Source organism: Yokenella regensburgei (assembly GCF_003634235.1).
In the GTDB taxonomy this organism is placed as follows: domain Bacteria; phylum Pseudomonadota; class Gammaproteobacteria; order Enterobacterales; family Enterobacteriaceae; genus Yokenella; species Yokenella regensburgei.
The window spans coordinates 57,672-173,014 of record NZ_RBIZ01000004.1; the positions used below are offsets into that span (position 1 = coordinate 57,672).

Genomic DNA, 115,343 nt, shown 5'->3' on the forward strand with positions numbered 1-115,343 from the left:
GGACGGTCGAAGTGGCGGCGGGTACGGCGATCACCAACGTTATCCTGCACTTTAACGTTGCGTCGCTGCTCTCGCTCGGCGGGCTGACCGTCACCTGGGCGCTGTACGACAACAACAACGTTCAGGTGGCTCACGGGTCGTTCAACGGCGGGCTGCTGCTCGGCGGCAATATCGATATCGCCCTCAGCGGTGTCGAACTGCACGCCGGAAACTATCGCCTTGACTATACCGGCAGCGTGGGTGCGCTGGGTCTGGGGAATATCACCGTCACGCCAACCGTTCACGGCACCACCGTGGCGCTGGCGAACTATGAAACCTCAGGAGTGAACAGCGTCACCGGCAATATTTATGCCGACGACCATATCAGCAGCGTGCATACCCTGCTGACGGTGAACGGCGCGGGCGGCAGCACTGCCACTCTCGATCCGTCTACCAGCAGCACCGGCACCGCCACCATCAACGGCCAGTACGGCACGCTGACCATGGGCGTTGACGGGCATTACACCTACACGCTTAACAGTGGGGTTTCCCTCTCAGCGATGACGACCAAGGAGACGTTCACCTACACGATTAACGACCAGAGCGGCCACACCAGTACCGCCACCCTGACGATTGATATGAATCCGCAGGTGGTGAGTACCGACCAGGCCGACCGTCTGGTGGGCAGCGTGTACGGCGATACGTTGATTTACCACCTCCTGAGCGCCAACGACGCGACGGGCGGCAACGGCACCGCGGATACCTGGAGCAACTTCTCACTGGCGCAGGGCGACAAGATAGACGTCAGCGCACTGCTGGTCGGCTGGGACGGGCAGAACTCATCGCTCGGCAACTATCTCACCGTCACCAGCAGCGGGAACAACACCGTGATCTCCATCGACCGTGACGGTACGGGCACCACGTACCACTCCACTAACCTTGTGACCCTGGAGAACGTTCACACCACGCTCGATGAGCTGGTACAGCAGAACCATATTGTCGGATAACGAATAAACAGCAGTACCTACAGCCCCGGACGCACGTACGTCCGGGGCGTAAACGTCAGATTTGCTTTATTAGGGACAAAATATGGGAAAATTACAGCCCGTGGCCTGGTGGCTGGCGTGTTGCCTGTGTTCAGCCCAGGTCTACGCCGAAGACGCACCGCAGTTCATCACCACTCAGGGGCTCGCCGAAGAGCAGGAGCTCCCCGCACTGGACGGCAGCGCCTCGCTGAAACTGGCGGCCGCTGCGCCCGGCACGCTAACGCTCAACGACGCGGTCACCCGCGCCGTGATGTGGCATCCGACCATTCGTGAAGCCATCGGCAAACTCTGGTCGCAATCCGAGCAGGTCAACGTCGCCAAATCGAAGTACTACCCGCAGGTCAGCGCCGGAATGAACAACGGCTACTCCAATACCTACACCGACGGCGGCTTCAGCCCGTCGCTGGTACTCTCGCTCTCGCAAATGCTCTATGACTTCGGCAAGGTCGACAGCCAGGTGCGCGCACAGAGCGCGGGCGTCGCGCAGGAGCAGGCCAACGTGCTGGTGAGCATTGATAACGTCGGCCACGACACCGCCATAGCCATGGTGCAGGTGCAGACCTGGCAGCAGATGGTGGACATCGCCAAAGAGCAGCTCGAGGCGCTGAGCGCCATCGGCAAACTGACCCAGCAGCGTAATGACGAAGGAGCCACGTCGCTTTCGGACGTGGTGCAAACCGATGCGCGTATTGAATCCGCCCGCTCGCAGCTGATCCAGTATCAGTCGAGCCTCGACAGTGCCCAGGCCACGCTGATGAGCTGGCTCGGCTGGGATAACCTGAACGGCATCAGCAACGACTTCCCGGATAAATTCAACAAAAGCTGCGATATCGCCAAACCGGACGACCGGCTGGTGCCCGCGGTGCTGGCCTCCTGGGCGCAGGCAAACGTCGCCAAAGCCAACCTTGATTACGCCAACGCGCAGATGACGCCGACCATCTCGCTGGAGCCGCAGGTGCAGCACTATCTCAACGACAAATACCCGAGCCACGACGTGCTCGACCGCACCCAGTACTCCACCTGGGTAAAAGTGGAGATGCCGATTTACCAGGGCGGCGGCTTAACCGCCCGGCGCAACGCCGCCAGCCACGCGCTGGAGGCGGCGCAGTCCGGCATTCAGCGCACCCGCCTCGACGTGCGGCAGAAGCTGGCTGAAGCCCGCAGCCAGGCGCTGAGCCTGTATGGCGCCATGCAGGTGCTGCAGCGCCAGGAAACCCTCAGCGAACAGACCCGTGAGCTGTACCAGCAGCAGTACCTCGACCTCGGCTCCCGCCCGCTGCTCGACGTGCTGAACGCGGAACAGGAGGTGTACCAGGCCCGCTTCGCCCGCCAGCAGACCGAGAGCCAGCTGCGGCAACTGCAGATCAACTGCATGTACAACACCGGCCAGCTGCGCCGCGCCTTTGGTCTTGAGAATCGCAGCATTCAGTCAGTGGAGATCCAGCCATGACCCACGCCGCCCCGCCTGTAGAAGAGTTACTCACCGAACGCGCCCTCAGCAACTGGGCGCTGGCCATCAGCCATATTGCCGGGCACTATCGCGTTGCCTGCTCACCGGGAACCTTACAGGCCAACGCGCCGTGGTTTAAAGATAAAAGTATGGTCTCCGCGCTGACGCAGCTTGCGCGCCAGGCCGGACTGTCGTTTAAGTTACTCACCCCGTCGCAGGAGGCGATAGCCCACTGGCGTCTGCCGGTGATCGTCAGCCTCAACGACGGTAAACTGGCGGTGATCGAGCATTTTGACGGCGAGAACACCGTCGATATCAGCCTTATCGATGGCGATCGCCAGACTAACCGCGTGGCATACGACGAGCTGTTATCGGAGATCCGTTTTATCGCCGCCCTGCGTCCCCTCTCGGTGCTGAAGGACAGCCGCGTGGATGCCTACGTCACCCGCTTCAGCCCCGACTGGCTGAAAACGCTGGTGATGATGGACATACGCCCCTACGGCCCGGTGATGTTCGCCGCCCTGCTGGTGAACGTGCTGTCACTTTCCGGGATTATATTCTCGATGCAGGTCTATGACCGGGTGATCCCGGCGCAGTCTTACCCCACGCTGTACGTGCTGGCAACCGGGGTGCTGGTTGCCACCGTGTTCGGCTTTCTGCTCAAAATTGCCCGCAGCCATATCATGGACGTGCTTGGCAAACGCGCGGACATGCGCATCTCTGATCGGGTATTCAGCCACGCCCTGCGCCTGCGCAACAGCGCGGTGCCGCGCTCCACCGGCAGCTTTATTTCGCAATTGCGCGAGCTGGAGCAGGTGCGCGAGATGATCACCTCCTCCACCATCTCTACCATCGTCGATCTACCGTTCTTTTTCCTCTTCATCGTGGTGCTGGCGATCATCGCGCCGCCGCTGGCGTGGATAGCCCCCGTGGCCGCCATTCTGATGGTGCTGCCGGGGCTGATGCTGCAAAAACGCCTGGCGATGCTGGCCAACCAGGCGGCACATGAATCTACCCTGCGCAACGCGGTGCTGGTGGAGAGCGTGCAGGGCCTGGAGGACATCAAGCTGATGCAGGCCGAGAACCGCTTTCTGCAGCAGTGGAACAGCTATATTCGCATCACCGCCGAATCCGGCCTGCGCACCCGCGAGCTGACCCAGGGGCTTATCAGCTGGGGAATGACCATTCAGAGCCTGGTCTACACGGCGGTTATCCTTTTCGGCGCGCCGATGGTGATCGAGGGCGAACTGACCACCGGTTCGGTGGTGGCGGCCTCGATGCTGGCCTCAAGGATGATTGCTCCGATGGCGAACCTCTGCGGCGTGCTGGCCCGCTGGCAGCAGGTGAAAGCGGCGAAACAGGGGCTCGACAGCATTATGCAGCTCCCGACCGAGACCCAGCGCGACGAACGGATGGTGCATCAGGAAATTTTCCACGGCCACTACGTGATTGAGAACGCGCAGTTCCGCTACCACAGCGAAGATCAGCGCGTCCCGCTGCGGATCGCGCGTCTTGAAATTCACCCCGGCGAGCGCATCGCCCTGCTCGGGCGCAACGGCGCGGGTAAATCGACCCTGCTGCAGGCGCTGGCGGGCGGCGTGGATGTGATAAGCGGCGACGTGCGCCTCGACAACCTCAGCATGGAGCAGATAGACGCGGCGGATTTACGCCGCAACATCGGCCTGCTCAGCCAGAACGCCCGGCTCTTTTTCGGCACCCTACGTGAGAACCTGACCCTCGGCGCGCCGCACGCCACCGACGACGCCATTTTCGAAGTGCTGGAAATCAGCGGCGGCGGCGATTTCGTCAAACGGCTGGCGAAGGGGCTCGACCATCCGATTATGGAGGGCGGTGCCGGGCTTTCCGGCGGCCAGCGTCAGTCGATTCTGCTGGCGCGGATGCTGCTGCGCTCGCCAAATATCGTCCTGCTCGACGAACCCACCGCCTCACTCGATGACCACACCGAACGCGATTTTATTCAACGCCTGCACCAGTGGCTGGGTAACCGGACGCTGATTGTCGCCACCCACCGGGTGCCGGTGCTGGATCTGGTGGAACGCATCGTGGTGCTGAAAGAGGGACAACTGGTGATGGACGCGCCGAAAGCACAGGCGCTGAACAACGGCCGCACGGCGGCGCAGGCCAACGCACGGGAGTGGAAAAATGAAAACCAGTCCGCATGATGCCGCGATGGAAGACCCGGACATCCGCCGGGAGAGCGAATACTCCGGCGCCAGCCGCATTATTATGCTGAGCGGCCTGATGTTTTTGATTTTCTTCGTCTGGGCGTGGTTTGGCACCCTGGATGAGGTCTCTACCGGCACCGGCAAAGTGGTGCCCAGCTCGCGCGAACAGGTGCTGCAATCGCTTGACGGCGGTATCGTGGCCGAGCTGAAAGTGCGCGAAGGCGACATCGTGCAGGCGGGAGAAATCGTCGCCCGCCTCGACCCGACGCGTTCTGAATCAAACGTGGGCGAAAGCGCCGCGCGCTATCGCGCCTCGCTCGCCTCCAGCGCCCGCCTCTCCGCCGAGGTGAACGATGCTCCGCTGGTCTTCCCGCCGTCGCTGAAGGCGTGGCCGGACTTAGTGGCCTCTGAGACACGGCTGTATAAAACCCGCCGCGCCCAGCTCGCCGACTCCGAGTCTGAACTGCGCGACGCGCTGGTGTCGGTCAACAAAGAGCTCGCCATCACCCAGCGTCTTGAGAAAAGCGGTGCCGCAAGCCACGTGGAGGTGCTGCGCCTGCAGCGCCAGAAAAGCGATTTAGGCCTCAAAATTACCGACCTGCGTTCGCAGTATTACGTACAGGCTCGCGAGGAGCTGTCAAAGGCCAACGCGGAGGTCGACATGCTCTCTGCGGTGCTGAAAGGGCGTGAAGATTCGGTGACCCGCCTGACGGTACGCTCGCCGATGCGCGGGATCGTGAAGAACATCCAGGTCACCACCATCGGCGGCGTTATTCCGCCAAACGGCGAGATGATGGAGATTGTGCCCATCGACGACCGGCTGCTGATTGAGGCGCGCCTCTCGCCGCGCGATATCGCCTTCATCCACCCCGGACAGCGGGCGCTGGTGAAGATAACCGCCTATGACTACTCGATTTACGGCGGACTGGAGGGCGAAGTAGAGACCATCTCGCCGGACACCATTCAGGACAAAGTGAAGCCCGAAGTGGTGTACTACCGGGTGTTCATTCGTACCCATCAGGATTTCTTGCTGAACAAGGCCGGGCGCAAGTTTTCCATCGTGCCGGGGATGATTGCCACCGTTGATATCAAGACCGGCGAAAAAACCGTCGCCGAGTACCTGATTAAACCGTTCAACCGCGCAAAAGAAGCGCTACGTGAGCGTTAAGTGAGCAGAACCAGGCTGGTATTGCTCATGACAATTCTGTTATACTCGGCATAACACATTGGGGCTGATTCTGGATTCGACGGGATTTGCGAAACCCAAGGTGCATGCCGAGGGGCGGTTGGCCTCGTAAAAAGCCGCAAAAAAATAGTCGCAAACGACGAAAACTACGCTTTAGCAGCTTAATAACCTGCTCTGAGCCCTCTCTCCCTAGCTTCCGCTCTTAAGACGGGGATCAAAGAGAGGTCAAACCCAAAAGAGATCGCGTGGATGCCCTGCCTGGGGTTGAAGCGTTAAAACTAATCAGGCTAGTTTGGTAGTGGCGTGTCTGTCCGCAGGTGCCAGGCGAATGTAAAGACTGACTAAGCATGTAGTACCGAGGATGTAGGAATTTCGGACGCGGGTTCAACTCCCGCCAGCTCCACCAAAATTCTTGGTTGATGGTCACCAGAGCCTGATACGAAGTCCTGAAAGCCCGCACGGCGCAAGCCCTGCGGGCTTTTTTGTGCCTGTTTCTTCTCAAAAATCAAAAGGATATGTGGTAGAAATTTGACCACAGTTTACAATGTGGGTAATCGAAAGTGTTCTCGTTCTGGAAAGACTCCGGATATGGCTCGCATCATACATCCCCTCACTAACAACGAAATCCTTAAAGCCAAACCTCGAGAAAAAGATTTCACCCTTCATGATGGTGACAGCCTGTTTTTACTCGTCAAAACCTCTGGTAAAAAACTCAGGCGCTTCCGCTATCAACGTCCGGTCAGTGGTAGCCGAACCAATTTGAGTCTTGGCTCATGCCCTGCCCCAACACTGGCTGCAGCTCGTCAGATACGCGACCAGCACTTAACCACGCTCACGCAAGGTATAGATCCACAACAGCAACAGGAGCAGGCGTCAGAACAACGCCAGATTGAGTTAGACAGCATTTTCTCAACAGTAGCTGCTAGCTGGTTCCAGATTAAAAGCAGAAGTGTCACAGAAGATTATGCAAAAGACATCTGGCGTTCATTAGATAAAGATGTTCTTCCAACTATCGGTGCAATACCTGTTCAGGAACTCAAAGCTAGAACGATAGTGGAAGCACTGGAGCCAATCAAAGCGCGTGGAGCACTTGAAACCGTTCGTCGCCTAGTACAGCGCATTAACGAGATAATGATTTATGCCGTAAACACTGGTCTGATTGATACCAACCCTGCATCAGGTATTGGTATGGCATTTGAGAAACCCAAAAAGCAAAACATGCCAACACTACGACCAGAAGAGTTACCGAAACTCATGCGTTCTTTGATAATGTCGAATCTCTCTGTTTCGACTCGCTGTCTAATTGAATGGCAACTCCTGACTCTCGTGCGCCCCTCTGAGGCTTCTGGCGCTCGATGGGTAGAGATCGATCTCGATGCCAAACTTTGGACGATCCCGGCCGAACGGATGAAGGCAAAGCGTGAACACATCGTACCTTTATCTCCTCAAGCATTAGATATTCTAGAAGTGATGAAGCCAATCAGCGCTCATCGTAAACATATTTTCCCAAGCAGGAATAATCCAAAGCAAGCGATGAATAGTCAAACTGCGAACTCTGCTTTAAAACGGATCGGTTATGGCGGAAAGCTTGTTGCACATGGATTACGTTCTATCGCAAGTACTGCTATGGACGAAGCGGGATTTAATGCAGATATTATTGAAGCTGCGTTAGCTCATAGTGATAAAAATGAAGTCAGGCGAGCTTACAACCGTTCAACTTATTTACTTCAACGAGTGGAGTTAATGGACTGGTGGGGAGTACGCATTAATAAATACGGCACCAACACTTTTTAATGGAACTATGACAATGACAGATAGAATTAATGAGGTAGAATTACTTCTTAAAAACGGAGCTTTAGGATTCTATAATACTGTAGAAATCACGGAAGTATTCTCTTTAAACCCTGAGAAGAAACCGTGCAATATTCTTACAATTATGGTTGCTGAAGACTTTCAAGACCCCGCTTACAATAAAGTTACTTACTTAACTACGGATTTAATTAGTGTAAAAAAATTAAAACAATGGAGATTCGGCGTAAAAAGATATTGCATTAGTATTTCTGAACTAATGGCGAAGTTATCATCTTTGGACGCCAATATGAGATGGGGTCAAGAACAAGTTGAGATCAACAACCTACAACCACTAGACAAATATTTTATTTCTCCAGACTCATATGAGAGCGTTCCAATTAATAGTATATTAAAAAACAATTACTACAACGGCTCTTATGTATTTGAATGGTTTGACTTCAATAAAGAAAATCATCAGGATTTACTTTCTTCACCATTAGCACTAAAAGAATTATCCGAAGAACTAAGAAAAGTAATACCAATCTCAATAGAAAGCGTCTCTGACAGAGTGGGAAATTTTTTATTGCAAATCCCCACTAGAATTTTAATGTCTAATTTCGGATTGGAAAAAAAACATGATGGCTACAATTTAAACTGTGAGATCGATTGGCACAGAAATGCTCAAAAAAGAGATCTAATTATTAATTGCCATTTAAGCGAGAGTGATAATCTTTGTGAAGGATATTTCACTAAGATACTAAAAAGTGGAGATCTAAGTCTTTCTCTTCCAATACCCAATAAAAGATCCCATATTGGTACAATCTGGGATCCAGAAAACAACCTAATATTAGCAAGAACTAGACCTTCAGCTTTTATATCCCCAACTGCAAAGATCATAACCACTACTTCAATCATTAAGGAAAGGTTGTTAACAAATGGTAGTAAATCAAAAAAAGTTAGCATATTAGAATCAGATAAAAATAAATCTAACCACTCAAAACAACCGCTCCTTAATTGGATTGAGAAAAGGATATACGATAGTAGTAGTATTGCATTGAAGAAAAGTAGAAATTTTGTTCAGTACAATCCCAAAGGGATTAATAAATCAGAATCTAAAATGAATGCAATGGATGATTTGATATATTTAATAAATATGCATGGACATGATGCAGTATGGTTATGGGATCCATATTTAAGCTTTCAAGATTTATTTGATACCTTGCTTCAGAATAAGCACTCTGGCTCAATGATGAAAGCGATTAGTTCATTAGAATCACCACCTAACGCTCAAAATAGCACTGCAACCACCAAATCCCAATCAAAAGATTCACTCACGATAAATAAATACAAAGATAGTTTTAATCAGTTACCGACAGAAACCCTTCAAACAATTAACTTGGAATTTAGATGTAGAACAGGAAGTAATGGTTGGGATTTCCACGACCGTTTTATTATTTTCCCTGCATCTGATTATGACTCAACTACTTTAGCATGGTCATTAGGAACATCTGTTAACTCTTATGGAACTAGTCATCATATTTTACAAAAAGTTCAAGATGCTCAACTTATAGCGAATGCATTTTTGAATTTATGGGATGATTTAGAAAACTCAGAATGCTTAGTTTGGAGAAATATCAATGAGTAACAATGCTAAAACACCTCTATATGAGGCCATTATTAAAACACTCAATACAATAGAGTTAAACAAAGAATTGCCGACCAATCAAGATTATAAAAACCTCATCGAAGAATCCATTCTAAGCTCCGTATCCCCCTCTGAAAAATCGATTATTTTTTCAGATATCATTAATACATCAGAATTAATTTTTACATTACAAGAAATCCTTTTGAATAAGACATCTTGGTCATCATACTTAATATTAATTAGCCACATCATTCCTCCGGAAGACATTATTAACAAACTATTTAAAAACATTACCATTCCAGAAGAACTACTAGACCAATGCTGCCAAGACATCATAAACTATATACCACATGAAATTTCAGACCATTATCAAAAAAGATATGGCACCGATCTTTTAGATATTAGCCAAATTATTAACGATGATTCAATAGAGCATATCGGTCGTCAATTAGCTTATCACAATGATTTATTGCCCGATATTATCCCCAGCGAAATAAAAACCTCTGTTCGCATATTGTCTGCATTTAATACCATTGCTTTGTCGCAACTTTTATCCAACTCAATAAACACAATAAAAATTTACTATCTATCATCTTGCATTCATCAAGAAAGTATCATTAGCTTAATGAAACTATTAGATTCACTGTATGTATCAAGAGTCCTATTATTTTATTGCATCAATTCCATATCCAACCCTAGAAAGAATACATCATTGAACAATGATGATTTTATAGTGGAGTTATTTGAGCTCATATATGCTAATAATGATCTTAATTATTGGGTGACCTATGTCAATACTTATCCATGTAGATTCCCAAATATACAATCAGCACTAGGTAAAGCATTAGCAATAATCAATGAACCGGTGGCGTTGGATTTTTATATTGACTCAATAAAACTTCACTGCAATGACCTAGAGTATACAAGAGTCAACTCTAGAGAGTGTGTGCGAGATTGTCTTTCAAATTTCAAACTCCATTCATCCACACAAATTCAATTTTATTGCTGGGAAAAATCATTCAATACATGGGTAGATTGGAGTTTTAGCGAAGAAACCAGCGAGCACATATTTTCCATTTCATCATCGGAAATAGATTACCCTGTAATTCAATATTTCCTGAACGTTATGAAAAGTAATGAACTGCAGGATTACATAGATAAAAAACAAGAAATACTAACATCAATAGATAACATATGGCATGATTCGAAATCAACACTAATAAGCCATTATTATAGATGCGTATCCATGCTTCAGTTACCATATCATGCGCGTGAGGCTCTCAAGAGACCGAATCAAGAAATCGATCTATCAAAAAAATTCGAAGTTGTTCATTCGAAATATGAAAAACTGCTTTTAGGTATTTAATATATCAGCGCGCAATTCTTTCCCCGCCACGCCTGCCCGCTTTAGAGGTCGCTTTTAATGCAGGTGCATGAACCGGCTCAGACCGCGCCGGTACTGATGCTGCGGGGGATAAAAAATACGGGGATTTGAATGCAAAACCATGCACCTTATGGATGCATGGCTTTTTTCAGGAAAAATAGGGGGATTTTCGGTTTTTTTTGCGTGCTATCGTGCAGCCAGTTCTGCACGTCGGCGGGTGTAAATCACAGGTTCTGTGCCGGGGTGAATTTCTCGTGGCTATCATCCCGCGAGGCCGCGTCAGGCCGGAATCCAATGGCCGTTAAAATATCGCTGTCCTGCGCGGAATAATTAATTTTTTCACCTGCGCGACTGGGCTTCGCGCAGATAATCAACCGAGTGCAGCATGGCGCTCTGTTTTTCTGCGTGAATCTGCTCGCTACAGAGGCGACGTCAAAACGCCCCCCCGCCTCCCTCACACATCCCAGGCCAAAAATCATGTGCAAAGAGAAATTGAGACAATTCAGCCTCAGCTCACGGCTGAAAAACGGCTTAAAAAGTTCCTAAAAAACCCAGATAGCACAAAAAGCTTAAAAATCATTGCGTTAGTTGCGCCATGGTACAATCACATGCTGAAAAAAACCTTTGTCTCCCTGTCTCACCGCCCTGGAGTGTTCCGAAAAAACGGATTTTTCATAATTGACGTGAATGAATCGTACCTAAACATATGTAGAATTAGACAGAAAAAATTCGACAGTAAAATGTGCTTGGTGCATAATTAAAGTAGTGAAAATTTATTTTTGACGAGCAGCAAATGAAAGATATTTTTCTCAGCATCATTGTTCCGACATACAATAATGATAAATATATATACGACTCGCTGCTCCCGGCATTAAAGCAGTGCGATGAGAGCGTGGAAATTATCATTATTAATGACGGTTCGACTGACCACACTGATGATGAGATAAAAAGAGCATTAAATACCGAACATCGTGCTCATATTAAATACCTTAACCAGAAAACCAATATGGGGATTGCTCAGACCCGAAATATTGGTCTGGAGCAGGCCAGCGGCGAGTACATCTCGTTTCTTGATGGTGATGACCTGTGGTTTGATAACTTCATCGAGGTCGTGTACCCGATTCTGAAGAACGACAAGCCTGATCTGATTGACTTCGACTACATCAAGTTCCGCACCGAAGATACCAGCCTGCCGGTGAAAGCCTGCATCGACGAACTGCAGAAGTGCATCCACAAGAACGACCCGGCGGTGCTGCATGGCTGCTTCAAGCGTTCACACTGGCACGTCTGGAGCAGAATATTCAAAAAGGATATTTTAGGCGATCATAAATTCCCGTCGAAGGGCAGATATGAGGATATGTATTTTACGCCGTGGCTCTATTTCAAAGCTAAAAGTATTGTTTCCATTAAGCTACCTCTCTATTTGTACCGTCACAACCAGCACGGTATTACTCAGAACATCATTTTTGATGATATCAAAAATATGACTGACAGCCTTGAGTACACGATTAACGAATTCAACGTTTACGATAACAATAAAGAAAAACAGCAGCTGTTAAAACTGGTTATTCTGAACTGTTTCGTGGAAATAAAAAGTATTCACAAAAAAATCCACGGTTTTTATAATTACGATCAGCGCACCTGTGATCTGATCAAGAAAGCCTCGAATTTTATTACCGATATGGACATGAAGCCGCGCCTGCGCTTTCACGCCAGACACCCTGAGCTGATGAAAACCACCTCAAAAGTGTTTCATACATTTAAGAAGTAGCTTTTCTCTCCTGCCAGAAAAACCTGCCGCAATGCCGGAAGCAACAGCCACCGGCATCTGTCATCCTTGTTACTGTGCCACCATCTGCCCGTACAGCAGCATTCCGGCAATCAATATCATCATCGCTCCCGAAACCCGGCTCACCATTCGCGCCGCCTGCGGGCGGGTGGAAAGCACCGCACGGGAGCTGTAGCCCACCAGCAGATAAATAATGGTGCAGGTGAACAGGTGCATAATCCCCAGCACTGACATCTGCATCGCCACTGGCCAGCTACCGTGCGGATCGGTGAACTGCGGCAGCAGCGCCAGAAACAGCAAAAACACTTTCGGATTCAGGCCACTGATACACAATCCCTTTATCGCCAGCCGCTGGCGGTTGGCAGGAGCCGTTTCCCCGGCGGTCAACGCGGGGGGATCCCGCAAAATACCGATGCCCAGCCACAGCAGATACAGCGCGCCCAGCAGGGTGATCGCCGACAGCGCCAGCGGATGACCGGCAATCAGCACCCCCACCCCCGCCACCACAATTACCGTCGCCAGCAAATGCCCGGACATCAACCCGGCCACCGCTGGCACAATCCCCCGCCCCTGGATCCCGGTGCTGATGGCATACGCCCAGTCGGCCCCCGGCGTCATGATGAGCAAGAATGAAACCAGCCAGAACCCTGCAACAAAACTCATCTCCACGCGCACTTCCTTCCCAACGGTGATATTTATCGGCAAAGAAAGAATATCGTTATTGCAACGCAATGAGCTTTCAATATCATGCCAGTAAGCGTTACAAATTGAGAGGATCTTCTAAATGGACAGCATTGATCGAAAAATTCTTGCTGAGCTGCAGTCTGACGGTCGGCTGTCGGTCACCGAGCTGGCGGAACGGGTGAATTTAAGCCTCTCCCCCTGTCACCGCCGCCTGCGCGCGCTGGAGGAGAGCGGCGTTATCACCGGTTATCGTGCGAACCTGGATCCGGGGAAAATGGGTTTTAACTTTGTCGCCCTGGTGTTTGCCACCCTGCGCGAGGGCGATCGCAAGGCGGTCAGCGCCTTTGAAGAGGCGGTGGAGGAGATCCCGCAGATTGTCCACGCCCAGCGTCTGTTCGGCGATCCCGATTACCTGATGCACGTGGTCACCCGCGATCTGCCGGCGTTCCAGAAACTCTACGACCAGCAGCTCTCCGCCATGCCCGGCGTGCAGCACCTGCGCTCTACGCTGGTGATGAAGACGGTGGTGCAGGACAGACCGTTTCCGCTCGACACCCTTCGCTGACCGGTTCTCGCGAAGCGCGATAATCTCCCGGCGTACACTGGTACTGCTGGCGAAAGGCGCGAATAAAGTGCGCGCAATCGCTGAAGCCGGTACGCAGCGCAATCTCGGTGACGCTCTCCGCCGAGTTCTTCAACAGCCAGCGGCCATACTTCAGCCGCGCAGCGCGAATAAACTCGCCGGGCGTCTGGTCGAACTCCTGGCGGAACAACCTTGTCAGCTGCCGCGCGCTGATGTTCACCTGGCCTGCCAGCCACTCGGTGCTGACCGGGCGCACCAGCGACTGCTCGATAAGAAACACCGCTCGGCGCAGGCGTCCATCCGCCACCCGGGTGAAGCCGAGCGCGCGTGAAACGGACACCGGCGCGGCGTCGATGCGGTTCGGCACCGCCATCTGGTGAATCGCCTTGGTGGCGCGATCCGGCCCGCAGTGGCGGCGGATAAGCTCGCTCGCCAGACCAATGGTGGAGATCCCGCCCGGACAGGTCAGCACGCCCCGGTCGTCAATAAAATCGCTCCCCGTTTCGGCATACACGCCCGGGAAGCGCGCGCGGAAATCAGCAATATGGAACGGATGCAGCGACGCCCGCCTTCCCGCCATCAGCCCCTCTTCCGCCAGCACAAAGCTGCCGGTACACACCCCGGCCACCGGCACGCCCGCGGCGTACGCCCCGCGCAGATATTCACGGCCTGGCGGGCTGCCAGCATGCAGGCTACGCAGCAGCCCGCCGATGACCACCACGTAGTCGAAGGTTTCCGGCGGCAGAAAGCCGCAGTCGGGCTGAATAGTGATGCCGGAACTCGACGCCACGCGAAGCCCGGGATCGTGGCTCATGATGGTCCACGAGCAGCGCACCTGCTGGCTGTTGTCGCCCATATCCGCCGCGTGGCGCAGCGCATCCAGCAGCCCGGCAAGCGACATCAGGGGAAATTCAGGCCACAGCAGGATCCCCACGTTCAGTTCCGGCGCACCGCCGTTCGGCCAGCCGTCGGGCAAATTATCTATCTCATCAATAAACTGCCAGGAAATATCGCGCGGCGGTTTCGTCATTGAGCATGCCTCCTTTAGCCGATTATGCAGGCGCTTATTCTGCCGATGTCCGTTGGCTTATGCAAAATGTCGCTGTGATCCAATGCGTCAGCGTCGGGGTTAATTACCTTATCGCACAACGACATCAGGACGAGAACGATAATAACCATGACCAAAATACTGAAAAGGGCGCTGGCCGTCTTATTACTGCTACCGCTGTCGGCGCTTGCCGGGGAGAAAGTAACGCTACGTTGCCCGGACAGAGGCTGGGCGGAAGTCACCTTTCATTTATTCCAGCACGTCAGCGTACTGTGGGAGAACAACCTTTTTTATATTTCCGACGCCCGGCGCAGCAAGAGCAATCATTTTTATACATTTACCAATGGAGATATTCTTTCGGTGAATAATGGATTTCGGTTTATCTATGCGGATTCGGGCCGGGGGGTGGTGTGCACGGTATTATTGCGGGAGCCGACGCAGGCGCTGCGGCTGGAAACGAAAAGATAAATACAGATGACATTATCTCCTGCCTTAAATTAAGGTGAATCATGTATTCCTCCAGGACAGTCAGTATGCTAAATAAAGGGATTCAGCATGACGACCATCATTGTGCTACTTACCATTATTACAGGAGGTTATATGTCAAAGTCACCGATGGTTTTTCTTGCGTCAGTGCTTTTATCTACAACGTTAAGTGCTTTCGCCAGTGCCCCGCTGATTATTGCGCATCGGGGCGGTACCGGCGATGGGCCGGAGAACACGGCCTATACCATTGAAAAGTCGCTCCATAACAAGGCTGATGCCATCTGGGTGACGCTGCAGTTAACCAAAGACAACGTTATTGTCCTGTACCGCCCATCCGATTTATCGTCCCTCACCAGTCTGACCGGAACCGTCTCTTCTTTTACCGCGGATGAGCTGGCCGCCGCCGACGCTGCCTGGAAATACCTGCCTCCGGATTATCCCCTGCGCGGTAAAGGCATTCATGTTCCAACGCTTGAGAGCATCCTGAAAAAATGGCCTGACACGTTTTTCTATCTTGATATCAAATCCCCGGACGCCTCTCCCCAGCAGTTTGCCAGCACGCTGCTGACGCTTCTGAAGAACACCCATTCGCTTAAACGGGTCAGGGTGTATTCAACCGATGAGAAATACACCAGCGCCCTGCCTGAAGCGATCCCCCGCTTTGAGAGCCGGGACCTCACCCGCACCGCGCTGGCTAATATCACGATGGATCATCTTTGCACGCTCCCTGCCGAGCAGGGCAAGGGTAAATGGTATGGTTTTGAATTCCGCCGGGAGGTTCAGGTGATTGAGAAATTCACGCTGGGCGAAGGCGTTTCCACCTCTTATCTGCAGTGGGATCCGGAAGCATTTAAATGCTTTACCGGTGGCAATAAAAATAAAGTAGTGCTATTTGGCATAAACACGCCAGAAGATTATCAGCAGGCAAAAGCGCTGGGGGCTTACGGGGTGCTGGTCGATTCTCCCGAGAAATTTAAAGACCGTAAATAGGCTATATTCCAACCAGAGGCCTGTTGATTTTTTTGGCAGGCTTTACTGGAATTTATTAAATATAATTATGATGGGTGTCCATTCAGTTTTAAAACGCGTTAATAATGTAATTATACATTCACTTCCATCTTTTCCTGAAGCTTCCTCGCATTAATTCACTTTACCCCTCTCCCCATATACTGTTTTCTTATCCAGCATTCTATAATCCTTTTGTTCTTTATTTTCGCGGTATGAAAGTGGGCAAACACTTCCATACCGCTAACCACAATCAACTAAACAGGAGTTGTGTATGGCTGGTGTTGAGTTTATGTCAGTTGCGCCCGTTACCCAAACGGATTCAGATTCTGCGACAACGGAGAGTGAGATTTACGAGGTGCCGCGCAAAAATGCGCGAAACCGCTTGCACGGGCGGCGCACCGAGGAGGCGGAACTTCATCCACGCGCGGAGTCTGCGCTGGATGGTTCGGCCTGCTGTGAGCTGTATGCTCACGTCGACTGCCGTTATCTGCCGCTGCAGGGCGCATGGTTAACGCGGGCGGGGTTTGTGGACGGAATGCCGGTAAAAATCCGGGCGATGAAAGACTGTATTGTGATCACCCCGCAGCATACGCGTGAGTTATGGGGGTGCCTGGAGGGAATGAGTGTGGTGAATATGAATAAGCGTAAGGTCAGCGACTGGTTAAAAACCTTCCCCGGTGCGCTGATTGATACCGGCGATCTCCCCATCATCCGCCGCAGCCGCTTCGACAACGTCGATCGCAGCGAGTAACGGGCTTTAAAAGCTTATCCGGCCTGCAAAACCAGCAGAATCATTTGGTTTTACAGGCCGGATAAGCGAAGCGCTATCCGACAAAAAGCGATACCAGATTTATTTATTTTTTAAGCAAACGTGGCAGCTGATTATTAAGCTCAAGCAAGCAGCTGTTCATATATTTTTCTGTTTCAGCCGTAACGCGGGCATAATGATTGGCTTGCCAGTCTGACAATTTTGCTTCCACGGGTGCCGGGGTACATTCCGCTACCGTGAATGCTGAAAACATACTGCCATTTTCAGGGCGCTTATAAAAAATTATCTTGTATTTCAGCTGATAGGCGGGATCGGTCGCCGTGGCATCGTTATACACCAGCGCCCACGTGGCATGGCCAATATAGAGTGGCTGCTTGTAAGCATAGCCATTACCGTTGGCCTCCAGCCATTGTTTGATATTTTGTTTCGCTTTCGGCGTAAACCCGGCATCCGTAGGATTGGTCAGGGAATCAATCGTATTCCCTTTGTAGTTTTCCTTATCAAAATCACTGCCATTGACGTTCCCGGTCAGCGCCCCTAACACCGCAATCCCCATTCCCATCGTGGCATGCGACGGCGTAACCTCGCGCAGCTTGTTATCGGCTACCCGGTTCTTATTAAGATCTGCCAGTGCCGGAACGCTGAAAATATCAACAGAACTGCCATTCGCCGCTTTTACCGTATCGGGTTTAACCGGTGTCGCGCAGCCCATTAAGATGGATGTCGCGGCCACAACGGCGAGGAGTTTTGTATTCATGTGCTTTCCTTTTCTTTTGTTTAAAATAATCAATAAAATTTCTAATATTCCCGCAGCCCCAGCCTGCGTCTGAACGGTAACTGGCTGGGAGAAGCGGGATTCAGCACCGACACGCCGGTCATTGTTTGCGTGGAGCAGGGACGACTGGTGATCGAGCCGGTTAAGTGCTGACCGGCTCAACGGCCGAGACCTTCTTTATCTAACTAGCGAAGTGCTTTTTATTGATATATATGGTCTCACACGGATTTCAATATTAGTAATTAGCTCATCAGTAATTACTTCCGTATAAAGATATTCTCCAAGACTATCTCTTTTTAGACTTATTTCGTTAATATTTTCAGAGAGATATTTTGATATTTCTTTCCCATTGAATGAGATAAGAGCTTTGATCCACCCTGTAGTGGCGCAGAATGCAAAAATCATTTCCATACCATTACTGTCTTCACTTTTATATGCAAAATGAAGATCATCAGCCTCATTAACTATCGGTTCTGATTCAAAAAAACCTAAAAGATCTATTTCGTCTGGGAATGTTTTAATAAACATTATTTTTTCCCTTCTTTAGGAATAGTTGTTATAAATCTACGAGATCCATCAGGCATAACTTCAAACGATGTTTCTAGCTTAGTCGCCTTGCCTGATGGCCCAAACAGCAATGATTCTCTCACCTCAAACGATTGATTTCCTTTAGTATATGTATCTATCACATTACCTTTGGTATTAACTACCTGATTGAAGTGCTCAGTTAGTATATCTACACCTTTTGAGTTCGTTTCTAACCCTAATCGATCCATTGTCTGAGCAAGTTGAGTTGAACGTTCTGCATTATGAGAACCACTAGTCACATTACCAAACAGATAATCAAACTTCTTAGAGTCAATGATTGTTTTAGTTACATTTTCAGCAGCAACAATATTAGAACCAGGTATTTTCTTACCCGGCAACATAATACTTGCCAGCAACCCGCCGGTGGCTTCCAGCGCAGCCTGATTTCCGCCCGCCGCCTGTTTAACCGTATCAGCTACCGCTGACCAGGTTTCACCCTGCATCAGGGCTGTAACGGTATCCGCCACAGCCTGATTCTTCCCGGCAAGGTCGCTCATGGCTTTGCTGCAGTAGCTGTCGCCCGCAGCACAGGAAGCCAGCGCCATGGCCGCATCAGCCGCGTAGTCCGCTGAACCTAATGCAGCATCGCCGGTATCAGCAAGACCATTAATAATGGCGTTCGCGATGGCAGACGTTGTCCCTTCACCCAGCTTTTCCCTGACCTGATTTTTCAGGGATTCAGCGGCTTGTTTTGCCGCTGCACGAGCCTGGTCACCACTCAGCGAGTTATTCTCAACCGCATTCTTCCCGGCGCTCGCCCCTGCTGCTGCACCCGCCGTGTTACCGCTGGCAATTCCACCCGCGATACCTGCCGAAATACTCGCCAGAGAACTGATGGTCTGCTTCTGGTTTTCCGTCAGTTCAGACATTTTAACACCGGGGTAATATATCTCAGCTATGGCTTTTGCAACCAGTTCGCCGGACGCTGCCCCCGAAGCGCCTGCCGCAGCGCTATTCCCCTGAATGGCCGCAACCGTACCACCAAGAATGGCGTGGGCAATGGCGTTGACTGCGGTATTGCCTTCCGTAGGCTCCTTCAGCAGGTGTGCCAGTTCAGGTGCTGATGCTCCTGCTAATGCCCCGCTCAGATTACCGCCACCTGCAAGCGTGGTCAGTGCCGCCGTTGCAGCCTGAATACCACGCTGGACCGTTCCACCTGTTCCCATGCCAGTAGCATTGAAGGCTTCGTTGTAGTAGTTCTGGTATATCTGATTACTGATATCTTCTGGTTTCGCCGTTTTACCCGGATTATCTTTCTGCCACTGTGCCTGCGCCCTTGCCTTATCCTCTGGCGTCACGCTATCCATGCGGTCTTTGGCTGTTTTAATCGCACTCAGCTCACCCTGCGTACGCGCAATATCCGCCGCCTGACCGCCGATGTCGCTGATAAGCCCCACCGCTTTCAGCCGGTTCTGCTCTTTTTCCTTGTCGAATATCGGGCTGATGCTGTCGTTGGCGTGTTCAGTATCACGGCTCAGGTTCGCCACGTCCTGCTGCTGTTTATCCTTATTACGGACAGTGATGGTGCCATCCGCCACCGCCGCCTGCGTCGTTCCCTCCGCATGGCCGCTGTTGCCTGCGGCCGAAATCATTCCGCCCGGCATATTGCCTTTAAACTGGTCACCGCCAAAAGCCCCGCCGCCGCTGAGGCTGATGCCCGAGTGCTGGGTTTTGAAATCCGCTTCGTTATGAATATCGCTGAAGCCCAGCGTACCGGTATCCAGGCTGTTTTTATCTGCCGTCGCCGTGGAGGCAATCACGGCCCCATCCAGTTGGGTGTGGTTGCCCACCGTGATATCAAACCCGCCGTTACCGGCAAACAGCCCGCTCTGCTCGGCCACCGAGTCAAAGCGGCTCTTCATCTTGTCCTGGGAGGCAGAGATATAGCCTGAGCCACTCATCGAACCGAAGGTGAAGCTACCGCCCGCCGCCACGCTGGTCTGCTTGCTGTCGTAGTTGTTGTTATCCTGCTGGCTGCTTATCAGCAGGTCGCGACCGATATCCGCCGTTATCTTGTCTGCGCTGACCTGCGCACCGTTCAGTACCGTGTCGCGGCCGCTGTTGATGGTCAGGCTTTTGCCGCTGTCGAGCGTGGTTTCGGTCCAGTCGGTGCCGTTTCCTTTGTCTTTACCGTTCGCCGCATTGACGTTGGCAAAGACGCTGATACCGGCACCGCCGCCGCCGGCGCCGATGCTCACCCCAATCCCACCGCCGCTGCTGCTGTTTTTACCGCTGGACTGCTGGGTATTGGCTGCACCGCTCAGCAGAATGTCATTCCTCGCACTCAGCAGGGTGTCACCGCCCGCCTTCAGCTGGCTTCCGGCAATGACAATATCGCCGCTGTTCGCCCCGCCCTGCTTTCCGTTCGCCACAATGGCGAGATTATTCCCGGCATTCAGCGTACTGCCTGATACCGCATCACTCTCGGCATGCTGCTGCGTTTTGGATTTCTGGGTGGTGAGCGACAGACTTACGCCCATCGCATTCGGATCGCCGGTAGCCGAAGCCACAGCCGCAGCCTGCCCGGCCTGAACGCCTGACAGCGCCGTTTTGGTCGCCTGCAACGCCTTGAGGCGACCGTCGCTGGTCTCCTTCGTCTCCTGTGCGCTGGTCACCGCGTTATTAATGGCGCTACCCACCGTGCCGGAGAGCGCAACCGTCAGACCACTCTTCTTCTGCTCAAAGGTTTCGTCGCGGGTACGCTTGTCGTGACCCGGTTCAATGATCACGCTGTCGCCGGAGAGGCTGAGATCTTTCTGCGCAACCAGGTCCGCGCCGCCCATATGCGCCTGCTTACCGGCGGAAATGGCCACGCTACCGCCCGTCGAGCCCACGGTACTGAAGCTCTGACTCTGGGTTGTTCCTGCTTCACGCAGGTCGTGCGTTGATTTACTGCTGCCGATGGTGAAACCAATGCCTCCGGTGCCCATCAGGCCGCTTTTTTTCTCTTCTTTGAAGCGCCAGCTCGAATCAGTATTGGTGGCCGCAACGATATCCACGTTGTTACCCGCATGCAGATTCACGGCATCGTCACCGACCACCGAAGATCCTTTCACCAGCAGATCGTTACCGGCCTGTACCCGCACGTTGTTGCCGCTGAGCAGCGTACCCGCCTCGCGAGTGGCGCTATCTTCCTCAATGGTATGGGTTGTTTTCTTGCTGAGGAACCCTTTTTTGGTCTTTGTCTCTTCTTTGTAGTGATAATCGCTTTCCGTCGCCGTGGTCAGATTGACATCGCGACCGGCGGCGGCGGTAATATCACCCTGCGCCGTGACCTGCGCGGCCTGCGCGTTCAGATCCCGTCCGGCAACGATGGTCGTATTACCGCCGCTGGCAACTTCCGTTCCCTGCTGGCGCACCGATTCATCAATCACCGTTTTCTTACTTTCGCGGGTGCTGCTGCCGCTGGCCGTCTCCTGGGCCAGCAGATTAACATCGCGTCCGGCCTGCATCGCCACATTGTCCTCAGCCGCAATTCCCGCCGCCTGGCTGGTCAGATCCCGGCCCGCCGCCAGGACGACGTTTTCGCCCGCACTGACGGTGGTACGATCGACACCGCTCTGGTGCGTTTCGCTGCTGCCGCGTCGGTTGTTCTGGCTGGTTTCCGCCGCGTTAAGGTTGAGATCGTTCCCCGCCACCAGCTGGGCGCTTTTCCCGGCGCTCAGGTCGCTGGCGGTCACGTTGAGATCGTGGCCCGCTTTAATACCAAGATTACCGCCCGCGCTGATATCGTTGCCCTGCCAGCTCACGCTACCGCTGCTGGTGCCGGTTAACCCGCGCCCGGAGCGGCCCTGCGCCTCGTTAAGCTGGTTGGCATTCAGCGCAATGTCTCCCCAGGCGTTCATCAGCAGGGAGCCCCCCGCCGCTATCTTCGCCCCGGTGGCGGTAATATCTTTGCCCGCCAGCATCGACAGCCCGTCCTGGGCGGTTATCGATGCCGTTGTACCCAGCAGCGTGTCTTTAATCACCACCTGGCGGTATTTGTCCTGCGCGTTGATATCCAGCTGTTCCGCCAGCGTCAGGTTATTGATGCTGCCGTCGAGGCTTTCCAGCGCCACCGTTTTCCCGCTGATGGTCGAACTGATGTTGTTGATATCACCGATGGCGCTCAGGTCGAGATTGCCCCCGGCCTGCATCAGGCTGTTATCAAGGTTGTTGATACTGTTCTGCCCGTCGAGCGTCAGGCTCTTATTCGCCAGTATCGCGCTGCCGGCATTGGTGATATTGCCGCCCGCCAGCTGGACGTTATCCCCGGAGATAACGCTCCCGTGGTTTACGGTGACATCCTTCGCCGACAGATACAGCTTCGGTATCATCACCTGCTCACCGTTAATGGTCGCGGCTTCCCACCACAGCATGCTCTTATCAAGCGCCGCTATCTGATCCGCCGTCAGCGAGACGCCAAACGTCAGTCCCAGCGACTGCTGCACACTGGCGGCGTTATCCATCAGATAACGCATTTGATCGAGCTCTGAACCAATCCCCTTGAGATAGCGGCTTCCCGTCTGGTTCAGCATAGCGTTGCTGACGTAGCGGGTATCAAACGCCGCATCGCCGAGGAAACGATAGTCACGATCCGGGTTCAGGTTAAGACGACCAAGCATCCAGGCCGATCCCAGGAACTGTTTCTGATCGGTATAAGCGCTGTTGGTTTCCCGCGGCATGGCGTCGGGCTTAATCCCCAGCAGCGCATTCAGGTCGGCAAACAGGTTAGGATCAAGCTCACCAAGGCCGTTAAGTTTCGGGTTGAGGTTGATAAGGTAAGGACTTTTCGGATCGTCAGACACCACAAAGTAGCCGTTCTGACCGGAAGGCAGCGGATACGCGCTGGTATCCACCGTCTTACCGTGGTTTTGTCCGGAGACGTTTACGCCATTCGAACCCGGATTAACCGGGCCGTTCAGTGTCCCGAGGCTGGCATCGCTTTTCTGCACACCGGAAAGGGTATTGAGCGCGGCGTCTGGTACGCTGCCGCCGTCCAGCGCGCCGCCACCGTTGATCTGCTGTAAGGCACTCTGCAACCTGTCGTTCCACTGCGGAGTACCCACGCTGACTGAGTCACGTCCTTCCAGCGCCTGTTTTTGCACGCCATCGCCGATGGTCTGGTTGCTGAGGCTGTTCAGCGTTGGTGCCACGAGAGTGTTGCTGATGCGACCACTGTTCGCAGAGGTAGTGGTATTGCTGATGTCGCTGGCAAAAGACGCCGTTACATTACCACCGGCCTGGATAACCGAGCGGTACTGCTGTCCATCCGGGGTGTACTCGGTCCAGGTATCAGACAAGGTATATTTAATGCCGGAGTCCGGATCGCGCTTCCTCCCCTTCAGCCAGTTCTCCACGGATGTCAATGCCGGGAAAGGATCGTATTTAGTTTCACAGCGCGGAGCACAGGACCAGGTAAATTTCTGCCAGACCGACTGTTTACCGGTTTCGGCAGAGGCGTTATTCAGCGACTGACCGCGCAGGGTGATATTACCGTTAGCCAGCAGGAAGCTGGATTCATTGTTCAGCGTGTCGGCATTCGCCGTGAGATTACCGCCAGCAGCAATACGGGCAGCACCACCGTTTGCACTCACTGCGGTTTCCTGCTCGCTGATCAGCACCTTTTTCTCGTCAGATTTGAAGGTCGGCACCAGCCAGTATGAGGTTGTGCAGTGCGTATTCACCCCGCCGGAACACAGCGTATCAGATGTCACCCCAAGATTCTCTTTGCCCATTGAGGCAAAGCTGACGTTCAGTTGCGCCTGGTCAGCGGGCATAAACTCTTGCGAAGTAGTAGATACTTTCAGCCCATCGCGGGTGTTCAGCAGCCGGGCGGTATTGATATAAATATCACCGTTCTGCGTCTCGATAGTGCCGGAGGTGTTAATCACTTCAGCGTTGGCATTGCCCGCCGCATCCTTCTGCATCCAGAGGCTGTTACCGGCGAGGATATCGCCATGCTGGTTGGTGATGCTGTTGGCATACAGCGCCAGGTTATTCGCCGCATACAGCAGCGCCGTATTGACGATGGCACCCGGTGAGTTAAGCGTGAGCGTACCGCGGGTACCGGTAAAGCCGTCCACGGTGATATTGCCGCGGCTGCCTATCGTGACGTCACCACCGCCCTGCAACGTGCCGCCAGTATTCAGCGCCACGCTGCTGCCGCTGAGCGTGCTCGCGCCGCTGCCGGTGGTGATTTGTCCGTTGTTGCTGAGTTGACCCCCTGCGGTCAGATTAACGGCTTGCCCCTGCATAACTCTGCGGTTATCAATGTCACCATCGCTGGTCACGGAAAGCGTTTTACCGGCAGCAAGCGTGCTGTTCGCGCTAAAGGCATTGGCCAGCTTCAGGGTCAGATCGCCCAGCGCAACCACCTGTCCGAGCGCATTCAGCCCCTTGCTCTGCAAAGATAAATTACCGCCGCTAAACAGCTTACCTGCCGCGTTCTGGTTGACCTGGTCGGCGTTAACCGCAAGCTGCGTCTTGCCCAGCAGCGTGCCGTTATTGCTCAACTGGGCGTAATTAACCGACAGCTGGCCCGCCTGCGTGATCCCCTGGTTGGTAAAAGTATTGCCGGTCAGCGTTGCGCTGTCGGCCAGCCAGTTGCCGCTATTCGTTGCAGTAGCGGCATTGAGAACGAGCTGAGTGGCCTGCAGCCAGCCTGCGCCGGAATACTGCGGTGTGGTTAGCGTCAGCGCCGCGCCCGACAGCACTTTACCTTCGTTAAGCGCCCGGGTCGTCGCGTTAAGGCGGGTCTCTGCGCCGCCCTGAATGAGCCCGTAGTTCAGCATCGTCGGCGTGGTGACGTTCAGTCCCCAGTGGCTGACAATCTCGCCGCCGGCGTTATTGGTCAACGTATCGCTCAGCGAAAGCGTGGCGCCATTATCCCCCTGCAGTCGCCCTGAGTTGGTCAGCAATCCGGAGGTGATCCCAAGCGTCGTCCCCTGAATGTTGCCCTCGTTCACTACCGAGGCCGCATTCAGGCTCAACGCCCCGGCGGTCAGCATACTGCCCGCTTTCTGCTGGTTCACGGCGCCGCTCATCGCCAGCGTCAGGCCATTAACCCCGCTCACCGCTCCAGCGTTGTCCAGGCTCTCCCCCTTCAGCGTCAGGTTTTTCGCCGCCCATTGTCCGTTGTTGGTGAGGGAGAGCGCCTGCAGCGTGGCGTTGCCAAGTGCGGTGATTTTGCTCCCGCTTGCGGAGGTTAACTGCTTCGCAAGAGTAAGCTGTAGCGCGTCAGCGCTCTGTATCGCCCCGCTGTTAGCGAGCGATTGTGCATTGAGCAGAATCGACTGCCCCTGCCACGCACCGGCGTTGTTCACCTCACCAGAGGTAACCTTCAGCGCGCCCTGCGTCAGCAGTGAACCGCCCGCGGCGTTGATCAGTTCACGCTGCGGCGAGGCCATCGCCATGCGCGCCATCAGCCGTGTTTTGCCTTCCAGCGCCAGACCCTGCTGGCCGATAAGCGTGCCCTGATTGTGAATACGGTCCTGGTACGCCGTCAGGCTTTTCCCCTGCACGCTGCCGCTGTTGGTCAGCTGCGTGCCGTCGAGGGTCACATCGCCTTCGCTGAGGATTTTTCCGCTGTTATCCAGCTGCTGCGCGGTCAGCGATGTCGCGCCCTGGCTCATCATCTCACCCGGGGTGGTGAGGTTGTGACCGACATCCGCCGTCAGTTCCCCCTGGCTTACCAGCGATCCCTGGTGCTGCCAGTCATCCGCCGTGACCGCTACCTTTTGTCCCTGCTGGGTTCCCTGCGTGGTGATATTGCCCGCATTGAGGGTCAACGCGCCGCCGCTCAGCGTCCGGGATGTGGCTCCGGTGGTGAGGGTATCGCCAAAGAGCGTCAGACCCTGCGTTCCCTGCCACAGACCGTCGTTGGTTAAGGTCGTAGCGGTCAGGGTGAGTGTATCGCCTGCAATACGTCCTGAGCTGGAAACGGTGCCAGCGGTCAGCGCAACGGCACCACCGCTCTGCAGCGTCCCCTGGTTGCTCAGCAGTCCGGCAACGTTGCCTTCCAGCCCCTGCAAGCCATTAAGCACACCGCTGTTGTTCAGCGAGCTGGCGTTCAGGGCAACCGTATTCCCCTGCATCACACCGGCGTTCCCCACCGTCCCGGCGTCTATCGTCAGCGCATTACCGGCTAACCATCGACCAGTGGCATCGCTGTTCAGCGTCTCCACTTTCACCACGTTGCTGTCTTTACCCTGCACCAGCCCGCGGTTACTCAGGGATTGACCTTCCACGCTGACGGTCTGTCCGGCCAGCGTACCGCCGTTCTCCAGGGTTTGCGCCTTCACCTGCGCGGCCTGTTTCGCCAGCAGATTGCCCTGGTTATGCAGCGCCTCACTCACCTCCAGCCTGAGGCTGTCGGCCTGAATATCGCCGCTGTTCGTCAGCGTTCCAGCGTTCAGGGTAAAACCGTGGTCCGCCAGCACGACGCCGTGGTTTTCCAGGCTATCGAGGCGTAAATCCAGCCCCGAGCCGCTGACTACCTGGCCCTGTTGACCGTTCAGCAACTGGCGGGTGGTGAGTTGTAATGTCGAATTCCCCTGCACGGTGCCGTTGTTGGTCAGCGTCGGGGTCGTGAGCGTAAGGGACTTCGCCGCCACGGTGTTGTCGTTAAACAGCTGTGCGGCAGAGAGCTCAAACAGGTTCTGGCTGAGCAGTTCCCCCTGATTATCCAGCCGACCAGTTGTTGTCAGCTTCAGGCTATCCTGTGCCTGCAGGGTGCCGCCATTGCGCAGGCTGTCCGCCGACATCACCGCCGACTGACCTTCCAGCTTACCGTCGTTCTCAATACGGGTGCCGCGAAGCTGCAGGCTCTCGCCGCCCGTCATCTGCCCACCGGCGAGGTTGCTAAAGTGATTCCCCTCCCAGGTGAGCGCCTGATCGCCCTGCAGGATCCCGCTGCTGCGTAGGGAGCCATGCAGCGCAAGCACCTTCGCCGCCAGCATTCCGCGGTTATCGATGTTACCGGCGTGAACCGTCATCGCCTGTTGGCTGAGAACGTTGCCCTGATTAGTGAATCCGTCGCGGATTGCTGCCGTTACCCCGGCCTCGCCCAGCGCATTGCCGCCGTTTTGCCACTCGTTCGCCTGAATGTTCAGCGTGTTACCCTGCAGCAAACCACCATTGTCGAGCGTCTGGTTATGCAATTTTAATTCGCCAACGGCGAGCACCTTACCGCCGTTGTTCACTTCCGCGCTGTTCAGGGCGAGTGAATCAGCGGCCATCAGCCCGGCGTTATCGGTGCGCTGGCCGTTCATCGTTAAGGCGTTATCCGCCAGCAGGCGACCCGTGGCCTCATTGTTCACCGTCGCGTATTCGCTGCGTAGATTGACGCCGTTAATTTCTCCGCCGTTAACCAGCGCGCTACCGTTAAGCTGTAGATCACCATCGGTGGTGATGAGCCCATGGTTGGTGAGCGCCGGGATATCCAGCGTTAATGCGGCCACGCTGTAAAGTGAACCGCCGGCAAGGTTATCGAGCTTAGCGGTGTGTAGATCCAGCGCGGCGTTGCCCTGCATCAGGCCACCGTTGCTGACGTGCTGGCTGGTAAGACTGAGGTTGTCCGCCACCAGCGTGCCGTTATTGCTGAGGTCGTCCGGTGCGCTGAGCGTGATAGTCCGGGCATTTGCTTTGCCGTTGTGGCTGAGCGTATTCGCGGTGACGCTAAAATTGTTCTTCGCCGCGTGCGTGCCGTTAAGCGTCGCGGTCTGTGCCGTTAGCGTCAGATCCTGCCCACTCTGGATCTGTGCGTCGGATCCGCTGGTAATCTGCTGGCCTTTGACCGTCAGCGCCTGCGCCGCATTGACCTGCCCGTTGAGTTCAACGTTCCCCGCCGCAGCAATATCCAGCGACTTACCCTGCATCACGCCGTGGTTGCTGACGCTGTCACCTTTTATCCGGACATCATCACCTGCACTGAGCTGCCCGCTGTTTTGCAGCGTACTACCCACCACGCTCAGCGCTTTTCCTGCGGTGATATTGCCCCGGGTGTTCACACTCTCACGGCCGGTCAGTGAGATATTTCCGCCAGCATCTGCCGCGCCCTGCTGGCTGAGATGGCTCGCGCTAAGATCAATGTTCTGCCCCGCCGTCAGTTTGCCGCCGTTTTGCTCAAGCTTACCTTCCGCGCTGAGCTGCAGGTTGTTATCACTGACCAGCTGGCTACCGTTCAGGGCAATGCCGCTTTGGCTTGCAACCGCGATATTGCCGCCCGCTTTATGATCGCCAGAAAGCGCAACCTCCTGCCCTTTCGCCTTAATAGCGCCGCTGGCAAGGCTCTGGTGCACGCTGAGCTTGCCGCTGGCATCAAGGGTGATATCCCCCTGACGCGCATTAAGATTGCCAAGGTTAACCCCGACGCCTTTCTCGCTCGACACCAGACGGATCCGGTTGGCGTACATGCCGCCGAGCGCGCCGGTATCGACCGCCACCGTCGGCGCATTACCTTCACCCTGCTGCGCCTGAACGCTGCCGTCTGCGCCAACGCGGTTCGCCCCGGCCACCACCCGCAGATCTTTAGCGTGCATTTGGGCGTTAATTTCCGTGGCCCGGGAGATTATCGACAGCGAGTCGCTGCCGCTGGCATCAATCCCTTTGCCTTCGATGGTGATTGTGCCTTTTCTGACATCCAGCGCCTGCAGGTTGCCGTTGGCATCAAACACCGGTTTACCGGTCGTCAAAGTAGCGTTCGGTGTGTTGATAAATCCGCAGCCATTGCAGGTTATGCCGTAGGGGTTCGCGACCATCACGTTTGCCGCTTTCCCCGCCACTTCCGTCATCCCCTGCAGCTGCGAGCGGTTGCCGCCGGTCACTTCGTTGATGATGGCCTGCGCTTCCTGCCCTGGTCTGAGATTGGGGTTGCCGGTAATGATCCCGCCAAGCTGGGTCTGATTGAGCTTGTCGGTGGCGTTGTTGAGGATGATCCCTTCTTTTCCGACGTTATAGTCCTGGAACTGGTTATGGGAGACTCCCGCCCCGTTAGGCGTGGCGATATTCACCACCGGCACGCCGTTGGCCGCGCTGTCCACGCCGGTTGGCCCCTGCGGGGTTAACGCGTCACCGATGGCCGGCAGCAGCGGCTGACCGGCAAGCAGTGCGCTGATGAGATAGCTCAGCAGACGACGAGTCAGGCTAACGGGGGTCTGTTCCATTTCTTTCATCCTTAAAACGCCACGGCCACGCGGTAATAAATGCTGATATGGTCTGGCCCCAGCCAGTCCGGGTACGCCAGCGGCACGCCGAGCGTAAACTGTGTGGAAACCCAACGGTTGGCGGTGGTCAGCCCGGCGGCGGCCCCCCACAGCGTACCAGCCGCGTTAGGATCCAATCGGTCAGCGTGCAGCCAGCCGCCGTCCACCGCCGCCAGGGCGCTCACCTGGCCTACCACCGGCAGAGTGAACAGCACGTAGTTCAGCTCGTTACGCCAGTAGCCGCCGTTGTCACCAGAGATGGTTTGTTCTTTAAAGCCACGCACCGAGCTTTCGCCCCCGATAGTCATGCGTTCGCTGCCGTACAGTCTGTCGGGCGACCACTGCCCGTAAACGCTGGTCAGCCACCACAGGGAATCCGCCAGCGGTTTCTGGTAACTGGCGTTAAGGCTCCATTTGCGGAACTGGGCTTTGGGCAAATCACCGGACTTATTGCCGTCTTCCTCCGCCCCCATCCACGGCATACCGCGCGAGAAGGTTGGGTTGAAGGTCGCCACGCCACCGGCCACTTTTTGCGTGTGGTTGAGCCCAAACAGCAGGCTGGTTATCGTGCGGCTGCTGCTCTGCAGCTTGACGTCATCAAGCCAGTTCTGGCTGGTGCGGCGATTCAGGCCGAGCGAAATGCCGGTTTTGATATCTCCGTTGCGGAACAACACCTGCGACACCGAGGCGCGGTGCGTTTGCGTATCGCCGCTGGAGCGCCAGAGATAGCCGCGGTTATCAATGGTGCTGAGATAGTTGTTCCAGCTGTAGCTGTAATCAAACAGCGTGTAGCCATACGGTACGCTGACGCCTGTGGCAAAGTTCTGTGCATCTTTCGACGTCGAAAAATCGCTGCTGCGCCCGCCGCTGACAAACCAGCGATCCGCCAGCCCGAGTAAATTGTTGCCGGTAAGCGAACCGTTAATCTGCCCGACGCCGGTGCTTTTTTGCCCGCTATTGTCGAAGCCCACGGCGGCGCTGAGTGGAAACTCCGGCGTGGCGGTGAGATGAACAATTGACCAACCCTGCTTATCCCCGGGCAGAATTTCAATCTGCACGGGTGTCGTCCGTACGCGGTTAATCTGCTCCATCCCCTGCTCTATATCGCGCAGGTTCAGGATTTTTCCTTCCAGTCCCGGGAAGGTCATCGCCAGTTCACGGGGGCTGGCGCTCTCCATACGGATGGCCTGCAGACGCCCTTCCAGCACCACCAGATGCAGCTCTCCGGAGCCCAGATCCTGCTCGGTGATAAACGCGCGGCTGGTGATATAACCCCGGCTGATGTACCAGTCAGAAATCTCATTGGTGAGCTGGGTGATACGTGCCATATCGAGGCATTGATTCTGCCAGGGGGCGAGTAATTTTTGCTGCTGACGAGACGTCATCAGCGTGGCACCGTCCAGGACGATGGTGTGAATCGTAAAACAGGGACCTTTCACCGGAGCCGGCTCTCCCGGACGGGAGACACCCGGGAGCGGGGTGACGCGCTCCAGCGAGTCACGCTGCAGCTGGTTCTGGCGCAGTAACTGTTGCTGCTGTTGTTCAATACTGTCGCGATCGGCGGGTGATAGCGGTGCGGCAAATAATGACTGACTCAGTAACAGACATATTGCTGCTACCGGATATAAACCTTTCATCCCTGTCCCTGTTAATTTAAAACACGATATTGAAACTTACGTTTCCTTACATTCAATTTAAATTTAAACATACTCTTCCAGCTAAAGGGAAGCGTCATTAGCAGGAATTATCCTGGTGTCAGATATTTTTTCACAAATACTATTTGGCAAGCTTAAATTTGCATTAAATAGTGCAATATATTATATATCGACAAACAACTCCACCGCACGAACGCTGCAACATTTAACCACGGCTTACTATTTTTAAACCGCACCTACATCACAAATATATTCTCGCCTTCCAGGCACTTTCTGCTACTCGCTAATTAACCCGAATTCACTTAAAACAAACTGGCGTAATATTGAAGCTTATCCTAGGGTTAGATCAGGTAATCACCTGTAAAAAAGCTAACTTATTTCACGCCTAAAAATAGCGTTTATTTTAAGAAAGGTTAAGGATATGAAACCAGTCATTCGCGCTCGTTTAATGCTTTCCTGCATGGCTGCGGCTTTTATTCCATCGGCCAATGCCGCGGTAGCGAACGGAACATTCCAGGTGCTGATTACAGTCCTGAAATCCTGCACCGTAACGGCGGGCTCCGGCTCCAATATTAACCTCGGCTCGGTCAACGCCAATGCCGGAAGTACCAGTGGTAACAACACCATTTCGGTTAACTGTTCCAAAACGACACCTTATTTTATCGGCCTGGCGCCTTCAAACGCGAATACCCTTGGCGCCGGGACCATGGCCTCCAGCACTAACCCGGTGACCAACACCGATAAAATCCCTTATCAGCTGAACCAGACCTCCGCCACCGGCCCGGTCTGGGGGAACACGGCGACCACCTCCGCCGTGGGTAACGGGGTCGCGGGGACTGGTACAGGGCTGGCGCAGACTATCACCGTGTATGCCACGGTAGCCAACGCCGATTTCACCCCTGACAGCTACGCCGATACGGTAACCGTCAACGTTAACTACTGACGCCGGGAAAAGGGATGAAAGTATCATTGCGAGTATTCTGGCAATACGCTCTGGCGTGCCTGTCAGCCATCGTCTGTACCGCCAGCCCCGCGCTGGCAGGCGGTCTGCAGATAGCTCCGGTCAGCCTGACCTTACAGGGAACGCAAAACGCCGACGGGATCTGGCTCAGTAACGAAGGCGGCGCACCGCTCAACGCCCAGGTGCGGGTCTGGCGCTGGACGCAAAGTGGCAACAACGACAGGCTTGATAATGCCCAGGGTCTGGCGATCAGTCCGCCGATGCTGGCGCTGGCGCCAGGTGAAAAACAGCTCGTGCGCGTTATCCGCACCGGCCCCGCGAACCCCAACGTCGAAGATGCCTGGCGCCTTTCTATCGACGAACTCCCTCCGGCTAAACGTGAAAAGAATCAGATTCAGTTCGTGATGCGCTATTCCGTCCCGGTCTTTATACAGCCAGCCGGCGTGGCCAACGCCGCCCCCAGGCTGCAGTGGAGGCTGGTCGCGGCTGACGGAAAAGCATTTGTTGAAGTGAATAATCAGGGAAACAGTCATGCGCAGCTTGCCCAGGCCACCTTTGTGCAGGCCAACGGGGCGCGGAAGGTCATTTCGCCAGGACTGCTGGGGTACGTTCTCCCGGGTTCAACGATGCGCTGGATAATCCCGGTATCAGCCGGTGATGCACAGCGCGGTGGGAAAGTTGAAGTAATGATTAATGGTCAAAAAACAGTACAAAATCTCTGAATGGCCATATTGTCTGGTGAAATTTTTTTTGCTCAATGGAGTCTTCATATCGGGAATGGCAGCGGCGCAGGGTATCGGTAATAACACGCCACAGAATGTGGTCATCAGTGATACCACGCCGCTGGTTGGTAGCGATTTATACCTTGACGTTACTCTGAATGGAAATCCAGTAGGGCTGGTTCACCTGGGCTACGCCGATGGCAAGCTCTACGGCAGCGCGAACACCCTGCGCCAGCTGGGATTCCGCGTGCCGGAAGGAACGACAAAACCGGTCAGCCTTAACGCCTTTCCGCAGCTTAAGGTTGACTACAATGCGCAGCAGCAGACGCTGGCGCTGACGGCTCCGCTCGACACGCTGGATCTCGCCACCACGCAAATCAACGCGCTCAACGAGGCAAACCCCGAGGTCAACACCTCGCGCGGGGCGCTGCTCAATTACGATCTCTACACCCAGCAGGGCAAAGAGAGCAGCGTGAACACCTTCAGCGAACTGCGCGCCTTTAACTCCGCGGGGGTGCTGAGCACCACGCAGCTCAGCCAGTACTCCACGGAGAAGGATGCCAACAATCAGTTCAGCCGCCTCGACACCAGCTGGCGCTCGTCGTTTCCCGATAAAATGCTGGCGCTCACCCTCGGTGATACCCTGACCAGCTCGCTGTCATGGTCGCGTCCGACGCGCATCTCCGGGATCCAAATCGGCACTGATTTCAGCCTCAGACCGTACATGCCTACCACCCCGCTCCCGGCGTTTCTTGGCTCCGCCACGCTGCCCTCAAGCGTTGAGCTGTACGTCAACGGAGTGAAGTCGTACACCGGCGAAGTCCCGGCAGGTAGCCTCCAGATAAACACCATGCCGAATATCAGCGGTGCAGGAAACGCTCAGGTGATGATGACCGATGCCCTCGGCAGAACGACGATGCAGAGTTTTTCGTTTTATAACGATCAGCAGCTGCTGCGCGAAGGGTTAACCTCGTGGTCGGCAGAGCTTGGCGTCGTGCGGGAAAACTACGGTTATTCGTCGTTTGATTACGCCAGCTCACCGGCGCTGAGCGCCACCTGGCGGCGCGGTATCAGCAATTCGCTCACCACCAGCGCTCACGCCGAAACCAGCGACAGCCTGGTGAACGGCGGGGTTGGCAGCGACTGGATCCCCGGCGGCCAGAGCGGTACCCTCTCCACCTCGTTTGCCATGAGCACCGATGCCGGAGAAAACGGCTTTCAGTACGGCATTGGCTACCGCTGGAGCGGGGAGAAGTTCAACTTCAGCACCAATACCGTCGGCACCTCCGGTGATTATCATGACGTTGCTACCCACTACGGCCAACCACCGCCCGCGCTCAGCAGCAGCACCGTCGTGGGTTACAACTTCGGTAACGCCGGCAACCTCAGCCTCAGCTATCTGCAGTTCCGCTATCCGCAGGAATCCGCCGTGCGCTACGCCAACGCCAGCTGGTTCAAAGCCGTCACCGATAACGTCTTTATCAACGCCAGCTTCAACCAGAACGTCGACGACAGCCGCGACAGCAGCATCTATCTGATGCTGACGGTGACCACCCGCGACAACATTAGCGCCAGCAGCACCATCCAGCGCACCAACGATGAAATGGGGTATCAGTTCAACGCCAGCCGCACCCCGCCGTCGGAGGGTGGTTTAGGCTGGAACGTTGCCGCCAGCCAGCAGGGCTCCGATCAGAGCGGCCAGGGCGAAGTGGGCTATCTGGGGCGCTACGGCAAAGTCTATACCGGCTTTAACAGCGTGCCGGATAACCAGTATGGCTATGCGGGCGCGACGGGATCGGTGGTGATGATGGGCGGTGGGCTGTTCGCCGCCCGCCAGATCAACAACGGCTTTGCGGTGGTTTCCACGGACGGCATCCCGGGCGTGCCCATCAAGCTGCAGAACAACCAGGTCGGCGTCAGCGATTCACAGGGGCTGCTGCTGGTGACCCAGCTCAACAGCTATCAAAAGAATGAAATCAGCATCGATCCGATGGATTTACCCGCCAACACGCGCATCTCTCGGGTAACGGCGAACGCCACCCCGGCGGATCGCTCCGGCGCGCTGATAAACTTTGGCATCACTCCGGTGCGCGCAGCGCTGGTCATTCTGGTCGACGGTCGTGGCCGGGTTATCCCGCAGGGCAGTACCGCCACCTTAAGCAGCGGCGCGCGGCAATCCTCAGAAGTGGGCTTCGACGGGATGGCCTATTTTGACACGCTGGAAACCCATAACCGGCTGCAGGTCGCTACCGAAACGGGTACCTGCGGCGTAACGTTCGATTTCCCGGAAAAAACCAAAGACATCGCCCGTATTGGCCCACTGGTGTGCCAGTAAACGGCCCTTTTTATGACAGGAGTAAATGCGTGAGGTTAAAACTGTGGTTATTACTGGCAGCCCTGCTGCTCTCACCGGGCATCAGCCATGCGGTGACCTGTTCGCTGAGCAACGTCTCGCCGGTCAATTTTGCCGCGGTGAACCCGCTCGCGACCACCGGGCCGACCACCTCAATGACCTTTAACTACTCCTGCGCCAAAGAGCTTGGCGACGTGCTGGCGGGTATCAACCTGTGTTTTAACATCGGTAACTCGGGGGTAAGCGGTGCGATTGCCACGCGAACCATGTCCTCCGCCGGGCCACCAGCCAGCACCCTGAACTATCAGCTGTATCAGAACGCGGGGAATACCGTGGTCTGGGGAAGCCAGTACCAGACCGGCACCACCTTCCCCATGGTGCAGCTGACGCTGCTGAACCTGACGCCGGTCACCGGAAGTTTAACCGTCTATGCCCAGGTCCCGACGCCGCAAAGCGCTCCGGTGCCTGGCGCCTTCCAGGACAGCTATACCGCCTCTACCGCGCTTGTCACCCTGAACGTCGGGCTGCTGGCCCCGCCCACCACCTGCGGCACCACCGTCGCCGCAACCTTCCCGTTCAACGTCACGGCGACGGTCGTCAAACAGTGCAACGTCAGCTATGCCAATAACGTCAGCTTCGGCAGCGTTACCGCCAGCCAGAGCAACATCACGTCGTTTAATACCCTCGGCGTTGCCTGCACCAGTAATACGCCGTACACCATCGGGCTGGTCCCTTCCAACAGCAATACCGCTGGCAGCGGGGCGATGAAGGGAACCGGCAGCAATACCGATACCGTCCCCTACCAGCTCAGCTCAACAGCGGGCCCGTCGGGTACAGTATGGGGCAACACGGCGCAAAACACGGTGGCCGGCACCGGTACCGGTTCAACGGTAGCGTATACCGTTTATGGTACCGTCCCCAGCGCCAACTACACCCCGGACAGTTATTCCGATACGGTGACAATTAATGTTACCTATTAATTTTGGGGGGATATTGGCTGACCAGGGAAATTCGGTTTTACAGTTTTTTCCTAAAGCCATGAATATCTGGCTATGTCACTCTGAATTCAGCTCGTGACACTCATAACGTTTGAAGAGGGATATTATGAAAACAACAATGATTGCACTGTCTGCACTGCTGATGGCTTCTCCGGTATTTGCCGCCACCACCACCCATGCGACCGATGATACGGTTGCCGCGGCGAATGCGGGCGCCAATACGGCGAAAGAGAAATTGCACCAGACGCAAAATCAGGGTGAGGAGCTGAAACTTAAATCCAAACATGCCGCGGAAGGTAAAAGCGACAGCCTGAGCAGCCAGGTTAGCGAAGGTTCGCAGAAGGCCTGGAATAAGACCAAAGAAGGCACCGAAAAAGGGTGGGATGCCACCAAAGAAGGTGCAGAAAAAGGCTGGAATAAAACCAAAGCAGGCAGCGAAAAAGCGTGGGATAAAACCAAAGCCGGAACTGAAAAAGGCTGGGATAAGACCAAAGAAGGTAGCGCAAAAGCCTGGGATAAAACCAAAGAAGGCGCAAAATCGCTGGAACAAAAAGTGAGTGAATAATTTCACCCACCGTCAGAAAAAGCCGCGTCAGCGGCTTTTTTTATGCTCATGGACAGAAAGGTTGCCAATAGTTTAATTACTTGTAACTGGTAAGATGCGCCAATGTGAATTATCATCCGCGGCATTCTCTTTCAATGGATTGAAAATGGACAAGCTTCCCGTCAATATTCATACGCTAAGCCGCTATGCCGCACACGTCAGCCTGCGTCATACCCTGAAGAGCCACACCTCCCCTGCATTATCCGTGATGGCTATCTTTACGGATCTCTGTATTCGTTCCACTGAAGATGCTTACTCTGAGCAAGGCTGGGAGATCAGTGAGCGCCAGAGCGGGATGGTGTTTCGCAATTTTGTCGCCACCCACGAATGTGGCGCAGAGCTGGAAATAACGCCGAAAGACTATATCGGTCGCTATAACCGTCTGCTGCCGTTAGATGGGATTTAATGGCATCAGCTCAGACCGGAGCTGATGCCATCCAGACCAGCAATCGATTTAGCGTCCGCGCGACAGATAGCGCGCCATTTCGTCTTCAGGCACCATGCCGCCGCCGGTGGCCCAGACCAGATGCGTCGCCTGAGAGGCATGTGCCCCGGCGAGCTCTACGCCTGCCCTCTGCGGACCAGCCATCCCGGCCAGTGCTGAAGGCTCCAGGCGGATGCCCTCTTCCTGCGCCAGCCAGCCCAGCATGTCGTACATCGTCTGATCGTCCAGGGTGTAGAAACCGTCGAGCAGTTTCTCCATCGCCCGGCCGACGAACCCGGAAGCGCGTCCCACCGCCAGACCATCCGCCGCCGTCTGGTTATCAATGCCTAACTCCTGAACCGAAATACCGTCATGCAGCCCGGTATAGACGCCCAGCAGCATGCACGGCGAGTGCGTCGGCTCGGCAAACAGGCAATGTACATCATCGCCAAACGCCAGCTTCAGGCCAAAGGCCACGCCGCCAGGGCCACCGCCAACACCGCACGGCAGGTAAACAAACAGCGGATGCTCACGGTCCACCACGCGGCCCTGTTGGGCAAACTGCGCCTTCAGGCGCTGGCCGGCCACCGCGTAGCCGAGGAACAGCGTGCGGGAGTTTTCGTCATCGATAAAGAAACAGTTCGGGTCAGACTCGGCCGCTTTGCGCCCCTGCTCAACCGCGACGCCATAATCCTCCTCATACTCCACCACCGTCACGCCGTGGCTGCGCAATTTGGCCTTTTTCCATTCGCGGGCGTCAGCCGACATATGCACCGTCACCTTAAAGCCGATGCGGGCGCTCATGATGCCGATGGAAAGGCCAAGGTTGCCCGTGGAGCCGACCGCGATGCTGTACTGACCAAAGAAGTCACGGTACTGCGGTGCCAGCAGTTTGCTGTAGTCGTCGTCGAGTGACAGAACGCCGGCCGCCAGCGCCAGCTTTTCGGCATGCGCCAGCACTTCATAAATACCGCCACGGGCTTTGATGGAGCCGGAGATCGGCAGATGGCTGTCTTTTTTCAGCAGCAACGTACCGCCAAGTGGGGTGCCATACTCTTTTTCCAGCCTGCGCTGCATGGCCGGAATAGCCACCAGTTCAGATTCGATAATACCGTTTGTTACTGCGGTTTCCGGGAACGCCTGCGCCAGGTACGGGGCAAAGCGCTCCAGCCGGGCATGCGCATCCTGGACATCCGCGTCGGTTAACCCGACTGCGGGTAACCCTTCAGCAAGCGTGGTAGCGCGAGGGTTAATCCAGGTGGTCTCCTTCAGGGCTATCAGATCCTCTACCAGAGGAAAATTAGTCAACAAGGTAGTCATTTCAGCGTTATTCATAATACGTCTCTTTGCGCTCAGATGATGAAAGAAAGCAGGAATGTGGCGGCCAGTGCCAGTATCGAGGCAATAAAGGTTGCCGTCGTATAGTACTTAAAGGTCTCATTGAGGGTTGCCCCGCAATATTGCTTCACCAGCCAGAACAGGGAATCAGTCACGATAGTGCAGCCAATGGCGCCAGAACCGATGGCAATGGTAATGATCTCCGGGCTGACGTTCGGATACAGCGGTAGCATCGGTGCGACAATCGCCGTCGCGCCCATCATGGCGACGGTGGCAGATCCCACCGCCGCGTGCAGGATAAGTGCCACCAGCCAGGCGAGCAGGATCGGGTGCATATGCATACCGGACAAAATCACCGCCAGCGTATCCGCGAGGCCACTGCCCTTGAGAATGGCGTTGAACGCGCCGCCTGCGCCGATGATCAGCAGGATGTTGGCGATAGCCCCAAAACCGTTCTCGGTATGCTTCAGCAGGATGCTCATGCCCATTTTCTGCCGCAGGCCCAGAATGTAGTAGGCCACGAAGACGGCGATAAACATCGCGGTGATCGGGTTGCCGATGAACTGCAGCAGCATATACAGCGAGCCGCTTTTCGCCATGTTCAGCTCGGCGACGGTTTTCACCAGCATCAGGCCGATAGGCAGCAGGACGGTGAACAGCGTCGCGCCAAGCGTGGGCAGCGAAGACTCCTCGCGCACTTCAAGGTTAGCAAACTCGGCAGGGACCGTTTTAAACGGCAGGCGGTTGCCGAGCAGCTTCAGATACAGCGGCCCGCCCACCAGTGACGCCAGCAGGCCGACCAGCAGACCGTAGACGATAACGGTGCCGATGTCCGCGCCGAGTTTGTTGGTAACATACAGCGCCGCCGGGTGTGGCGGCACCACGCAGTGAACGGCCATCAGCGCGGTGCACAGCGGAATAGCCAGTTTCAGGAGCGAGGTATTGGTCTTTTTGGCGATAGAAAACGCCAGCGGGATCAGCAGCACCACGCCCACTTCGACGAACAGCGTAATACCGCAGATGAGTCCCACCAGCACCATGATGACGTCAGCCGACAGCCAACGGCAGCGCTGCAGCGTCAGGCCGATGCGCTCCGCCGCGCCGGACACTTCCATCATTTTGCCCAGAATCGTTCCAAGGCCGATCACCGCCGCGAGGAAGCCCAGCGTGCCGCCGATCCCCTCCTCGATGGCGTTTACCATCGCAATCGGGCTCATGCCCATCATGGCACCAACGAAGAAGCTCGCCAGCAGCAGTGCCAGAAACGGATGTAGTTTTAGTTTTACAATGGTCAATACAATCAACACGATGCTGATAAGCAGAGTGCTCACAACCCAAATTTGCGATTCCATATCCCACCTTGCCTGTGTGTAGTCAGCCCCTATTGGACAGAAAAACGACGTCAGCTGACAAACGATGAAATTCGCCATTCAGATGAATTAGATTGAATCAAAAAGGTGATATAGCTCTAAAACCACGGTCTATTTTTGCTTTGCCTCAATATTTTTCATCTTTTTGCTGCGTATTTGGCCCGACTTTTTTACAATCACCGTGAAATAAACTGCCGTGGAGCGCGTTATGGATGTTGCCAGTGATGTCAGAAACCGCCTGCTGAACGGCTGGCAGCTGTCGAAGCTCTACACCTTCGAGGTCGCCGCGCGGCATGAATCTTTTGCGCTGGCGGCGGATGAACTGTCGTTAACCCCAAGCGCCGTCAGCCACCGCATCAATCAACTGGAAGACGAGCTGGGGATACAGCTCTTTTTGCGCTCGCACCGTAAAGTGGAGCTTACGCGAGAGGGCAAGCGGGTGTTCTGGGCGGTGAAGGCCTCGCTGGATGCGCTGAACCAGGAGGTGCTGGATATCAAAAACCAGGAGCTCTCCGGCACGCTGACGCTTTACTGTCGTCCGTCCATCGCCCAGTGCTGGCTGGTGCCCGCGCTGGGGGATTTTACCCGCCGCTATCCGGCAATATCGCTGACCATGCTCACCGGAAACGATGATGTCAATTTACAGCGCAGCGGTATCGATCTGGCGCTCTATTTTGACGATACCCCCTCATCGCATCTGACCCACCATTTTTTGATGGATGAGGCTATTCTGCCGGTTTGCAGCCCGCAGTATGCCAACCGATACGAACTGCTGCGCCACCCGGACAACCTCCGCCACTGCACGCTGCTGCATGACCGGCAGGCCTGGAGCCACGACTCCGGTACCGACGAGTGGGGGAGCTGGGCCCAGCATGCGGGAATATCGCTGCCACAATCGGCAGGCATCGGCTTCGATCGTTCAGATTTAGCGGTGATTGCCGCGATTAATCACGTCGGGGTGGCGATGGGTCGTCAACGGTTGGTGCAAAAACGTCTCGACAGCGGAGAACTGGTGGCGCCCTTCGGCGAGTTGACGCTCAAGTGCCACCAGTATTACTACATTTCGACCCTGCCAGGCCGGCAGTGGCCGAAGATAGATGCGTTTATCAGCTGGCTACAGGGGCTGGCGGATCCGAATAAACCGTCTGCAACCGCTGACTAAAGCGCGACGCCCGCTGAAAGGTAAACGAGAGGATAACGGTGGGATTGAGAGCCGCCGCTTGCTTTTAATTCCCTGAAATGACGACTAAACTCTTGTCAAAACAAGCACGCGCACTCAGGTAAATTCCTTTGAATCGTATTACACTGCTAAGCCGCACGGCTGCGGTATTACCCCTGTTTATTCTCTCTGGCTGTTCACTCTCTCCGGCGATCCCGGTCTTAGGTGCCGCATTCCCCAGCTGGTTTTTCTGCCTGCTGGCCGCCGCCTTTTTACTGATCCCGTGCCATATACTGATTGTCCGTAAGGGCTGGCAACCGCGCTTCTCGCCGCTGGTGGTGAGCTACCTGGCCCTGATGTTTTTATTCGCCACGATCCTGTGGTTCTTACTCTTTTGAATGACACTCCTATGACACCATCCAGCCCAAGCATAGTACGGAAAAAATGGCCTCTGCTGGTCATTGTTGTTGCCGCGATCGTGGCGTTAATCCTGGTGATATGGCAGCTTCAGACCTCGCCGGAAACCAACGATGCCTACGTCTACGCTGACAGCATCGACGTCGTTCCGGAGGTCAGCGGGCGCATCGAAGAGATGCCGGTGCGCGACAACCAGCGCGTGAAGAAAGGCGAGCTGCTGTTCCGCATTGATTCGCGCTCGTATCAGGCGATGCTCGACGACGCCAAATCCCGCCTCGCGGCGCTGGACGCACAAATTATGCTGACCAACCGCACCATTAAAGCCCAGCAATATAATGCCGAATCGGTAGCGGCGGCGGTGGAGCGCGCCAAAGCGCTGGTGAAACAAACCACCTCGTCACGTATTCGTCTTCAGCCGCTGGTGCCGCAGGGCTTTGCCTCTCAGGAGAGCCTTGACCAGGCCGTCACCGCGGAAAAAGCGGCCCGCGCCGAACTGGCCGCCACCGAGCTGCAGGCAAGCCAGGCCGCGGCTGCCGTCACCGGTGTTGACGCGATGGTCGCCCAGCGCGCCGGGATCGTCGCCCAGATAGCGCTGGCGGAGCTGAATCTTGAACATACTGAAGTTCGTGCGCCGTTTAACGGCATCGTGGTGGCGCTGAAAACCACCATCGGCCAGTACACATCGGTGCTCAAGCCGGTGTTTACGCTGATTAACGACGACCACTGGTACGTAATTGCGAACTTCCGCGAAACCGATCTCAACAACATTCGCGCCGGAACCCCTGCCCGGGTGACGGTGATGACCAATCACTCCCGCGCGTTTGAAGGCGTGGTGGATTCAATTGGGGCTGGCGTGCTGCCCGAAGGCGGCAGCGTGTTCGAAGGGATGCCGGTTATCCAGAAGAGCATCAACTGGGTGCATGTGTCACAGCGCTTCCCGGTCAAAATTGCGGTGAAAGATCCTGACCCGGAGCTGTTCCGGATGGGAGCTTCCGCCAGCGCCGTGCTGCAACCCGAGTAAGGTCACGGCATGCAGAACTTTTGGTCGTTTTTGCGCGATGAGCTACGGAACATGCCGGGTCGGGGTAACTATACCCTGCGCCTGACCCTGAGCTGTGCGGTGCTGATAACGCTGTTCATGACGCTGCAAATCCCCTTTCTCGCCGTTGCGCTGATTGTGGTGTTCTACGTCAGCCAGCCGAACGTGATGATGATAAAGCTGGTCAGCATCGTGTTTTTTGTCACCGTGAGCGTTGCCCTCGGCGGCGTCCTGCTTATCATCAAGTGGACCTATGATTTCCCGCTGATCCGCCTGGTTGCCTCGGTGCTGCTGTTCTTCGGCGCCATCTATCTGATGCGGGTACTGGGCAAACTGGGGCTGGCGTTCTTCGTGGTGGCGCTGGCGGTTATCTACGCACAAACCTTCCCGTCGATGACCAGCCAGAGCGAGATCCTGGTGCGCCTGCTGCTGTGGCTGTGGGTTGCCATCAACTGCGCCATCGTGGTGACGCTGCTGGTGAACGCCTGTTTTCAGCAGGCCTTTCCCGGTAATCAGTTCAAATCACGACTGGCGGCGATGTTCCGCCAGGTGGCGGGACTGCTGACCACGCCGGATGCCGCGCACCCAAGACCCAGTCTTAAAGACATTGCCGAACAGTTCACTCAGTTGCAAACCTTGCTGAAGCTCGCCAGCTTCTCAAGCCCGGAGATCTCAGGCGCGCCGGAGAAGTGGCGCTCGCTGATGGCCACCGCCATCCGCTGTTATCACCTTGCCGCGCTGCTGGAACCCGGGGCCCCTCTACATCCGCAGCAGGCGCAGCAGGTTGCCTCTGCGCTGAACGCGCTGGCGGATCAGCTGGACGACGGCAGGCTGCCTGATGTCCAGCCGCTTCACCTTGCGGGCGATACCCGAAGCGACGTGATCCTGCATGAGATGGCCGAATGGCTGAACGCCCTCGCCCGTGGCGAAGCGGTACCCATGCCCGCCGGAGAAGCGGAAAAATCCCCCCTGCTGCTGCCGGATGCGTGGAGCAACCCGGCATACCTGCATTTTGCGCTGAAAACCCTGCTCGCCACACTCATCTGCTACGTCTTTTATACCGCCGCCGACTGGCAGGGCATTCATACCATCATGCTGAGCTGCGTGATTGTCGCCCAGCCGGGACTGGGTGCCACGATGCAGAAGACGCTGCTGAGGATCGGCGGCGCGCTGCTCGCCACGCTGATTGCGCTGGTGCTGATTGTTTTTGTGCAGCCGCATACCGAATCGCTTACCGGCCTGTTGATGATGGTGCTGCCGGTGATGGCGCTGGGCGCATGGATTGCCGCCGGCTCGGAGCGCATCGCCTACGCCGGGATCCAGATTGGCTTTACCTTTTCGCTGGCGTTTTTAAGCTGGTTTGGCCCGCTGTACAACCTGACGGAGCTGCGCGATCGCGTTATCGGTATTCTGCTCGGCGTGCTGGTCTCGTCGGTCGTCCACCTTTACCTGTGGCCGGACAGCGAGGCCCCGCAGCTAAAGGCGAGCCTCGCCAGCCTCTACCGCCGGGTGGCGGGCTATCTCTCGGTGCGTAAAGAGGAAGCCGAGGTGGTGCCGCTGTTCCAGGCGCTCACCAACAGCGAATCACTGATGCACCGGGTTGCCGCCGAGCCGCTCAACACGTATGCCCACCCGCACCCGGAGGCGAAAACGTGGCCAGTGCAACAGGCCTGGCGTCAGGCACAGGAGGTCGTGCGCTTAAGCGAAGGCTACCGAATGTATGCCGCCCCGGAGGACACCTTTTTACGCCAGTGCGCCACGCAGCTGCAGGCGTACGCCGGGTATATCGAACAACCGCAGGATGCCCCACCGCACAGCGAACCGGTGGTTCCGGATGCCCGCAATCCGTTTGGCCCTCCCCTGCAGAAGGCGCTGGCAGCGCTTCCCGACTGGCCGCCCGCCCCTTCCGACATTCAGCGACAGGCAGAGTAAGTGATGAAGAAAATGGACACCACCGCGCGCTTTTTACGTTTTTCGCCGCTGGCCTTTGTGCTGCTTGGCGGCTGTGCGCTGATTCAGGACGATCCCGGTCAGGTACGAATGACCGATCCGCAGCAGGCGGAGCTGGCGCAGGTTATCCACCTCGCTCACAGCGGCTGGCCGTCGGCGCGCTGGTGGGAAAACTACCGCGATGCCCAGCTTAATATGCTGGTCAACCGGGCGCTGCAAAACTCCCCGACCATGCAGGGCGCGCGTCTGCGCATCAGCCAGTCGCAGTCCACCGTTGAGCTGGCGCAGTCCTCCATCGGCATTCAGGCCACCGGCGTGGCGGCACAGAACTATCTGCGCGTAACCAATCAGGAGCTGACCTGGCCCTACTCGTTCTCGCTGCCGAAGGACCGCAACGGCCCGTGGTATACGCTGAATACCGTCGGGGTCGGCGCATCGCTGAATATTGACCTCTGGGGGGCCGATCGCGCTCAGGTGGCGGCGGCAATGGGCGAGAAAAACGCCCGCATCGCCGAGACCGCCGGTATCGAACTGGATATCGCCAGCAGCGTTGCCCAGCTCTACTTCGCCATGCAGACCAGCTTCCAGAAGGTGGCGCTGCTGCAGGAGCTGGAAGCTATCTCTCAGCTGTCGCTGAAGGCTCATGAGCACCGCAGCGGGCGCGGGGTAGAAACCCGCGTTGACGTCGCCAACGCTCGCGCCGAGATGCTGGCCGCCCAGCAGCAGGTGATCCAGGAGCGCGGCATGCAGACCCGCTATCGGGAAACCCTGCGGGCGCTAATCGGTGCCGATGCGCACAGCATGCCGGAGATCCACCCAGTGCCGCTCCCGGCGTTGCAGCAAACGCTGCCGGATACCCTCTCATTCGAGCTACTGGCGCGCCGCCCGGATCTGCAGGCCCTGCGCGGCTACGTTACCGCCTCGTTAAGCCGGGTTGATGCAGCCAAAGCGGCGTTTTATCCGCACTTTGATATCAAAGCGTTCTGGGGCTATAACGCGCTGAACGTCGGCGATCTGTTCAAATATTCGTTCCAGCAGATCAACATCCTGCCGGGCCTGTACCTGCCGCTGTTTGACGGCGGTCGTTTGAATGCGGCGCTGAAGTCGGTGCGTACCGGCAGCAACATACTGATCAAGCAGTACAACCAGGCGGTGCTCGACGCGGTGCGCGACGTGGCCATCAGCTCAAGCCAGCTCAACGACCTTAACCAGCAGGTGGCGTTACAGCAGGAGAAAGTGACGGCGGCACTGGCAACGACCAACAGCGCAGCGGCGCACTTCCAGCGCGGGCTGGTGAGCTATTATGCTTCTCAGGAGGCACGTCGTCCGGCGCTCGCCCAGCAGCTGCTGTTGCTCGACATGCAGTCACAGCAGCTCAGCACCGACATTACGCTGATTAAAGCCCTCGGCGGTGACTACCGTGGGCAGGATGTGCCTTCTCAACCCTGAGCGGCATACATTCCCGGGCGTTGGCGCTATGCTAAGACGTGCAACGATAATAAAAGCAATATCAGAGGCAATGTCATGAGTACGGATAAAGCATTACTGGAAGCGGGTTACCGCCAGTACAGCGGCGAGAAAATCGACGTGTACTTTAATACCGACATCTGCCAGCACTCGGGAAACTGCGTGCGCGGCAGCCATCAGCTGTTTGATTTGAAACGCAAGCCGTGGATCATGCCCGATGAGGTAGACGTGGCGACGGTGGTGAAAGTCATCGATACCTGCCCGAGCGGTGCGCTGAAATATCGACATAAATAAGCGAGAGAGCGATGGAAATTCTGGAAGGCCATAACAAGTTTTACGTTAACGATGCCAGTGGAAACCAGGTCGCGGAGATTGTGTTCGTGCCGACCGGTGAGCACCTGAGCATTATTGAGCACACCGACGTTGACCCGAGCCTGAAGGGCCAGGGCGTCGGTAAAAAGCTGGTTGCCCGCGTGGTGGCGAAAATGCGCGAAGAGCACCGCAAGGTGATCCCGCTGTGTCCGTTCGCCAAACATGAATTTGATACCACCCCGGAATACAACGACATCCGCGCATAAAAAAAAACGCACCGGCTCTCACCGGTGCGTAAACCCTCCATGGTTTTACGACTTCCTTTTTCGTCCCCACAACACACACAGAGTCAGGCACTCACCTTCTTATTGCGCATCATCAGCACAACAGAGAGTGAAATTACAATCGAGATAACCAGCAGCACCAGTACGGTATGGCTGAAGGCCTCGGTATAGACACTCTCAAGCCAGCTCGCCTGTTCGGCGCTTGCCTGAGCGAAAGCATTTCCGGAAACCACATCCGCCAGATACTGATTCGCGGTCGTCCCTTCCGGCACCGGCTTCGAGGCCAGCGCGTGGAAAATCCCGGTCGACATCAGCGAGCCATAAATGGCGACGGCGATGGCTTCGCTACCCAGACGGAAAGTATTGAGGATCCCCGCCGCGCGACCGACCTCATGGGCGGACACCACGCTCAGCGCGATCCCATCCACCAGACCAGCAGAAAGCCCCATCCCGGCGCCCACCAGCAGCAGGCTCAGCAGAATTTGCCCCATCGACATGCTGCCCTGGTTGAAGATCCACAGCAGCAGCAGACCACCAACAAACAGCACCAGGCTTATCACCAGCAGTAAATTAGCGGAAACGCCGCGCGTCACCAGCTTGCCTGCGACAATCGGTAGCACCAGCACCGGCGAGGTCAGCGCCAGCATCACCAGCCCGGATTCAAGCGGCGAGAGGCTCTTCATGGCAATCAGCCAGGTCGGGAACCAGGTCAGCAGCGTCACGAAGCAGAAGCTCGCGACCACCGGGATAAGGATCATCGACAGGAAATAGTGGTTACCGAGCAGCGCAAAGTTGACCATCGGATTCGGCGAACGTTTTTCTACCGCCACGAAGCACAGCAGCAGAACCAGGCCAGACCCCAGCAGACTCAGGGTGAAGTTATCGCTCCAGCCAAGTTCGGCGCCCTGGGTGATGCCAGTCATCAGCAGGAACAGCGAGACGATAAAGAGCAGGATCCCGGCGATATCGAGCGACGGCTTCTCGGCCTTCTTCACCGCTGCCGGAATGGTGACGGTCAGGATCAGCACCACAAACAGCGCAATGGCGTGGACGACGAAAATATCGCGCCAGCCCGCCACGTTCAGCAGCCAGCCGGAGATGGTGGGACCAAAGGTGATACCCAGCCCGGCGGTGGTGCCAAACAGCGCAAACGCACGGGTACGCTGAGCGCCGCTGAAGGTTTGAATGAGGATGGCGCTACCGCAGGAGAATATCGCCGCACCGCCGATGCCCGCCAGCGCACGCGCCGCGTCAAGCACATAGATATTCCCGGCGCTCCACGAAAGCACGGAGGCAAGGAAATAGAGCCCGGCACCGGCAATAAACGAACGCTTACTGCCAAACACGTCCGCAAGCCCTCCCCAGGCCAGGGTAAAGCTGGCGAAGGTCAGGTTAAAGGCGTTGACCACCCACTGCAGCGAGGCGGTTTGCGAGTGGAGATCGGCGCTTATCGCCGGGAGGGCTATCGCCGTCCCGGAAATAGACGTCGGTACCACGAACACTGCAATCAGAATGCAGAGCAGGATCATGGTTTGCGATGACTTTGCTTCAACAACTTGTGTTTCCATTATTTAACCTTATTTACGGATAGTACAAACCGGGAGCTGTGCAGGTCTCCTGAGAATAATTCCTTCATTCCAGATAAAGTTTTCCGGTAATACGTGGTCTGATAACCGTAAATCAGGGGCGAGTCGGGCTATTGTTTTTATTGCCGTACAGATTTCCAGTTTTGCCAGTTCCTGCCCCATGCAGTGATGCATGCCATAGCCAAACTGCAGATGGCGTGGGCCGTTGCGGAACGGGTCAATCGTTAAGGGAGAGGCGTACACCGACGGGTCACGGTTAGCGAGAAACACGTCCGGGAAAATCGTTGCCCCGGCCGGGATAGTGACGCCGGAAAGCTCGATGGCTTCGCTACAGATGCGCGGAAACGCCGAGGCGGTGCCGAGGTTGGTCAGACGAATCAGTTCATCCGCCACCTGCTCCGTGGTTTCCGGGAAGTCCACCACCTGCTGCCACAGCGTTTCAGTGCACAGCAGCGCGTAGAAAATCTTGGTCATCACCGTCAGGGTATTCTGGTCACCCCCCAGCAGCGAGCCGAGCAGAATGGCGGTAATCTCTTCGTCGTTTAGCGGCGGCGTGGCGCTTTCACGCATCGCGACAAAGCGGGCAATCAGGCCATCGTCCGCGTGCTGCCGCACGCCGGTAACGTGCTCGAACAGGTACTGATAGAGCGCGGTAAACTTCTCAATGAGATCTTCCACCTGCTGCGGGTCGGCTTTTTGCACCGTCACGCTGAGCACGCGGAAGTACTCTTTCTCCACCAGAGGAATGCCGAGCAGCAGGCAGTTAATCTGCACCGCCAGCGGGTCGAGCACGTCCTGATACAGATCAAACGCCTCACCGGCACGGGCGGCCTGCATCAGCGTTTCAATCGCGTCGACCATGTGCGGCGCAAGCCACGCCAGGCCGCTGGCGCTGTAGTCTTTCGCCACGAAGCGCTTCATCCGCGCATGGTGCGGAAAGTCGAGGTTCAGCAGTAAATCCTTCGGCGTCAGCGTCGGTAAAATGCTGGGCCCGTTCGGCTCGTTCGACGGCCCGCGCAGGCAGGTATTGCTGGTCAGCACTTTTTTGACGTCGTGATAGTTGATCACGTGCCAGGCCTCGTGGCCGCTCAGCAGTTTGATTTTGCCTGCCCGCTGGTAGCTGGCGGGCTCCAGCACCTCATAGCCCGGCGTGCAGTCGTAATGCGGAATGGTGGCAACGGATGGCCACGCAAAAGCGGTGGTATTCACAGGAAAACCTCCTGTCGTTGCAGCACGGCGATAACCTCTGCCACCGTGCTGGAGCTGTCTTTGAAATGCACGCTCTTCCAGCCGTACTGCTCGGCCGCCATGCAGTTCTCCAGAACATCATCGATCAGCAGGTTCTCGTGCGGGCGCACACCAGCGCGCTCGGTGGCGATGGCGAAGATCTCCGCCTCCGGTTTACGGCAACCCACTTTGCAGGAATCGACGATGACATCGGCCTCTTCGCTGATGCCAATCACCCGCTTCCAGTGGTCTTCCCACTCCACCACGTTGTTGGTGAGGATCCCCACCTTCAGCCCCGTGGCTTTGACTTTGCGGAACAGGTCGATCATCAACTGGTTAGGCAGAATGCCGTCGAACCACTGCTCGCCAAACTCCTCGAGCCGGGCCCGGGAGAGATCCAGCTCCGGGACAGATTGAGACAGCTTCTGGCGAATTCCCGCCCCCCATTCGCGCTCGGTAATAATCGCCTTTTCAATCGGCGTCAGTACGCCCATATTCAAATCGTCGGCAACCTCTTTCATTGCCCGCTGTAGTACTGCCGGGGGGATACCGGTCTTCAGATAATAAGAGGTAAAAAGATCCGGAATAGACGGCGACAGTACGCCACCAAAATCAAACCATATTATTTTCATCATTTTTTACTTAAACGTAATAGTCAGTTCGGCCCCAGAGACCAGCTTCTCGTCCTGAGAAATCGTCATGGGAATGACGGTGCTTTTTTTGTCATCGGTGAGATAAATATCACCCAGCCGCGCATGGCAATAAACGGGCTTATGGAATTCACAAAACCGTGTGAAATTCACGTTGTAGCGGCTAATCACCAGGTCAAAACTCTGCGTTCCCAGACGGCTACGCATCGCGAGCAGCGCGGTCTGACGATAGGCTTCCATCAGCAGCATGCCCGGCACGTGATCCAGCGGGTGGTCGAAAATTGACGGATGATCCTGGTCGACAATCACCGTGGTGGTCACCCCGCCGTCGTGCATATCCGCATTGCCCACCACCACGTTTTGCGGCAGCTGGCGGCCCACTTCGTGGGTGGCGGCGGCGAAAACGGAGGTGGTGTCGTGGCACTCCAGCGGACGCTGGCTGCGCAGACGGTGCCATTTGCGGTCGTCCATCCATGAAATATTCATGATTTTCTGCGCGCAGCAGTAGCCGTCGACGTAGATATCCATACGGAAAATCAGCCCGGTCAGCTCGGATTTGCGAAACTTCCGCTCGATAATATCGACTTCAACAATGACGTTAGAGCACTCGGTTTTGTACGGGATGTCACTGTCAAATAAGGTAAAATCGGCGTCATCAAAAACAAATTTGGCGCTGTATGGGACGGCAAAGAAATTATGCGTCACGTAGATTGACGTTTGTCGGCAAATTTCCAACAATAAAATGGCGTCGTACACTCGATCGCTCGATTTCCGGTACGGGAGATCGTTAAAGTAAATATGCGATTTTGGTAAATAACCTGCGGTGATGTATTTATTATCGTGGATCTTTCTGATATCTGTTAAAAAGACTTCCCCCACCGCCGCACGATGAACACATGATTTTGGTATGGTGTTCTGATAATTATATGAGCCGGTCCTGATTATGAATTCTGATTCAACATCTTCGATAAAAGACATGTTAACCCCATTAAATCAATCATTAACCTCAGGATTAGGGTTATCTCACTCACTCGTAGTAAGATAACCGTTAATCGTTCGCCTCACATCGTACGTATCACCCCACGCGTACGTTCGATGATCATCGAACACCTATTAAAATTCAGGATTCCTGGACTTTTGTCAAGAATCTGTTAAGAGAAATCTGTAAATCAGGAGAAAGAATGGAAGAAAAGGTCGCCGAAGAGGCAGTTCCCTTTGATATGGTTAAGGTTTTCAAAGCTCTTGCCGACCCAGTGAGGCTAACGATTGTGCGTGGATTGCTGGCTGACAAGCCTGGAGCCGAACGACATTGTTCCACTTTTGGGCTCACCGTCACACGAGCGACTCGCTCCCATCACTTCAAAGTGCTACGTGAAGCCGGTCTGATCCGTGTGGTCGACAAGGGCAATATGGCCGTCGCCGTGTTACGTTGGGACGAGATTGAGAACGACCTTCCGGGCCTGGTGAAGCTCATTCGCCACACGGATAAATAACCAAAAATAGTGCTATGAAGTACCGAAATATATACGCCTGAAGACCTGTTAAAATAGTAATAATAACGTTTTCAGTGGTATAAACTTCCGGCTGTTCCGCTTAGTTCAGCCGGAAGTTCCTTCCTTATTTTTCATTTTTTTGCGCCGTGAGAATAATACGCGATAGCCCTCACACCCTTTCACATTAGTTACTATTATGATTTGACAGAATAATTCGCGCAGAGAGAAAGCTGATGGACCCTTTCCACGCCATAGTGCTGACCGTTGGACTGTTTGTTTTGACCTTTTTTAACCCCGGCGCCAATCTGTTTGTGGTGGTACAAACCAGCCTCGCTTCCGGACGACGGGCGGGGGTGATCACCGGGCTTGGCGTCGCGCTCGGCGATGCGCTCTATTCCGGATTAGGCCTGTTTGGCATGGCAACGCTCATCACCCAGTGTGAAAGCCTGTTTTCCGCTATCAAGATTGTCGGCGGCGCGTATCTGCTGTGGTTTGCGTGGAAAAGCCTGCGTCGCCAGCCTACGCCGATGTCCTCCGCCCTGCTGCAGCCCATTGTGGCACCATGGCATGTGTTCTTTCGCACCGGAGCGATCACCTGCCTCTCCAATCCGCAGACGGTGCTGTTTTTCATCAGTATTTTCTCGGTGACCTTAAGCGCGCAGACGCCCACCTGGGCAAAACTGCTGGCGTGGTGTGGGATAGTCCTGAGCTCGGTAATCTGGCGGGTATTCCTGAGCCAGGCGTTTTCGCTGCCGGCGGTACGCCGTGGCTATGCGCGGACGCAGAAAGTCGCCAGCCGGGTGATTGGGGTGGTGATCGGCGCGTTTGCCGTGAAGCTCATCTGGGAAGGGGTAATGCGTAAGTAGCCGATCCTTCCGTGGATCGGCGCTTCTTCAGGCAGGGTAATCGCGGTTGATCCAGGCGTGATCCTCTTCCCAGGTGAACATCCATTGGCGCACCGGGCCTGCCATCACGTTGAGGTAATAGCTGTCATACCCCGCCATCGTCGCCACCGGGTGATAGCCTTTTGGCACCATCACCACGTCACGATCGTACACCGCCATACACTCGTCCAGCTCCCGGTCGTCGGTATACACCCGCTGCATACAAAAACCCTGCGGCGGGTTGAGACGGTGATAATAGGTCTCTTCGAGGTACGTTTCCTGCGGCGGGTTATCGGTGTCGTGCTTGTGGCTTGGATAAGAGCTGGTGCAGCCTTCGTTGGTCCACACTTCCACCACCAGCAGGCTGTCAGCGGGTTTATCTTCCGGCAGAATGTTGTGCACGTAGCGCTGATTATGCCCCTTGCCGCGCGCTTCGCCGTCGATATCCTGCGGCGCAATCAGGCGCGTTGGCCAGTTGCCTTTGCCCGGCGCGGCGCACACCGCCAGCTCAAGTTTCGTCAGCGCCTGCACCTGTATGCTTTCGCCCGGCGTCACGTACACCGCCCAGGGTTTGATGCGCTCGAACGGACTCATGCGCTCGCCGATGTCGGAAAACTGCGCCGTTGGGGTACCGATGGAGGCGCGGCCTGCAACCAGCACCAGACAGCGCTCCTCGCTGGCCGCGGGCAGCGTCAGCCGCTGTCCCTCTTCCAGTTGGTATGCTTCAAACCCCACATAGCCCCAGCCCGCACGAGCGGGTGTCACCGCCTGGGTGCGGCCACTGGCATCCGGTTTTTGCCAGCGTGAGAGTAAACGCGACATGTTTCCTCCTCAGATTAGCCCGGCATCACGGGCGAAGCGGCTCAGGTTGTTGTAGCCCAGACGCGCGTAGGTCAGCGGATGGGCGATAGCCGGATCCTGCTCGGCCTCCACCACCAGCCAGCCCTGATAATGGTTAGCTTTAAGCAGTGCCATAATCGGCGGGTAGTTCACGCTGCCGTCGCCCGGTACGGTAAACACGCCGCTCAGCACCGCGTCGAGGAAGCTGGTTTTGCGGTTCTTCACGTCCGCCAGCACGTCGGCACGTACGTCTTTGCAGTGAACGTGGTTAATACGTGAAGCCCAGCGCTGCGCTACCGCCAGCGGATCTGCCCCGGCAAAGGTCAGGTGCCCGGTATCCAGCAGCAGACCCACCTCTTCCCCGGTATGTTTCATCAGATTATCCACATCTTCGGCGGATTCAATCACCGTCCCCATATGGTGATGATAGGCAATCTGCACGCCCTGCTGTTGGGTATAGCGGGCAAACTCGCTGAGCTTTTTGCCATATTCGGCCCAGCGTTCCTGCGGGAAGCGCGGGCGTAAATGCACCGGCGTTTGCTGCTCGCCGTGAATGCAGTGGGTCACTTCGGCAAATACCATGACCTTCGCCCCCAGCTCACGCAGCAGAGTCAGATGCGGCTGCACGGCGGCAATCTCTTCTTCGACGCTGCGCTCCAGCAGGCGCCCGGAGTACCAGCCGGACACCAGCGCCAGGGAATGACGCTGGAGAACAGGGCCCAGCAGGCGGGCTTCGCGCGGGAACTTGTTCCCCAGTTCAAAGCCGGCAAAACCAGCCTCTTTACCTTCGCTGAGACAGGTTTCCAGCGACGTTTCAGCGCCGAGTGACGGGAGGTCATCGTTGGTCCAGGTCAGCGGATTAATACCCAATTGTACGGTCATCGTATTCTCCTGAATTATGCGTTCCCGCGCTCGCGCCACCAGGCGATAAGCTGCAGGTAGTTGTCCCGAATGCGCGCCACCAGCTGCGCGTCGTCAATATCGTGTTTCAGCCAGGCGCGGGACGCATCACCAAACAGCGTCCGCCCCACGGCAAACCCTTTCACCAGCGCATGACCGGAAGCGGCCTTGAAGCCAGCACGCAGCTGCTCTGCCGGTGCATCCAGCCCCAGAATGACCACCCCGCGGCAGTGCGGATCCCGGCGCTCGATAATCTCGCCAAGCTGCGCCCAGCCCCCGGAGGAGAGCGGCGGCAGCTTCCACCAGTCCGGGTAGATGCCGATGTTGTAAAAGCGCGATACCGCCCGCAGGTACAGCTCGTCGCTGCGCGGCATGTCGGCGGGGAGGATCACCTCCAGCAGCAGCTCATGGCCGGACTGACAGCAAGCGTGGTACACCTCGGCGACCTTTTGCTCCTGCTCCAGACGCAGACCATGGGCATCTTCCGGGTGGAAAAAGACCAGGCACTTCACCACATGCTCCAGCGGCCAGCTGATGAGCTGCGTGCCGATGTTGCCGCGCTCCATCTCCAGCGGACGCGAACCGGGCAGTTCTACCGGGCGGCCAATCCACCAGCCTTCGCCGGTGATGGCGTTGAGCGCGTCCTGGCCGAAGGTGCCGTCACACAGCAGCCCGGCTTTACCTTCCAGCCCCGCGCGATCTGCTGCCTCTCGGCTTGCCTGCAGGATCAGCGTTTTTAATTGAGGAATGCGTTTGAAATCAGCCCCGCACTGCAGCGCCATCTCTTCCAGCTGGCTGCGGTGATCGAAGGCCATCACGCACAGTTCTGGCCACTCGCGGCGACGGGTGGTGACCCGGTGCAGATGGTTCAGACGAGCGTCAAGATCCGGGCGCGGTACTTCTGCCTCGCGGGAGAGATAGTCGTCCAGCTCTACTTTGCTCGGCATCGCCGGGGCGCAGCCGTGGCGTGACACCACCAGCGCCCCGCAGGCGTTGGCGTAGCGGCAGGCCTGCTCCCAGCCTTCATCGCTAAGATAGCCGCGCAGCAGGCCGGACATAAACGCATCTCCGGCCCCCAGCACGTTCAGCACTTCGACACGCACGCCGGTGACGTTAAGGGCGCCGTCGAGGTGCGATGGGATCGGCCCTTCGTACACCGAGCAGCCCCGCGCCCCGCGCTTGCAGACGAGCGTTGCCCCGCTCACTTCACGCACGTGCTGCAGCGCCGTTAAGGTGTCGGTGCTGCCGCCGGCGATGTGAAACTCCTCTTCGGTGCCAACAATCACATCAAAGAGACTCAGCACCGCCTGTAGCTCGCGGGTAACCTGTTCGGCGGCGATAAAGCGCGTTTCGCCATCGCCGGGTGAGGTGAGCCCCCACAGCACCGGACGGTAGTCGATATCGAGCAGCGTGCGCACACCGTGGCGTCGGGCATAGCCAAGCGCCGTCAGCACCGCCTCGCGGGTTTGTGGATGAGAAAGGTGGGTCCCGGTGATGGCCAGACTTCGTGAAGCGGCGATGTACTGTTCGTCGACGTCGGCGGCGGTAATCGCCATGTCGGCACAGTTATCGCGATAAAAAATCAGTGGGAAGGTGTCCCGGTCTTTAATGCCGAGTAGCACCAGCGCCGTGAGGCGCGATTTATCGGTTATCAGATGGCTGGTATCACAACCAACCTGGTTAAGTTCTTCGCGCAGAAAGCGCCCCATATGCTCGTCGCCAACCCGCGCCAGCATTGACGAGCGCAGCCCCTGGCGCGCCGTGCCGTAGGCGACGTTGCCGGACGAGCCGCCGAGGTATTTGGCAAAGCTCGACGCATCTTCCAGACGCGCGCCAATCTGCTGACTGTAGAGATCAACCGCCACGCGGCCCATGCAAATCACATCAAACTGCTTTTCCACGTTGACTCCTCATCAGACAATGTCGTTCACGTTCAGCCAGCGGCCCTGCTGGTGCGAAAGCGCCATGGCGTCCAGCACGCGTGAGACTTTCCATCCTTCGGCGAAATCCGGCCACAGCGGTGCGTCGGCGGCAATGCCGTCCACCAGATCGCGCACTTCCACGGTTTTCTGGTCGTTAAAGCCAATGCCGTGCCCCGCCCCCATGCAAAATGCGCCATATTCCGGGTGCGCGGGCCCGACCAGCAGCGTGCGGAATCCCTGGCGGTTCACCGGGTCGTCGTGCAGGTAAAGCTTGAGTTCAGCCATCCGCTCCTGGGTGAAGCTTATCGTGCCTTTGGTGCCGGTAATGACGTACGACAGCCCCATTTTGCGGCCGCAGGCCACGCGGGAGGTTTCAATCACCCCCTGAGCGCCGCTGGCAAAACGCACCATCGCGTGGGCCTGATCTTCGTTCTCGACCGCCACCATCTGGCTTGCTCCCGCCTGTACCGGGCGCATCGGCACCACGATTTTCATGTCGCCGCACACCTGCGCTATGTCACCGACCAGGTAGTGCGCCATGTTGACGATGTGCGCCGCCAGGTCGCCAAGCGCCCCGAGGCCCGCGGTCTCTTTGAAGCAGTGCCAGTGGATAGGCGCCAGCGGGTCAGCCATATAGTCTTCGTTATGGGTGCCGTAGAAGTGGATAACCTCACCGATTTCACCGCGGGCGATAATCTCTTTTGCCAGTTTCGCCGTCGGGTTTTTCATGTAGTTAAAGCCCACCAGGGTCTTCACCCCGGCCTTTTCGGCGGCTTCCACCATCTCCCGGGCATCGTGGGCGTTCAACGCCAGCGGTTTTTCGGAATAGACGTGTTTACCGTGGCGGATAGCCGCCAGCGCCATCTCTTTGTGCAGATGGTTCGGCGAACAGATATCCACTACATCAATGTTTGGATCCGCCACCAGCTCGCGCCAGTCGCCGGTGGAGCGGCGAAAACCGAACGCCTCGGCCCGCTCGGCGGCGAGCTCCGGCGTCACTTCTGCCACCATTTCGCGCACCAGCTTGCCGCGCAGGTTAAATACCGTCGGGGCCTGGGCATAGGCAATGGCGTGCGCCTTGCCGATGTAGCCGGTCCCAATAAGTCCTACTCGCACCTCTTTCATCTACACACTCCTTACAGTGCACCGCGACGGCTCTTGGCGTAGGTATCAAACGCCACGGCCAGAACGATAATTAATCCGGTAATAATCTGCTGGTAGTAGGCGGAGACGTTCATCAGCACCAGGCCGTTAATCAGAATGCCCATGATGATGGAGCCGATGATGGTGCCGCCAATGCGTCCATAGCCGCCCATTAGCGAGGTTCCGCCGATCACCACCGAGGCAATCACGCGCAGCTCAAAGGAGATCCCCGCGACCGCTTCGGCGCTGCCGAGACGGGCGCTGAGGATGAAGCCCGCCAGCCCGGCGAGACAGCCAATCAATACGTAGACGCTCACCAGTACTCTTTTGACGTTTACCCCGGCCAGGCGTGCGGCCTCCGGGTTACCGCCGATGGCGTAGACAAAGCGTCCCCAGCGGGTTTTATGCAGCGCCAGGTAGCCGCCGAGGGCGACGATGGCAAAAATCCAGATAGGAATGGAGATGCCGAGCAGTTCGCCACGGCCCCACCAGCGGTAGCCCGCATCAAAGCCCGCAATCGGGGCGCCGTCGTTAATCACCAGCGTCAGGCCGCGCCAGATGGTCATGCCACCCAGGGTGACGATGAACGGCGGCAGGCGCAGACGGGTAACGCCGAGGCCGTGCAGGAAGCCGATCGCGGTGCCCATCGCCATGCAAATGCCGATACCAATCAGCCAGCTCATGCCGCCCCAGGCGTTGGGATCGACGGTGGTAAAGTTATCGCCCTTGATCACATAGGCGGCGGTCATGGCACAGACCGCAAGAATCGAGCCTACCGACAGATCTATCCCGGCGGTCAGAATGACAAAGGTCATCCCCACGGCCATGATCCCGTAGATCGACACTTCGGTCAGGATGTTGAAAATATTACGTTCTGACAGGAAATTGCTGTTCTGCAGCTGGAAGAAGATCAGCAGCAGGATCATGAAAATCAGCACCCCGAAGCGCTCGAAGAAAGCGATCAGGTCGGTACGTCCGTTGCGTTTAGTCGCGGTCGGCGTTTTTGAAATCATCTGCGTCATTGGAGACTCCGTTAGGCCGCGTTCAGGGCGTTGTGGTTGATGGCCATCATCATCATCAGCTTTTCTTCTGTGGCGTCGTCACCGTGAATCTCACCGGTCACCCGGCCTTCACTCAGGGTGATAATGCGGTCAGACACCGCCATCACCTCCGGCAGGTCGGAGGAAATCACGATCACCGCCACGCCGGTTTTTGCCATATCGAACAACACCTGATGCACTTCGGATTTGGTACCCACGTCGATACCGCGCGTCGGCTCATCCACAATTAACACCCGCGGGTTCAGCGCCATGCAGCGCGCGAGGATCACCTTCTGCTGGTTGCCGCCGGAGAGCTTGCGCACCTCCTGCTCGCTGTTGACCATCTTGATTTGCAGCGCCTGGCGATAAGATTCGATCAGCGCATCTTCTTTGCGGGTGTTGACGAAAAAGCGCCAGCGCAGCAGCGAAGAAAGGCTTGAAAGCGAAAGGTTGTCGCGAATCGACAGCCCCAGCACCGCGCCCTCTTTTTTGCGGTCTTCCGGCACCAGCGCGATGCCCTTGTCGAGGGCAAACAGCGGGTCGCGCGGCTGATACGGCACGCCGTCAAGCTCAAACGCACCACGGGTAAAACCGTCAGCACCAAACAGGCAGCGCGCCACTTCGGTGCGCCCGGCACCCACCAGCCCGGCAATGCCTAACACTTCCCCGGCATGTACCTGGAAACTGATGTCATGCAGCGCGATACCGTGCGGATCCAGCGGCGGTTTCTCCCGGCACAGCCCTTCAACCTTCAGGCGGACCGGCTTGTCTTCATGGTGGGTTTCACTCGCCGGACGGCGGTCAAAGACCACATCACGCCCCACCATCAGGCGGATCAGCTGTTCCACATGGGTTTCCGCCACCGTGCCGCTGCCGGTGTAACGGCCATCCTGGAAGACGGTGAAGCGGTCACAGAGCTGGAACACTTCGTGAAGGCGGTGCGTCACGTAGATAATGCTCACACCACGACTTTTCAGCTCGCGCACTACCCGGTGCAGGCTCTCCACTTCGCTATCGCTGAGCGCAGCGGAGGGTTCATCCATGATGATCAGTTTGGCGTTCAGCGTCAGCGCGCGGGCAATTTCCACCATCTGCTGCTGGGCGACGCTCAGACGTGCCACGGCGGTGGTGGGTGCCACGTTGAGCTGCAGGTAATCGAGGATCACCTTCGCCTCCTGATTCACCGCTTTTTCATCGACGATCAGGTTGCGTTTACGCGGTTCGCGGCCAAGAAACATGTTCTCCGCCGCGGTCATGTTGGGCAGGAGGTTGAACTCCTGATAGATGGTGATAATGCCTTTGTTCTGCCGCTCGACCGGTGAATCGTCCACCGGCAGCGTTTCACCATTGAACCAGATATCACCCCGCGTCTGCGGCTGTGCGCCCGCCAGCGCCTTCAGCAGGGTCGATTTTCCCGCACCGTTCTCGCCAAGCAGGGCGTGGATCTCGCCCTCCCCGACGGTGAGCTGGGCGCTGCTGAGCGCCCAGACGCCGGAGAAGCTCTTGGCCAGATCGGTAACTTTCAGTAAAGGTTGCGACATCAGTCTGCTCCTTCGTCACGTTGGGCCGCCGCCAGGGCGGCGGCTCGGGGCGAATCAGTTACCGGCTTCGCCGATACGCTCAGCCTGTTGCAGGGTGTCTTTGGTGATAAGGGTCGGTGGATAGTCTGCGCCGACGATCGGCTTCTTCTCACGCACGTTTGCCACCAGTTGGGTCATCGCCGTTTGCACCGCAAAACCCGGACGCTGATCGGCGGTCACCGCCAGCCAGCCGTCGCGAACCCGCGCCAGTGCTTCCGGCACCGCATCAAAACCGGTAACCAGCACTTCGCCCGGCTTCAGACCCTGGCTCTGCAGCGCTTCAATGGCACCGAGCGCCATATCGTCGTTCGCGGAGAGGATCACCTGCGGACGTTTTGGCAGTGACGGCAGTACGCTTTCTACAATGCGCATACCTTCAGAACGCATCCAGTTACCGGTCTGATCGGCGACGATCTTGTACTTATCGCCACCAGCCTTCAGGCTGTCGCGGATCCCTTTGGTACGTTCAATGTTGGAAGAGGAGCCCGGCTGGCCGGTCAGCAGAATTATCTCAGCACCGTCAGGGAATTTTGCTTTCACAAAATCACCGATCGCCTGGCCGCCCTTGTAGTTGTTGGCGCCAAAGTGCGGCACTTTTTTCTGGCTGTCGACCGAACGGTCGAGGGTCACCACCGGCAGTTTGGCGTCCTGAATTTCATCCACGGCGCTGGAAACGGCGTTAACGTCGTTTGGCGAAACGATAAAGCCCTGTGCCCCACGGGTGATGGCGTTTTCGAGGTCAGCCACCTGTTTCGGTGAACTGCCCTGGCCGTCCAGCACCTGCAGATTAACCCCCATCTCTTTCGCGGCTTTCACCGCCGTGCGCTGCATGTGGACTTCAAACGGCATCGCCAGGTTCGGCGTGCTGAATACAATTTGCTCGTTCTCGGCAATGGCCGCCCCGGATGTCACTGCGATGAGGGCGGCTAAAATCAGCTTTTTCATTGTTATGTCTCTCTGTGTAGGGTGTGTTGTTGTCAGGTAAATCAGAGGAAGACTTCACGATTATTTTTTAACGATTCCAGCGCTTTATCCGCCAGATACAGCGCGCGTTCGCCGTCATCGCCGCTGCACTCAGGCGCTGCATCACCGCGCAGAACCGCCACGAAATGCTCCCATTCCAGGGCGTAAGCGGCGTGGTAACGCTGGAGGAAGAAGTGCTCCGGCAGCGCGCCGGTACAGCCCTCTTTTCCGTAATGCTGAACCTGGTTTTCCAGAATGTTGCCCGCCGTCAGCAGCCCTTCAGAGCCGTGCAGCTCCAGACGCTGGTCGTAGCCGTAGGCCGAGCGACGGCTGTTAACGATGGTCGCCAGCGCACCAGAGGCGTATTTGAGTACGATAAAAGCGGTATCGATATCGCCCGCCGCGCCAATCGCCGGATCCACCAGGTTACTGCCCTGGGCATAGACCGACACCGGCTCTTCGCCCATCACGAAACGCGCCATGTCGAAATCGTGGATGGTCATATCGCGGAACATCCCGCCGGAGACGCGAACGTACTCCGCCGGCGGCGGTGACGGATCGCGGGAGATGATGAGCAGGGATTCTGGTTTGCCGATACGGCCATTTTCCGCGTCGGTTTTCACCCGGCGGAACTGGGGATCGAAACGGCGGTTAAAACCGATAAACAGCGGTACGTCGTACTCCTTCACCACTTTCAGGCAGTCGCGGACGCGAGCCAGATCGAGATGAACCGGTTTTTCACAGAAAATGGCTTTGCCGTGCCGGGCGGCGAGTTCGATTAAATCGGCGTGTGTATCCGTGGCAGAGGCGATAAGTACGCCGTGCACGTTAGGATCGGTCATGGCCTCGTCGATCGTTTGCAGACGTGCCTGATATTTCGTGGCGAGGCGGGTGGCGAACTCCTGGTTCGGATCGACCACCGACCACAGCGTGGTCTCTTTGTGAGTGGCGATGTTAGCTGCATGTACCTGGCCAATTCGACCAGCTCCCAGTAAAGCGATGTTAAACATAACGGCTCCCGGTGTTGATGAATGCGATAAACTAACGACACAGCAAATAAAACATTTATTTCATTTTTATAAAATTTGAAAATTATGTTTTTGAGTGTGAGTTAACACTTTTGTTAATGGATGGATAAATTTTGTTATCACTATCACAACATCAGGGGAATCGGGTTACTGCGATGGGTTGCCCTCACCCGCCCGGTGAGGGGTTGAGGTGAGGGCAAAAACGAAGGGAAAAACTAGTACTGACGTGCGCGTTTCAGCTGCGCCTGAGTGGCTTCTGCCGCCTGCTGTACCGCCGGAGACTGCGCCACCTGGGCATCGCCGGTACGCCACCATGCGGCATAGTCGTGGGTCATGGTTTTCGGCAGCACTTTGATATCGAGCAATGCCGGTCCCGGACAGGTGCGAACCTCCGCCAGCGCGGCCAGCAGGCTTGCTTCATCATGTACCCGCCAGGCGCGACAGCCGTAGCTCTCGGCGTTCTGCGCGAAATCCACCTTCACCAACGGGCCGTCAAGCCTGCCGCTGTGCGGATTACGCTTGCGGTTTTCGGTGCCAAAACTGCCCATTCCGTGGCCCATCTGCAGGTTATTGATACAGCCGAAACCGGCGTTATCGAACAGCAGTACGGTGACTTTAATTCCCTCCTGCACCGCCGTCTGTAGCTCGGAGTGCAGCATCATATACGAGCCGTCGCCCACCATGGCGTACACCGGCTGCTCGGGCATCGCGAGGCGTGCGCCGATAGCGGCGGCAATCTCGTAGCCCATGCAGGAGTATCCGTACTCGAGGTGATAGCTGTCCGGGGTGCGGACCTGCCACAGGCGCTGTAGATCGCCGGGCAGCGAGCCTGCGGCCCCCACCACGATCGCGTCATCTTCAATATGCTGGTTAATAAGCCCCAGCACCCGGGTCTGGGTGAGGCGGGTATTGAGCGTTTCACCGTATTCCGCAAGCGCGGCATCAAGATGCCCCGCGACTTCCGGGGCGTCATCCGGCTGCCAGTCGCGCTGCCACAGCCGCTGCAGTTCATCATTCCATTCGGCTTTCGCCTGCGGGATCTCTGCCTGCCAGTCGCTGCGATAATCGGTCAGCGCCCCGCAGAGCGCCTGCAGGCCACAGCGGGCGTCGGCGATGAGCGGCGTGGCGTCGAGCTTCAGGGCATCAAACTCCGCCACGTTCAGCAGTAAAAACTCAACGTCCGGATGTGCGAACAGCGCTTTCGAGCCGGTGGTGAAATCGGTAAGGCGGGTGCCCACGCCAATCACCAGATCCGCCTGCGGCGCAATCAGGTTCGCCGCCAGCCCCCCGGTCACCCCCAGCCCGCCGAGGTTGAGCGGGTGATCGCTCACCAGCGCCCCCTTCCCGGCCTGGGTTTCGGCAAACGGCAGATGGTATTTTTCAACAAACTGCTGCAGCGCCTGATGCGCGCCGGAGTAGCGAACCCCACCGCCGCAGACCACCAGCGGACGGCGCTTGCGGGCAATCAGCGCGCGTGCCTGCTCAAGCCTTGTCGCATCCGGCGGACGGCGTTCAATGTGATGCACCCGGCGGGCAAAGAAGCTCAGCGGATAGTCCCAGGCTTCGCCCTGCACGTCCTGCGGCAGGCAAATGGTCACCGCCCCGCAGTCCGCCGGGTCGGTCAGTACCCGCATGGCGCTCAGCATCGCGCTCATCAGCTGTTCCGGGCGATTGATGCGATCCCAGTAGCGGGAGACCGGGCGGAAGCAGTCGTTGGTGCTGATGCTCAGGTCGTGATACTGCTCAATCTGCTGCAGCACCGGGTCCGGCTGGCGGCTGGCGTAGATGTCGCCCGGCAGCAGCAGGAGCGGAATACGGTTAGCGGTGGCGGTGGCAGCGGCGGTCACCATGTTTGCCGCCCCCGGCCCGACCGACGAGGTCACCGCGATCACCCGCTGGCGGCGATGCTGTTTGGCAAAGCCGGTGGCGATATGCGCGATCCCCTGTTCGTTGCAGCCCTGGTACACCTTCAGATGCCCCGGATCCTGCTCCAGCGCCTGTCCCAGCCCCAGCACGTTGCCGTGACCGAAGATAGTCATGACGCCCTCCACGAAGGGCGTCTCCTGACCGTCTACCGACACATACTGCTGATTCAGAAAGCGGACCAGGGCCTGAGCCATGGTCATGCGTTCGGTTTTCATAATCCCTCCTGTCAGCCCAGCGTCGGCATGGAGAATGCCGCCCCCTGATCCTGCTGCATTTCAGGCCAGCGGGCGGTGATGGTTTTCATACGGGTGTAGAAGCGCACGCCGTCGTGACCGTGGACGTTAAGCGGCCCGAAAATCGAGCGCTTCCAGCCGCCAAAGCTGTGGAACGCCATCGGCACCGGGATCGGTACGTTCACCCCGACCATCCCGGCCTGCACCTCTTCGCAGAAGCGCCGCGCGCAGCCACCGTCGCGGGTAAAAATCGCCGAACCATTACCATATTCGTGGCGGTTAATCAGATCCACCGCGCTCGCATAATCTGCAACGCGCACCACACAAAGTACCGGGCCGAAAATCTCTTCCTGATAAATCGTCATCTGTGGAGTGACGTTATCAAACAGCGTCGGGCCAACGAAGAAGCCCTGCTCGTGCCCTTTCACCTTCAGCCCACGACCGTCAACGCGAAGCACTGCGCCCTGCGCTTCGCCGCTGTCAATGTAGCCAAGCACTTTGCTGCGATGCGCCGCCGAAATCAGCGGCCCCATTTCGTTTTCCGGGGTCTGGTCGAGCCCTGGCCCCACGCGCAGGGTCGCAATTTGTTCTTCCAGACGTGCGCAAAGGTCGTTTGCGGTCTCTTCTCCTACCGCCAGCACCACCGACAGCGCCATGCAGCGCTCTCCCGCCGCACCGTAGGCCGCGCCCATGATCGCGCTGGTCGCCATTTTCATGTCTGCATCCGGCATCAGCACGCAGTGGTTTTTCGCCCCACCCAGCGCCTGACAGCGTTTGCCGTGGGCCGATGCGGTCTGGTAAATGTATTCCGCAATTGGCGTTGAACCGACGAAGCTCACCGCCTGCACGCGCGGGTCGGTCAGCAGCACGTCCACCGCTTCTTTGTCGCCCTGCACGACGTTGAACACGCCGTCCGGCAGGCCGGCTTCTTTCAGCAACTGTGCCAGCGCCAGCGCCAGAGACGGATCTTTCTCTGAAGGCTTCAGGACAAAGGTGTTGCCGGTGGCAAGGGCTATCGGGAACATCCACATCGGCACCATCGCCGGGAAGTTAAACGGGGTAATGCCCGCGCAGACGCCGAGCGGCTGCATCAGCGAGTGGCTGTCGACGCCGGTACCGACGTTAGCGGAGTGTTCGCCTTTTTGCAGATGCGGAATACCGCAGGCAAACTCCACCACCTCCAGGCCACGGGTCAGTTCGCCTACCGCGTCGGAATAGACTTTGCCGTGCTCTTCGCTAATGATGCGTGCCAGGCGCGGCATGTGCGCTTCGAGCAGGGCTTTAAAACGGAACATCACGCGTGCGCGCTTAAGCGGCGACTGCCGTGACCAGCCAGCAAACGCCTGCTGGGCGGCGGTGACCGCCTGCGCGGTTTCCTGCGCGCTACTCATGACCACCTGGCGAATGGGCTCGCCGCTGGCCGGGTTGAAGATCGTCTGAACGCGCTGGCCTGAACCGGTGACACATTCGCCGTGAATAAAATTCGCTACCGTCTCCATCCTGAACCCTCTCGCTGTTGTTAGGTGATTGTGACCAGAACACTGTATATGAAATAAACGTTCTATTTTAAGTTGAAATAAAACAAATATTGATTATTGTGATCAGCAATGGATTTTTATGTTGTAGAATGGACGGACGACCAAGAGAGGGAAAAATGACCACAGCATCCAGCCTGAGTGAACTGCAGCAGCAGATCCGCGACCGCTATGACAGCCTGAGCAAACGCCTGCAGCAGGTATCCCGCTACGTACTGGATAACACCAACAGCGTGGCGTTCGACACCGTCGCGGTGATTGCCGAACGCGCGGACGTACCGCCCTCAACGCTCATCCGTTTCGCCAACGCCTTCGACTTCACCGGCTTCAACGAGATGAAACAGTTGTTTCGCATGAATCTGGTCGAAGAGACCGCCAGCTACAGCGACCGTGCGCGCCTGTTTCGCGAGATGGAAAGCGAGGCGGTTCCGGAGACGCCGCTCGATATTCTGCAGGAGTTTGCCCGCTCTAACGCCCAGTCATTACAGCAGCTGGCGGCCCGCACCGAACCGCAGATGCTGCAACGCGCGGTCAACCTGCTGGGGCAGGCAGAAACCATCTACGTGGTTGGTCTGCGTCGCTCGTTCAGTGTTGCCACCTATCTGACCTACGCTCTGAGCCATCTTGAGTGTCGCCCGGTCCTGCTCGACGGCATGGGCGGGATGCTGCGTGAACAGGTCGGACGCATTAAGGCGCAGGATATTGTGGTTTCGGTGAGTTTTTCACCCTACGCCGAAGAGACGCTGATGGTCAGCGAAATGGCCGCTAAAGCCGGTGCCCGACAGATTGTTATCACCGACAGCCAGCTTAGCCCGCTCGCCACCTTCAGCGATTTGTGCTTTGTGGTGAAAGAGGCGCAGGTAGACGCCTTCCGCTCTCAGTCGGCAACGCTGTGTCTGGTACAGTCGCTGGTCGTGGCGCTGGCTTATCAGCAGGGGAACCTGAAGAGCGAGATACCGCGCTAAATTTAAGTTTCCACCCGTCACGCCGATAGTCATTTATTGAGCGCTTCTGCTTAACAAATGGACTGTCGTCATGCTGAAAAATGTACGCGTTATTACCGGAATCGTTATCGCCCTTGGCATTTTTTGTCTGCTGCAGGCGGTCACCGGAGGCCTGTTTTACTCTGCGGTCAACAGCGATCGCCTGAACTTCCAGAGTTCAGGCGTGCTGAACGCCCAGCAGGAGAACCTGAGCGAGAGCGTGAATACGCTTATTAAAACCCGAGTGACCGTTACCCGCGTGGCGATCCGCTTTCTCAAGAACCAGCGCGATCCGGCTTCGCTTGCGGCGATCGACAAACTGCTGAACACCGCCAACACCTCGCTGGCGAAGGCCGAGAGCGACTACAAAATCTGGCAGAGCCTGCCGCCGGTGGCAGGGCAAAACCCGGAACAGGCCGCCGCGATGGCGAAATCGTGGCAACAAATGCACGACGTACTGCGCCAGTCGATTGATTTCCTGAAAGCCGATAACTATCAGGCCTATGGCGATCTCGATGCCCAGCAGGCACAGGATGACGCCGAAGCCGCCTACAGTCAGTGGCGCAGCACCAATAACACGCTGCTGAAAGCCGCCGCCGACACCAACCAGAACAACTTCACCCGTATGCTATGGACGCTCGGCAGTATTCTGCTGGCGGTGGTGGCAGTACTGGTGGTTATCTGGCTTGGGCTGCAGCATCTGCTGCTGAAACCGCTTAACAGCATCATGAATCATATCCGCACCATCACTCACGGTGATTTGACGCACACCATCACCATCGACAGCCGCAACGAGATGGGCCAGCTGGCAAGCGGTCTGCACGAGATGCAGCAGTCGCTGGTGACTACCGTCAGCGCCGTGCGTAGCAGCACCGATTCCATCTACACCGGCGCAGGTGAAATCGCCGCCGGGAGCAATGACCTCTCTTCACGCACCGAACAGCAGGCCGCTTCACTGGAAGAAACCGCCGCCAGCATGGAACAGCTGACCGCAACGGTAAAACAGAACACCGACAACGCGCGTCAGGCAACGCTGCTGGCAAAAACGGCTTCAGAAACCGCGGCCCGCGGTGGACGGGTGGTCGATCACGTTGTTCACACCATGAACGATATCTCCGACAGTTCGCAGCAGATTGCGCACATTACCGGCGTAATTGACGGTATTGCCTTCCAGACCAATATTCTGGCGCTCAACGCTGCGGTGGAAGCCGCGCGTGCCGGGGAACAGGGCCGGGGCTTTGCGGTAGTGGCCGGAGAGGTGCGAACGCTGGCCAGCCGCAGCGCCCAGGCGGCAAAAGAGATTAAAGGGCTTATCGAGAACTCAGTTAACCGAGTGAATACCGGTACTAGCCAGGTGGCCGAAGCCGGGGATACGATGAAAGAAATCGTCGCTGCCGTCGCGCACGTGACGAACATCATGAGTGAAATTGCCTCCGCCTCTGATGAGCAGAGCCGGGGCATTGAACAGGTGAGCCTCGCGGTGTCGCAGATGGATAGCGTAACCCAGCAGAACGCCTCGCTGGTGCAGGAATCAGCCGCGGCTGCCGCCGCGCTGGAAGATCAGGCCGAACAGCTGCGCCAGGCGGTGGCGGCATTTCGTCTGAACGCACAGGCGACCCTCTCCTGACGGAGAGGGTCATTTCGCCTCAGACGTTAACGCTGCCCCATACCATCTTCCCTTTGTGGAAGGTGGCGGTGCGCGGCGAGATGCGGGCAACGGCTTCGGCAGAGCAGGAGGCGTCCACCAGCACAAAGCTGGCGTCATCCTGCGCTTTCGGCCAGACGCGCTCGCCTTTATCGTTCAGCGGCAGCACGTCGCCCGTCGCGATAGCGAGCGAGCGGGAGAGGTTTTGCTCGTTCGGGTGGATGTAGAGCTGGGCGTAGAGGTTCGCTTTCTCCAGCATGTCGCCCAGACCAAACGGTGACCAGTGATCAATCACGCTGTCGGTGCCGGTCATCACGAAAACGCCCTTCTCACGCAGCTGCTGCAGCGGCATGTGCAGGGTGCCAATCGGCACCGTCGAGGCTATCGTAATTTGCTGCGCCGCCATGCGGGTGGCCAGCGTATCAACCTGCTGCTCGTTGAGCGTCGCCAGCGCGAAAGCGTGGCTGATGGTCAGTTTACCCTTCAGTTCCGGCGTTTTCTCGACGGTTTCCACCATGTAGTTTACGGCGGCAACGCCTGCCGGGCTGGTCTCGTGGAGGTGGATATCCACCCCTTTGTTGTAATCCAGCGCGATGCGGAACATGGTATCGAGCGATTTTTCCATCGCGCCGTCGACGTTGGTCGGATCCAGGCCGCCGACGTAGTGTGCCCCGGCCTGCATCGCGTCACGCATCAGCGGCTCTGATTTTGACAGCAGCAGTCCGTGCTGAGGGAAGGCCACGATTTCACAGTCGAACCCTGCCTGACGACGCGCCAGCACCGCCTGCAGGTTTTCCAGATTTTTAAGTCCAGAAACCGGTTCGATGTTGCAGTGGCTGCGCGCAACGGTCGAGCCTTTCGACTGGATAAGATCGATGAGCTTTTCTGCCCGTTCCTGGGTGTAGGGCTGCAGCTGCGGCAGCATCTTCTGCTCCAGTTTGATCATATCCTGAATCGTGGTACCCGCCGGGCGGTTCAGCGAGCGCCACGGCCCGCCGTAAAAGGTTTTGTCGAGGTGGATATGCATGTCGCGCATCGCCGGGAGCATCAGCTTGCCGCCGGCATCGTAGCTCGGAAGCGTCGCGTCAGGGTGGCTCTTGTTATCGCGCAGGGCAACAATTTTGCCGTTCTCAATTTCAACCGTCTGCAGTTCCGTCCGGGTATGGGCTGCGCTGCCGTTCTCGTAGTCAAATCCGGTTTCGAGACGGACGTTGTCCAGGTAGTAATGGGTATCGTCGAGAGTCATGGTTCCTTTCACTTCACAGTTTGCCACGCCAGGAGTGGCAGCATACGCCACCTGGGAGGTGGCGCCAAACAGCGCGGCGGCGGTGACCATTTTGCCGCTCTGGCTTAAAAATTCACGGCGGCTTTTATTTTCGCTCATTATCTTCTTCCTTTTATCGCGTTTCAGGCATGCACAATATGGGTTCCGGTTTCCCCGCGCAGAGCGGCAGGTAAGCACTCCGGAGTGGTGATAATCACGCGTTTGCCACCGTGGTGGAGGAACGCCAGGCTGGCGACAATTTTTGGCAGCATGCTGCCCGGTGGGAAGTGTCCTTCTTCCATATAACGGGTCATGTCGGCGATGTTGACCACGTCCAGCGCCCGCTGCTGCGGTTTGCCGAAGTGAACGCACACCTTCTCAACGCCGGTGGTGATAACCAGGATATCGGCACGGATCTCGCGCGCCAGCAGCGCGGTGGAGAGATCTTTATCGATCACCGCATCAACGCTGTGATAATCACCTTCCGGGCTGCGCACCACCGGGATCCCGCCGCCACCGGCGCCAATCACCACAAATCCCTGCGCGGTCAGGGTTTTAATCGCCTCCGCCTCGACAATGCGTTTCGGCTCTGGTGAAGCCACGACCCGGCGATAACCGCGCCCGGAGTCTTCAACAAAGCGCCAGTCCGGGTGCTGCTCCTGCAGGACGTCACGCTGGGCTTCGCTCAGGAACGCGCCAATGGGTTTCGCCGGATGTGCGAAGCCAGGATCCTGCGGGTCTACTTCGACCTGAGTGACCACCGTGACGGCTTTCTGCTCTCCCCGCCGCGCCAGGCGATTATTCAACGCCTGTTGAATAAGATAGCCAATTCCGCCCTGAGTGTCCGCGACGCAGTTGGCGAGCGGCGTCAGCGGTAATCCTTCCTGCTCGTGGGCAATTTCCGCACGCCGCAGGTCGAGCCCCACCTGCGGGCCGTTACCGTGGGTCAGCACAATGTTGTAATCCGAGGCCAGCATCTCCAGCACCGTATCTGCCACCGCTTTGACCGCTTCCGCCTGATGTTCAATCGACTGACGGGCGTTATCTTTAATAATGCTGTTGCCACCGATGGCAACCACCACGAGTTCTTTCATCTGTTTTCCTTTGGATGGTGCGCTCTGCTCCCCTCGCCACAACCCTCTCCCGGGGGAGAGGGAGGGCGAAAGTCAGGCTTCAGATACCGATGCCGTTCCCGCACGCGCCGCCTCACGGCTGTCGAGAACGTGTTTGAGGACAAACATGCCGCTCATCATCAGGTAGGCCAGCACGAAGGTCAGAGAGCTGCCCTCTGCAAAGCCCACCACCGGCGCGTGAATGATGCCAAACAGCGCCAGCAGTGCCCCACCGGCGGCGGCGACCGCACCGCGCATCGGCTGACTGTTGATAGCGAAGATAGCGATACATCCCCACAGCATGCTGGCAAGCGGCGCACCGTTGCCCAGATGCATCAGGCCGTCGTAGAAAATACCTTTGCTGTGCAGCGCCGCGGCGCCAATTTCTGCCGCCGAGGTGCCCGCCGCCCCCATCAGACCGTTCATCATGGTCAGCGCCCAGTTGGCTATCCACGGGAACAGACAGATGAAGATAACCGGCACTTCCGGCTTCGGCGTTTCGCGCACCACCTGGTTGGCGGTCACTACGCCGATAAACACCAGAATCGGCACAATCGCGGTCATCGGAATAATGGCAAGCATGAAGGCGCCAAGGCCGAACAACGGCACGAGGAACATGGTGAGCCCGGAGGCCAGGCTGTAGCCCATCCCTGCCCCCATCGCTTTCCAGCCAGGGTGACCCACATACACCGTCACCGGGAACGGGTTACCCATCAGGCAGCCCAGCATCGACGACAGCCCGTTCGCCAGCATGACTTTTCGGGTGTTGTATTCATCACCCGCCGCGTGGGCGCTCTCAATGTTTTCCAGGTCAAAGATGTAGTTCGCAAGCCCCAGCGGCACCGCGGATGCCAGGTACGGCAGCGCGTGCGGCAGCCCCTGCAGGAAGCTACTCACCTGCACCTGCGGCGGGTTAAAGCCGAAGGAAGACATCGAGGCTTTAATCGCTTCCGGGCTTTGCAGACCGGAGACCCACGCCAGCCCCGCACCGGCAACCAGCAACAGCAGGCCGGTTGGAATACGGGCAAACATCGGCTTTTTACCAAACCAGTTAATGAAGATAAGCAACAGCACGATGAACGATACCGTCGGCGCTTCAAACGCCTGCAGCATCGGGTTCATGGCCAGCAGCAGCAGGCCAAGCCCCGAGAGACAGGAGAGCAGTACGGTACGCGGGATCATCTTACGAATGGTCTCGCCGAGGAAAGAGCCGCCCGCCAGGATCATCGCTTCAACAAAACACCAGACGAGGCCAATCTGAATGGCAAACTCCGCGTCTTTGGTTTGCTGATATACCGGCATCAACACGAGGAAGGTGACGGTAAAGATTGACGGCGCGCTGGGGCCGGACGGCAGCGCCGTCACGTCCTTGCGCCCGGTCTGCCGCGCCATCTGCATGGCAAACCAGGTATAAAAAATACTCGCCGCCAGTACCGCCAGCCCGAAGGCTGGCGCAATACGACCATAAACAATCTCTTGCGGGATACCGACCACGAAGATGAGCATGCCCATCATGGTCAGCAGGTTCGTCAGGTTGTTCGTCATCAACCCGAAGTAAGCCGCCCAGTCACCTCTTTTCCACTCCAGATTCATGTTTTTCATGGATGCCTACCTTATAAGCAGTAGCGATCGCGGAACGTTAACAGTGCTTTCTCAAAGCAGCGGAACGGCGGATGCACGATCCCGGCACCAATCATCCCGACGCCGGCATCCTTGTGCGCAATCGCCGTGTTGATAACCGGCAGAATGCCGCTGCTGCCCACGCGAGTGATATCGATAGCGGTAGGGATCCCCATGAAGCCCAGCAGCGGGATCGTGACGTTCGGGTTCTCGCCGAGGGTGATTTCCCGCATCTGCCGCGAGAAATCGACCGCCTCTTCCACGGTGCCGCCCACCAGCGCCACAATCGCCGGGGCCGTCGCCATCGCAAAGCCGCCGATGCCGTAGGTTTCCGTGATGGCGCTGTCACCAATATCAAGCCCGGAGTCTTCCGGCTTATAGCCCGCAAACATCGGCCCGATAACCTGCTGCGACGGGCCGGTAAACCACTGGCCCGGCAGACCGCTGACCCGCAGGCCGAACTCCACGCCGTTACGCGCCATGGTGGTCACCACGGTGCTGTATTCAATGCCGTGCGCTGCGTCCATTGCCGCTTTACACATCGCCATCCACGTCGGGCCGGAGAAGTAGTCGCTGCTGGCGACGAACTCAAACACTTCACGCTGCTGCTCAACCGGATATCCGGCCTGGATAATGCCCGGCGTTAACGCCTGGATCAGCAAGGTCGTGCCCGCGTTATTACGGTTGTGGCATTCGTCGCCCATGTGCAGCGCCTGGGCCAGCATCAGCCGCAGATCGATTTCGCCGATGATCTTCATCGCATCGCGCAGCATGGGGCCCTGAACGTCACGCATCCAGATGAGGCGATCGACAACGCTCCGATCGTTCGCACCCATGCGCAGGATCTTCGCCATCTGCTCGCTCATGTTGGTGTAAGCGCGGTTGCCGTAGGTTTTGTTTTCCACAATATGCATAAACATGGAGGCGGAAGTGACCCCGGCCATGGAGCCCACGCAGTCGTGCTCGTGGCACGGCGAGAAGATGATTTCACCGGAAGCCGCAAGCCCGGCAGCCTCGTCGAGATCTTTCGCCAGCCCTTCAAACACCAGCGCACCGGTCACGGCACCTTTCATTGCGCCACACATTTTCTCCCAGCGCACCGGCGGGCCGGCGTGGAGAATGGTGTTGCGGGTCATCCCCGGCACCACGTTGATAGCCTGGTCGTAACCCACCAGCACCGGATGCGACTGGATAATGCGCTCCAGCGCCTGCTGGTTAGCCGCCGCAATTTTCTCTGCCAGTGGGGATTCGGCGATGGTGTCGAGGGCAGCGACAACCTGCATGTTGCCCTGCCCCGGCGGCGTCCAGTCGAGGTGAGTCACGGCGACGTGCTGTTTTTTCAGGTCGTCGCTGAACATGGCGATACCGACGTTGATAACGTTCAGCGGTTGAGTAAATAGTGACTGGCTCATCAGGCTTCCTCCCCTTTAACCACAAATTCACGTGCCAGCAGCCCGGTATTGGTGCTGCTGCTTGCCCAGATAACCCCGGCATCGGTCAGCATCTGGCACTGTTTTTCAAGCGATGGAGTATCGAGATCGGTACCCAGCACATAGCCCAGGATCTCAAGCGGTCTGCCCTCTGCGGCAGCAATGGCTTTGGCTTCTTTGATGGCATCGAGCATCACGCCGACCGGATCTTCGTGTGAGCCGAAGCCGAGCACGAAATCCATCACGATAACGCCGACCTCAGGATCGCGCGCCTCCTGCAGCAGACGGCTAATGCGGTTGGTGGGGTCAATCATCGGGTGCGGTTTGCCGTTAGTGAAATCGTCATCGCCGAAGTCAAGGAAGGTGTGTCCTGTGCTTCGGTTGATATCCGCCAGGCGGAATGCCGGATTGGGGTGAATATTGCTGTAAACGTCGGCGTGTTTTTCCATCGCCGCAAACATCGCTTCGTCACACAGCGTACCGCCGCAGAACAGGCCACGAATGTATTTCTGCTCGGGAGTCAGACGGGCACGAACCTCTTTGATGAGCGGCCAGTTCAGCGGGTGAAGATCCAGACTCTCCTCTTTGATACCTGTCAGCAGTACTGCCTTCAGCGCGGCGGCCTTGGTGGCGCTGGCGAACTGCAGACCAGATTCGTCGGCAGGCGCGGCATCACGTCCGAGGAAGCACACCACCACAGGTTTTTTACAGGCGCGAGCCCGCTTGAGAATTTTCTCTGCCACCGCCGGTGCCGGTGGCTTGGAGACCAGCACAATCACCTCAGTATCTTCAGAGGCTTCGAGCATGGCGATGGCATCGAGCATCATCAGACCACCGATTTTTTCACTGAGATCGCGGCCACCGGTACCAATAAGCTGCGAAATTCCGCCGCCAAACTCGTGGATCCGCACGCTCAGCTCCTGGCTGCCGGTGCCGGATGCGCCAACGATGCCGATGTTGCCGCGGCGTACAGCGTTGCCAAAGCACAGCGCAGCGCCGTTAATGATGGCGGTGCCGCAGTCTGGCCCCATCATCAATAGCCCCTTCTCGTGTGCCAGCTGTTTGAGCGCCAGCTCGTCGTCGAGCGAGACGTTGTCGGAGAACAACATTACGTGGAGGTTATTGTTCAACGCCTGACGCGCTTCGCGGGCGGCGAACAGGCCGTTCACCGAAATCACCGCCAGATTACTCTCCGGCAGATGTTTTTTGGCGCTGACGAGGGTGGCGTAGCGCGCTTCATGCTGGCCGCTTTCGGCTTTATGGGTGAAGAGTTCCTCAATCGCTGCCAGGTTCTCTTCGTTTGCCTCGTCGCTCGCCCCTTTGATAACGATCATCAGGTCGCCGCTTTTGGCCGCTTCCAGCTCAGGGGTCAGCATGCCTAAATTGTTCAGTACCCCTTTGTTCATCTCAGTCGCCATGGCGACAAATGCCTGTTCCACGCCGTCTAATTTATTTGCGCGGGTCGAGATAGACATCAGCGAAACCGAATCAAAGTAGGTATTCTTTTTAATGACAATCCTGGTTGACATAATTCTCTCCGGACAGATAGCTCAGCGCGCAGGCGTCCGCCATGCCATACAGCATGTCGCAGCCAGAACTTGAGCCGATATTTTTAATAGCAGAAAATGTTTTTTCCGTTGCCGTTTGCTTTCCGGCCATTATTTCGGCGGTTAGCCGACCAATATTTTCCCGATAGCGTTGTGCAAACGCTGCCTCTAAGGTAATAGCACTTAATAGCGTGGTATTATTTCTGCCAGCCTGTAAGGCTGATAAAAAAACCTCACGATATTTCTCCAGCGGATGCCCGGATATAAATAAGATTATCGCCAGCCCCACCAGATAATCATCTCCCGACGGCGTCAGGCCAATACCTAACCCCATTAACGAGGTAACCGCCGGTGAAATATTTTCTCCTTGCTGAATGGCGCGAAATAGATCTTTTCTTCGCTGCTGTAATTGGCAGGCTATCTCCCGGTAAAAGAAATGCTCGCCACGGTAACAAAATAAGGTGTCATTCTCGTCAAGCTGCTGGCGAAGGTTGCGGAACCAGCCTCGCCAGGGGATTTCAGCAAACCGCTCGGTGGTGAGTACCCACTTCTCCGGCTGCCAGCGCTGGCAGCCGCGGGTCGTTATCCCTTTATCCTGCGCTATCGTAATGCCTGTATCGCTAAAGATAATCTGCTCACCGGGGCGGAACAGCGTGTCACAGTGAGTAAGCGCCAACCGACAGCTGTTGGGCGCGTTGTCGCAGCCTTCGCTTAGCAGCGTGAACAGCCGCTGCTGTTCAGGGATAAACAGGTTCACCGCATGGCGAAAAACCTGTTCTACCCGGCCGCTCCCCCGCAGGGAGAGAAACCCTTCATCTGCCGTGAGCGCCTGTACCCACTGCCGTTGCGGCGTGGTGTTCATGGCGCTCCTTTAGTTATGCGCCAGCCTGTTTCAGCAGCGCGGCGATGGCGTGATAGCCTTTTTCCTGCGCCAGTTCCAGCGGCGTTTTCCCGTACTTATCGGTCATGTGCGGGTTAGCGCCGTGCTCCAGCAGCAGGCTGACAATTTGCTGCTGCTTTTCGCCGCCGTCGTTCAGGACGATGGCCTCAAGCAGCGGCGTCCAGCCGACAAAGTTGGTGTGATTAACGTTGATGTCAGTGTGCGCTAACAATTCGCGGACAATCTCAACGTGGCCTTTCTCGCTGGCCGGGGTAATACCCACACCGCCAAAGCGCGTCAGACGGTCGAGATCGGGTTTTGCCGGTAATACCAGGCGGAGTAATTGCAGATCGTTATTCAGGCAGCTCAGCAGGAAAGGGTTAAAGCAGGTTTGATCCTGTTTATTAATATCGGCACCTGCATTAATCAGTAATGTTACGCAGTCGTAATGCTTGTTCAGACTGGCAATAATAATCGCCGTGCGACCCTGGCGGTTAGTGGCATTAATATCTACGCGTTTTTCCAGGCATGCTTTTAATCCAGCAGCGTTGCCCTGCTCCGCTGCCTCAAGGAATTCACTGATGAGGGTATTATCTGACATTATCTTTCTCCTCGATTTTTTTGTTTATTCATTTTGTTTATCTGAGAATAGCAACAGCGTACGGATAAAAACATCCGCTTAAATTTCATTCATCGTAACCGCATTGATTATTGAGTAACATTCAATAATCAGAGCAAAAATGTGCAGCAGTGCAATCTTTCTCTTATGTCTACGCGCATTTTGCCCGCAGCGAGTATCTGCTACTCACTCCCCGCTATGCCCCACAGAATGCGGGATATAACAAATTTCCAGAAGTGTGATAGCCCTCAAATCAAATGTAATCGCAGTGTTAAATTTCGTTCAAAACTGATTGCCCACGATAAGAAATGCAAATACATTCAACAATGGTGATTTCGCAAATGATGACAGGAGCGGGTGTAATGAATTCTATTTTTACCGAGGAGAATCTGCTGGCATTTACCACTGCTGCGCGTTTCAGTAGTTTTAGCAAGGCGGCAGAAGAGCTTGGGCTCACCACCTCGGCCATCAGCTACACCATCAAGCGAATGGAAACCGGGCTGGATGTAGTGCTGTTTACCCGCAGCACCCGCAGCATTGAACTGACCGAATCTGGTTTCTACTTCTTTCGCAAAGCCACCGATCTATTGAATGATTTTCACGCCATCAAGCGCAGCATCGACACCATTGCCCAGGGCATTGAGGCCCGGGTACGCATTTGTATTAATCAGCTGCTGTACACCCCCCGCCATACGGCCCGCCTGCTGCAGGTGCTGAAACGACAGTTCCCGACCTGCCAGATAACGGTGACCACCGAGGTTTACAACGGGGTGTGGGATTCCATTATCAATAACCAGGTCAATATCGCGATTGGAGCACCGGATACCCTGCTCGACGGTGGCGGCATTGATTACACCGAAATTGGCGCCGTGCGCTGGGCTTTCGCCATCGCTCCCGATCATCCACTGGCTTTTGTGCAGGAGCCTATCGCCGAAAGCCAGCTGCGTCTGTATCCCAACATCATGGTCGAAGACACTGCGCATACGATTAATAAAAAGGTGGGCTGGCTGTTACACGGGCAGGAGGCCATTCTGGTGCCTGATTTCAACACCAAATGTCAGTGCCAGATCCTGGGGGATGGGATCGGTTTTTTGCCTGATTATATGGTGCGTGAAGCGATGGAAGATAACCTGCTGATAACCCGCCGGATCCATAACCCGCGTCAGGATTCCCGTATGCTGCTCGCCACGCAGCATGCCGCCACGGGCCAGGTGACGCAGTGGATCAAGAAAGCGTTTCGGCCTGGAGGAGTGCTGACCGGGATCTATGAAGATCTGCTGCATCGGGAAGATGCAGCATGACAGGTATTACTCTTTGGTCTGTACCCAGAACGCATGGATCAGGCCCGGGAAGTAGCCAAACAGCGTCAGAAGAATGTTAATAATGAACGCCCAGCCAAAGCCTTTGCCCAGCAGGACACCCAGCGGTGGAATAAGGATAGTAAATACGATGCGCCAAAAACCCATAACGACTCCATGCAGATGAAATTATTGTCTGTTTAAGCGTAGCATTGTAGCGTCTCCCTCTCTGCGTTCCGCACGTTTTTACCCGCCTTTACGTTTTCTGTACTCGCTTTTCATTGGTCTTTATTTTAGTATTACCTAAATTTAGAAAACACTAAAATACAATGACTGAACTTGAACAGCTGCAACAAAGTGCCGGTGAGGCCGCCGCACTACTTAAGGCCATGAGCCACCCCAGCAGACTGATGATTCTGTGCACCTTGTGCGGTGCACCGGATACCACCGCCGGCGAGCTGGCTCAGGTCACCGGGCTCAGCCCTTCGGCCACGTCACAACACCTGGCAAAAATGCGCGAGGAGGGCCTCATTGACTGCGAGCGCCGCGCTCAACGCCAGCACTATTCCATCAAAAACCCAGCGGTAAATCAGATTATCAGTACGCTGAAAGCTATCTGGTGCCCATAAGGAGAACGCCATGAGTGTTGAAACCATTACTGCCCGCGAGGCTGAAGCCCGCCTGCACGCTGGCACCAGGCTTGTCGATATGCGCGAGGCGGATGAATACGCCAGAGAACATATCGCCGAAGCACAACTGTTGCCCCTGAGCGCGATAGAACAAGGTGCCCGCCTGAACCTTAGCGCAGATGATAGCGTGATTTTTCACTGTCAGTCCGGCAAACGCTCGTCTGGTAATGCGGTAAAGCTGCTCGGCGCAGCGGCCCCCGGAAAGGTGTATTTACTGGAAGGCGGCATTGATGCGTGGAAGCAGGCCGGGCTGCCGGTGATAAAAGATGCAAGTCAGCCGCTGCCGCTAATGCGTCAGGTGCAGATTGCTGCTGGCGTGTTGATTCTGTGCGGGGTTTTGCTTGGCTATACGCTGTCGAGCGCATTTTTCCTGCTGAGCGCTTTTGTCGGGGCGGGATTAACCCTCGCAGGGGTAACCGGTTTTTGTGGCATGGCGCGTTTGCTGGCCGTCATGCCATGGAACCGACGCTAGCAGAGCGGTGAGGTTACGCTCACCGCCGGCGGATTAGATGAGGAAATCGTCCAGCGTTTTACCGTTCGCCAGTGCAGTCGCAATAGGTTTCGGCGTTCTGCCCTGACCGGTCCAGGTTTGCACAAGACCGCTGGCATCCGTAAAACGATATTTCGCCGGACGCGCTTTACGTTTTGCGGAACCCTCGATAACTGCCGCTTTACCACCCAGCAGTTCTTCCGGCGTCACGCCGTCGGCTTTCATCAGCTCAAGCCAGGCGTTAATTTTTTCCTGCTGCTCAATATTTTCCTGACGTAATGACAGTTCCTCATTGCGTCTTTCTTCAGTCACGATCCTGAATTTTTCCAGCATCTCTTCAAGAACGTCAATGGAGAATTCTCGCGCCATAGCACGCAGTGAACGGATATTATTAAACTTTTGTAACATTACAGACATAAAATATTCTAAACCCTTTATATAAGACACTATTCCAACTATCGCGGGCAGTTTATGATAATTACCCAGTCAATTCCACCCTTCATTATCCATGAATGAATATATACCTGATACTATGACAACGCTCATCGTTATATTGCTATATATAGTATAAAATTAAATTAATAACATTTAACTAAAATTTGGTGAATAAAAAAACTGACGGTTAATTTAGTTACTAAATTCATTCACCAAACCACTCCAGTATTTTCAGTTTGTTAACATCCACAGTAGATTCAGGCCATTCCCATCGCGTGGTTCACAACATGAGTATCTATGCAGTTAAGAAGCATAACCTTAGAATTGTGATTGCAGAATGTTTTGCTATATATTCGGCGGTTTTACGATAAAAAACACCAAACGTGACACGCATCACTAAAACCGTGGTTTTTACTTCTCTTTCAAAGCCTGAGACCGTACCAGCACGGGCAGCCACCCAGACATCTATAAATCATAATTAACTGATAAATAAAAGAATTTACCGATTAGCCAGCAAAAATAGCAAAACCGGGGATATTCCTGCTCAACCAGAGCATTTTATTGACAAAAGCTGCATAAATAAAAATTTAACACTAGTTGTTACTTTCGATGTAGATGGATAATCTATACGCATAAAAACAGGCCGCCAAAAACGCTGCATTAACGCTCGTTTTTTGGTGTTTACGACTTAATTCTGAGGAGCAAATCGATGTTCTCTGCGCAGTCCCGTCTGCGTCATGCGGTAGCAGACACTTTCGCTATGGTGGTCTACTGTTCCGTCGTGAACATGTTGATTGAAGTTTTTCTCTCTGGAATGACGTTTGAACAGTCACTTTCATCACGCCTGGTCGCTATCCCGGTCAACATTATTATTGCCTGGCCGTACGGTATTTACCGCGATGCTTTTATGCGTCTGACACAGCGCATCAGTCCAAAGGGGTGGGTGAGGAATTTTACCGATGTGCTGGCTTATGTGACCTTCCAGTCGCCGGTTTATACCGTGATCCTGCTGGCCGTCGGCGCTGACTGGCATCAGATTGCCGCCGCGGTAAGCTCGAACATTGTGGTCTCTATGCTGATGGGCGCGGTCTACGGCTATTTCCTGGACTATTGCCGCCGTTTGTTCCGGGTCGAGAATTACCGCCGGGCAAAAGCCTGATATTTCGCGACTGGCTTCACGCCAGTCGCTTCATTAATTCACAGCCTCACCAAAAAGCCCGTGCAGAAAGCGCTCCAGGGCAATACGTGAACTGAATCCATGCGCAATACCGTAATGCTGTTCAACATTTCCGGCTAAATAGAGTGGAAACTGCTGATAGTGATCGCAGGTTTTGATATCGGTAGCGGGTTCCGCCAGCGAAAAACTACGCTCTTTTAATGCCGGATGAATAATTAACGCGGTGCGCCCCATGCGCGCTTCACGGTTAACATAAACATAATTTTCACCCCGGCGATATCCGTAGGCTTTTTGGGTCACGACATCCATGGTAAATCCCACTTTTTCAAGAACGCGCGCCACCTCATCGGGTCGTAAATACATCGTCTTTCCTCATTATTTCACTACCCCGCCACCTTACCGTATTCCCCGTTCACCTCGCTTTCAGATAATTCCATAAACGCACTAATTAACCCGGATTTCCGTCCTGGCATAAAAATCTGTTCTACACTTTCTCTCACCACATAAACGACGGAGGTTTTCATGTTTAACCGGATAAACAGAAATGATGTTGATGATGGTGTACAGGATATTCAGAATGACGTCAGCCAGTTAGCTGACTCGCTGGAAGAAGTACTGAAATCCTGGGGAAGTGACGCCAAAGAAGAGGCTGATGCCGCACGACGTAAGGCGCAGTCCCTGCTGCGGGATACCCGGGCGAGAATGAACGGTCACAGCCGCGTTCAGCAAACCGCTCGTGATGTGGCAGACTCGGCGGACACCTGGGTACGCGATCGTCCGTGGCAGAGCGTGGGCGCGGCGGCCGCTGTCGGGATCTTTATTGGCGCTTTACTCAGTTTGCGTCGATAATTATCAACGTAGTGATGAAAATAAATACGCGTCTCACCCCTGCCTGCTTCGGCCCGCAGGGGTTTTTACGTTATGGCTTCCCGCAGCCGCCTGGCAAGCGCCGTGGCCTGCTCCATGGATGAAATGTTAGTGAAGCTCATGAGTAACCCTCCTTCTCCCTGACCGCCCAGCCGCCAGTCGCCCAAAGCCTGTACCGCAAGACCCAACTCTCTGGCGCGGAAGGCGAGGCGCCTGTCGTCTTCTGCAACCGACATCACCAGCTGAATACCGCCGAGTTGTGGTACCACGTGGAACCCCTCCCCGGCTAAAGCTGCCTCCAGCCACTGACGACGCTCGGCATAGCTGTGACGCATTTTTTTCAGGTGCCGCCAGAAGTGGCCATCGCGGATGAAATCAGCGAGCGTTTGCTGCCAGAGCACCGGCACCGTACAGGGCATCATTCGTGCCTGCTGACGAAACGTCTCCACCAGCGGCGGTGGCACCACCAGCCAGGCCGTGCGCAATGCCGGGAATAACGATTTGCTGAACGTCCCGGCATAAATCACCCGCTGCGGGGCATCCAGGCTTTTCAGCGGCGGCAGCGGTTTACCCTGATAACGAAACTCGCTGTCGTAGTCATCTTCAATAATCCAGCCATCATGCTGTGTCGCCCACTCCAGCAGCTGTCGTCGGCGCGGTAATGACAGTGCACAGCCTAGCGGACTCTGGTGCGCCGGAGTTAACAGCGCAAAGCGGGCCGTCGGGTACTGCTGGATGCCTGCGCCGACGTTCATGCCATCTTCATCCACCGGTACCGGATGCAGTATCACCTGATGCTGAGTCACCACCGGGCGGATCAGCGGGAAACCGGGGTCCTCAACCCACATTCCGTCGCCGGGACGGGAAAGCGCACGCAGCAGCGTCGCCATCGATGCCGCAAATCCGGAGGTGATAAAAACCTGTTCCGGCTGACAATCAATGCTGCGCGAGTAACGCAGGTAGTCGACAATCGCCTGACGCAAAACCTGCTCGCCGCAAACATCGCCCAGCGCGAGGTCAAACCGGGTCTGGGTGCGCAGCCTTCGGCCCATTACCCTTGCCCACAGCGCCCGGGGGAAAAGATCCAGCGCCGGAAGCCCCATCTGAAACGGCTGCGGCTGCGGCTGCTCGTCGGCAAACCACAGCGCCTCCTCTTCAGGCTGCTGCGTACTGAGCGCAACGCTTACGAAAGTACCGGACTGGCCGTGCCGTTCAAGCCAGCCTTGCGCCACCAGCTCGGCATACGCGCTCTCGACGGTAGCTCTGGATACGCCAAGCTCCTCTGCATACACCCGACTGGAAGGCAGGCGTTTTCCCGGCACGAGCTCGCCCTGCTCTATTGCTGATTTAATTTGTCGGGCAATTTGCTGGTAGCGGGGGCTGCTTTTCACATCCATCATGGTCTGGTTTTTACTTAAAAATATGGTCATGTTGTACAGACCATTATAGTGCTACTTTGGCGGCAACTACACGAGGAGAACGACCATGACCACACTTCGCCAGCCTTACTATGAACTGAGCCCAGAGGTTTACAATGCTTTTGTCCACGCGAGCAAAGCCCTCGAAAAGTGCTCGCTGGAGTCGACGCTGATTGAGCTAGTGTATTTGCGCATTTCGCAGATCAACGGCTGCGCGTTTTGCCTGGAGATGCACAGCAAAGCGCTGCGTAAAAGCGGCGTTGAGCAGACCAAACTTGACGCGCTGGCCGGCTGGCGTGTCAGCCATCACTTCAGTGAGCGCGAATGCGCTGCGCTGGCATGGGCGGAGGACGTCACGCTGATTGCCGACACCCGTGCCGAAGATGCCGTTTATGAGCCGTTACTGGCGCATTTTAGCGCCGTTGAGATAAGCGACCTGACCTTTGCTGTCGCGCTGATGAACGCCTTTAACCGCCTCGCGGTCAGCATGCGCATGTAATTTTGGCTGTCAAAAGCCCGTCCCCCGTCGTGCTCATCGATGGGGGCAAACCAACCCAAAAGATCTATATATTGTATGGTTGAACTTTAATTCAACTACATCTAGTATTCCATTTGAAATCACCACACGATAACCGACGCTCATCATGGCGCCGTCCCGTTATTTTAAATGGAAATACGAATCATGCGCATTACTATTTACACTCGAAATGACTGTGTTCAGTGCCACGCCACGAAACGGGCGATGGAAACTCGCGGGTTTACGTTTGAAATGGTTAACGTCGACCAGGTTCCAGAGGCCGCCGATACCCTGCGTGCGCAGGGCTTCCGCCAGCTTCCGGTCGTGGTGGCGGGCGAAACCAGCTGGTCGGGTTTTCGTCCGGACATGATTAATCGTCTGCGCCCTGATGCAATGACGGCAAGCCTATGAGTCATCTTGTCTATTTCTCCAGCAGTTCCGAAAACACGCTCCGCTTTATCGAGCGTCTGGGGCTGCCTGCGGTACGCATTCCCCTTAACGAGCGGGAGCGCATTCAGGTGGATGAGCCGTACATACTGGTGGTGCCAAGCTACGGCGGCGGTGGGCTGGCCGGTGCCGTTCCCCGCCAGGTGATCCGCTTTTTAAACGATCCCCACAACCGGGCGCTTATCCGCGGCGTCATCGCCTCGGGGAACCGCAATTTTGGCGAAGCCTATGCCCTCGCCGGGGATGTGATTGCGAAAAAGTGCCAGGTGCCATTTCTGTGGCGCTTTGAACTGATGGGTACCCAACACGATATCGACAGCGTTCGAAAAGGAGTGAGCGAATTTTGGCAACGACAACCGCAGAGCGCGTGATGCAAAGCACGCCGGACTACCATGCCCTCAACGCCATGCTGAATCTGTATGACGCCAACGGGCGGATACAGTTCGACAAAGACAGGGAGGCGGTGGCGGCATTCATGAGCAGCCACGTCCAGCCCAATAGCGTGGCGTTCGACTCGCAGGAGGCTCGTCTGGCGTGGCTCACGGCTGAAGGCTACTACGATGACAGCGTGCTGAGCCGCTACTCCCGCGCTTTTGTGATTGAGCTGTTTGCCCACGCTCACAGCAGCGGGTTCCAGTTCCAGACGTTTCTCGGCGCATGGAAGTACTACACCAGCTACACGCTGAAAACCTTCGACGGCAAACGCTATCTGGAGCACTTCCCGGATCGCGTCGTGATGGTGGCGCTGGCGCTGGCGCAGGGCAGTGAAACCCTCGCCCGTCAGTTGACCGACGAGATCCTCTCCGGGCGCTTTCAGCCCGCGACGCCGACCTTCCTCAACGGCGGCAAGCAGCAGCGCGGCGAGCTGGTCTCCTGCTTCCTGCTGCGTATTGAAGATAATATGGAGTCGATTGGTCGGGCGGTAAACTCGGCGCTGCAGTTGTCAAAACGCGGCGGTGGTGTGGCGTTCCTGCTCTCTAACCTGCGTGAAGCCGGGGCGCCGATTAAGCGTATTGAAAACCAGTCCTCCGGCGTCATTCCGGTGATGAAAATGCTGGAAGACGCGTTCTCTTATGCCAATCAGCTGGGCGCGCGTCAGGGGGCCGGGGCAGTATACCTGCACGCGCATCATCCTGACATTTTGCGTTTTCTTGATACCAAGCGCGAAAACGCTGACGAGAAAATCCGCATCAAAACGCTCTCCCTCGGCGTGGTTATCCCGGACATCACCTTCCAGCTTGCGAAGGAGAACGCGCAGATGGCGCTGTTCTCACCCTACGACGTTGAGCGCCTGTACGGCAAAGCCTTCGGGGATATCGCCATAAGCGAGATGTACCCGACGCTGGTCGCCGACGAGCGAGTGCGTAAAAGCTGGATCTCCGCTCGCGACCTGTTCCAGACCCTGGCGGAAATTCAGTTTGAATCCGGCTATCCGTACATCATGTATGAGGATACGGTAAACCGCGCCAATCCGATTGCCGGACGCATCAACATGAGTAACCTGTGCTCAGAGATCCTGCAGGTCAACAGCGCGTCGACCTTCGATGAAAATCTCGACTACGGCCATGTCGGTAAAGATATTTCCTGCAATCTGGGCTCGCTGAATATCGCCCACACCATGGATTCACCCGATTTTGCGCTCACGGTGGAAACCGCGGTTCGTGGTCTTTCTGCCGTTTCAGACATGAGCCACATTCGCTCGGTGCCATCGGTTGAAGCCGGTAACGCCGCCTCTCACGCCATTGGTCTTGGCCAGATGAACCTGCACGGTTATCTCGCCCGCGAAGGTATTGCCTATGGCAGCGAGGAGGGACTGGATTTCACCAACCTCTATTTTTACACCGTCACCTGGCATGCGCTGCATACCTCGATGAAGCTCGCACGCGAGCGTGGTCAACGTTTTGCCGGGTTTGCTGAATCGCGCTACGCCAGCGGGGAATACTTCAGCCAATATCTGGACGGTGACTGGCAGCCAAAAACCGAAAAAGTGCGAACGCTGTTCAGCCGCGCAGGCATCACCCTGCCAACGCGGGAGATGTGGCAACAGCTTTGCGACGATGTGATGCAGTACGGCATTTACAACCAGAACCTGCAGGCGGTACCGCCGACCGGTTCTATCTCGTACATCAATCACGCCACCTCCAGCATCCACCCTATCGTCTCGAAGGTGGAAATTCGTAAGGAAGGGAAAACCGGCCGCGTGTACTACCCCGCGCCGTTTATGACCAACGACAATCTGGCGCTGTACCAGGATGCTTACGAAATTGGTCCGGAGAAAATCATCGATACCTACGCCGAAGCCACTCGCCATGTCGATCAGGGCCTGTCGCTGACGCTGTTTTTCCCCGATACCGCCACCACCCGCGATATTAATCGGGCGCAGATTTACGCCTGGAAGAAAGGGATCAAAACCCTGTACTACATTCGCCTGCGCCAGCTAGCGCTGGAAGGCACAGAAATTGAAGGCTGCGTATCCTGCGCCCTGTAAGGAGATAAGGATGAACCGTTTATCACGCGTCAGCGCCGTTAACTGGAACAAGATTCAGGATGATAAAGACCTGGAGGTCTGGAACCGTCTGACAAGTAACTTCTGGCTGCCGGAAAAGGTGCCGCTGTCGAACGATATTCCGGCCTGGCAGGCCCTGACACCGGAGGAGCAACAGCTCACTATCCGCGTATTTACCGGGCTAACGCTGCTAGACACGATTCAGAACACCGTTGGCGCACCATCGCTGATGGTGGACTCGCTAACGCCGCATGAGGAGGCGGTGCTGTCGAACATCTGCTTTATGGAAGCGGTTCATGCCCGCTCGTACAGCTCGATTTTCTCGACCCTGTGTCAGACCAAAGATGTGGATGCGGCCTATCAATGGAGCGAGGACAACGCGCCGCTGCAGAGTAAAGCGCATCTGATGCTGGCCCACTACGCCGCAGACGATCCGCTGAAGAAAAAAATCGCCAGCGTGTTTCTGGAGTCTTTCCTCTTTTATTCCGGCTTCTGGCTACCGATGTATTTCTCGAGCCGCGGTAAGCTCACCAACACCGCCGACCTTATCCGCCTCATTATTCGTGACGAAGCGGTTCACGGTTATTACATCGGCTATAAGTACCAGAAAGGGCTGGAGAAAGTCAGCACGGAAGAGCGAGAGATGCTGAAGGATTTCGCCCTGGAACTGTTGATGGCGCTGTACGATAACGAACTCGCCTACACCGATGAACTTTATGCCGGAACCGGCTGGGAAGAAGATGTTAAAGCTTTCCTCTGTTACAACGCCAACAAGGCGCTGATGAACCTCGGCTACGAGGCGCTGTTCCCGGCAGAAATGGCGGCGGTAAACCCGGCGATCCTGGCTGCCCTGTCGCCAAACGCCGATGAGAACCACGATTTCTTCTCGGGTTCGGGTTCGTCATATGTGATGGGTAAAGCAATAGAAACTGAAGACGAAGACTGGGATTTCTGAGGCTTATTTTCGGGTAAGTCATTTACGCCGCTTTACGGAAAATATTCCCTTATCATTCAATTTTTATCCGCAAATATCCCACACCAACTACACTGTCATCATAATGCCATATTCGCCTGAATCATCACGATTCAGGCGGAATTATACTGCGCGTTGACAAAAAATCTCACAAAAACTTCACCTGTGCTCAGCCCTTATCTCATGGGAAATCACACCGATTCGCGCCTGGCAATTTCCGTGCCATGTCAGCCGCAAGGGTTGTCTCAGATTCTGAGTATGTTAGGGTATAGCCAGACAATTATTTCCATTAGGTAATACATAGCGCAAATAAATAAAAGGAAATCTTCTATTGCATGGCAATTAAATTAGAAATCAAGAATCTCTATAAAATATTTGGCGAGCACCCACAGCGGGCTTTCAAATATATTGAAAAAGGATATTCAAAAGAGCAAATTCTGGAAAAAACGGGATTATCGCTTGGCGTTAAAGACGCCAGTCTGGCCATTGAAGAAGGCGAGATCTTTGTCATCATGGGGTTATCCGGCTCCGGTAAATCCACCATGGTACGCCTTCTCAATCGCCTGATTGAACCTACCCGCGGACAAGTCCTGATAGACGGCGTCGACATCGCCAGAATATCAGACAGTGAACTCCGTGAGGTCCGCAGAAAGAAAATTGCGATGGTCTTCCAGTCATTTGCCCTGATGCCACACATGACCGTAGTGGATAATACCGCCTTCGGTATGGAACTTGCTGGAATATCTCCACAGGAGCGTCAGGAAAAAGCACTTGATGCATTACGACAGGTCGGGCTCGAAAATTATGCCCATGCCTATCCTGATGAATTATCCGGCGGGATGCGCCAGCGCGTCGGCCTGGCCCGTGCATTAGCCATTAACCCTGACATATTATTAATGGATGAGGCCTTCTCGGCGCTCGATCCCTTAATTCGTACCGAAATGCAGGATGAACTGGTGAAATTGCAGGGCAAACATCAGCGTACCGTGGTATTTATTTCCCACGATCTTGATGAGGCTATGCGAATTGGCGACCGAATTGCCATTATGCAAAATGGTGAGGTAGTGCAGGTGGGTACACCGGATGAAATTCTCAATAATCCGGCCAACGACTATGTACGCACCTTCTTCCGCGGCGTGGATATCAGCCAGGTGTTTAGCGCCAAAGATATCGCCCGCCGCTCCCCGGTGGGTCTTATTCGCCGCACGCCAGGCTTTGGCCCGCGCTCGGCGCTGAAGCTGCTGCAGGATGATGACCGCGAGTTTGGCTACGTCATTGAACGTGGCAATAAATTTGTCGGGATTGTCTCTATCGACTCTCTGAAAGCCGCCCTCAGTGAAGGTCTGGGGATTGACGCTGCGCTGCTCGAATCACCGCAGGCCGTTGATGCCAGCACCTCACTCAGTGATTTGCTCTCCCACGTTGGGCAGGCGCGCTGCGCCGTGCCGGTGGTGGACGAGGAACAACAATACGTCGGCATTATTTCCAAAGGCGTACTGCTGCAGGCTTTAGATCGCGAGGGGGCAAACAATGGCTGATCAATCTAACCCGTGGGAAACCGCACCGGCAGCCGACAGCGCTGCCTCATCCGCTGATGCCTGGGGTAACCCGGCTCCGGCACCGACCGATGGCGCTGGCGCCGACTGGCTGCACAGCGCCCCGGCGCCGCAGGCGGAACACTTCAACATCCTGGATCCGTTTCATAAAACGCTGATCCCACTCGACAGCTGGGTCACCCACGGCATTGACTGGGTGGTCATGCACTTCCGCCCGCTGTTCCAGGGCATTCGCGTGCCGGTGGACTACATCCTGAGCGCCTTCCAGCAGCTGTTGCTGGGAATGCCGGCACCGGTCGCCATCATTCTGTTTGCGCTGATCGCCTGGCAGATTTCGAGCTTCGGCATGGGGGTTGCTACCCTGATCTCGCTGGTCGCCATTGGCGCGATTGGCGCCTGGTCCCAGGCGATGATTACGCTGGCGCTGGTACTGACCGCTCTGCTGTTCTGTATGATTTTAGGGTTGCCGTTAGGTATCTGGCTGGCTCGCAGCCCGCGGGCAGCAAAAATTATTCGCCCACTGCTCGATGCGATGCAGACGACGCCAGCGTTCGTTTATCTGGTGCCTATCGTCATGCTGTTTGGTATCGGCAACGTGCCGGGCGTGGTGGTGACGATTATCTTTGCCCTGCCGCCTATCGTGCGTCTGACCATCCTCGGTATCAACCAGGTGCCGGCAGATCTGATTGAGGCGTCACGTTCGTTCGGTGCCAGCCCGCGTCAGATGCTGTTTAAAGTTCAGCTCCCGCTGGCGATGCCTACCATCATGGCAGGTGTTAACCAGACCCTGATGCTGGCGCTGTCGATGGTGGTCATTGCCTCAATGATTGCCGTAGGCGGTCTTGGCCAGATGGTACTGCGTGGTATTGGCCGTCTCGATATGGGGCTTGCCACCGTCGGCGGCGTGGGGATTGTTATCCTCGCCATCATTCTTGACCGTCTGACCCAGGCCGTCGGCCGCGACTCACGCAGCCGGGGTAACCGTCGCTGGTACACCAGTGGCCCACTTGGTCTGATTACTCGTCCCTTCACCAAATAACAATTAAGGAAGAACGATGCGACATAAGATACTTATAGCCACCGCGTTCGCCACGCTTGTCTCTACGAGCGCCTGGGCCGCTGAACTGCCCGGCAAAGGCATTACCGTGCAGCCAATCCAGAGCACCATCACGGAAGAAACCTTCCAGACCCTGCTGGTTAGCCGTGCGCTGGAAAAACTGGGCTACACCGTGAATAAACCAAGCGAAGTCGACTACAACGTCGCCTACACCTCGCTTGCCGCGGGTGATGCCACCTTCACCGCCGTCAACTGGCAGCCGCTGCACGATGACATGTATGCCGCCGCGGGTGGCGACAAAAAATTCTACCGCGAGGGCGTGCTGGTTAACGGTGCCGCCCAGGGTTATCTGATTGACCGCAAAACGGCGGAGCAGTATCAGATTAAGAACATCGAACAGCTGAAGGATCCGAAGATCGCCAAACTGTTTGATACGAACGGCGACGGTAAAGCCGACATGACCGGCTGTAACCCGGGCTGGGGCTGCGAGGCGGTCATTAACCACCAGATTGCGGCTTACGGACTTAGCAAGACCGTAGAGCACAATCAGGGGAATTACGCCGCAATGATGGCCGATACCATCACCCGCTTTAAAGAAGGGAAACCGATTCTTTACTACACCTGGACACCGTACTGGGTGAGCGACGTGCTGAAGCCGGGTAAAGACGTGGTCTGGCTGCAGGTGCCGTTCACCGCAATGCCCGGCGAGCAAAAGAATGTCGATACCAAACTTGCCAACGGCGCCAACTACGGCTTCCCGGTGAGCACCATGCACATTGTCGCCAACAAAGTCTGGGCTGAGAAAAACCCGGCGGCGGCGAAGCTGTTCTCCCTGATGAAACTGCCTCTGGCGGATATCAACGCCCAGAACGCCATGATGCATGAAGGCAAAGCGTCAGAAGCGGATATTCAGGGCCACGTAGACGGCTGGATCAAAGCCCATCAGCAGCTGTTCGACGGCTGGATCAAAGAAGCGCTGGCCGCGCAGAAGTAATCTTTACCACGCCCCTGCCTGCAGGGGCTTTTTTTTGCCCAACCCCGCATTCCCCCTGCAATGGCACTATCCGACACCTGACTTCCCGGCAAAATTTTTATCGTTCTATATTATCAAAGCATCCAAACGCTTATTCACAGATGACTGTTATTCATGACTAAAACCTCCCATGTGCTTAGTCCGGCGCTGATTGCGCTGATGTCGGTGGCGACCGGTCTGGCCGTTGCCAGCAACTACTACGCACAGCCCCTGCTCGACACCATCGCGCACGCATTTTCGCTCACCGCCGGACAGGCCGGGTTTATTGTTACGGCCGCTCAGTTGGGTTATGCCGCCGGGCTGCTTTTCCTGGTGCCGCTTGGCGACATGTTCGAACGGCGTGGGCTGATTGTCGTCATGACGCTACTGGCAGCCGGGGGCATGCTCATCACCGCCAGCAGTACCTCGCTGGGGTTGATGATCCTTGGCACTGCGCTTACCGGGCTGTTCTCCGTTGTCGCCCAGATCCTGGTCCCGCTGGCAGCCACGCTTGCGGAGCCGAGCAAACGCGGAAAAGTGGTTGGTACTATCATGAGCGGGCTGCTGCTCGGCATTCTGCTGGCGCGGACCGTAGCGGGCCTGCTGGCAAGCCTGGGCGGCTGGCGCACGGTCTATTGGGTCGCTAGCGTGCTGATGGCGCTCATGGCGCTGGCGCTGTGGCGTGGGCTGCCGAAAGTGAAGCACGAGAACCATCTCAACTATCCGCAGCTGCTGGGTTCCATCTTCCGGCTGTTCAGCGGGAATAAGCTGCTGCGCACGCGCGCCCTGCTGGGCTGTCTGACCTTCGCCAACTTCAGCATCCTGTGGACGTCGATGGCCTTCCTGCTGGCAAGCCCACCGTTTAACTACTCTGAAGGTATGATTGGCCTGTTCGGCCTTGCCGGAGCGGCAGGCGCACTGGGTGCACGCCCGGTGGGAGGACTTGCGGACAAAGGCAAATCGCACCTGACCACCAGTGCCAGCCTCGTGCTGCTATTGCTTTCCTGGGCTGCCATCTGGGCCGGGCACGGCTCGGTACTGGCCCTTATCGTTGGCATCCTGGTGCTTGATCTCACCGTTCAGGGCGTTCACATCACCAACCAGACCGTGATTTATCGTGTGCAACCCGACGCCCGTAACCGTCTGACCGCAGGCTACATGACCTGCTATTTTGTCGGTGGTGCAGCAGGATCGTTAATATCAGCTTCAGCATGGCAGCACTTCGGATGGGCGGGCGTGTGCCTCGCCGGAGCGGGTATCGCGGCCCTGAATTTACTGGTCTGGTGGCGTGGTTATCATCGCCAGGCGGCGGAAGTGTGATCGGTATGGCGTGAATGATTTTCCTCATTTCATAAATAATTAGAATGAATTAAGGTCAATAATTCATTTACTTTATTTGTCACCATCGTTACTATATCGGCTGCAATTAATGAGGTCATGCCCAAATGGATAGTTCGTTCACGCCCATTGAACAAATGCTCAAATTTCGTGCCAGCCGTCACGAAGATTTCCCGTATCAAGAGATCCTTCTGACCCGTCTGTGCATGCACATGCAGGGTAAACTGCTGGAAAACCGTAATAAGATGCTGAAGGCTCAGGGGATTAACGAGACGCTGTTTATGGCGTTAATCACCCTTGAATCTCAGGAAAATCATAGTATTCAGCCTTCAGAGCTGAGCTGTGCGCTGGGGTCTTCCCGGACCAACGCGACCCGTATCGCCGATGAACTGGAAAAGCGTGGCTGGATAGAACGCCGCGAAAGCGATAACGACAGACGTTGCTTGCACCTGCAGCTGACGGATAAAGGTCACCAGTTCCTGCGTGAGGTACTGCCTCCGCAGCATCATTGTCTACATCAACTTTGGTCCTCACTGAACGCAACAGAACGCGATCAGCTTGAGAACATCACCCGAAAACTTCTCACCCGTCTTGACCAGATGGATGAGGATGGCGCTGTTCTTGAGGCTCTTCGGTAAGCCCAGGCTCGCGCTAACTTCCAGATTGAAAAAAGAAAAACTGACAGGCCAGCAGCCAGCAACTGCTGGCCTTTCTGACGAATTGTCGGCCAGGCCGATGTGAAAAATAAGATCGTGGAGAAAATCATGAGCGCGAATGCGGAGATGCAAACCCCGCAGCAACCAGCCAGTAAGAAAGGTAAACGCAAGGGCGCCCTTCTTCTGCTGACTTTGCTCTTTGTCATTATTGCCGTGGCATACGGCATTTATTGGTTTTTGGTACTGCGTCATTATGAAGAAACCGATGACGCATACGTGGCAGGGAACCAGGTTCAAATCATGGCGCAGGTGTCCGGCAGCGTGACGAAAGTCTGGGCTGACAACACCGATTTTGTGCAGAAAGGCGATGTGCTGGTTACGCTTGATCCGACCGACGCACAGCAGGCTTTCGAAAAGGCCAAAACGCAGCTGGCCTCCAGCGTGCGTCAGACGCGTCAGCAGATGATTAACAGTAAGCAGTTGCAGGCGAACATCGAGGTGAAAAAAACCGCGCTGTCGCAGGCACAGACTGACCTGAATCGTCGTATCCCGTTAGGCAGCGCCAACCTGATTGGTCGCGAAGAACTGCAGCACGCTCGTGACGCCGTTGCCAGCGCGCAGGCAGAACTGGATGTGGCAATTCAACAGTACAACGCAAACCAGGCCGTGGTGCTGAACACCCGTCTGGAAGAGCAACCGGCGGTTCAACAGGCAGCGACAGAAGTCCGTAACGCCTGGCTGGCGCTGGAACGTACCAAAATTGTCAGCCCGATGACCGGCTACGTCTCACGTCGTTCCGTGCAGCCTGGCGCGCAGATTAGCCCGACTACGCCGTTAATGGCGGTGGTTCCGGCTAACAATCTGTGGGTCGATGCTAACTTTAAAGAGACCCAGCTGGCACACATGCGTATTGGCCAGCCTGCCACCGTCATTAGCGACATCTACGGCGATGACGTGAAATACACCGGTAAAGTGGTCGGCCTCGACATGGGCACCGGTAGCGCCTTCTCGCTGCTGCCAGCACAGAACGCCACCGGGAACTGGATCAAAGTGGTTCAGCGTCTGCCGGTACGTATTGAGCTGGATGCGAAGCAGCTTGCGGAACATCCGTTGCGTATCGGTCTGTCGACCCTGGTTGAGGTGAATACCACCGACCGTGAAGGGCAGATCCTCGCAAGCCAGGTACGCAGCTCTCCGGCTTACGAAAGTAACGCGCGCGAAATCAGCCTTGATCCGGTCAACCAGCAAATTAACGCCATTGTCCAGGCGAACGCTAACTAATCCGGGGTACGCGTAATGCAACAGCAAAAACCGCTGGAGGGCGCCCAGCTGGTCATTATGACCATCGCGCTCTCTCTGGCGACTTTCATGCAGGTGCTGGACTCCACCATCGCGAACGTGGCAATCCCCACGATCGCCGGGAACCTTGGCTCTTCGCTGAGCCAGGGGACCTGGGTCATTACCTCTTTCGGCGTGGCCAACGCTATCTCCATCCCGATTACCGGGTGGCTGGCAAAACGCGTGGGCGAAGTGAAGCTGTTCCTCTGGTCGACGGTTGCCTTCGTACTCGCCTCCTGGGCGTGCGGCGTGTCAAACAGCCTGACCATGCTCATCTTCTTCCGCGTCATTCAGGGGATTGTGGCCGGGCCGCTGATCCCTCTGTCGCAGAGTTTGCTGTTAAGTAACTACCCGCCTGCCAAACGCTCGATTGCGCTGGCGCTGTGGTCGATGACCGTTATCGTGGCGCCCATCTGTGGCCCGATCCTCGGGGGTTATATCAGTGATAACTATCACTGGGGCTGGATCTTCTTCATCAACGTGCCAATCGGCGCGGTGGTGGTACTGATGACCCTGCAATCCCTGCGCGGACGCGAGACCCGCACCGAGCAACGGCGTATCGACGGTATTGGTCTTGCGCTGCTGGTGCTTGGCATCGGTAGTCTGCAGATCATGCTCGACCGGGGTAAAGAGCTCGACTGGTTCAACTCGACGGAAGTGGTGGTACTGGCGATTGTCGCCGTGGTGGCGATAAGTTTCCTCGTGGTCTGGGAGCTGACGGACGACAACCCGATAGTCGATCTTTCGTTGTTTAAATCGCGAAACTTCACCATTGGCTGTCTCTGTATCAGCCTCGCCTACATGCTCTACTTCGGCGCTATCGTACTGCTGCCGCAGCTGCTGCAGGAGGTATATGGCTACACCGCCACCTGGGCGGGGCTGGCGTCTGCGCCGGTGGGGGTAATACCGGTGCTGCTGTCGCCAATTATTGGCCGTTTCGCCCATAAGCTCGACATGCGGCGTCTGGTGACGTTCAGCTTCATTATGTATGCGGTGTGCTTCTACTGGCGCGCTTATACCTTCGAACCGGGAATGGACTTTGGTGCCTCTGCGTGGCCGCAGTTTATTCAGGGCTTTGCCGTCGCCTGCTTCTTTATGCCGCTGACGACCATTACCCTGTCGGGCCTCCCACCGGAGCGACTGGCCGCAGCGTCGAGCTTGTCGAACTTTACCCGAACGCTTGCTGGTTCTATCGGTACCTCGATTACCACCACCATGTGGACGAACCGCGAAGCGTTGCATCATGCGCAGCTGACGGAATCCGTTTCACCGTTTAACCCGAACGCCCAGCAAATGTATGCCGATCTCCAGAATCTTGGATTGACGCAACAGCAGGCATCCGGCTGGATAGCGCAGCAGATAACCAGTCAGGGGCTGATTATTTCCGCCAACGAAATCTTCTGGGTTTCGGCGGGGATATTTATCATCCTGCTGGGGCTGGTGTGGTTTGCTCGCCCACCGTTTAGTGCCGGTGGCGGCGGAGGCGGTGCGCACTAACAAAAAAGCCAGTTCATGATGAACTGGCTTTTTTTATGGCCCGAAGCGCGAAAACTAGATGTGCAGTTCCTGCAGCTTCTCTTTCGGCAGCGCCAGCTCTTCGTTGCTGTTGACGCGAACATCACGCTCGATGATGTGGCGCGCAATCTCCTGCGCTTCCGCCAGGGAGTGCATAGTGTAAGTGCCGCACTGGTAAACGTTCAGCTCCGGGATCTGGTTCTGATCTTTCACTTTCAGCACATCGGCCATTGCCGCTTTCCAGGCATCCGCCACGCGCTGCTCGTCCGGAGTACCAATCAGGCTCATGTAGAAGCCGGTACGGCAGCCCATCGGCGAGATATCGATAATCTCAACACCGTTGCCGTTGAGGTGATCGCGCATAAAGCCCGCGAACAGGTGCTCCAGCGTGTGGATCCCTCTCTCAGGCAAAATCTCCTGGTTTGGTACACAGAAACGCAGATCGAATACGGTGATTTCATCCCCGTGCGGCGTTTTCATGTTCTTCGCAACGCGGACTGCAGGGGCTTCCATTCGGGTATGGTCGACAGTGAAACTATCTAGTAATGGCATTCGTCACCTCCGACAGTGATTTTTTTTAAAAATAAAATGAACTCTTTGAATCGCTGCGAGTCTGAGTATATGAAAGACGCGCATTTGTTATCATCATCCCTGTATTCAGAGATGAAAGTTTGGCCACAGTGATGTGGCCTTTTTCTTTTCTGTTACGCGTGCCGCGCGACCAGCGCTGAGAATGGCTCGCTGTCTGCCGCTTCAATTTCCTGCTGACGAACCACGGAAGCGTCACGCTCCGCGACAAAATCCGCCTCGCTCAGAATTTCATACGGCTCTTCCCGCAGCAAATTGCGGTAAGCATCGCCCAGCGCCTTGCCGGTGCCGCCAATGCCTTCATCAATCATAGAACGCAAAATACGTGCTGAGAACGTGAGTTCCGGATTATCGAAGCCAGCGACCAGTTCATCGCACACTTTTTGATATTCATTGCCGCCGTCGATGCCGTCCAGCGTTTGTGCAACACGCCGGAGATCGCTGAACAGGTCTTTGCCGACCTTCGCCAGCGGGAACTGTGCCGTTTCACAGCCAATACCCAGCGTCAGGCCCGGTTTGCGCCCTTCCAGAATCACCCGATTCCAGTTGGTGCGGGTACACAGCAGTTCGTCGCTGCTCATCTCTGGCGCATCCGCCAGCACGCACCAGACCATAAACAGATCGAGGAAGCGCACCTGCTGCTCATCAACGCCGATTGGCGAGAACGGGTTAATATCCAGCGAGCGGACTTCAATGTATTCAATGCCGCCACGCAGCAGCGCATCCGACGGCGTTTCACCGCTACGAGTCACACGCTTAGGACGGATTGGCGCATACAGCTCGTTTTCAATCTGCAGAATATTACTGTTGATTTGCAGGTGTTTGCCGTCTTTCTGCAGACCAATCTTCGCGTATTCCTCAGAAGGCGTTTTAATCGCACGCTTCAATCCTGCCACATACTCATGCAGAGAGTTAAACGTAATTCCGAGATTGCTTTGCGATTTATTGGTATAGCCGAGATCGCTCAGGCGCAGCGAGGTGGCGTATGGCAGGTAGTACATGCCACCTGGCGTTTTCTCAAACGGCAGCGTGGTCGGTTTCCCCTGCAGGAACGATTCGCAGATTGCCGGTGATGCACCAAACAGATAGGGGATCACCCAGCCAAAACGATAGTAGTTACGGATAAGGCGGAAATAGCCGGCAGAAATCGCCTCTTTGCCGCTCTCAACGTCTTCCACGCCGCACTTCGCCTTCCAGAATGCCATCGGCAATGAGAAGTTGTAGTGCACACCGGAAATGGTCTGCATCAAAGCACCGTAGCGGTTCTTCAGCCCTTCACGGTACAGCGTTTTCAGGCGACCGACGTTAGAAGTGCCGTACTGTGCCAGCTCAATATCCTGACCCGGCGCAATGTAGCAGGGCATGCTGAGAGGCCACATGCGTTCTTCACCCATATGACGCGCCGTATAACGATGAACGTCACGCATGAAGGTCAACATGTGCTGGATATCGCCATCTACGGGGGTAATAAACTCCAGCAGTGCTTCGGCAAAGTCAGTGGTAATCCATTTATGCGCCAGCGCCGACCCTAAAGCTTCCGGGTGTCCGGTTGTTGCCAGCGTGCCGTCTGCGTTGACACGCAGCGTTTCGCGCTCAAGACCACGCTGGATCCCCTTCAGAGCCTGAGGATGGTTTTCCAGCCAGGCCAGCGCCTGTGATACGTCCGGGATCAAATTGACCTCCCGCCTGTCGAATTCATTTTATTAAGCATAATTGTCATAATTACTGACGATGCAATTAGTGCCACCACGTCATCCCCTGGAGCGTAGCCGCTGCTACCACAACGTAACGCAGCGCCTTTCCAAGGCATAAAAAAAAGAGTACCGGCCCCCAGGAGATGCGCATCCATCCCGCCAGCAGGCACAGCAAATCACCTATAACAGGCATCCAGCTCAACAGCAGCGTGGCCGCGCCATAGCGCTGTAACCATCCCACTGCTTTGTCCTGCCACCGCGAGGTTTTCCGTAACGGAAACAAGCGTCCAAGAATAACGTTAGTTGCCCCTCCAAGGCTATTACCCATTGTTGCTATTAACACCAGAAGCCAGGGCTTGCTGGCGCCGGAAAGCAACAGGGCAATGAGGACAACTTCAGAGTTGCCTGGCAGCAGCGTCGCGCTCAGGAAACTACTGGCGAAAAGCGAAAAAAGCGAGAGCCCGTCACTCACAGTAAGCGCACGTCCACCACGTCCATCCCTGCACTACGCGCTGCCTGCAGACCAAAATCAGCGTCTTCAAACACTACGCACTGATTCGCCGCGACGCCCATCAGTTCAGCACACAGCAGGAAGGTATCTGGCGCGGGTTTGTGATGCTTAACGTGATCGGCAGCGACAACCGCAGTGAAGTACTGACGCAACCCCAGATGAGCCAACAGCGCTTCAGCGATAGCGCTCTCGCTGCCGGTGCCAACCGCCATTGGGCGACGGCCATGCCAGGCTTTCACAACATAAATCAACGGAAGCGGACGAACGGTATCCAGCAGCATCGCCTTCACCGCATCGGTTTTTTCGCGAGCCAGCTGGTGAGGGTCAAGCGTCGCCTGGTTGAGTTCGATTATGGACTGCGCAATTCTCCAGGTGGGTGAACCGTTCAGCGCGGTCATCGCCTGTTCATCAAAATGCATTCCATAACGACCCAGTACGTCGTGCCACGCCTTGCAATGGGTGGGTTCGGTGTCGAGGATAGTGCCATCCATATCGAAAATCAGCCCAGCATAACGTTCGTACATCTTGCCCCCACAAACCGGATATCAGGACGTTACTTTATCGCAAAAGGCCTTTTTTGTCGCCGCTGATACCCAGACAAAAAAGGCACCCTAAGGTGCCTTCTTGCGAAAAATGAGAGGATTAACGGATCCGCAGGTCGTTTTCGACTACCCGCACACCCTGAACGCCACGTGCGGTTTCTACGGCACGTTTCGAATCAGCTTCCGAGTTCACAAAACCGCTCAACTGCACACGCCCTTTAAAGGTCTCAACGCCAATCTGCCCGGACTTGATGTCTTTGTTGCTAAACAGCGCGGATTTCACCTTAGTGGTGATAACGGTATCGTCGATGTAGCCACCGGTGCTTTCCTTCGTGGAAGAACCTGCGCATCCTGCCAGTGAAATTGCGACCAGAGACGCTGCGGCGAGTCCAGCTATCGCTTTGAACCATTTCATGGATTTCTCTCCTTGCTAACCTGCAAAACGTGTTGATTACATGTATAAATTAGCGGGAAAGACAGAAATTGCCAATAAGAGAAAGTGCGGTATTGATGTATTAACGGGGATATTTAGAAAGAGAAGAGATGGTGCATCCGGGAGGATTACTCGGCTGCGCCTCGCCCTGCGGGCCGTTGCTTACGCAACGTTATCACCCCTGGTGCTGGCGATTATCTCGCAGACCATGAAGCAACAAATTAGCTGTTATCTCGGAGAAGATGGTGCATCCGGGAGGATTCGAACCTCCGACCGCTCGGTTCGTAGCCGAGTACTCTATCCAGCTGAGCTACGGATGCATCGGGAAATGCTTTGAAAACTATTAGATGGTGCATCCGGGAGGATTACTCGGCTGCGCCTCGCCCTACGGGCCGTTGCTTACGCAACGTTATCTCCCCTGGTGCTGGCGATTATCTCGCAGACCATGAAACAACAAATTAGCTGTTATCTCGGAGAAGATGGTGCATCCGGGAGGATTCGAACCTCCGACCGCTCGGTTCGTAGCCGAGTACTCTATCCAGCTGAGCTACGGATGCATCAGGAACTGCTTTGGTAACAAGTAATGGTGCATCCGGGAGGATTCGAACCTCCGACCGCTCGGTTCGTAGCCGAGTACTCTATCCAGCTGAGCTACGGATGCATCGGGAAACTTGCTTTACTACGCTGATTCAGTGTCGCACTGAACAACCACAACACTGAGTAAGATGGTGCATCCGGGAGGATTACTCGGCTGCGCCTCACCCTTCGGGCCGTTGCTTACGCAACGTTATCTTCCCTGGTGCTATCGGTTATACCGTAGACCTTGAAACAACAGCGCTACTGTTATCTCGGAGAAGATGGTGCATCCGGGAGGATTCGAACCTCCGACCGCTCGGTTCGTAGCCGAGTACTCTATCCAGCTGAGCTACGGATGCAAAATGGCGGTGAGGCGGGGATTCGAACCCCGGATGCAGCTTTTGACCGCATACTCCCTTAGCAGGGGAGCGCCTTCAGCCTCTCGGCCACCTCACCACACGCCTCTTACGAGTGCTTCGAAGAACTTGTTTAAGCTCATCGTCGCTGCGTGGCGCACATATTACTTTCTGGGACTTATAAGTCAAACAATTTTTCCGAACCTTTTATCGTTTGCACACTTCACGCGCAATTAGCCTGCAAAAACGGCAAAAAGGGTGTTTTATCAACAGGCAAACGGCTTCAGCACTGAAGCAGAGAAGTCACAAGCAAAGGGGGAAAAGTGAAAAACAAAGGGGGGTGCTGCGAAAGATGGCGCCTCACCGCAGCGGGTGAGACGCGGGAACCTTAGTAACTGGACTGCTGGGATTTTTCAGCCTGGATACGCTGGTAGATTTCTTCACGATGGACAGAGACTTCTTTAGGTGCGTTTACGCCGATGCGTACCTGGTTACCCTTCACCCCTAAAACTGTCACAGTGACCTCATCTCCAATCATGAGGGTCTCACCAACTCGACGAGTCAGAATCAGCATTCTTTGCTCCTTGAAAGATTAAAAGAGTCGGGTCTCTCTGTATCCCGGCATTATCCATCATATAACGCCAAAAAGTAAGCGATGACAAACACGTAAACGCGTAAGCAGTCACGGCATCACATTCTGTTAAACGTAAGTTTAGCCGATATACACAATTTCAACCTGACTTTATCGTTAGCATTACCGCATTGCAAAACGCCGTAACCCGGGGGTTATGGCGTCTGCAGGCGTTTATAGTTATTACAGTTTTGCGCTTACCCAGTCTTTTACACTGGCCAGTGCAGCAGGAAGTGCAGAGGCGTCAGTACCACCGGCCTGGGCCATGTCCGGACGTCCGCCACCTTTGCCGCCCACCTGTTGGGCGACCATACCAATCAGCTCCCCTGCTTTCACACGGTCAGTCACATCTTTCGACACACCAGCAATCAGAGAAACCTTACCTTCAGCCGCAGTGCCCAGTACCACAATGGTAGAACCGAGCTGATTTTTTAGATCGTCAACCATGGTACGCAGCATCTTCGGCTCAACGCCACTCAGCTCGCTCACCAGCAGCTTCACGCCGTTGATATCGATAGCTTTACTGGAGAGGTTTGCACTCTCCTGCGCTGCAGCCTGGTCTTTCATCTGCTGCAGCTCTTTTTCCAGCTGACGGCTGCGGTCCATGACGGCACGCACTTTGTCAGCCAGGTTATGGCTGTCGCACTTCAGCAGCTGTGCGACTTCACTCAGCAGCTCGCTGTCTGCATGTACGTTCGCCATCGCACCTTCGCCGGTAACGGCTTCAATACGACGAACGCCTGCAGCAGTACCAGATTCGGAAGTGATGCGGAACAGGCCGATATCACCGGTACGGCTGGCGTGAGTACCGCCGCACAGCTCGGTGGAGAAGTCACCCATACTCAGTACGCGAACGTGGTCATCATACTTCTCGCCGAACAGCGCCATCGCGCCCTTCGCCTTCGCCGCTTCCAGATCCATAACCTTGGTTTCGATAGGCAGGTTGCGACGGATCTGGGCATTGACCAGATCTTCAACCGCACGGATCTCTTCCGGCTTCATGGCTTCGAAATGGGAGAAGTCAAAGCGCAGCGCTTTATCATTCACCAGCGAGCCTTTCTGTGCCACATGCGTGCCCAGAACCTGGCGCAGTGCGGCATGCATCAGATGCGTCGCAGAGTGGTTGAGGCGAATACGCGCACGACGGGCTTCATCAACGTCAGCCTGCACCGCGTCACCCACCTTCAGCGAACCGGTAGCCAGTTTCCCGAGGTGACCAATCGCCTGGCCGTATTTCTGCGTGTCGGTTACGGTGAATGCAAAGCCCGCGCCTTTCAGCTCGCCTTTGTCGCCCACCTGACCGCCAGATTCCGCATAGAACGGCGTTTGATCCAGTACGACAACCGCTTCCTGGCCCGCATTGACGCTATCAACCGCTTTGCCGTCGATAAACAGCGCCGTCACTTTGCCGTTCAGTTCCAGGTTATCGTAGCCTTTAAATTCAGAGGCTTCATCCACGCGGATCATCGCGTTGTAGTCAGCGCCAAAACCGCTGGACTCGCGCGCACGGCGGCGCTGCTCTTCCATCGCGGCTTCAAAGCCAGCTTCGTCAACTTTGATGTTACGCTCGCGGCAAACGTCGGCGGTTAAATCCACCGGGAAGCCGTAGGTGTCGTACAGACGGAAAGCGGTTTCGCCGTCCAGCGTGTCGCCAGAAAGTTTTGCCAGCTCTTCGTCGAGCAGCGCCAGACCACGCTCAAGCGTACGAGCAAACTGCTCTTCTTCGGTTTTCAGCACCTGCTCAACCTGCGCCTGCTGACGTTTCAGTTCTTCGCCCGCAGCACCCATGACGTCAACCAGCGGACCAACCAGCTTGTAGAAGAAGGTGTCTTTCGCGCCCAGCATATTGCCATGGCGAATGGCGCGACGAATGATGCGACGCAGCACGTAGCCACGGCTTTCGTTGGATGGCATCACGCCGTCGGCAATCAGGAACGCACAGGAGCGGATATGGTCGGCGATAACGCGCAGCGACTTATTGCTGAGATCGGTCGCACCGGTCACCTTCGCTACCGCCTGAATCAGGGTGCGGAACAGATCGATGTCGTAGTTGGAGTTAACGTGCTGCAGTACCGCGGCGATACGCTCAAGGCCCATACCGGTATCCACGGAAGGCTTAGGCAGCGGTTCCATGGTGCCGTCGGCCTGACGGTTAAACTGCATGAAGACGATATTCCAGATCTCAATGTAGCGATCGCCGTCTTCTTCCGGGCTTCCCGGAGGGCCACCCCAGATGTGGTCACCGTGGTCGAAGAAGATCTCGGTGCACGGACCGCACGGACCGGTGTCGCCCATCTGCCAGAAGTTATCAGAAGCATACGGCGCGCCTTTGTTGTCGCCGATGCGGATAATACGCTCACGCGGAACGCCGACTTCATTCGCCCAAATTTCAAAGGCTTCGTCGTCGGTTTCGTAGACGGTCACCCACAGCTTATCTTTCGGCAGGTTGAACCAGTTTTCACCGGTTAACAGTTCCCACGCGTAGTTGATAGCATCGTGTTTGAAGTAGTCGCCGAAGCTGAAGTTACCCAGCATTTCGAAGAAGGTGTGGTGACGCGCGGTGTAGCCGACGTTTTCCAGGTCGTTGTGTTTACCACCCGCACGAACGCAACGCTGCGCGGTAGTCGCGCGAGAATAATTACGTTTGTCGAGACCAAGGAATACATCCTTGAACTGGTTCATCCCGGCGTTGGTAAACAGCAGGGTCGGGTCGTTATTCGGCACCAGGGAGCTGCTGGCAACTACCTGATGTCCCTTGCTATGGAAAAAATCGAGAAACGCCTGACGGATCTCAGCGGTGCTCTTGCTCATAATTATCCTGAAATCAAGCTAACGAATTGTCGCAGGTGGCGAGTGACGATTTATAACCGTGTCGGCTACCTGACGGAAAAAGTGGGAATAAGATAAGTTTTCTTTAAAGGGAAGTAAAATCCCCGATGGGGTCAATCTGTAAAATTTCGCCAGATCTCCTGGATATCTTCCATCAGATACCCACGATAAAGTAAAAAACGCTGCACTTTCACTTTGTCCGCGAAGGCGGTCGGCAGCGGCTCGCCATATTTACGCAGCGCTTGTTCACGAGCAATATCCACCCAATCAATTTCGCATTCGCGCATCGCTAACTCGCTCATTTCGCGAGAGATACCTTTCTGATTCAGCTCCTGACGGATACGCGCCGGGCCATAACCTTTGCGGCTACGGCTTTGAATAAACTGGCGAACAAAACGGGAGTCGTCGAGATAATGGTTCTCCGCACACCATGCGATAACTTTTTCGACATCTTCCGGCAAGGCGTCAACGACTTGCGGACCATTCTTAGTCATCACCGGAGCCGCAAGTTTGCGCCGTAGCTCCTGCTCGCTGTGATCGCGCATCGCCAGAATACGGATGGCGCGATCCAGTAATCGGGCGTAGGCGGAGCGGCGTGGGGACGTTTCAGACATAAAAAACCTGCAAATAAAAAAACAAAAGGGCTGCATCAGCAGCCCTTTCCGGTTAGCACAACATTAGCAGAAATCGTCGTTATCAGAAATCTTCGTTGGTTTCTTCAACGTCGGCGCTATCAACAACGAAATCCGGAGTTGAGTTCTGGTTGCTGAGCAGCAGCTCGCGAACCTTCTTCTCGATCTCTTTCGCTGCAGCCGGGTTCTCTTTCAGCCAGTTAATCGCGTTTGCTTTACCCTGACCAATTTTGTCGCCGTTGTAGCTATACCAGGCACCCGCTTTTTCGATCAGTTTTTCTTTCACGCCGAGGTCAACCAGCTCGCCGAAGAAGTTGATACCTTCGCCGTAGAGGATCTGGAATTCAGCCTGTTTGAACGGTGCTGCGATTTTGTTCTTCACCACTTTCACGCGGGTTTCGCTGCCGACCACGTTGTCGCCCTCTTTCACCGCGCCAATACGACGGATATCAAGACGAACGGAGGCGTAGAATTTCAGCGCGTTACCACCGGTGGTGGTTTCCGGGTTACCAAACATGACGCCAATCTTCATACGGATCTGGTTGATGAAGATAAGCAGAGTGTTGGACTGCTTCAGGTTACCCGCGAGCTTACGCATCGCCTGGCTCATCATACGTGCCGCGAGGCCCATGTGAGAGTCACCGATTTCGCCTTCGATTTCCGCTTTCGGCGTCAGGGCCGCAACGGAGTCGACAACGATAACGTCAACGGCACCGGAACGCGCCAGGGCGTCACAGATTTCCAGCGCCTGCTCACCGGTGTCCGGCTGGGAACACAGCAGGTTGTCGATATCAACGCCCAGTTTGCGGGCATAAACCGGATCCAGCGCGTGTTCAGCATCGATGAACGCACAGGTTTTACCTTCGCGCTGTGCCGCGGCAATCACCTGCAGCGTCAGCGTGGTTTTACCGGACGATTCCGGTCCGTAGATCTCGACGATACGACCCATTGGCAGGCCGCCTGCACCAAGCGCGATATCCAGAGAAAGTGAACCCGTGGAGATCGTTTCTACGTCCATAGAACGGTCTTCACCCAGGCGCATGATGGAGCCCTTACCGAATTGCTTTTCGATCTGGCCCAGTGCTGCCGCCAACGCTTTCTGTTTGTTTTCGTCGATAGCCATTATTACTCCTGTCATGCCGGGTGTTACCGGTTAAATTCTGTGTCGATGCAGCAATTATACTGTATGGTCATACAGTATCAAGTATTTTGTAGAAATTGTTGCCAGAGGGTTTGCAGGGCATAGGCGGTGGCCTGACGGCGCACGGATTCGCGGTCGCCAATGAAGCGTTCACAGGCGGTAATGCCCTGCCCGTTCGCGCTGGCAAAACCGAACCAGACGGTGCCGACGGGTTTTTCCGCGCTGCCGCCGTCAGGCCCGGCGATGCCGCTTACGGAAACCGCGTAGGTGGCACGAGCCGCGCGCAACGCGCCGATTGCCATTTCAACCACCACCGGTTCACTAACGGCACCGTGCTGTTCGAGCGTCACACCGCGCACGCCAATCATCTGCTCTTTCGCTTCGTTACTGTAGGTGACAAAACCGCGTTCAAACCACGCCGAACTGCCGGCAACGTCGGTAATGGCTTTCGCTATCCAGCCGCCGGTACAGGACTCTGCGGTCGTCATTGTGGCGCCACGCGCCAGTAACGCCTGCCCCACCAGCTCGCTCAGTTGCATCAATTCAGGATCGGACATTTGCCACTCCGTTCAATCAGTAAAGAGGTGCATCAAGATACCACTTTCCCTCAGAAGATGGGGACGACATCACGATTTTACGAGGGCGATTCAGAAAAAACGAAAAACGCCCCGGCGGCTGCCAGGGCGGGAGGGTTATTTCATGCTGTTGGCAATGAGCTCAACGTTATGGCGCAGCATTTTCACGTAGCTATCCGCTACGCCGCCGGGTTTAGAGAGCGCTTCCGGATACAGCTCACCGCCAGGCGCTGCCCCGGTTGCGGAAGCAATCTGTTTCACCAGACGCGGATCGAGCTGATTTTCCATAAACCAGGTATGAATGTGGTCCGTCTTCATCTGATCGATAAGCGCCGCGACGTCCCCCGCGCTGGCTTCGCTTTCGGAAGACAACCCCTGCGGCGCCAGGAAAGTCACGTCATACGCCCGGCCAAAATATCCGAAGGCATCATGGCTGGTCAGCACTTTGCGCTTCGCTTCCGGGATATTACTGAAGCGGCTTTTCGCCCAGCTATCAATCTTCTTAAGTTCAACAATATACTGCGTGCCGCGTGCCGTAATTGCCGCTTCGTCCTGAGGGTCGGCTTTAACCAGCCCGTCCATAATATTTCTGGCATACAGTGCACCGTTAGCCGCGCTATTCCAGGCGTGGGGATCGGTCACGGTTTTGCCATCTTCATTAAGCGCATGCGTCTGCACCCCCTGAGAGGCCACCACGAGCTGTCCTTTGAAGCCGGAGGCCTTCACCAGCCTGTCGAGCCAGCCTTCCAGCCCCAGTCCGTTCACCACCACCACGTCAGCCTTGCCCAGCATCGCGCTGTCCTTCGGCGAAGGCTCATAGGTATGCGGGTCGCCATCCGGCCCCACCAGGGTAGTGACATTGACGTTATCGCCACCCACCTGTTTCGCCATATCCCCCAGCACCGAGAAGCTGGCAACCACGTTCAGTGTTTTCGCCATCGCCCCCTGCGCCATCACGCTCAATGCCAGCGCCAGAGCAATCCCCATACGTTTCGTCATCGTTTTCCCCTTAAAAGAACGCCCGCAGACTGACGGCCAGCCTGCTGCGTGTGCCAAAAAACACTGAAATGAAAAAGAAAATACTGGCAGTCAGTACAATCGCTGGCCCTGCCGGTAGGCTTGCCGACCACGACAGGCTGAGCCCCATCCAGGCGCAGAACGCCCCGCTCAGCGACGAGAGCAGCAGCAGCCCCGGCAGCGTGTGCGTCCAGCACCGGGCCGCCACGGCGGGCAGCATCATGACCCCCACCGCCATCAGGGTGCCGAGCACCTGGAACCCAGCCACCAGGTTCAGCACCAGCAGTGCCAGAAACAATCCGTGGATAAGCGCAGGCAGACGCGGCGCATTCACCTGCAGCCAGGCGCTGTCAAACGCCTCGCTGACCAACGCCCGGTAGAAAATCGCCATGCACAACAAAGTAATAGTGGCAACGCCTGCTACAAACAGCGCCGCATCGCGGTCAACCGCCAGAATGGAGCCAAACAGCAGATGCAGCAGATCGACGCTTGAGCCACGAAGCGATACCAGGGTAACGCCAAGCGCCAGCGATCCGAGATAAAACCCGGCAAAGCTGGCGTCTTCTTTCAAGGGTGTCCGACGGCTGACCCAGCCTGCCACCAGCGCCACGGCGATCCCGGCAACGAATCCACCGAGCGTCATCGCCATCAACGACATCCCGTTCAGCAGATACCCCACCGCCACGCCGGGTAAAATGGCATGCGACAGCGCATCCCCCATCAGGCTCATGCGCCGCAGCAGCAAAAATGCGCCCAGCATGGTGGTACTGACCGACAGCGCGAGACACACCACCAGCGCACGGCGCATGAAGCCGTATTCGATAAACGGCTGGAAAAAGAGATGCCAGATCATGCCGCCCCCGCCGAGGTAAATGCCGCGAGCACGGTTGCGGTGTTATCCCAGTGACACCCTTCCTGCCCGAGCCACAGCGTTTCCGGGAAATGGCGCGCTACCCGCTGGTTATCGTGCAGCACCGCCAGCACGGTTTGCCCCTGACGATGCATATCGAGGATCAGCGACATCAGCACGCGCGAGGTGGCTTCATCCACCCCGGTGAAGGGTTCATCGAGCATCACCAGCGGAGCCTGCTGCACCATCACGCGGGCAAAGAGCATGCGCTGAAACTGGCCGCCGGAGAGCGATTCGATCGGTGATTTGCCAAGCTCAGCCAGCCCCACTCTTTCCAGCGCCGCATCGATGCGTTTGCGGACATCGCCACGCAGGCCCCGCAGCAGCGATACGCGCGGCCAGGCGCCCTGGCTTACCACATCATGAACGGTCAGTGGGAACTGTGATTCCAGCGAATGCCGCTGCGCCAGCCAGCCGACTACCGGGCGCGATGTTGCCCAGCTCAGCGTGCCGCTCACCGGCGGCAGAAACCCCGCCAGCGTTTTCAGCAGCGTAGATTTCCCGCAGCCATTTAGGCCCACAATGGCCGTCAGGCTACCGGTTTCAATAACACCGCTTAGCGCGGGGGTGATAGCGCGACCGTCGTAGCCCGCCACCAGGTTATCGAGCGTAATCATGGTAGCGATACCGCCCAGAAAATGGCGAGCCACAGCAGCAACAGCAACAGCACGGCAAAGGCGAGCCTGGCGAGACCAGAGGAAGTAAACAGGGAAAATGACATCGGAAACCCTCAAATATGTTATAACATAACAGTATCGGGATAATCAGAAAATGTAAATCAATGTCAGGCGGGGAGAATGCGACGAAATGTTTCAGAAGCCCTTCCCACCGTGCAGGAAGGGCTGAGGAGCTTACTGGAAGCGCGCCTGAGAAACAGCAAGACCCAGTTGCCACACGGCCATCGCGTAGTGAGTGCTATGGTTGTAGCGGGTGATGGTGTAGAAGTTCGGCAGACCGTACCAGTATTCGTAACCGGTACCGATATCAAGACGCAGCAGGCTCGCCTGCTGATGGTTGCCCAGCGGCTGGGTCGGCGATAAGCCGACGGCGGCAAGCTGCGCTACGTTGTAGTTAGTTTTAAAACCGTTCTCCAGCCCCGGCGCCTGACCCATTGCCTTCACGGCCACCTGATCGCCCTTCACCCAGCCGTGCTGTTTGAAGTAGTTCGCGACGCTACCAATAGCATCTACCGGATCCCACAGGTTGATATGACCATCGCCGTTAAAGTCGACGGCATATTGCTTATACGAGGAAGGCATAAACTGACCGTAACCCATTGCCCCGGCGAATGACCCTTTCAGATCCAGCGGATCGTCCTGCTCGTCGCGCGCCATCAGCAGGAAGGTTTCCAGCTCGCCGGAGAAATATTCCGCACGACGCGGATAGTTGAAGGAGAGCGTCGCCAGCGCATCGAGAATACGGGTTTTACCCATCACGCGTCCCCAGCGGGTTTCCACGCCGATAATCCCGACGATAATTTCCGGCGGCACGCCATAGACCTGCCACGCGCGGTTCAGCGCATCTTCATATTGATTCCAGAACGCCACGCCATTTTGCAGGTTGTCCGGCGTAATGAACTGCTTACGGTAACGCAGCCACGCGCCGTTCGGCCCGGTCGGTACCTGGGCTGTCGGCGCTTGTCGGTCCATCAGACGCAGCACGTAGTCGAGGCGTTTTGCCTGCGAGAGGATTTCATGCAGCTGCTGGCGGTCAAAGCCATGTTTGCTGACCATCTTATCGATGAACTGCTCGGCCGCCGCGTTATTGGCAAAATCACCGCCCGTCATGGTGACGTTGTGCTGTGGTTCAAGCAGGAAACCACCGGAAGGCGTATTCGCCGTCTCCGGCGTGGCGGTTTTTGGTTTGCTGCTGCAGGCAGCCAGCAGGACAGCAAGAGGGAGTAAAGCCAGATAACGACGCTTGAACATGTGACTTCCATATTAAACAAATTCGGCAAGGGCAAGTATGGTAAAGCATCCGCTGGTCGACAAGGAAGTAGCAGACTGACCTGCGCCGCAAATTCTCACCATTTCTCGAAACTCTGCGCAGGAATGCTCTATCATGGCGCCCATCTCACGACAATGCCTTTACCCTTCGCGGAGAACCCTATGAGTCAATTCTTACTGAATGCCGGCCGTCAGGCCCTGTTACTGGAACTTCAGGAAGCCAGCCGTCTGCCGGATAGTCTCGATGAGCGCTTTGTCCGCGCCGCAGAAACCATTATTAACTGCAAAGGCAAGCTGATTGTTTCTGGTATTGGCAAGTCCGGTCATATCGGTAAAAAACTCGCCGCTACCTTCGCCAGCACCGGCACTCCGGCCTTTTTTGTTCACCCTGCCGAAGCCCTGCACGGCGATCTGGGGATGATTGAGAGCCGCGACGTCATGCTGTTCATCTCCTATTCCGGCAGTGCGAAAGAGCTGGATTTGATTATCCCTCGACTGGAGGAGCGCGGCGTGGCGCTGCTGGCAATGACCGGCAAACCGCAGTCAACGCTGGCGCTGGCCGCGACGGCGACGCTTGATATTTCGGTCGAGCGCGAAGCCTGCCCAATGCATCTGGCCCCAACCTCCAGCACCGTAAATACCCTGATGCTCGGCGACGCGCTGGCGATGGCGGTGATGCAGGCGCGTGGCTTTAACGAAGAAGACTTTGCCCGTTCGCACCCGGCTGGCGCGCTGGGCGCACGACTGTTGAATAAAGTCCATCACCTGATGCGCCGCGACGGTGACGTGCCGCAGGTACAGCTTGAAGCGAGCGTGATGGACGCCATGCTGGAACTGAGCCGTACCGGCCTCGGCCTGGTGGCGATCTGTAACGCAGACGGCGGCGTAGAAGGCGTGTTCACCGACGGCGACCTGCGGCGCTGGCTGGTCGGCGGCGGCACACTGAACGATATCGTCGCCCCGGCCATGACCCGCGGTGGCGTAACGCTACAGGCGCAGGAACGCGCCATTGAAGCGAAAGAGATTCTGATGCGTCACAAGATCAGCGCCGCACCGGTCGTCGACGAAGCGGGCAAACTGACCGGCGCGATTAACCTGCAAAACTTCTATCAGGCGGGCATTCTCTAACCCTTCATCCCCAGACGTTTCGCCAGCCGGTGCAGGTTGGCGACGTCCATCTCAAGCGCCCGGGCGGCAGTCGCCCATTTGTGCTGAGCCTGCTCCAGCGCCCGGGCGATAGTCTCGCGCTGAAATGCCTCGGTCGCTTCGCGAAGGTTACGGGTGTCCGGCGCGACTTCCACTGCCGGCGCCTCTACCATTACCTCTTCGCCGGTCTGGAAATGCTGCGCCTGCAGCACCACGTCATCTCCAGAGCGCGCCGCCCGCGCCAGCACCACCGCACGATGAATCGCATGCTCAAGCTCACGCACGTTCCCCGGCCAGTGCCAGGCCAGCAATTTTGCCCGCGCGCCGGCGCTCAGGAGCACCTGAGAAAGCCCCAGCCGCAGCCGGCACTGTTCGCAGAAATAGCCCGCCAGCAGCAGGACATCATCGCCACGTTCACGCAGCGGCGGCACGGAAAGCGGGAAAACGCTCAACCGGTGGAACAGGTCGGCACGAAAACGCCCCGCCAGGACCTCCTCGCGCAAATCGCGGTTGGTCGCCGCCAGCACCCGGACATCCACCCGCAGGCTGCTGTCGTCCCCCACCCGCTGAATGTCGCCATACTGCAATACGCGCAGCAGTTTGGCCTGTAACGCCAGCGACAGCTCGCCGATTTCATCAAGAAACAGCGTACCGTTGTCCGCCATCTCAAACTTACCGCTGCGGTGGCTGATAGCGCCGGTGAAGGCGCCCTTAACGTGACCAAACAGCTCGCTTTCAGCAACGCTCTCCGGCAGTGCCGCACAGTTGAGATACACCAGCGGATTAGCCGCCCGCGGTGAACCTTCGTGAATGGCCTTCGCCACCAGCTCTTTACCGGTCCCGGTCTCTCCGCTAATCAGCACGTTGAGATCGGAGGCCGCCACGATGTCTATCTCCTTTTTCAACTGCAGCATACGCTCGGAAAGGCCGATCATCTCTTGCCCCGAGGGAATACTGTCGCGGGTGGTGGCGTCCGGTAGCACGTTCTGGTTCTCAAGCCGGGCAATCAGCAGCGCATTATTCAGCGCCCCCGACACCAGCGCGGCAATCAACCGCAATTCTTCGTCGCTGAAGCTGTCGAACTGATCTGCCGACATACCATCGAGCGTTAAGGCGCCAATCAGGTTTTGGCCCGCAAACAGCGGTAGCCCCAGGCAGGCGTGTACTTTCAGGCTTTCATGGCCTGGGATCAGACCATCGTAGGGATCCGGTAACGAGCTGTCTGCCGGGAAGCGCACCACATCCCCGGCGCGGGCAATTGCCTCAAGGCGTGGATGCCCTTCGAGGGTGAAACGTCGCCCGAGGACATCTTTCGCCAGACCATCAATCGCCAGGGGCACAAACTGATGCGCCTCATAGCGCAGCAGCGCCGAGGCATCGCAGCCCAGCACCTCGCGTAGAGTGGTGATAAGCCGTGCAAAGCGGTCCTGATGACCAATATCGCTTTGCAAATCAATGGCAATTTTTGCCAGCACTTCTACAGAAAAACTCATTACCGCCTCGCTGTCATTTTGACAATTTATATTGTCATATTGACGAAGATATTCATAGTCACTTTGACATCGATAAAAATCAGTAAAACAACAAAATCATTTAAAATCAATAAACTAAAAAGTTGGCACGCAACTTGATAATAGCCAGATATCTTTTTTCAAAAACCGTATAAATGATATTGAGGTTGTTATGGCGATTCATGTAAAAAATAACATTCACTGGGTTGGACAGCGTGACTGGGAAGTCCGTGATTTTCATGGTACCGAGTACAAAACGCTCCGGGGCAGCAGCTATAACAGCTATTTGATTCGCGAAGAAAAAAACGTACTGATCGATACCGTCGATCACAAATTCAGCCGTGATTTTGTGCAGAACCTGCGTGCCGAAATCGACCTGGCCGATATCGACTACATCATCATCAACCACGCCGAAGAGGATCACGCCGGGGCGCTGACTGAACTGATGTCCTGTATTCCGGACACGCCGATTTACTGCACTGCCAACGCCATTGATTCTATCAACGGTCACCACCATCACCCGGAGTGGAATTTCAACGTGGTGAAAACCGGCGACAGTCTGGATATTGGCAACGGCAAATCGCTGATTTTCGTAGAAACGCCGATGCTGCACTGGCCGGACAGCATGATGACCTACATGACCGGCGACGCGGTGCTGTTCAGTAACGACGCTTTCGGTCAGCACTACTGCGACGAACACCTGTTCAACGATGAAGTTGACCAAATCGAACTGTACGAGCAATGTCTGCGCTACTACGCCAATATCCTGACGCCGTTCAGCCGCCTGGTAACGCCAAAAATCACCGAGATCCTCGGCTTCAACCTGCCAGTAGAGATGATTGCTACCTCCCATGGCGTGGTATGGCGCGATAATCCAACGCAGATTGTCGAGCAGTACCTGAAGTGGGCAGCGGATTACCAGGAAGACAGGATCACCATTTTCTACGACACCATGTCGAACAACACCCGGATGATGGCCGATGCGATTGCCCAGGGGATCAACGAAGTCGATCCTCGTGTGGCGGTGAAAATCTTTAACGTCGCCCGTAGCGATAAAAACGAAATCCTCACTAACGTCTTCCGCTCCAAAGGCGTACTGGTTGGGACCTCAACCATGAACAACGTGATGATGCCGAAAATCGCCGGACTGGTAGAAGAGATAACCGGCCTGCGTTTTCGCAATAAACACGCCAGCGCCTTTGGTTCCCACGGCTGGAGCGGCGGCGCGGTTGACCGTCTCTCCACCCGTCTGCAGGATGCCGGTTTAGAGATGTCGCTGAGCCTGAAAGCAAAATGGCGCCCGGACCTCGACGCGCTGGAACTGTGCCGCGAACATGGCCGCGAAATTGCCCGCCAGTGGGCGCTTACTCCACTTCCTGTGGCTGAGCGTACTGAATCTCAGGCAGCCGCAGACACCGCCTGCGCGAAGGCAGCAGCGGCAGATCTCGGGCCAATGATGCAGTGCAGCGTTTGCCAGTGGATCTACGATCCAGCAAAAGGCGAGCCAAATCAGGACGTTCAGCCGGGTACACCGTGGAGCGACGTGCCGGATAATTTCCTGTGTCCGGAATGCTCTCTCGGCAAAGAGGTCTTCGACGTCCTGGCCACGGAGGCAAAATGAAACATGGCATTATGATAATTGGTTCGGGCTTCGCCGCCCGCCAGTTAGTCAAAAACATCCGCAAGCAGGATACCGTCGTCCCCATCACCCTGGTCGCCGCCGACAGCATGGATGAGTACAACAAACCGGATATCAGTCACGTTATCAGCCGTGGACTCAGCGCAGACGAACTGACCTTACAAACCGCCGGTGAGTTTGCCGAGCAGTATAACCTGCGTCTGTTTCCGCAGACCTGGGTGACAGAAATTGACGCCGACGCGCACTGGGTTAAAAGCCGGGATAAACAGTGGCACTTCGACAAACTGGTCCTGGCGACCGGTGCCGCACCGCTCATTCCGAACGTACCCGGCCGCGAGCTGATGGTCACGCTCAACAGCCAGCAGGAGTACGGGGCATCACAAAGCCACCTGCGTGATGCGCAAAGGGTGCTGATTGTCGGCGGTGGGCTGATTGGCTGCGAGCTGGCGATGGATTTTAGCCGTGCAGGCAAAGCGGTGACCGTCGTAGATAACTCCGCTTCGGTGCTGGCCTCCCTGATGCCGCCGGAGGCCAGCAGCCGCCTGCAGCATCGTCTGACCGACATGGGCGTTCATCTGCTGTTGAAAAGCCAGCTATCAGGACTTGAGAAAACCGCCGGCGGCGTTCGCGTCATGCTCGACCGGGAGCGGGTTATTGAAGTGGATGCCGTCGTTGCCGCAGCGGGCCTGATCCC

General features: G+C 56.1%; 97 protein-coding genes, 5 tRNA genes, 1 other RNA gene and 2 pseudogenes (2 of these 105 cut by a window edge). 51 read left to right on the forward strand and 54 right to left on the reverse strand.

What is annotated here, in order from left to right; all coding sequences use genetic code 11:
* From C7387_RS11700 to C7387_RS11735, 8 genes are all read left to right on the forward strand, one after another.
* Window positions 1-986, forward strand: partial view of a BapA/Bap/LapF family large adhesin gene (locus tag C7387_RS11700; RefSeq protein WP_120816759.1) — the 3' portion only. The gene continues 10,252 nt to the left of window position 1, outside the view; the window shows 986 of its 11,238 coding nt (coding positions 10,253-11,238); the start codon falls outside the window, past its left edge; its stop codon occupies window positions 984-986.
* Window positions 987-1,068: 82 nt separating this feature from the next.
* Window positions 1,069-2,475 carry a TolC family outer membrane protein gene (locus C7387_RS11705; protein WP_006817444.1) on the forward strand — a complete coding sequence of 469 codons (1,407 nt, stop codon included), beginning with the start codon at window positions 1,069-1,071 and terminating at the stop codon, window positions 2,473-2,475.
* Window positions 2,472-4,658 carry a type I secretion system permease/ATPase gene (locus C7387_RS11710; RefSeq protein ID WP_120816760.1) on the forward strand — a complete coding sequence of 729 codons (2,187 nt, stop codon included), beginning with the start codon at window positions 2,472-2,474 and terminating at the stop codon, window positions 4,656-4,658. The genes C7387_RS11705 and C7387_RS11710 overlap by 4 nt, the downstream gene beginning before the upstream one ends.
* 7 nt (window positions 4,659-4,665) lie before the next feature.
* Window positions 4,666-5,829 carry an HlyD family type I secretion periplasmic adaptor subunit gene (locus C7387_RS11715; RefSeq protein ID WP_087943237.1) on the forward strand — a complete coding sequence of 388 codons (1,164 nt, stop codon included), beginning with the start codon at window positions 4,666-4,668 and terminating at the stop codon, window positions 5,827-5,829.
* Between the two features lie 60 nt (window positions 5,830-5,889).
* Window positions 5,890-6,253: a transfer-messenger RNA gene (gene ssrA, locus C7387_RS11720) on the forward strand.
* Between the two features lie 182 nt (window positions 6,254-6,435).
* Window positions 6,436-7,641, forward strand: coding sequence for an integrase domain-containing protein (locus C7387_RS11725; RefSeq protein ID WP_120816761.1), 1,206 nt, complete (start codon window positions 6,436-6,438; stop codon window positions 7,639-7,641).
* A 13-nt stretch (window positions 7,642-7,654) separates the two neighbouring features.
* Window positions 7,655-9,283, forward strand: a complete 1,629-nt coding sequence (locus C7387_RS11730; protein ID WP_120816762.1) for a VPA1262 family N-terminal domain-containing protein — start codon at window positions 7,655-7,657, stop codon at window positions 9,281-9,283.
* A complete protein-coding gene (locus C7387_RS11735; RefSeq protein WP_120816763.1) occupies window positions 9,276-10,649 on the forward strand; it encodes a hypothetical protein in 1,374 nt (457 codons plus the stop codon). The genes C7387_RS11730 and C7387_RS11735 overlap by 8 nt, the downstream gene beginning before the upstream one ends.
* A gap of 204 nt (window positions 10,650-10,853) precedes the next feature.
* On the opposite strand, the pseudogene C7387_RS11740 reads toward C7387_RS11735, so the two are convergent.
* Window positions 10,854-11,084: pseudogene (locus C7387_RS11740) on the reverse strand (phage polarity suppression protein); the annotation flags it as partial.
* 376 nt (window positions 11,085-11,460) lie between these two features.
* On the opposite strand from C7387_RS11740, the gene C7387_RS11750 reads away from it, so the two are divergent.
* Window positions 11,461-12,438 carry a glycosyltransferase family 2 protein gene (locus tag C7387_RS11750; protein WP_006817380.1) on the forward strand — a complete coding sequence of 326 codons (978 nt, stop codon included), beginning with the start codon at window positions 11,461-11,463 and terminating at the stop codon, window positions 12,436-12,438.
* Between the two features lie 69 nt (window positions 12,439-12,507).
* On the opposite strand, the gene C7387_RS11755 is transcribed toward C7387_RS11750, so the two are convergent.
* The gene (locus C7387_RS11755) at window positions 12,508-13,125 is read right to left on the reverse strand and encodes a LysE family translocator (protein ID WP_040902898.1); all 618 of its coding nucleotides are present in this window, start codon (window positions 13,123-13,125) and stop codon (window positions 12,508-12,510) included.
* A gap of 115 nt (window positions 13,126-13,240) precedes the next feature.
* On the opposite strand from C7387_RS11755, the gene C7387_RS11760 reads away from it, so the two are divergent.
* The gene (locus C7387_RS11760) at window positions 13,241-13,705 is read left to right on the forward strand and encodes an Lrp/AsnC family transcriptional regulator (RefSeq protein WP_038255094.1); all 465 of its coding nucleotides are present in this window, start codon (window positions 13,241-13,243) and stop codon (window positions 13,703-13,705) included.
* Here the strand turns inward: C7387_RS11760 and C7387_RS11765 are convergent.
* On the reverse strand, window positions 13,644-14,753 hold the full coding sequence (locus C7387_RS11765; protein WP_038255096.1) for a GlxA family transcriptional regulator: 1,110 nt from the start codon (window positions 14,751-14,753) through the stop codon (window positions 13,644-13,646). The genes C7387_RS11760 and C7387_RS11765 overlap by 62 nt on opposite strands.
* Window positions 14,754-14,900: 147 nt before the next feature.
* Here C7387_RS11765 and C7387_RS11770 point away from each other — a divergent pair, with 147 nt between their 5' ends.
* From C7387_RS11770 to C7387_RS11780, 3 genes are all read left to right on the forward strand, one after another.
* The gene (locus tag C7387_RS11770; RefSeq protein ID WP_120816764.1) at window positions 14,901-15,239 is read left to right on the forward strand and encodes a hypothetical protein; all 339 of its coding nucleotides are present in this window, start codon (window positions 14,901-14,903) and stop codon (window positions 15,237-15,239) included.
* A 147-nt stretch (window positions 15,240-15,386) separates the two neighbouring features.
* The gene (locus C7387_RS11775; protein WP_166791170.1) at window positions 15,387-16,247 is read left to right on the forward strand and encodes a glycerophosphodiester phosphodiesterase family protein; all 861 of its coding nucleotides are present in this window, start codon (window positions 15,387-15,389) and stop codon (window positions 16,245-16,247) included.
* A gap of 289 nt (window positions 16,248-16,536) precedes the next feature.
* Window positions 16,537-17,016 carry a SymE family type I addiction module toxin gene (locus C7387_RS11780; RefSeq protein ID WP_006817373.1) on the forward strand — a complete coding sequence of 160 codons (480 nt, stop codon included), beginning with the start codon at window positions 16,537-16,539 and terminating at the stop codon, window positions 17,014-17,016.
* Between the two features lie 103 nt (window positions 17,017-17,119).
* Here C7387_RS11780 and C7387_RS11785 read toward each other — a convergent pair whose 3' ends face one another.
* Entirely contained in the window at window positions 17,120-17,791 is a 672-nt protein-coding gene (locus C7387_RS11785) for a hypothetical protein (protein WP_120816766.1), read from the reverse strand.
* Window positions 17,792-17,848: 57 nt separating this feature from the next.
* On the opposite strand from C7387_RS11785, the pseudogene C7387_RS11790 reads away from it, so the two are divergent.
* A pseudogene (locus C7387_RS11790) lies at window positions 17,849-17,962 on the forward strand (SymE family type I addiction module toxin); the annotation flags it as partial.
* A gap of 24 nt (window positions 17,963-17,986) precedes the next feature.
* Here the strand turns inward: C7387_RS11790 and C7387_RS11795 are convergent.
* The 3 genes from C7387_RS11795 to C7387_RS11805 are packed head-to-tail and all read right to left on the reverse strand — an operon-like array spanning window position 17,987 to window position 31,217.
* Window positions 17,987-18,337 carry a hypothetical protein gene (locus C7387_RS11795; protein ID WP_120816767.1) on the reverse strand — a complete coding sequence of 117 codons (351 nt, stop codon included), beginning with the start codon at window positions 18,335-18,337 and terminating at the stop codon, window positions 17,987-17,989.
* The gene (locus C7387_RS11800) at window positions 18,337-29,541 is read right to left on the reverse strand and encodes a hemagglutinin repeat-containing protein (protein WP_244922372.1); all 11,205 of its coding nucleotides are present in this window, start codon (window positions 29,539-29,541) and stop codon (window positions 18,337-18,339) included. Before C7387_RS11800 ends, C7387_RS11795 begins: the two co-directional genes overlap by 1 nt.
* A gap of 11 nt (window positions 29,542-29,552) precedes the next feature.
* On the reverse strand, window positions 29,553-31,217 hold the full coding sequence (locus C7387_RS11805) for a ShlB/FhaC/HecB family hemolysin secretion/activation protein (protein WP_120816768.1): 1,665 nt from the start codon (window positions 31,215-31,217) through the stop codon (window positions 29,553-29,555).
* 439 nt (window positions 31,218-31,656) lie between these two features.
* On the opposite strand from C7387_RS11805, the gene C7387_RS11810 reads away from it, so the two are divergent.
* The 6 genes from C7387_RS11810 to C7387_RS11835 all read left to right on the forward strand — a co-directional run bounded on the left by C7387_RS11810 (window position 31,657) and on the right by C7387_RS11835 (window position 37,279).
* Window positions 31,657-32,178 carry a Csu type fimbrial protein gene (locus C7387_RS11810; RefSeq protein WP_038255137.1) on the forward strand — a complete coding sequence of 174 codons (522 nt, stop codon included), beginning with the start codon at window positions 31,657-31,659 and terminating at the stop codon, window positions 32,176-32,178.
* A 14-nt stretch (window positions 32,179-32,192) separates the two neighbouring features.
* Window positions 32,193-32,918 (forward strand): fimbrial biogenesis chaperone, encoded by a 726-nt coding sequence (locus C7387_RS11815; protein WP_120816769.1) that lies wholly within the window; start codon window positions 32,193-32,195, stop codon window positions 32,916-32,918.
* 55 nt (window positions 32,919-32,973) lie between these two features.
* Complete coding sequence (locus C7387_RS11820; RefSeq protein ID WP_120816770.1) at window positions 32,974-35,253, forward strand: fimbria/pilus outer membrane usher protein; 2,280 nt, start codon at window positions 32,974-32,976, stop codon at window positions 35,251-35,253.
* Between the two features lie 29 nt (window positions 35,254-35,282).
* Window positions 35,283-36,251, forward strand: a complete 969-nt coding sequence (locus C7387_RS11825) for a Csu type fimbrial protein (RefSeq protein ID WP_038255141.1) — start codon at window positions 35,283-35,285, stop codon at window positions 36,249-36,251.
* Between the two features lie 124 nt (window positions 36,252-36,375).
* A complete protein-coding gene (locus C7387_RS11830; RefSeq protein WP_006817362.1) occupies window positions 36,376-36,834 on the forward strand; it encodes a hypothetical protein in 459 nt (152 codons plus the stop codon).
* 145 nt (window positions 36,835-36,979) lie between these two features.
* A complete protein-coding gene (locus tag C7387_RS11835; RefSeq protein WP_006817361.1) occupies window positions 36,980-37,279 on the forward strand; it encodes a hypothetical protein in 300 nt (99 codons plus the stop codon).
* A gap of 48 nt (window positions 37,280-37,327) precedes the next feature.
* Here C7387_RS11835 and dsdA read toward each other — a convergent pair whose 3' ends face one another.
* Both dsdA and dsdX read right to left on the reverse strand, forming a co-directional pair.
* A complete protein-coding gene (gene dsdA / locus C7387_RS11840; protein WP_038255143.1) occupies window positions 37,328-38,632 on the reverse strand; it encodes a D-serine ammonia-lyase in 1,305 nt (434 codons plus the stop codon).
* Between the two features lie 17 nt (window positions 38,633-38,649).
* Window positions 38,650-39,987 (reverse strand): D-serine transporter DsdX, encoded by a 1,338-nt coding sequence (dsdX, locus tag C7387_RS11845; RefSeq protein ID WP_038255145.1) that lies wholly within the window; start codon window positions 39,985-39,987, stop codon window positions 38,650-38,652.
* 226 nt (window positions 39,988-40,213) lie between these two features.
* Here dsdX and dsdC point away from each other — a divergent pair, with 226 nt between their 5' ends.
* The 7 genes from dsdC (at window position 40,214) to C7387_RS11880 (ending at window position 46,615) form a co-directional block, all read left to right on the forward strand.
* The gene (dsdC, locus tag C7387_RS11850; protein ID WP_120816771.1) at window positions 40,214-41,167 is read left to right on the forward strand and encodes a DNA-binding transcriptional regulator DsdC; all 954 of its coding nucleotides are present in this window, start codon (window positions 40,214-40,216) and stop codon (window positions 41,165-41,167) included.
* A gap of 128 nt (window positions 41,168-41,295) precedes the next feature.
* Window positions 41,296-41,562, forward strand: coding sequence for a YtcA family lipoprotein (locus tag C7387_RS11855; protein WP_006817355.1), 267 nt, complete (start codon window positions 41,296-41,298; stop codon window positions 41,560-41,562).
* Between the two features lie 11 nt (window positions 41,563-41,573).
* Window positions 41,574-42,602, forward strand: coding sequence for a multidrug transporter subunit MdtN (mdtN, locus tag C7387_RS11860; protein WP_120816772.1), 1,029 nt, complete (start codon window positions 41,574-41,576; stop codon window positions 42,600-42,602).
* Window positions 42,603-42,611: 9 nt separating this feature from the next.
* Window positions 42,612-44,552, forward strand: coding sequence for a multidrug transporter subunit MdtO (locus C7387_RS11865; protein WP_006817353.1), 1,941 nt, complete (start codon window positions 42,612-42,614; stop codon window positions 44,550-44,552).
* Between the two features lie 3 nt (window positions 44,553-44,555).
* Window positions 44,556-46,019: an MdtP family multidrug efflux transporter outer membrane subunit gene (locus C7387_RS11870; RefSeq protein WP_120816976.1), complete on the forward strand. Its 1,464-nt coding sequence runs from the start codon at window positions 44,556-44,558 to the stop codon at window positions 46,017-46,019.
* 75 nt (window positions 46,020-46,094) lie between these two features.
* Complete coding sequence (gene yjdI / locus C7387_RS11875; RefSeq protein WP_006817351.1) at window positions 46,095-46,331, forward strand: 4Fe-4S mono-cluster protein YjdI; 237 nt, start codon at window positions 46,095-46,097, stop codon at window positions 46,329-46,331.
* 11 nt (window positions 46,332-46,342) lie between these two features.
* Window positions 46,343-46,615: a GNAT family N-acetyltransferase gene (locus C7387_RS11880; RefSeq protein ID WP_006817350.1), complete on the forward strand. Its 273-nt coding sequence runs from the start codon at window positions 46,343-46,345 to the stop codon at window positions 46,613-46,615.
* A gap of 83 nt (window positions 46,616-46,698) precedes the next feature.
* On the opposite strand, the gene C7387_RS11885 is transcribed toward C7387_RS11880, so the two are convergent.
* Genes C7387_RS11885 through C7387_RS11900 form a run of 4 tightly spaced genes read right to left on the reverse strand, consistent with a single transcriptional unit; the run spans window position 46,699 to window position 51,074 of the window.
* On the reverse strand, window positions 46,699-48,201 hold the full coding sequence (locus tag C7387_RS11885; RefSeq protein WP_006817349.1) for an MFS transporter: 1,503 nt from the start codon (window positions 48,199-48,201) through the stop codon (window positions 46,699-46,701).
* A gap of 9 nt (window positions 48,202-48,210) precedes the next feature.
* Window positions 48,211-49,428, reverse strand: a complete 1,218-nt coding sequence (locus tag C7387_RS11890) for a cytochrome P450 (RefSeq protein ID WP_038255157.1) — start codon at window positions 49,426-49,428, stop codon at window positions 48,211-48,213.
* Window positions 49,425-50,081, reverse strand: a complete 657-nt coding sequence (locus C7387_RS11895; protein ID WP_038255158.1) for an HAD family hydrolase — start codon at window positions 50,079-50,081, stop codon at window positions 49,425-49,427. The genes C7387_RS11890 and C7387_RS11895 overlap by 4 nt, the downstream gene beginning before the upstream one ends.
* Before the next feature lie 3 nt (window positions 50,082-50,084).
* Window positions 50,085-51,074, reverse strand: a complete 990-nt coding sequence (locus tag C7387_RS11900) for an AfsA-related hotdog domain-containing protein (protein ID WP_006817346.1) — start codon at window positions 51,072-51,074, stop codon at window positions 50,085-50,087.
* Between the two features lie 203 nt (window positions 51,075-51,277).
* On the opposite strand from C7387_RS11900, the gene C7387_RS11905 reads away from it, so the two are divergent.
* Both C7387_RS11905 and C7387_RS11910 read left to right on the forward strand, forming a co-directional pair.
* Complete coding sequence (locus tag C7387_RS11905) at window positions 51,278-51,589, forward strand: ArsR/SmtB family transcription factor (RefSeq protein ID WP_006817345.1); 312 nt, start codon at window positions 51,278-51,280, stop codon at window positions 51,587-51,589.
* Between the two features lie 233 nt (window positions 51,590-51,822).
* Window positions 51,823-52,455: a LysE family transporter gene (locus tag C7387_RS11910; protein WP_006817344.1), complete on the forward strand. Its 633-nt coding sequence runs from the start codon at window positions 51,823-51,825 to the stop codon at window positions 52,453-52,455.
* A gap of 27 nt (window positions 52,456-52,482) precedes the next feature.
* On the opposite strand, the gene iolB is transcribed toward C7387_RS11910, so the two are convergent.
* From iolB to C7387_RS11960, 10 genes are all read right to left on the reverse strand, one after another.
* Complete coding sequence (iolB, locus tag C7387_RS11915) at window positions 52,483-53,295, reverse strand: 5-deoxy-glucuronate isomerase (protein ID WP_120816773.1); 813 nt, start codon at window positions 53,293-53,295, stop codon at window positions 52,483-52,485.
* Between the two features lie 9 nt (window positions 53,296-53,304).
* Window positions 53,305-54,195, reverse strand: a complete 891-nt coding sequence (gene iolE / locus C7387_RS11920; protein WP_038255161.1) for a myo-inosose-2 dehydratase — start codon at window positions 54,193-54,195, stop codon at window positions 53,305-53,307.
* A 14-nt stretch (window positions 54,196-54,209) separates the two neighbouring features.
* Complete coding sequence (locus tag C7387_RS11925; RefSeq protein WP_120816774.1) at window positions 54,210-56,114, reverse strand: bifunctional 5-dehydro-2-deoxygluconokinase/5-dehydro-2-deoxyphosphogluconate aldolase; 1,905 nt, start codon at window positions 56,112-56,114, stop codon at window positions 54,210-54,212.
* Between the two features lie 12 nt (window positions 56,115-56,126).
* Window positions 56,127-57,260, reverse strand: a complete 1,134-nt coding sequence (locus tag C7387_RS11930; protein ID WP_120816775.1) for a Gfo/Idh/MocA family protein — start codon at window positions 57,258-57,260, stop codon at window positions 56,127-56,129.
* 11 nt (window positions 57,261-57,271) lie between these two features.
* A complete protein-coding gene (locus tag C7387_RS11935) occupies window positions 57,272-58,300 on the reverse strand; it encodes an ABC transporter permease (RefSeq protein WP_006817339.1) in 1,029 nt (342 codons plus the stop codon).
* An 11-nt stretch (window positions 58,301-58,311) separates the two neighbouring features.
* Window positions 58,312-59,859 (reverse strand): sugar ABC transporter ATP-binding protein, encoded by a 1,548-nt coding sequence (locus tag C7387_RS11940; protein ID WP_120816776.1) that lies wholly within the window; start codon window positions 59,857-59,859, stop codon window positions 58,312-58,314.
* 54 nt (window positions 59,860-59,913) lie between these two features.
* Window positions 59,914-60,843, reverse strand: a complete 930-nt coding sequence (locus C7387_RS11945; protein ID WP_006817337.1) for a substrate-binding domain-containing protein — start codon at window positions 60,841-60,843, stop codon at window positions 59,914-59,916.
* Window positions 60,844-60,884: 41 nt separating this feature from the next.
* Complete coding sequence (gene iolG / locus C7387_RS11950; RefSeq protein WP_006817336.1) at window positions 60,885-61,871, reverse strand: inositol 2-dehydrogenase; 987 nt, start codon at window positions 61,869-61,871, stop codon at window positions 60,885-60,887.
* A 233-nt stretch (window positions 61,872-62,104) separates the two neighbouring features.
* Entirely contained in the window at window positions 62,105-64,030 is a 1,926-nt protein-coding gene (gene iolD, locus C7387_RS11955) for a 3D-(3,5/4)-trihydroxycyclohexane-1,2-dione acylhydrolase (decyclizing) (RefSeq protein ID WP_120816777.1), read from the reverse strand.
* Between the two features lie 11 nt (window positions 64,031-64,041).
* Entirely contained in the window at window positions 64,042-65,547 is a 1,506-nt protein-coding gene (locus C7387_RS11960) for a CoA-acylating methylmalonate-semialdehyde dehydrogenase (RefSeq protein ID WP_006817334.1), read from the reverse strand.
* Window positions 65,548-65,702: 155 nt separating this feature from the next.
* Between C7387_RS11960 and C7387_RS11965 the strand changes: the two genes are divergently transcribed.
* A complete protein-coding gene (locus C7387_RS11965) occupies window positions 65,703-66,548 on the forward strand; it encodes a MurR/RpiR family transcriptional regulator (RefSeq protein ID WP_006817333.1) in 846 nt (281 codons plus the stop codon).
* A 70-nt stretch (window positions 66,549-66,618) separates the two neighbouring features.
* Complete coding sequence (gene tcp / locus C7387_RS11970; protein ID WP_006817332.1) at window positions 66,619-68,193, forward strand: methyl-accepting chemotaxis citrate transducer; 1,575 nt, start codon at window positions 66,619-66,621, stop codon at window positions 68,191-68,193.
* Window positions 68,194-68,212: 19 nt separating this feature from the next.
* Here tcp and C7387_RS11975 read toward each other — a convergent pair whose 3' ends face one another.
* From C7387_RS11975 to C7387_RS12005, 7 genes are all read right to left on the reverse strand, one after another.
* Window positions 68,213-69,595: an amidohydrolase family protein gene (locus tag C7387_RS11975; RefSeq protein ID WP_006817331.1), complete on the reverse strand. Its 1,383-nt coding sequence runs from the start codon at window positions 69,593-69,595 to the stop codon at window positions 68,213-68,215.
* 23 nt (window positions 69,596-69,618) lie between these two features.
* Window positions 69,619-70,569: a carbamate kinase family protein gene (locus tag C7387_RS11980; protein ID WP_006817330.1), complete on the reverse strand. Its 951-nt coding sequence runs from the start codon at window positions 70,567-70,569 to the stop codon at window positions 69,619-69,621.
* Window positions 70,570-70,641: 72 nt separating this feature from the next.
* Window positions 70,642-72,189 (reverse strand): xanthine permease, encoded by a 1,548-nt coding sequence (locus tag C7387_RS11985; protein WP_120816778.1) that lies wholly within the window; start codon window positions 72,187-72,189, stop codon window positions 70,642-70,644.
* 11 nt (window positions 72,190-72,200) lie between these two features.
* A complete protein-coding gene (locus C7387_RS11990; RefSeq protein ID WP_006817328.1) occupies window positions 72,201-73,619 on the reverse strand; it encodes a YlbE family protein in 1,419 nt (472 codons plus the stop codon).
* A complete protein-coding gene (gene fdrA, locus C7387_RS11995; protein ID WP_120816779.1) occupies window positions 73,619-75,166 on the reverse strand; it encodes an acyl-CoA synthetase FdrA in 1,548 nt (515 codons plus the stop codon). The genes C7387_RS11990 and fdrA overlap by 1 nt, the downstream gene beginning before the upstream one ends.
* The gene (locus C7387_RS12000) at window positions 75,144-76,046 is read right to left on the reverse strand and encodes an oxamate carbamoyltransferase subunit AllH family protein (protein ID WP_120816780.1); all 903 of its coding nucleotides are present in this window, start codon (window positions 76,044-76,046) and stop codon (window positions 75,144-75,146) included. The genes fdrA and C7387_RS12000 overlap by 23 nt, the downstream gene beginning before the upstream one ends.
* Before the next feature lie 13 nt (window positions 76,047-76,059).
* Window positions 76,060-76,665, reverse strand: coding sequence for an ankyrin repeat domain-containing protein (locus C7387_RS12005; protein WP_006817325.1), 606 nt, complete (start codon window positions 76,663-76,665; stop codon window positions 76,060-76,062).
* Window positions 76,666-77,045: 380 nt separating this feature from the next.
* On the opposite strand from C7387_RS12005, the gene C7387_RS12010 reads away from it, so the two are divergent.
* Complete coding sequence (locus C7387_RS12010; RefSeq protein ID WP_038255174.1) at window positions 77,046-77,984, forward strand: LysR substrate-binding domain-containing protein; 939 nt, start codon at window positions 77,046-77,048, stop codon at window positions 77,982-77,984.
* A 6-nt stretch (window positions 77,985-77,990) separates the two neighbouring features.
* On the opposite strand, the gene C7387_RS12015 is transcribed toward C7387_RS12010, so the two are convergent.
* A complete protein-coding gene (locus C7387_RS12015) occupies window positions 77,991-78,149 on the reverse strand; it encodes a YqaE/Pmp3 family membrane protein (protein ID WP_006817323.1) in 159 nt (52 codons plus the stop codon).
* A 161-nt stretch (window positions 78,150-78,310) separates the two neighbouring features.
* Between C7387_RS12015 and C7387_RS12020 the strand changes: the two genes are divergently transcribed.
* Complete coding sequence (locus tag C7387_RS12020; RefSeq protein WP_038255176.1) at window positions 78,311-78,610, forward strand: ArsR/SmtB family transcription factor; 300 nt, start codon at window positions 78,311-78,313, stop codon at window positions 78,608-78,610.
* 10 nt (window positions 78,611-78,620) lie between these two features.
* On the forward strand, window positions 78,621-79,142 hold the full coding sequence (locus tag C7387_RS12025; RefSeq protein ID WP_120816781.1) for a rhodanese family protein: 522 nt from the start codon (window positions 78,621-78,623) through the stop codon (window positions 79,140-79,142).
* A 33-nt stretch (window positions 79,143-79,175) separates the two neighbouring features.
* Here C7387_RS12025 and stpA read toward each other — a convergent pair whose 3' ends face one another.
* Window positions 79,176-79,577 (reverse strand): DNA-binding protein StpA, encoded by a 402-nt coding sequence (gene stpA, locus C7387_RS12030; protein WP_038255179.1) that lies wholly within the window; start codon window positions 79,575-79,577, stop codon window positions 79,176-79,178.
* Between the two features lie 727 nt (window positions 79,578-80,304).
* On the opposite strand from stpA, the gene alaE reads away from it, so the two are divergent.
* Complete coding sequence (gene alaE, locus C7387_RS12035; RefSeq protein WP_006817318.1) at window positions 80,305-80,754, forward strand: L-alanine exporter AlaE; 450 nt, start codon at window positions 80,305-80,307, stop codon at window positions 80,752-80,754.
* Between the two features lie 33 nt (window positions 80,755-80,787).
* On the opposite strand, the gene C7387_RS12040 is transcribed toward alaE, so the two are convergent.
* Window positions 80,788-81,135, reverse strand: a complete 348-nt coding sequence (locus tag C7387_RS12040; protein WP_006817317.1) for a DUF2002 family protein — start codon at window positions 81,133-81,135, stop codon at window positions 80,788-80,790.
* Window positions 81,136-81,294: 159 nt separating this feature from the next.
* Between C7387_RS12040 and C7387_RS12045 the strand changes: the two genes are divergently transcribed.
* Window positions 81,295-81,621 (forward strand): DUF883 family protein, encoded by a 327-nt coding sequence (locus tag C7387_RS12045; protein ID WP_006817315.1) that lies wholly within the window; start codon window positions 81,295-81,297, stop codon window positions 81,619-81,621.
* Window positions 81,622-81,686: 65 nt separating this feature from the next.
* Here the strand turns inward: C7387_RS12045 and pdxR are convergent, their stop codons facing one another.
* Window positions 81,687-83,036, reverse strand: a complete 1,350-nt coding sequence (gene pdxR / locus C7387_RS12050) for a MocR-like pyridoxine biosynthesis transcription factor PdxR (protein ID WP_120816977.1) — start codon at window positions 83,034-83,036, stop codon at window positions 81,687-81,689.
* A gap of 88 nt (window positions 83,037-83,124) precedes the next feature.
* On the opposite strand from pdxR, the gene C7387_RS12055 reads away from it, so the two are divergent.
* From C7387_RS12055 to emrB, 12 genes are all read left to right on the forward strand, one after another.
* Window positions 83,125-83,556: a carboxymuconolactone decarboxylase family protein gene (locus C7387_RS12055; RefSeq protein WP_006817313.1), complete on the forward strand. Its 432-nt coding sequence runs from the start codon at window positions 83,125-83,127 to the stop codon at window positions 83,554-83,556.
* A 168-nt stretch (window positions 83,557-83,724) separates the two neighbouring features.
* The gene (gene nrdH, locus C7387_RS12060) at window positions 83,725-83,985 is read left to right on the forward strand and encodes a glutaredoxin-like protein NrdH (RefSeq protein WP_006817312.1); all 261 of its coding nucleotides are present in this window, start codon (window positions 83,725-83,727) and stop codon (window positions 83,983-83,985) included.
* A complete protein-coding gene (gene nrdI / locus C7387_RS12065; RefSeq protein WP_006817311.1) occupies window positions 83,982-84,392 on the forward strand; it encodes a class Ib ribonucleoside-diphosphate reductase assembly flavoprotein NrdI in 411 nt (136 codons plus the stop codon). The genes nrdH and nrdI overlap by 4 nt, the downstream gene beginning before the upstream one ends.
* On the forward strand, window positions 84,365-86,509 hold the full coding sequence (gene nrdE, locus C7387_RS12070) for a class 1b ribonucleoside-diphosphate reductase subunit alpha (protein WP_120816782.1): 2,145 nt from the start codon (window positions 84,365-84,367) through the stop codon (window positions 86,507-86,509). Before nrdI ends, nrdE begins: the two co-directional genes overlap by 28 nt.
* Before the next feature lie 10 nt (window positions 86,510-86,519).
* On the forward strand, window positions 86,520-87,482 hold the full coding sequence (gene nrdF, locus C7387_RS12075) for a class 1b ribonucleoside-diphosphate reductase subunit beta (protein WP_120816783.1): 963 nt from the start codon (window positions 86,520-86,522) through the stop codon (window positions 87,480-87,482).
* Window positions 87,483-87,835: 353 nt separating this feature from the next.
* Entirely contained in the window at window positions 87,836-89,038 is a 1,203-nt protein-coding gene (gene proV / locus C7387_RS12080; RefSeq protein ID WP_006817308.1) for a glycine betaine/L-proline ABC transporter ATP-binding protein ProV, read from the forward strand.
* Window positions 89,031-90,095 (forward strand): glycine betaine/L-proline ABC transporter permease ProW, encoded by a 1,065-nt coding sequence (gene proW / locus C7387_RS12085; protein WP_006817307.1) that lies wholly within the window; start codon window positions 89,031-89,033, stop codon window positions 90,093-90,095. Before proV ends, proW begins: the two co-directional genes overlap by 8 nt.
* Before the next feature lie 16 nt (window positions 90,096-90,111).
* Window positions 90,112-91,107, forward strand: coding sequence for a glycine betaine/L-proline ABC transporter substrate-binding protein ProX (gene proX, locus C7387_RS12090; RefSeq protein ID WP_006817306.1), 996 nt, complete (start codon window positions 90,112-90,114; stop codon window positions 91,105-91,107).
* Between the two features lie 153 nt (window positions 91,108-91,260).
* Window positions 91,261-92,445 carry an MFS transporter gene (locus tag C7387_RS12095; protein WP_038255189.1) on the forward strand — a complete coding sequence of 395 codons (1,185 nt, stop codon included), beginning with the start codon at window positions 91,261-91,263 and terminating at the stop codon, window positions 92,443-92,445.
* A gap of 125 nt (window positions 92,446-92,570) precedes the next feature.
* Window positions 92,571-93,101 (forward strand): transcriptional repressor MprA, encoded by a 531-nt coding sequence (mprA, locus tag C7387_RS12100; RefSeq protein WP_006817304.1) that lies wholly within the window; start codon window positions 92,571-92,573, stop codon window positions 93,099-93,101.
* Window positions 93,102-93,227: 126 nt separating this feature from the next.
* Window positions 93,228-94,400 carry a multidrug efflux MFS transporter periplasmic adaptor subunit EmrA gene (emrA, locus tag C7387_RS12105; RefSeq protein ID WP_038255191.1) on the forward strand — a complete coding sequence of 391 codons (1,173 nt, stop codon included), beginning with the start codon at window positions 93,228-93,230 and terminating at the stop codon, window positions 94,398-94,400.
* A 15-nt stretch (window positions 94,401-94,415) separates the two neighbouring features.
* Window positions 94,416-95,954: a multidrug efflux MFS transporter permease subunit EmrB gene (gene emrB / locus C7387_RS12110; RefSeq protein WP_006817302.1), complete on the forward strand. Its 1,539-nt coding sequence runs from the start codon at window positions 94,416-94,418 to the stop codon at window positions 95,952-95,954.
* A 54-nt stretch (window positions 95,955-96,008) separates the two neighbouring features.
* On the opposite strand, the gene luxS is transcribed toward emrB, so the two are convergent.
* From luxS to mltB, 19 genes are all read right to left on the reverse strand, one after another.
* Window positions 96,009-96,524 (reverse strand): S-ribosylhomocysteine lyase, encoded by a 516-nt coding sequence (gene luxS / locus C7387_RS12115; RefSeq protein ID WP_072009063.1) that lies wholly within the window; start codon window positions 96,522-96,524, stop codon window positions 96,009-96,011.
* Between the two features lie 152 nt (window positions 96,525-96,676).
* Window positions 96,677-98,233, reverse strand: a complete 1,557-nt coding sequence (gshA, locus tag C7387_RS12120) for a glutamate--cysteine ligase (RefSeq protein ID WP_038255196.1) — start codon at window positions 98,231-98,233, stop codon at window positions 96,677-96,679.
* Between the two features lie 64 nt (window positions 98,234-98,297).
* Window positions 98,298-98,726, reverse strand: a complete 429-nt coding sequence (locus C7387_RS12125; RefSeq protein ID WP_006817299.1) for a YqaA family protein — start codon at window positions 98,724-98,726, stop codon at window positions 98,298-98,300.
* A complete protein-coding gene (gene yqaB, locus C7387_RS12130) occupies window positions 98,723-99,289 on the reverse strand; it encodes a fructose-1-phosphate/6-phosphogluconate phosphatase (RefSeq protein WP_120816784.1) in 567 nt (188 codons plus the stop codon). The genes C7387_RS12125 and yqaB overlap by 4 nt, the downstream gene beginning before the upstream one ends.
* A 118-nt stretch (window positions 99,290-99,407) precedes the next feature.
* On the reverse strand, window positions 99,408-99,722 hold the full coding sequence (locus C7387_RS12135) for a BON domain-containing protein (RefSeq protein ID WP_006817297.1): 315 nt from the start codon (window positions 99,720-99,722) through the stop codon (window positions 99,408-99,410).
* A gap of 261 nt (window positions 99,723-99,983) precedes the next feature.
* Window positions 99,984-100,060, reverse strand: a tRNA-Arg gene (locus C7387_RS12140).
* A gap of 160 nt (window positions 100,061-100,220) precedes the next feature.
* Window positions 100,221-100,297: transfer RNA gene (locus C7387_RS12145), tRNA-Arg, on the reverse strand.
* Window positions 100,298-100,324: 27 nt separating this feature from the next.
* Window positions 100,325-100,401, reverse strand: a tRNA-Arg gene (locus C7387_RS12150).
* 197 nt (window positions 100,402-100,598) lie between these two features.
* A tRNA-Arg gene (locus tag C7387_RS12155) sits at window positions 100,599-100,675 on the reverse strand.
* 4 nt (window positions 100,676-100,679) lie between these two features.
* Window positions 100,680-100,772, reverse strand: a tRNA-Ser gene (locus C7387_RS12160).
* 288 nt (window positions 100,773-101,060) lie between these two features.
* The gene (gene csrA, locus C7387_RS12165; RefSeq protein WP_000906486.1) at window positions 101,061-101,246 is read right to left on the reverse strand and encodes a carbon storage regulator CsrA; all 186 of its coding nucleotides are present in this window, start codon (window positions 101,244-101,246) and stop codon (window positions 101,061-101,063) included.
* Window positions 101,247-101,486: 240 nt separating this feature from the next.
* Window positions 101,487-104,114: an alanine--tRNA ligase gene (gene alaS / locus C7387_RS12170; protein WP_120816785.1), complete on the reverse strand. Its 2,628-nt coding sequence runs from the start codon at window positions 104,112-104,114 to the stop codon at window positions 101,487-101,489.
* Between the two features lie 131 nt (window positions 104,115-104,245).
* Window positions 104,246-104,746 carry a recombination regulator RecX gene (gene recX / locus C7387_RS12175; RefSeq protein ID WP_038255217.1) on the reverse strand — a complete coding sequence of 167 codons (501 nt, stop codon included), beginning with the start codon at window positions 104,744-104,746 and terminating at the stop codon, window positions 104,246-104,248.
* A gap of 82 nt (window positions 104,747-104,828) precedes the next feature.
* Window positions 104,829-105,887, reverse strand: coding sequence for a recombinase RecA (recA, locus tag C7387_RS12180; protein WP_038255219.1), 1,059 nt, complete (start codon window positions 105,885-105,887; stop codon window positions 104,829-104,831).
* Window positions 105,888-105,964: 77 nt separating this feature from the next.
* Complete coding sequence (gene pncC, locus C7387_RS12185) at window positions 105,965-106,462, reverse strand: nicotinamide-nucleotide amidase (RefSeq protein WP_006818580.1); 498 nt, start codon at window positions 106,460-106,462, stop codon at window positions 105,965-105,967.
* 135 nt (window positions 106,463-106,597) lie between these two features.
* Window positions 106,598-107,479, reverse strand: a complete 882-nt coding sequence (locus C7387_RS12190; RefSeq protein WP_006818579.1) for a metal ABC transporter substrate-binding protein — start codon at window positions 107,477-107,479, stop codon at window positions 106,598-106,600.
* A 10-nt stretch (window positions 107,480-107,489) separates the two neighbouring features.
* Window positions 107,490-108,350 carry a metal ABC transporter permease gene (locus C7387_RS12195; protein ID WP_006818578.1) on the reverse strand — a complete coding sequence of 287 codons (861 nt, stop codon included), beginning with the start codon at window positions 108,348-108,350 and terminating at the stop codon, window positions 107,490-107,492.
* Window positions 108,347-109,024, reverse strand: a complete 678-nt coding sequence (locus tag C7387_RS12200) for a metal ABC transporter ATP-binding protein (RefSeq protein ID WP_120816786.1) — start codon at window positions 109,022-109,024, stop codon at window positions 108,347-108,349. Before C7387_RS12200 ends, C7387_RS12195 begins: the two co-directional genes overlap by 4 nt.
* 234 nt (window positions 109,025-109,258) lie before the next feature.
* Complete coding sequence (mltB, locus tag C7387_RS12205; protein WP_006818576.1) at window positions 109,259-110,335, reverse strand: lytic murein transglycosylase B; 1,077 nt, start codon at window positions 110,333-110,335, stop codon at window positions 109,259-109,261.
* A gap of 180 nt (window positions 110,336-110,515) precedes the next feature.
* Here mltB and gutQ point away from each other — a divergent pair, with 180 nt between their 5' ends.
* Window positions 110,516-111,481, forward strand: coding sequence for an arabinose-5-phosphate isomerase GutQ (gene gutQ, locus C7387_RS12210; RefSeq protein ID WP_120816787.1), 966 nt, complete (start codon window positions 110,516-110,518; stop codon window positions 111,479-111,481).
* Here the strand turns inward: gutQ and norR are convergent.
* Window positions 111,478-112,992 (reverse strand): nitric oxide reductase transcriptional regulator NorR, encoded by a 1,515-nt coding sequence (gene norR, locus C7387_RS12215; protein WP_006818574.1) that lies wholly within the window; start codon window positions 112,990-112,992, stop codon window positions 111,478-111,480. The two genes, gutQ and norR, sit on opposite strands and share 4 nt — an antisense overlap.
* A 190-nt stretch (window positions 112,993-113,182) precedes the next feature.
* Between norR and norV the strand changes: the two genes are divergently transcribed.
* The gene (norV, locus tag C7387_RS12225; protein ID WP_120816788.1) at window positions 113,183-114,631 is read left to right on the forward strand and encodes an anaerobic nitric oxide reductase flavorubredoxin; all 1,449 of its coding nucleotides are present in this window, start codon (window positions 113,183-113,185) and stop codon (window positions 114,629-114,631) included.
* On the forward strand, window positions 114,628-115,343 hold the 5' portion of the coding sequence (norW, locus tag C7387_RS12230) for an NADH:flavorubredoxin reductase NorW (RefSeq protein WP_120816789.1). 418 nt of this gene lie beyond the right edge of the window; only the first 716 of its 1,134 coding nucleotides appear in the window; its start codon is at window positions 114,628-114,630; the stop codon falls past the right edge of the window. Before norV ends, norW begins: the two co-directional genes overlap by 4 nt.

Coding starts and splice junctions, on each gene's coding strand:
- nrdH (WP_006817312.1), top strand. CDS start 83,725: ATGGAAATACGAATCATGCGCATTACTATTTACACTCGAAATGACTGT.
- C7387_RS12095 (WP_038255189.1), top strand. CDS start 91,261: ATGACTAAAACCTCCCATGTGCTTAGTCCGGCGCTGATTGCGCTGATG.
- C7387_RS11730 (WP_120816762.1), top strand. CDS start 7,655: ATGACAGATAGAATTAATGAGGTAGAATTACTTCTTAAAAACGGAGCT.
- C7387_RS11895 (WP_038255158.1), bottom strand. CDS start 50,081: ATGATGAAAATAATATGGTTTGATTTTGGTGGCGTACTGTCGCCGTCT.
- C7387_RS11710 (WP_120816760.1), top strand. CDS start 2,472: ATGACCCACGCCGCCCCGCCTGTAGAAGAGTTACTCACCGAACGCGCC.
- C7387_RS11785 (WP_120816766.1), bottom strand. CDS start 17,791: ATGAATACAAAACTCCTCGCCGTTGTGGCCGCGACATCCATCTTAATG.
- C7387_RS12190 (WP_006818579.1), bottom strand. CDS start 107,479: ATGACGAAACGTATGGGGATTGCTCTGGCGCTGGCATTGAGCGTGATG.
- C7387_RS11990 (WP_006817328.1), bottom strand. CDS start 73,619: ATGAGCCAGTCACTATTTACTCAACCGCTGAACGTTATCAACGTCGGT.
- proW (WP_006817307.1), top strand. CDS start 89,031: ATGGCTGATCAATCTAACCCGTGGGAAACCGCACCGGCAGCCGACAGC.
- C7387_RS12000 (WP_120816780.1), bottom strand. CDS start 76,046: ATGAACACCACGCCGCAACGGCAGTGGGTACAGGCGCTCACGGCAGAT.
- C7387_RS11965 (WP_006817333.1), top strand. CDS start 65,703: ATGACCACAGCATCCAGCCTGAGTGAACTGCAGCAGCAGATCCGCGAC.
- C7387_RS11940 (WP_120816776.1), bottom strand. CDS start 59,859: ATGTCGCAACCTTTACTGAAAGTTACCGATCTGGCCAAGAGCTTCTCC.
- C7387_RS11905 (WP_006817345.1), top strand. CDS start 51,278: ATGGAAGAAAAGGTCGCCGAAGAGGCAGTTCCCTTTGATATGGTTAAG.
- C7387_RS11810 (WP_038255137.1), top strand. CDS start 31,657: ATGAAACCAGTCATTCGCGCTCGTTTAATGCTTTCCTGCATGGCTGCG.
- C7387_RS11765 (WP_038255096.1), bottom strand. CDS start 14,753: ATGACGAAACCGCCGCGCGATATTTCCTGGCAGTTTATTGATGAGATA.
- proX (WP_006817306.1), top strand. CDS start 90,112: ATGCGACATAAGATACTTATAGCCACCGCGTTCGCCACGCTTGTCTCT.
- alaS (WP_120816785.1), bottom strand. CDS start 104,114: ATGAGCAAGAGCACCGCTGAGATCCGTCAGGCGTTTCTCGATTTTTTC.
- dsdA (WP_038255143.1), bottom strand. CDS start 38,632: ATGAATAACGCTGAAATGACTACCTTGTTGACTAATTTTCCTCTGGTA.
- alaE (WP_006817318.1), top strand. CDS start 80,305: ATGTTCTCTGCGCAGTCCCGTCTGCGTCATGCGGTAGCAGACACTTTC.
- C7387_RS11725 (WP_120816761.1), top strand. CDS start 6,436: ATGGCTCGCATCATACATCCCCTCACTAACAACGAAATCCTTAAAGCC.
- C7387_RS12015 (WP_006817323.1), bottom strand. CDS start 78,149: ATGGGTTTTTGGCGCATCGTATTTACTATCCTTATTCCACCGCTGGGT.
- recA (WP_038255219.1), bottom strand. CDS start 105,887: ATGGCTATCGACGAAAACAAACAGAAAGCGTTGGCGGCAGCACTGGGC.
- C7387_RS11945 (WP_006817337.1), bottom strand. CDS start 60,843: ATGAAAAAGCTGATTTTAGCCGCCCTCATCGCAGTGACATCCGGGGCG.
- C7387_RS11935 (WP_006817339.1), bottom strand. CDS start 58,300: ATGACGCAGATGATTTCAAAAACGCCGACCGCGACTAAACGCAACGGA.
- C7387_RS12025 (WP_120816781.1), top strand. CDS start 78,621: ATGAGTGTTGAAACCATTACTGCCCGCGAGGCTGAAGCCCGCCTGCAC.
- mltB (WP_006818576.1), bottom strand. CDS start 110,335: ATGTTCAAGCGTCGTTATCTGGCTTTACTCCCTCTTGCTGTCCTGCTG.
- yqaB (WP_120816784.1), bottom strand. CDS start 99,289: ATGTACGAACGTTATGCTGGGCTGATTTTCGATATGGATGGCACTATC.
- mdtN (WP_120816772.1), top strand. CDS start 41,574: ATGACACCATCCAGCCCAAGCATAGTACGGAAAAAATGGCCTCTGCTG.
- iolG (WP_006817336.1), bottom strand. CDS start 61,871: ATGTTTAACATCGCTTTACTGGGAGCTGGTCGAATTGGCCAGGTACAT.
- C7387_RS11815 (WP_120816769.1), top strand. CDS start 32,193: ATGAAAGTATCATTGCGAGTATTCTGGCAATACGCTCTGGCGTGCCTG.
- C7387_RS11930 (WP_120816775.1), bottom strand. CDS start 57,260: ATGAAAGAGGTGCGAGTAGGACTTATTGGGACCGGCTACATCGGCAAG.
- pncC (WP_006818580.1), bottom strand. CDS start 106,462: ATGTCCGATCCTGAATTGATGCAACTGAGCGAGCTGGTGGGGCAGGCG.
- yjdI (WP_006817351.1), top strand. CDS start 46,095: ATGAGTACGGATAAAGCATTACTGGAAGCGGGTTACCGCCAGTACAGC.
- C7387_RS11975 (WP_006817331.1), bottom strand. CDS start 69,595: ATGAGCGAAAATAAAAGCCGCCGTGAATTTTTAAGCCAGAGCGGCAAA.
- iolE (WP_038255161.1), bottom strand. CDS start 54,195: ATGACCGTACAATTGGGTATTAATCCGCTGACCTGGACCAACGATGAC.
- emrB (WP_006817302.1), top strand. CDS start 94,416: ATGCAACAGCAAAAACCGCTGGAGGGCGCCCAGCTGGTCATTATGACC.
- dsdX (WP_038255145.1), bottom strand. CDS start 39,987: ATGGAATCGCAAATTTGGGTTGTGAGCACTCTGCTTATCAGCATCGTG.
- C7387_RS11780 (WP_006817373.1), top strand. CDS start 16,537: ATGGCTGGTGTTGAGTTTATGTCAGTTGCGCCCGTTACCCAAACGGAT.
- C7387_RS11715 (WP_087943237.1), top strand. CDS start 4,666: ATGGAAGACCCGGACATCCGCCGGGAGAGCGAATACTCCGGCGCCAGC.
- dsdC (WP_120816771.1), top strand. CDS start 40,214: ATGGATGTTGCCAGTGATGTCAGAAACCGCCTGCTGAACGGCTGGCAG.
- C7387_RS11910 (WP_006817344.1), top strand. CDS start 51,823: ATGGACCCTTTCCACGCCATAGTGCTGACCGTTGGACTGTTTGTTTTG.
- C7387_RS12055 (WP_006817313.1), top strand. CDS start 83,125: ATGACCACACTTCGCCAGCCTTACTATGAACTGAGCCCAGAGGTTTAC.
- C7387_RS11770 (WP_120816764.1), top strand. CDS start 14,901: ATGACCAAAATACTGAAAAGGGCGCTGGCCGTCTTATTACTGCTACCG.
- tcp (WP_006817332.1), top strand. CDS start 66,619: ATGCTGAAAAATGTACGCGTTATTACCGGAATCGTTATCGCCCTTGGC.
- C7387_RS11835 (WP_006817361.1), top strand. CDS start 36,980: ATGGACAAGCTTCCCGTCAATATTCATACGCTAAGCCGCTATGCCGCA.
- norR (WP_006818574.1), bottom strand. CDS start 112,992: ATGAGTTTTTCTGTAGAAGTGCTGGCAAAAATTGCCATTGATTTGCAA.
- nrdF (WP_120816783.1), top strand. CDS start 86,520: ATGAACCGTTTATCACGCGTCAGCGCCGTTAACTGGAACAAGATTCAG.
- norV (WP_120816788.1), top strand. CDS start 113,183: ATGGCGATTCATGTAAAAAATAACATTCACTGGGTTGGACAGCGTGAC.
- C7387_RS11960 (WP_006817334.1), bottom strand. CDS start 65,547: ATGGAGACGGTAGCGAATTTTATTCACGGCGAATGTGTCACCGGTTCA.
- C7387_RS11830 (WP_006817362.1), top strand. CDS start 36,376: ATGAAAACAACAATGATTGCACTGTCTGCACTGCTGATGGCTTCTCCG.
- nrdI (WP_006817311.1), top strand. CDS start 83,982: ATGAGTCATCTTGTCTATTTCTCCAGCAGTTCCGAAAACACGCTCCGC.
- mprA (WP_006817304.1), top strand. CDS start 92,571: ATGGATAGTTCGTTCACGCCCATTGAACAAATGCTCAAATTTCGTGCC.
- C7387_RS12200 (WP_120816786.1), bottom strand. CDS start 109,024: ATGATTACGCTCGATAACCTGGTGGCGGGCTACGACGGTCGCGCTATC.
- C7387_RS12010 (WP_038255174.1), top strand. CDS start 77,046: ATGAATTCTATTTTTACCGAGGAGAATCTGCTGGCATTTACCACTGCT.
- C7387_RS11705 (WP_006817444.1), top strand. CDS start 1,069: ATGGGAAAATTACAGCCCGTGGCCTGGTGGCTGGCGTGTTGCCTGTGT.
- iolD (WP_120816777.1), bottom strand. CDS start 64,030: ATGAAAACCGAACGCATGACCATGGCTCAGGCCCTGGTCCGCTTTCTG.
- C7387_RS11865 (WP_006817353.1), top strand. CDS start 42,612: ATGCAGAACTTTTGGTCGTTTTTGCGCGATGAGCTACGGAACATGCCG.
- C7387_RS12005 (WP_006817325.1), bottom strand. CDS start 76,665: ATGTCAGATAATACCCTCATCAGTGAATTCCTTGAGGCAGCGGAGCAG.
- C7387_RS11820 (WP_120816770.1), top strand. CDS start 32,974: ATGGCAGCGGCGCAGGGTATCGGTAATAACACGCCACAGAATGTGGTC.
- C7387_RS11760 (WP_038255094.1), top strand. CDS start 13,241: ATGGACAGCATTGATCGAAAAATTCTTGCTGAGCTGCAGTCTGACGGT.
- C7387_RS12135 (WP_006817297.1), bottom strand. CDS start 99,722: ATGAAATGGTTCAAAGCGATAGCTGGACTCGCCGCAGCGTCTCTGGTC.
- C7387_RS11870 (WP_120816976.1), top strand. CDS start 44,556: ATGAAGAAAATGGACACCACCGCGCGCTTTTTACGTTTTTCGCCGCTG.
- pdxR (WP_120816977.1), bottom strand. CDS start 83,036: ATGGATGTGAAAAGCAGCCCCCGCTACCAGCAAATTGCCCGACAAATT.
- luxS (WP_072009063.1), bottom strand. CDS start 96,524: ATGCCATTACTAGATAGTTTCACTGTCGACCATACCCGAATGGAAGCC.
- proV (WP_006817308.1), top strand. CDS start 87,836: ATGGCAATTAAATTAGAAATCAAGAATCTCTATAAAATATTTGGCGAG.
- C7387_RS11750 (WP_006817380.1), top strand. CDS start 11,461: ATGAAAGATATTTTTCTCAGCATCATTGTTCCGACATACAATAATGAT.
- C7387_RS11805 (WP_120816768.1), bottom strand. CDS start 31,217: ATGAAAGGTTTATATCCGGTAGCAGCAATATGTCTGTTACTGAGTCAG.
- iolB (WP_120816773.1), bottom strand. CDS start 53,295: ATGTCGCGTTTACTCTCACGCTGGCAAAAACCGGATGCCAGTGGCCGC.
- C7387_RS12045 (WP_006817315.1), top strand. CDS start 81,295: ATGTTTAACCGGATAAACAGAAATGATGTTGATGATGGTGTACAGGAT.
- C7387_RS11795 (WP_120816767.1), bottom strand. CDS start 18,337: ATGTTTATTAAAACATTCCCAGACGAAATAGATCTTTTAGGTTTTTTT.
- C7387_RS11735 (WP_120816763.1), top strand. CDS start 9,276: ATGAGTAACAATGCTAAAACACCTCTATATGAGGCCATTATTAAAACA.
- C7387_RS11985 (WP_120816778.1), bottom strand. CDS start 72,189: ATGAAAAACATGAATCTGGAGTGGAAAAGAGGTGACTGGGCGGCTTAC.
- C7387_RS12040 (WP_006817317.1), bottom strand. CDS start 81,135: ATGTATTTACGACCCGATGAGGTGGCGCGCGTTCTTGAAAAAGTGGGA.
- C7387_RS11900 (WP_006817346.1), bottom strand. CDS start 51,074: ATGTCTTTTATCGAAGATGTTGAATCAGAATTCATAATCAGGACCGGC.
- C7387_RS11800 (WP_244922372.1), bottom strand. CDS start 29,541: ATGGAACAGACCCCCGTTAGCCTGACTCGTCGTCTGCTGAGCTATCTC.
- C7387_RS11775 (WP_166791170.1), top strand. CDS start 15,387: ATGGTTTTTCTTGCGTCAGTGCTTTTATCTACAACGTTAAGTGCTTTC.
- fdrA (WP_120816779.1), bottom strand. CDS start 75,166: ATGTCAACCAGGATTGTCATTAAAAAGAATACCTACTTTGATTCGGTT.
- C7387_RS12195 (WP_006818578.1), bottom strand. CDS start 108,350: ATGATCTGGCATCTCTTTTTCCAGCCGTTTATCGAATACGGCTTCATG.
- emrA (WP_038255191.1), top strand. CDS start 93,228: ATGAGCGCGAATGCGGAGATGCAAACCCCGCAGCAACCAGCCAGTAAG.
- C7387_RS12020 (WP_038255176.1), top strand. CDS start 78,311: ATGACTGAACTTGAACAGCTGCAACAAAGTGCCGGTGAGGCCGCCGCA.
- C7387_RS11885 (WP_006817349.1), bottom strand. CDS start 48,201: ATGGAAACACAAGTTGTTGAAGCAAAGTCATCGCAAACCATGATCCTG.
- stpA (WP_038255179.1), bottom strand. CDS start 79,577: ATGTCTGTAATGTTACAAAAGTTTAATAATATCCGTTCACTGCGTGCT.
- C7387_RS11880 (WP_006817350.1), top strand. CDS start 46,343: ATGGAAATTCTGGAAGGCCATAACAAGTTTTACGTTAACGATGCCAGT.
- gutQ (WP_120816787.1), top strand. CDS start 110,516: ATGAGTCAATTCTTACTGAATGCCGGCCGTCAGGCCCTGTTACTGGAA.
- recX (WP_038255217.1), bottom strand. CDS start 104,746: ATGTCTGAAACGTCCCCACGCCGCTCCGCCTACGCCCGATTACTGGAT.
- csrA (WP_000906486.1), bottom strand. CDS start 101,246: ATGCTGATTCTGACTCGTCGAGTTGGTGAGACCCTCATGATTGGAGAT.
- C7387_RS11980 (WP_006817330.1), bottom strand. CDS start 70,569: ATGAAAGAACTCGTGGTGGTTGCCATCGGTGGCAACAGCATTATTAAA.